General features: G+C 72.3%; 103 protein-coding genes (1 of these 103 running past the window's edge). 55 read left to right on the top strand and 48 right to left on the bottom strand.

The genetic code is table 11. The features are described from left to right. Together ABD268_RS06295 and ABD268_RS06300 are read left to right on the top strand one after the other, a co-directional pair. The coding region (locus ABD268_RS06295) for an IS30 family transposase (RefSeq protein WP_344149206.1) at positions 1-231 on the top strand (231 nt) is incomplete at its 5' end. A gap of 46 nt (positions 232-277) precedes the next feature. Continuing rightward, positions 278-1,591 carry an HNH endonuclease gene (locus tag ABD268_RS06300; protein ID WP_344149208.1) on the top strand — a complete coding sequence of 438 codons (1,314 nt, stop codon included), beginning with the start codon at positions 278-280 and terminating at the stop codon, positions 1,589-1,591. 47 nt (positions 1,592-1,638) lie between these two features. On the opposite strand, the gene ABD268_RS06305 is transcribed toward ABD268_RS06300, so the two are convergent. Together ABD268_RS06305 and ABD268_RS06310 are read right to left on the bottom strand one after the other, a co-directional pair. Beyond that, positions 1,639-2,679, bottom strand: a complete 1,041-nt coding sequence (locus ABD268_RS06305; protein ID WP_344149210.1) for an SGNH/GDSL hydrolase family protein — start codon at positions 2,677-2,679, stop codon at positions 1,639-1,641. A 31-nt stretch (positions 2,680-2,710) separates the two neighbouring features. Beyond that, positions 2,711-3,262: a TetR/AcrR family transcriptional regulator gene (locus ABD268_RS06310; RefSeq protein WP_344149212.1), complete on the bottom strand. Its 552-nt coding sequence runs from the start codon at positions 3,260-3,262 to the stop codon at positions 2,711-2,713. Between the two features lie 145 nt (positions 3,263-3,407). Between ABD268_RS06310 and ABD268_RS06315 the strand changes: the two genes are divergently transcribed. After that, complete coding sequence (locus ABD268_RS06315) at positions 3,408-3,731, top strand: DMT family transporter (protein WP_344149859.1); 324 nt, start codon at positions 3,408-3,410, stop codon at positions 3,729-3,731. A 30-nt stretch (positions 3,732-3,761) separates the two neighbouring features. On the opposite strand, the gene ABD268_RS06320 is transcribed toward ABD268_RS06315, so the two are convergent. Continuing rightward, on the bottom strand, positions 3,762-5,420 hold the full coding sequence (locus ABD268_RS06320; protein WP_344149214.1) for an FAD-binding dehydrogenase: 1,659 nt from the start codon (positions 5,418-5,420) through the stop codon (positions 3,762-3,764). A gap of 91 nt (positions 5,421-5,511) precedes the next feature. Here ABD268_RS06320 and ABD268_RS06325 point away from each other — a divergent pair, with 91 nt between their 5' ends. After that, the gene (locus ABD268_RS06325) at positions 5,512-6,648 is read left to right on the top strand and encodes an RsbRD N-terminal domain-containing protein (protein ID WP_344149216.1); all 1,137 of its coding nucleotides are present in this window, start codon (positions 5,512-5,514) and stop codon (positions 6,646-6,648) included. Between the two features lie 39 nt (positions 6,649-6,687). Here the strand turns inward: ABD268_RS06325 and ABD268_RS06330 are convergent, their stop codons facing one another. Further along, entirely contained in the window at positions 6,688-8,172 is a 1,485-nt protein-coding gene (locus ABD268_RS06330; RefSeq protein WP_344149218.1) for a serine/threonine-protein kinase, read from the bottom strand. 221 nt (positions 8,173-8,393) lie between these two features. Here ABD268_RS06330 and ABD268_RS06335 point away from each other — a divergent pair, with 221 nt between their 5' ends. Next, positions 8,394-11,057, top strand: a complete 2,664-nt coding sequence (locus tag ABD268_RS06335; RefSeq protein ID WP_344149220.1) for an EAL domain-containing protein — start codon at positions 8,394-8,396, stop codon at positions 11,055-11,057. A gap of 7 nt (positions 11,058-11,064) precedes the next feature. Here the strand turns inward: ABD268_RS06335 and ABD268_RS06340 are convergent, their stop codons facing one another. Beyond that, positions 11,065-11,871: a GGDEF domain-containing protein gene (locus ABD268_RS06340; RefSeq protein WP_344149222.1), complete on the bottom strand. Its 807-nt coding sequence runs from the start codon at positions 11,869-11,871 to the stop codon at positions 11,065-11,067. A 140-nt stretch (positions 11,872-12,011) separates the two neighbouring features. On the opposite strand from ABD268_RS06340, the gene ABD268_RS06345 reads away from it, so the two are divergent. Further along, positions 12,012-14,849, top strand: a complete 2,838-nt coding sequence (locus tag ABD268_RS06345; protein WP_344149224.1) for an EAL domain-containing protein — start codon at positions 12,012-12,014, stop codon at positions 14,847-14,849. On the opposite strand, the gene ABD268_RS06350 is transcribed toward ABD268_RS06345, so the two are convergent. Further along, on the bottom strand, positions 14,839-16,539 hold the full coding sequence (locus ABD268_RS06350) for a sensor domain-containing protein (protein WP_344149226.1): 1,701 nt from the start codon (positions 16,537-16,539) through the stop codon (positions 14,839-14,841). The two genes, ABD268_RS06345 and ABD268_RS06350, sit on opposite strands and share 11 nt — an antisense overlap. A 406-nt stretch (positions 16,540-16,945) precedes the next feature. Here ABD268_RS06350 and ABD268_RS06355 point away from each other — a divergent pair, with 406 nt between their 5' ends. After that, entirely contained in the window at positions 16,946-19,789 is a 2,844-nt protein-coding gene (locus ABD268_RS06355; protein ID WP_344149228.1) for an EAL domain-containing protein, read from the top strand. On the opposite strand, the gene ABD268_RS06360 is transcribed toward ABD268_RS06355, so the two are convergent. The 7 genes from ABD268_RS06360 to pilM are packed head-to-tail and all read right to left on the bottom strand — an operon-like array spanning position 19,747 to position 27,160. Continuing rightward, on the bottom strand, positions 19,747-21,495 hold the full coding sequence (locus tag ABD268_RS06360) for a diguanylate cyclase domain-containing protein (RefSeq protein ID WP_344149230.1): 1,749 nt from the start codon (positions 21,493-21,495) through the stop codon (positions 19,747-19,749). The genes ABD268_RS06355 and ABD268_RS06360 overlap by 43 nt on opposite strands. Before the next feature lie 15 nt (positions 21,496-21,510). Further along, on the bottom strand, positions 21,511-22,323 hold the full coding sequence (locus ABD268_RS06365) for a prepilin peptidase (RefSeq protein WP_344149861.1): 813 nt from the start codon (positions 22,321-22,323) through the stop codon (positions 21,511-21,513). After that, on the bottom strand, positions 22,323-23,120 hold the full coding sequence (locus ABD268_RS06370; protein WP_344149232.1) for a hypothetical protein: 798 nt from the start codon (positions 23,118-23,120) through the stop codon (positions 22,323-22,325). The genes ABD268_RS06365 and ABD268_RS06370 overlap by 1 nt, the downstream gene beginning before the upstream one ends. A gap of 27 nt (positions 23,121-23,147) precedes the next feature. After that, the gene (locus ABD268_RS06375; RefSeq protein ID WP_344149234.1) at positions 23,148-24,638 is read right to left on the bottom strand and encodes a hypothetical protein; all 1,491 of its coding nucleotides are present in this window, start codon (positions 24,636-24,638) and stop codon (positions 23,148-23,150) included. A 13-nt stretch (positions 24,639-24,651) separates the two neighbouring features. Continuing rightward, positions 24,652-25,293, bottom strand: a complete 642-nt coding sequence (locus ABD268_RS06380; protein ID WP_344149236.1) for a type IV pilus inner membrane component PilO — start codon at positions 25,291-25,293, stop codon at positions 24,652-24,654. Further along, the gene (locus tag ABD268_RS06385) at positions 25,293-26,027 is read right to left on the bottom strand and encodes a PilN domain-containing protein (RefSeq protein WP_344149238.1); all 735 of its coding nucleotides are present in this window, start codon (positions 26,025-26,027) and stop codon (positions 25,293-25,295) included. The genes ABD268_RS06380 and ABD268_RS06385 overlap by 1 nt, the downstream gene beginning before the upstream one ends. Continuing rightward, positions 26,024-27,160, bottom strand: a complete 1,137-nt coding sequence (pilM, locus tag ABD268_RS06390; RefSeq protein ID WP_344149240.1) for a type IV pilus assembly protein PilM — start codon at positions 27,158-27,160, stop codon at positions 26,024-26,026. The genes ABD268_RS06385 and pilM overlap by 4 nt, the downstream gene beginning before the upstream one ends. 227 nt (positions 27,161-27,387) lie before the next feature. On the opposite strand from pilM, the gene ABD268_RS06395 reads away from it, so the two are divergent. From ABD268_RS06395 to ABD268_RS06415, 5 genes are all read left to right on the top strand, one after another. After that, positions 27,388-28,488 (top strand): type IV pilus twitching motility protein PilT, encoded by a 1,101-nt coding sequence (locus ABD268_RS06395; RefSeq protein ID WP_344149242.1) that lies wholly within the window; start codon positions 27,388-27,390, stop codon positions 28,486-28,488. Positions 28,489-28,490: 2 nt separating this feature from the next. Continuing rightward, the gene (locus tag ABD268_RS06400; protein ID WP_344149244.1) at positions 28,491-29,009 is read left to right on the top strand and encodes an RsiG family protein; all 519 of its coding nucleotides are present in this window, start codon (positions 28,491-28,493) and stop codon (positions 29,007-29,009) included. A gap of 2 nt (positions 29,010-29,011) precedes the next feature. Then, positions 29,012-30,697, top strand: coding sequence for a GspE/PulE family protein (locus ABD268_RS06405; RefSeq protein WP_344149246.1), 1,686 nt, complete (start codon positions 29,012-29,014; stop codon positions 30,695-30,697). Positions 30,698-30,791: 94 nt separating this feature from the next. Then, positions 30,792-32,117, top strand: coding sequence for a type IV pilus twitching motility protein PilT (locus tag ABD268_RS06410; protein ID WP_344149248.1), 1,326 nt, complete (start codon positions 30,792-30,794; stop codon positions 32,115-32,117). 43 nt (positions 32,118-32,160) lie between these two features. Further along, positions 32,161-33,384 (top strand): type II secretion system F family protein, encoded by a 1,224-nt coding sequence (locus ABD268_RS06415; protein WP_344149250.1) that lies wholly within the window; start codon positions 32,161-32,163, stop codon positions 33,382-33,384. A gap of 403 nt (positions 33,385-33,787) precedes the next feature. Here the strand turns inward: ABD268_RS06415 and ABD268_RS06420 are convergent, their stop codons facing one another. The 4 genes from ABD268_RS06420 to ABD268_RS06435 are packed head-to-tail and all read right to left on the bottom strand — an operon-like array spanning position 33,788 to position 38,080. Continuing rightward, positions 33,788-35,182: a pilus assembly PilX family protein gene (locus ABD268_RS06420; protein ID WP_344149252.1), complete on the bottom strand. Its 1,395-nt coding sequence runs from the start codon at positions 35,180-35,182 to the stop codon at positions 33,788-33,790. 3 nt (positions 35,183-35,185) lie between these two features. Further along, on the bottom strand, positions 35,186-35,863 hold the full coding sequence (locus tag ABD268_RS06425) for a PulJ/GspJ family protein (protein ID WP_344149254.1): 678 nt from the start codon (positions 35,861-35,863) through the stop codon (positions 35,186-35,188). Further along, positions 35,860-37,623 carry a prepilin-type N-terminal cleavage/methylation domain-containing protein gene (locus ABD268_RS06430; protein ID WP_344149256.1) on the bottom strand — a complete coding sequence of 588 codons (1,764 nt, stop codon included), beginning with the start codon at positions 37,621-37,623 and terminating at the stop codon, positions 35,860-35,862. The genes ABD268_RS06425 and ABD268_RS06430 overlap by 4 nt, the downstream gene beginning before the upstream one ends. After that, positions 37,607-38,080 carry a GspH/FimT family pseudopilin gene (locus ABD268_RS06435; RefSeq protein WP_344149258.1) on the bottom strand — a complete coding sequence of 158 codons (474 nt, stop codon included), beginning with the start codon at positions 38,078-38,080 and terminating at the stop codon, positions 37,607-37,609. The genes ABD268_RS06430 and ABD268_RS06435 overlap by 17 nt, the downstream gene beginning before the upstream one ends. Before the next feature lie 250 nt (positions 38,081-38,330). Here ABD268_RS06435 and ABD268_RS06440 point away from each other — a divergent pair, with 250 nt between their 5' ends. The 5 genes from ABD268_RS06440 to ABD268_RS06460 all read left to right on the top strand — a co-directional run bounded on the left by ABD268_RS06440 (position 38,331) and on the right by ABD268_RS06460 (position 42,729). Then, positions 38,331-38,762 (top strand): prepilin-type N-terminal cleavage/methylation domain-containing protein, encoded by a 432-nt coding sequence (locus ABD268_RS06440; protein ID WP_344149260.1) that lies wholly within the window; start codon positions 38,331-38,333, stop codon positions 38,760-38,762. 102 nt (positions 38,763-38,864) lie between these two features. Next, a complete protein-coding gene (locus ABD268_RS06445) occupies positions 38,865-39,263 on the top strand; it encodes a hypothetical protein (protein ID WP_344149262.1) in 399 nt (132 codons plus the stop codon). Positions 39,264-39,300: 37 nt separating this feature from the next. Beyond that, a complete protein-coding gene (locus ABD268_RS06450) occupies positions 39,301-39,837 on the top strand; it encodes a hypothetical protein (RefSeq protein WP_344149264.1) in 537 nt (178 codons plus the stop codon). 42 nt (positions 39,838-39,879) lie between these two features. Continuing rightward, a complete protein-coding gene (locus ABD268_RS06455) occupies positions 39,880-41,925 on the top strand; it encodes a peptidoglycan DD-metalloendopeptidase family protein (protein ID WP_344149266.1) in 2,046 nt (681 codons plus the stop codon). 66 nt (positions 41,926-41,991) lie between these two features. Next, entirely contained in the window at positions 41,992-42,729 is a 738-nt protein-coding gene (locus ABD268_RS06460; protein WP_344149268.1) for a FliA/WhiG family RNA polymerase sigma factor, read from the top strand. A 1-nt stretch (position 42,730) separates the two neighbouring features. On the opposite strand, the gene ABD268_RS06465 is transcribed toward ABD268_RS06460, so the two are convergent. The 5 genes from ABD268_RS06465 to adhE form a co-directional block, all read right to left on the bottom strand. Continuing rightward, positions 42,731-43,456, bottom strand: a complete 726-nt coding sequence (locus tag ABD268_RS06465) for a class I SAM-dependent methyltransferase (protein ID WP_344149270.1) — start codon at positions 43,454-43,456, stop codon at positions 42,731-42,733. Positions 43,457-43,727: 271 nt separating this feature from the next. Next, positions 43,728-43,973 (bottom strand): hypothetical protein, encoded by a 246-nt coding sequence (locus tag ABD268_RS06470; protein ID WP_344149272.1) that lies wholly within the window; start codon positions 43,971-43,973, stop codon positions 43,728-43,730. Between the two features lie 291 nt (positions 43,974-44,264). Continuing rightward, positions 44,265-45,434, bottom strand: coding sequence for an endonuclease/exonuclease/phosphatase family protein (locus ABD268_RS06475; protein WP_344149274.1), 1,170 nt, complete (start codon positions 45,432-45,434; stop codon positions 44,265-44,267). Positions 45,435-45,511: 77 nt separating this feature from the next. Then, a complete protein-coding gene (locus ABD268_RS06480; RefSeq protein WP_344149276.1) occupies positions 45,512-45,964 on the bottom strand; it encodes an SRPBCC family protein in 453 nt (150 codons plus the stop codon). Next, positions 45,954-48,566 carry a bifunctional acetaldehyde-CoA/alcohol dehydrogenase gene (gene adhE / locus ABD268_RS06485; RefSeq protein WP_344149277.1) on the bottom strand — a complete coding sequence of 871 codons (2,613 nt, stop codon included), beginning with the start codon at positions 48,564-48,566 and terminating at the stop codon, positions 45,954-45,956. The genes ABD268_RS06480 and adhE overlap by 11 nt, the downstream gene beginning before the upstream one ends. A gap of 182 nt (positions 48,567-48,748) precedes the next feature. On the opposite strand from adhE, the gene ABD268_RS06490 reads away from it, so the two are divergent. From ABD268_RS06490 to ABD268_RS06540, 11 genes are all read left to right on the top strand, one after another. Further along, entirely contained in the window at positions 48,749-49,582 is an 834-nt protein-coding gene (locus ABD268_RS06490) for a hypothetical protein (RefSeq protein WP_344149279.1), read from the top strand. 102 nt (positions 49,583-49,684) lie between these two features. Continuing rightward, on the top strand, positions 49,685-50,278 hold the full coding sequence (locus ABD268_RS06495) for a hypothetical protein (RefSeq protein ID WP_344149281.1): 594 nt from the start codon (positions 49,685-49,687) through the stop codon (positions 50,276-50,278). A 135-nt stretch (positions 50,279-50,413) separates the two neighbouring features. After that, positions 50,414-51,244: an STAS domain-containing protein gene (locus ABD268_RS06500; protein WP_344149282.1), complete on the top strand. Its 831-nt coding sequence runs from the start codon at positions 50,414-50,416 to the stop codon at positions 51,242-51,244. Continuing rightward, the gene (locus ABD268_RS06505) at positions 51,244-51,663 is read left to right on the top strand and encodes an STAS domain-containing protein (protein WP_344149284.1); all 420 of its coding nucleotides are present in this window, start codon (positions 51,244-51,246) and stop codon (positions 51,661-51,663) included. Before ABD268_RS06500 ends, ABD268_RS06505 begins: the two co-directional genes overlap by 1 nt. Further along, positions 51,644-52,060: an anti-sigma regulatory factor gene (locus tag ABD268_RS06510; RefSeq protein WP_344149286.1), complete on the top strand. Its 417-nt coding sequence runs from the start codon at positions 51,644-51,646 to the stop codon at positions 52,058-52,060. The genes ABD268_RS06505 and ABD268_RS06510 overlap by 20 nt, the downstream gene beginning before the upstream one ends. 5 nt (positions 52,061-52,065) lie before the next feature. Continuing rightward, a complete protein-coding gene (locus tag ABD268_RS06515; protein WP_344149863.1) occupies positions 52,066-53,085 on the top strand; it encodes an ATP-binding protein in 1,020 nt (339 codons plus the stop codon). Then, positions 53,082-54,482: an ATP-binding protein gene (locus ABD268_RS06520; RefSeq protein WP_344149288.1), complete on the top strand. Its 1,401-nt coding sequence runs from the start codon at positions 53,082-53,084 to the stop codon at positions 54,480-54,482. Before ABD268_RS06515 ends, ABD268_RS06520 begins: the two co-directional genes overlap by 4 nt. Then, complete coding sequence (locus ABD268_RS06525) at positions 54,482-56,062, top strand: SpoIIE family protein phosphatase (protein ID WP_344149290.1); 1,581 nt, start codon at positions 54,482-54,484, stop codon at positions 56,060-56,062. Before ABD268_RS06520 ends, ABD268_RS06525 begins: the two co-directional genes overlap by 1 nt. Positions 56,063-56,146: 84 nt before the next feature. After that, complete coding sequence (locus ABD268_RS06530; RefSeq protein WP_344149292.1) at positions 56,147-56,563, top strand: nitroreductase/quinone reductase family protein; 417 nt, start codon at positions 56,147-56,149, stop codon at positions 56,561-56,563. 45 nt (positions 56,564-56,608) lie between these two features. After that, positions 56,609-57,580, top strand: coding sequence for a sterol desaturase family protein (locus tag ABD268_RS06535; RefSeq protein ID WP_344149294.1), 972 nt, complete (start codon positions 56,609-56,611; stop codon positions 57,578-57,580). 26 nt (positions 57,581-57,606) lie between these two features. Continuing rightward, positions 57,607-58,386: a helix-turn-helix transcriptional regulator gene (locus ABD268_RS06540; RefSeq protein ID WP_344149296.1), complete on the top strand. Its 780-nt coding sequence runs from the start codon at positions 57,607-57,609 to the stop codon at positions 58,384-58,386. A 239-nt stretch (positions 58,387-58,625) separates the two neighbouring features. Here ABD268_RS06540 and ABD268_RS06545 read toward each other — a convergent pair whose 3' ends face one another. The 3 genes from ABD268_RS06545 to ABD268_RS06555 form a co-directional block, all read right to left on the bottom strand. Continuing rightward, on the bottom strand, positions 58,626-60,533 hold the full coding sequence (locus ABD268_RS06545) for a M4 family metallopeptidase (RefSeq protein ID WP_344149298.1): 1,908 nt from the start codon (positions 60,531-60,533) through the stop codon (positions 58,626-58,628). Positions 60,534-60,986: 453 nt separating this feature from the next. Continuing rightward, positions 60,987-62,063, bottom strand: a complete 1,077-nt coding sequence (ychF, locus tag ABD268_RS06550; protein ID WP_344149300.1) for a redox-regulated ATPase YchF — start codon at positions 62,061-62,063, stop codon at positions 60,987-60,989. 45 nt (positions 62,064-62,108) lie between these two features. Further along, positions 62,109-62,435, bottom strand: coding sequence for a TraR/DksA family transcriptional regulator (locus ABD268_RS06555; RefSeq protein ID WP_344149302.1), 327 nt, complete (start codon positions 62,433-62,435; stop codon positions 62,109-62,111). A gap of 89 nt (positions 62,436-62,524) precedes the next feature. Here ABD268_RS06555 and ABD268_RS06560 point away from each other — a divergent pair, with 89 nt between their 5' ends. Genes ABD268_RS06560 through ABD268_RS06590 form a run of 7 tightly spaced genes read left to right on the top strand, consistent with a single transcriptional unit; the run spans position 62,525 to position 69,673 of the window. Further along, positions 62,525-63,721, top strand: a complete 1,197-nt coding sequence (locus ABD268_RS06560) for a cysteine desulfurase-like protein (protein ID WP_344149304.1) — start codon at positions 62,525-62,527, stop codon at positions 63,719-63,721. 10 nt (positions 63,722-63,731) lie between these two features. After that, complete coding sequence (locus tag ABD268_RS06565; RefSeq protein WP_344149306.1) at positions 63,732-64,508, top strand: exodeoxyribonuclease III; 777 nt, start codon at positions 63,732-63,734, stop codon at positions 64,506-64,508. Further along, a complete protein-coding gene (locus ABD268_RS06570; RefSeq protein WP_344149308.1) occupies positions 64,505-66,043 on the top strand; it encodes a glycosyltransferase family 39 protein in 1,539 nt (512 codons plus the stop codon). Before ABD268_RS06565 ends, ABD268_RS06570 begins: the two co-directional genes overlap by 4 nt. A 19-nt stretch (positions 66,044-66,062) precedes the next feature. After that, positions 66,063-67,025: a glycosyltransferase family 2 protein gene (locus tag ABD268_RS06575; RefSeq protein WP_344149310.1), complete on the top strand. Its 963-nt coding sequence runs from the start codon at positions 66,063-66,065 to the stop codon at positions 67,023-67,025. Next, positions 67,022-67,780 carry a sulfotransferase gene (locus ABD268_RS06580; protein WP_344149312.1) on the top strand — a complete coding sequence of 253 codons (759 nt, stop codon included), beginning with the start codon at positions 67,022-67,024 and terminating at the stop codon, positions 67,778-67,780. The genes ABD268_RS06575 and ABD268_RS06580 overlap by 4 nt, the downstream gene beginning before the upstream one ends. A 23-nt stretch (positions 67,781-67,803) precedes the next feature. Continuing rightward, positions 67,804-68,955: a dTDP-4-amino-4,6-dideoxygalactose transaminase gene (rffA, locus tag ABD268_RS06585; protein ID WP_344149314.1), complete on the top strand. Its 1,152-nt coding sequence runs from the start codon at positions 67,804-67,806 to the stop codon at positions 68,953-68,955. Between the two features lie 4 nt (positions 68,956-68,959). Continuing rightward, on the top strand, positions 68,960-69,673 hold the full coding sequence (locus ABD268_RS06590; protein ID WP_344149316.1) for a class I SAM-dependent methyltransferase: 714 nt from the start codon (positions 68,960-68,962) through the stop codon (positions 69,671-69,673). 11 nt (positions 69,674-69,684) lie between these two features. On the opposite strand, the gene ABD268_RS06595 is transcribed toward ABD268_RS06590, so the two are convergent. After that, the gene (locus tag ABD268_RS06595) at positions 69,685-70,908 is read right to left on the bottom strand and encodes a polysaccharide biosynthesis protein (RefSeq protein WP_344149318.1); all 1,224 of its coding nucleotides are present in this window, start codon (positions 70,906-70,908) and stop codon (positions 69,685-69,687) included. 95 nt (positions 70,909-71,003) lie between these two features. Here ABD268_RS06595 and ABD268_RS06600 point away from each other — a divergent pair, with 95 nt between their 5' ends. Next, entirely contained in the window at positions 71,004-72,101 is a 1,098-nt protein-coding gene (locus ABD268_RS06600; protein ID WP_344149320.1) for a DNA recombination protein RmuC, read from the top strand. Continuing rightward, positions 72,098-72,577, top strand: a complete 480-nt coding sequence (locus tag ABD268_RS06605; protein ID WP_344149322.1) for a DUF6542 domain-containing protein — start codon at positions 72,098-72,100, stop codon at positions 72,575-72,577. Before ABD268_RS06600 ends, ABD268_RS06605 begins: the two co-directional genes overlap by 4 nt. On the opposite strand, the gene ABD268_RS06610 is transcribed toward ABD268_RS06605, so the two are convergent. Continuing rightward, a complete protein-coding gene (locus ABD268_RS06610) occupies positions 72,523-73,146 on the bottom strand; it encodes an L-threonylcarbamoyladenylate synthase (protein ID WP_344149865.1) in 624 nt (207 codons plus the stop codon). The two genes, ABD268_RS06605 and ABD268_RS06610, sit on opposite strands and share 55 nt — an antisense overlap. A gap of 366 nt (positions 73,147-73,512) precedes the next feature. Here ABD268_RS06610 and ABD268_RS06615 point away from each other — a divergent pair, with 366 nt between their 5' ends. Then, a complete protein-coding gene (locus tag ABD268_RS06615; protein ID WP_344149324.1) occupies positions 73,513-75,105 on the top strand; it encodes a hypothetical protein in 1,593 nt (530 codons plus the stop codon). Here the strand turns inward: ABD268_RS06615 and ABD268_RS06620 are convergent. Then, complete coding sequence (locus ABD268_RS06620; protein WP_344149326.1) at positions 75,011-75,328, bottom strand: hypothetical protein; 318 nt, start codon at positions 75,326-75,328, stop codon at positions 75,011-75,013. The two genes, ABD268_RS06615 and ABD268_RS06620, sit on opposite strands and share 95 nt — an antisense overlap. Before the next feature lie 148 nt (positions 75,329-75,476). Here ABD268_RS06620 and ABD268_RS06625 point away from each other — a divergent pair, with 148 nt between their 5' ends. Beyond that, positions 75,477-76,454, top strand: a complete 978-nt coding sequence (locus ABD268_RS06625) for a glycosyltransferase family 2 protein (RefSeq protein WP_344149328.1) — start codon at positions 75,477-75,479, stop codon at positions 76,452-76,454. A 78-nt stretch (positions 76,455-76,532) separates the two neighbouring features. On the opposite strand, the gene ABD268_RS06630 is transcribed toward ABD268_RS06625, so the two are convergent. Continuing rightward, on the bottom strand, positions 76,533-77,534 hold the full coding sequence (locus tag ABD268_RS06630) for a 4-hydroxy-3-methylbut-2-enyl diphosphate reductase (RefSeq protein ID WP_344149330.1): 1,002 nt from the start codon (positions 77,532-77,534) through the stop codon (positions 76,533-76,535). A gap of 77 nt (positions 77,535-77,611) precedes the next feature. On the opposite strand from ABD268_RS06630, the gene xseA reads away from it, so the two are divergent. Next, positions 77,612-78,889 carry an exodeoxyribonuclease VII large subunit gene (xseA, locus tag ABD268_RS06635; protein ID WP_344149332.1) on the top strand — a complete coding sequence of 426 codons (1,278 nt, stop codon included), beginning with the start codon at positions 77,612-77,614 and terminating at the stop codon, positions 78,887-78,889. Next, positions 78,882-79,079: an exodeoxyribonuclease VII small subunit gene (locus ABD268_RS06640; protein ID WP_344149334.1), complete on the top strand. Its 198-nt coding sequence runs from the start codon at positions 78,882-78,884 to the stop codon at positions 79,077-79,079. The genes xseA and ABD268_RS06640 overlap by 8 nt, the downstream gene beginning before the upstream one ends. Positions 79,080-79,109: 30 nt before the next feature. Here the strand turns inward: ABD268_RS06640 and ABD268_RS06645 are convergent, their stop codons facing one another. Then, the gene (locus ABD268_RS06645; RefSeq protein WP_344149336.1) at positions 79,110-79,697 is read right to left on the bottom strand and encodes a DUF4245 domain-containing protein; all 588 of its coding nucleotides are present in this window, start codon (positions 79,695-79,697) and stop codon (positions 79,110-79,112) included. Between the two features lie 34 nt (positions 79,698-79,731). Here ABD268_RS06645 and ABD268_RS06650 point away from each other — a divergent pair, with 34 nt between their 5' ends. Genes ABD268_RS06650 through glpX form a run of 6 tightly spaced genes read left to right on the top strand, consistent with a single transcriptional unit; the run spans position 79,732 to position 85,033 of the window. Continuing rightward, the gene (locus ABD268_RS06650) at positions 79,732-81,024 is read left to right on the top strand and encodes an SLC13 family permease (RefSeq protein WP_344149338.1); all 1,293 of its coding nucleotides are present in this window, start codon (positions 79,732-79,734) and stop codon (positions 81,022-81,024) included. Positions 81,025-81,083: 59 nt separating this feature from the next. Continuing rightward, positions 81,084-81,479, top strand: coding sequence for a TOBE domain-containing protein (locus ABD268_RS06655; RefSeq protein ID WP_344149340.1), 396 nt, complete (start codon positions 81,084-81,086; stop codon positions 81,477-81,479). Next, positions 81,476-82,222: a molybdate ABC transporter substrate-binding protein gene (gene modA / locus ABD268_RS06660; RefSeq protein WP_344149341.1), complete on the top strand. Its 747-nt coding sequence runs from the start codon at positions 81,476-81,478 to the stop codon at positions 82,220-82,222. The genes ABD268_RS06655 and modA overlap by 4 nt, the downstream gene beginning before the upstream one ends. Beyond that, positions 82,219-83,025, top strand: a complete 807-nt coding sequence (locus tag ABD268_RS06665; protein WP_344149343.1) for an ABC transporter permease — start codon at positions 82,219-82,221, stop codon at positions 83,023-83,025. Before modA ends, ABD268_RS06665 begins: the two co-directional genes overlap by 4 nt. Then, positions 83,007-84,023, top strand: coding sequence for a sulfate/molybdate ABC transporter ATP-binding protein (locus tag ABD268_RS06670; protein ID WP_344149345.1), 1,017 nt, complete (start codon positions 83,007-83,009; stop codon positions 84,021-84,023). Before ABD268_RS06665 ends, ABD268_RS06670 begins: the two co-directional genes overlap by 19 nt. Then, entirely contained in the window at positions 84,020-85,033 is a 1,014-nt protein-coding gene (gene glpX / locus ABD268_RS06675) for a class II fructose-bisphosphatase (protein ID WP_344149347.1), read from the top strand. Before ABD268_RS06670 ends, glpX begins: the two co-directional genes overlap by 4 nt. Here the strand turns inward: glpX and ABD268_RS06680 are convergent. Further along, a complete protein-coding gene (locus ABD268_RS06680; protein WP_344149349.1) occupies positions 84,998-85,768 on the bottom strand; it encodes an esterase/lipase family protein in 771 nt (256 codons plus the stop codon). The genes glpX and ABD268_RS06680 overlap by 36 nt on opposite strands. 179 nt (positions 85,769-85,947) lie before the next feature. Here ABD268_RS06680 and ABD268_RS06685 point away from each other — a divergent pair, with 179 nt between their 5' ends. Continuing rightward, positions 85,948-86,871: an alpha/beta fold hydrolase gene (locus ABD268_RS06685; protein WP_344149351.1), complete on the top strand. Its 924-nt coding sequence runs from the start codon at positions 85,948-85,950 to the stop codon at positions 86,869-86,871. A 32-nt stretch (positions 86,872-86,903) separates the two neighbouring features. Here the strand turns inward: ABD268_RS06685 and ABD268_RS06690 are convergent, their stop codons facing one another. The 5 genes from ABD268_RS06690 to ABD268_RS06710 form a co-directional block, all read right to left on the bottom strand. After that, positions 86,904-87,986, bottom strand: coding sequence for an ABC transporter ATP-binding protein (locus ABD268_RS06690; RefSeq protein WP_344149353.1), 1,083 nt, complete (start codon positions 87,984-87,986; stop codon positions 86,904-86,906). A 95-nt stretch (positions 87,987-88,081) separates the two neighbouring features. Continuing rightward, positions 88,082-89,068 (bottom strand): glycoside hydrolase family protein, encoded by a 987-nt coding sequence (locus ABD268_RS06695; RefSeq protein WP_344149355.1) that lies wholly within the window; start codon positions 89,066-89,068, stop codon positions 88,082-88,084. A 30-nt stretch (positions 89,069-89,098) separates the two neighbouring features. Beyond that, positions 89,099-90,019: a carbohydrate ABC transporter permease gene (locus ABD268_RS06700; RefSeq protein WP_344149356.1), complete on the bottom strand. Its 921-nt coding sequence runs from the start codon at positions 90,017-90,019 to the stop codon at positions 89,099-89,101. Then, positions 90,016-91,236 (bottom strand): carbohydrate ABC transporter permease, encoded by a 1,221-nt coding sequence (locus ABD268_RS06705; RefSeq protein ID WP_344149358.1) that lies wholly within the window; start codon positions 91,234-91,236, stop codon positions 90,016-90,018. Before ABD268_RS06705 ends, ABD268_RS06700 begins: the two co-directional genes overlap by 4 nt. Further along, positions 91,233-92,570 (bottom strand): ABC transporter substrate-binding protein, encoded by a 1,338-nt coding sequence (locus ABD268_RS06710; RefSeq protein ID WP_344149360.1) that lies wholly within the window; start codon positions 92,568-92,570, stop codon positions 91,233-91,235. The genes ABD268_RS06705 and ABD268_RS06710 overlap by 4 nt, the downstream gene beginning before the upstream one ends. Before the next feature lie 261 nt (positions 92,571-92,831). Between ABD268_RS06710 and ABD268_RS06715 the strand changes: the two genes are divergently transcribed. Next, positions 92,832-95,756 carry an ATP-binding protein gene (locus ABD268_RS06715; RefSeq protein ID WP_344149362.1) on the top strand — a complete coding sequence of 975 codons (2,925 nt, stop codon included), beginning with the start codon at positions 92,832-92,834 and terminating at the stop codon, positions 95,754-95,756. Here ABD268_RS06715 and ABD268_RS06720 read toward each other — a convergent pair. Further along, positions 95,743-96,168: a hypothetical protein gene (locus ABD268_RS06720; protein WP_344149364.1), complete on the bottom strand. Its 426-nt coding sequence runs from the start codon at positions 96,166-96,168 to the stop codon at positions 95,743-95,745. The genes ABD268_RS06715 and ABD268_RS06720 overlap by 14 nt on opposite strands. Before the next feature lie 180 nt (positions 96,169-96,348). On the opposite strand from ABD268_RS06720, the gene ABD268_RS06725 reads away from it, so the two are divergent. After that, a complete protein-coding gene (locus ABD268_RS06725) occupies positions 96,349-99,243 on the top strand; it encodes an ATP-binding protein (protein ID WP_344149366.1) in 2,895 nt (964 codons plus the stop codon). A gap of 27 nt (positions 99,244-99,270) precedes the next feature. Here the strand turns inward: ABD268_RS06725 and ABD268_RS06730 are convergent, their stop codons facing one another. Genes ABD268_RS06730 through ABD268_RS06745 form a run of 4 tightly spaced genes read right to left on the bottom strand, consistent with a single transcriptional unit; the run spans position 99,271 to position 103,135 of the window. Beyond that, the gene (locus ABD268_RS06730; RefSeq protein ID WP_344149368.1) at positions 99,271-100,341 is read right to left on the bottom strand and encodes an ABC transporter ATP-binding protein; all 1,071 of its coding nucleotides are present in this window, start codon (positions 100,339-100,341) and stop codon (positions 99,271-99,273) included. Beyond that, positions 100,342-101,124, bottom strand: coding sequence for an ABC transporter permease (locus tag ABD268_RS06735; RefSeq protein ID WP_344149370.1), 783 nt, complete (start codon positions 101,122-101,124; stop codon positions 100,342-100,344). Then, positions 101,121-102,008: an ABC transporter permease gene (locus ABD268_RS06740; protein ID WP_344149372.1), complete on the bottom strand. Its 888-nt coding sequence runs from the start codon at positions 102,006-102,008 to the stop codon at positions 101,121-101,123. The genes ABD268_RS06735 and ABD268_RS06740 overlap by 4 nt, the downstream gene beginning before the upstream one ends. A gap of 14 nt (positions 102,009-102,022) precedes the next feature. Then, on the bottom strand, positions 102,023-103,135 hold the full coding sequence (locus ABD268_RS06745; protein ID WP_344149374.1) for an ABC transporter substrate-binding protein: 1,113 nt from the start codon (positions 103,133-103,135) through the stop codon (positions 102,023-102,025). A gap of 192 nt (positions 103,136-103,327) precedes the next feature. On the opposite strand from ABD268_RS06745, the gene ABD268_RS06750 reads away from it, so the two are divergent. Then, the gene (locus tag ABD268_RS06750; RefSeq protein WP_344149376.1) at positions 103,328-105,010 is read left to right on the top strand and encodes a fumarate hydratase; all 1,683 of its coding nucleotides are present in this window, start codon (positions 103,328-103,330) and stop codon (positions 105,008-105,010) included. A gap of 72 nt (positions 105,011-105,082) precedes the next feature. On the opposite strand, the gene ABD268_RS06755 is transcribed toward ABD268_RS06750, so the two are convergent. The 3 genes from ABD268_RS06755 to ABD268_RS06765 all read right to left on the bottom strand — a co-directional run bounded on the left by ABD268_RS06755 (position 105,083) and on the right by ABD268_RS06765 (position 107,514). After that, positions 105,083-106,027 carry a DUF559 domain-containing protein gene (locus ABD268_RS06755; RefSeq protein WP_344149378.1) on the bottom strand — a complete coding sequence of 315 codons (945 nt, stop codon included), beginning with the start codon at positions 106,025-106,027 and terminating at the stop codon, positions 105,083-105,085. Positions 106,028-106,204: 177 nt separating this feature from the next. After that, positions 106,205-106,414 (bottom strand): hypothetical protein, encoded by a 210-nt coding sequence (locus ABD268_RS06760; protein WP_344149380.1) that lies wholly within the window; start codon positions 106,412-106,414, stop codon positions 106,205-106,207. A 56-nt stretch (positions 106,415-106,470) separates the two neighbouring features. Beyond that, on the bottom strand, positions 106,471-107,514 hold the full coding sequence (locus ABD268_RS06765) for a DUF3533 domain-containing protein (RefSeq protein ID WP_344149382.1): 1,044 nt from the start codon (positions 107,512-107,514) through the stop codon (positions 106,471-106,473). A gap of 63 nt (positions 107,515-107,577) precedes the next feature. On the opposite strand from ABD268_RS06765, the gene ABD268_RS06770 reads away from it, so the two are divergent. Both ABD268_RS06770 and ABD268_RS06775 read left to right on the top strand, forming a co-directional pair. Further along, entirely contained in the window at positions 107,578-108,120 is a 543-nt protein-coding gene (locus tag ABD268_RS06770; protein ID WP_344149384.1) for a TetR/AcrR family transcriptional regulator, read from the top strand. Between the two features lie 21 nt (positions 108,121-108,141). After that, positions 108,142-108,834, top strand: coding sequence for a spermine/spermidine synthase domain-containing protein (locus ABD268_RS06775; RefSeq protein ID WP_344149386.1), 693 nt, complete (start codon positions 108,142-108,144; stop codon positions 108,832-108,834). Here the strand turns inward: ABD268_RS06775 and ABD268_RS06780 are convergent. Beyond that, positions 108,816-109,409: a hypothetical protein gene (locus ABD268_RS06780; RefSeq protein WP_344149388.1), complete on the bottom strand. Its 594-nt coding sequence runs from the start codon at positions 109,407-109,409 to the stop codon at positions 108,816-108,818. The genes ABD268_RS06775 and ABD268_RS06780 overlap by 19 nt on opposite strands. Before the next feature lie 90 nt (positions 109,410-109,499). Further along, the gene (locus ABD268_RS06785; RefSeq protein WP_344149390.1) at positions 109,500-110,789 is read right to left on the bottom strand and encodes an O-antigen ligase family protein; all 1,290 of its coding nucleotides are present in this window, start codon (positions 110,787-110,789) and stop codon (positions 109,500-109,502) included. Positions 110,790-110,911: 122 nt separating this feature from the next. Here ABD268_RS06785 and ABD268_RS06790 point away from each other — a divergent pair, with 122 nt between their 5' ends. Together ABD268_RS06790 and ABD268_RS06795 are read left to right on the top strand one after the other, a co-directional pair. Beyond that, positions 110,912-112,300 carry a class II fumarate hydratase gene (locus ABD268_RS06790; RefSeq protein ID WP_344149392.1) on the top strand — a complete coding sequence of 463 codons (1,389 nt, stop codon included), beginning with the start codon at positions 110,912-110,914 and terminating at the stop codon, positions 112,298-112,300. Positions 112,301-112,302: 2 nt separating this feature from the next. After that, positions 112,303-113,001, top strand: coding sequence for a class I SAM-dependent methyltransferase (locus ABD268_RS06795; RefSeq protein WP_344149867.1), 699 nt, complete (start codon positions 112,303-112,305; stop codon positions 112,999-113,001). Positions 113,002-113,050: 49 nt separating this feature from the next. Here the strand turns inward: ABD268_RS06795 and ABD268_RS06800 are convergent, their stop codons facing one another. Then, a complete protein-coding gene (locus tag ABD268_RS06800) occupies positions 113,051-113,722 on the bottom strand; it encodes an aggregation-promoting factor C-terminal-like domain-containing protein (protein ID WP_344149394.1) in 672 nt (223 codons plus the stop codon). A 278-nt stretch (positions 113,723-114,000) separates the two neighbouring features. Then, positions 114,001-114,206 carry the final stretch of an RNA 5'-3' helicase PhoH2 gene (gene phoH2, locus ABD268_RS06805; RefSeq protein WP_344149396.1) on the bottom strand. Its footprint extends 1,147 nt past the window's final position, so 206 of the gene's 1,353 nt are visible here — the last part of the coding sequence; its start codon lies beyond the right edge, outside the window; its stop codon occupies positions 114,001-114,003.

Here is a 114,206-nt window from a genome sequence, read left to right on the forward strand (position 1 = left end):
GGCGTCCCGATCTACTTCTGCGACCCCCAGTCGCCCTGGCAGCGCGGCACCAACGAGAACACCAACGGCCTGCTGCGCCAGTACTGGCCCAAGGGCGCCGACCTGCGCGAGCTGACCCAGACCGCCTGCGACGACGTCGCCCTCAGGCTGAACACCCGCCCCCGGATGACCCTGAACTGGCAGACTCCCGCCCAAGTTCTCAACGAGAGACTCGTTGCAACAGCCAGTTGAATCCGCGCACTTCCCAAGTCGCTCGACATCGCCTATTATCGAAGACATGTTCGAGCGTGTAACGGCCGATGACCTGGCCTCCTGGGTCCCGGCGCTGGCGCGCGTCGGCGGGGACGCCGACGACGCCGGGCGGATCGACCTGCTGCGCACCCTCGAGGAGATCAAGTGTGCCGCCGAGGCCGCGCAGGCGCGGATCACCGTGGACTTCGAGGCCTCCCAGCGCCAGTCCCAGGCCGACGCAGGGCTCCCCGCGCGTCGACAGGGCGAGGGGATCGCCGAGCAGGTCGGGCTCGCCCGGCGACAGAGCCCCCACCGGGGCTCGCGACTCCTCGGCCTCGCGAAGGTCCTCAGCACCGAGATGCCCCACACCTTCGCCCTGATGACCGCCGGTCTGCTCAGCGAGTGGCGCGCTTCCCTGCTGGCACGCGAGACGGCCCTGCTCACCCTCGAGCAACGGCGGTCCGTCGACGCAGCCCTGTGCCGCGACCCGCAGACCTTGGAGGGGCTGAGCGACGCCGCCATCGTCGCCGAGGCGAAGCGGCTCGCCCACCGCCTCGACCCCACGGCCGCCGTACGTCGTGCACGTCGAGCGGAGGCCGAGCGCCACGTCTCGATCCGGCCCGCGCCCGACACGATGAGCTACGTGACCGCCCTGCTGCCGGTCGGCCAGGGGGTCGCCGTGTTCGCCGCCCTCAAGCGCGCGGCCGACCAGCTCCGCGCCACCGGCGACGACCGATCACGCGGCCAGATCATGGCCGACACCCTCGTCACGCAGGTCACCGGACAGGCCGCTGCTCCCGCGGTTCCGGTCGAGGTCCGCCTCGTGATGACCGACCGCACCCTCATCCACGGCGACCGTGAGCCCGCCGTCCTCGAGGGGTACGGCGTGGTGCCCGCCGGCTGGGCCCGCGACCTCGCCGACACCGCCTTCGCCCAGGGAGCCCTGAGCCTGCGCAGGCTCTACACCGCACCCCACACCGGGGAGCTGATCGCGATGGACTCCCGCGCCAGGGTCGCCCCCAAGGGCCTCGGCAGCTTCATCGACACCCGCGACCAGGTCTGCCGCACGCCCTGGTGCGGGGCCCCGATCCGGCACCACGACCACCCTGTCCCCCACGACGCCGGCGGCAGGACCACGGCGACCAACCAGCAGGGCCTCTGCGAGCGCTGCAACCATGCGAAGCAGGCGCCGGGCTGGCGGGCCCGACCGAGCCCCGGGGCCCGCCACACCATCGTCACCACGACTCCCACCGGACACCGCTACACCTCGACCGCGCCGCCGCCACCGGGCGCCGGCACGACACCAGGCGCGCGCAGCCGGCTGGAGACGTACGCGCTGGACCTCGTCCTCGCGGCCTGACCTCGATCGCGATGGCGCCCCGACGGCGTGATGATGCCCCGACGCGCTCAGTGGCTACGCAGGTAGCGCAGCACCACCGCGGCCTGGGCGCGGGCGCCCGCCGCATTCGGGTGCGCCGGGACCCCGACGGCCGGGTCGTTGGCGGACGGCCCGTAGATCTCGCCGTACCGCACCGTGGGCAGCTGGCAGAAGTCGTGGCCCAGCGTGGGGTCGAAGGTGTTCACGAACTCCGCGCCACCCTCCGCGGCCGCCCGTTCCACCATCGCGTTGAGCTCGAGGAACTTGTCGTGGATGTAGGCCATGTCCTCGTCGGTCGCGGGCACGGTCGGGTAGCAGCCGTGGTCGGGGACCAGCGAGAGGTAGTCGATCGCCAGGATGCGCGCGTCGGGTGAGATCTCGTGGATCGCGCGGAATGCCGCGACCAGCTTCGGCTCGGAGGCCGCGATCCGCTCGGAGAGCCGGTCGTGGCCGCCGGCGGTGTACTTCGCCTTGCAGCCGCCCAGCGGCAGGTCCGACCCGACGAGCGGCACCGGATTGTCGGGCAGGCTCGGGGTGCTGCCGGGCGGCACCGGGCTCGCCACCGGCAGCGCGTTGAGGCAGTCCATGCCCGCCGAGGCGATGCCGGCGTCGTTGCCGCCGATGCCGACGGTCACCAGCCTGGTGCGCGCGGTGAGCCGGTCGAACTGCGGCGGGTTCTGCCCGCCGGCCGGCAGGTCCTGGGGCTGGGTGAAGTCGTCGGTCGTCGCCGAGCCGCAGGTGGCGTCCCGGAAGCGGGGCGCGCCCAGCGTCGCCGCGACGAGCTTGGGGTAGTTGCGGTGCGACTGGGCGCAGTCGATCGGTGCGTACGTCGTGTCGGGCGCGCCGTCGGCGTTGGCGAACACCACGTCGGCCGACCACGAGTCGCCGAGGGCGACGTACTCCTTGATGCGCGGCAGGCTGCGGGCCGGCGTGCCGGTCCGGTCCGCGTGGGCCTGCGGCGTCGCCGTCGCGCCGGCGCTCGCGGTCGCGGTCGGGGCTCCGGTCGAGGTGGCGACCAGGGCACCGCCGAGCAGGGCCAGGGTCGGGGCGAGGACGCGCAGCCGCTTCATGCCAGTCCTCAACTGGCGGGCCGCTCCGAGGTCACGCGTCGGCGATGGTCTGGGCGGCGCGGGCGAGGTCGTCGACGCCGCGGGCCAGCTCCTCGGGCCGGTCGGTGGTGAGGTCGAGGTGGAACCCGAACAGCGCCGAGTCGACCAGCGTCACGATCCGGGCCACCCGGCGCGCCGGCGCCCCGCTGCGCACGAAGTAGTCGCGCAGCGCGCTCCCCCACCGCTCGTTGCTGGCCCGCGCGTCGCTGAGGTAGGGCTCGTGCCCGATCAACCCGGTCGCGGCGGCCTGCAGGTAGATGTCGAGGCAGCTGCGGAGCGGCTGGGTCAGGTAGGCCGCCCAGAGCCGGTTGACCGCCGGCCGCACGCTCGGGGCCGCCGGCATCTCCTCGATCACCGCGATCGCGCGCTCGGTCGCCCGCGCGACCACGTCGGAGACGAGCGCGTCCCGGTTGTCGAAGTGGTAGATCAGCATCCGGTCGCTGGTGCCGATCGCGGCAGCCACCGGCCGCAGGGTCAGGCCGATCAGGCCGTGCTCCAGCACGTGATCGGTGACCTGGTCCAGCAGGTCGTCTCGTCGGCTCACGGAATAATCGTAGCGAGTGCTACATTAGATCAGATGTAGCGAGTGCTACATGTGGTCTCGACAAGCTCGACCACCGACAGGGTGGGCAAGCTCGACCACCGACAGGGTGGGGATCGACCACAGGAACCCCGGAGGAGGTGTCGTGATGTACGGCGCAGTGGTGCTGCTGATGGCAGCGATCGGGATCGAGGTGGTCTCCACGGCCCTGCTCCCCCGGGCGGCAGGCTTCACGAATCCGATGTGGAGCGCCGTGGTGCTCGGCGGCTACGGCGTCTCCATCTGGCTGCTCGCGATGGTGGTGCGGACGATGCCGGTCTCGGTCGCGTACGCCGTGTGGTCCGGCGTCGGCACAGCCCTGGTGGCGGTGATCGGCTACACCTTCCTCGGCGAGTCGCTCGGCTGGTTCAAGGCGCTCTCGCTGGCGATGATCGTGGTCGGCGTGGTGGGGCTGAATCTCGCGCATGCGTGAGGTCGCCCCGCTTCGCAACGGCGCGCGGGGCTAGACGCAGGCGGCGGCGGCCCGGCCCGCCGTACGGCCCGAGAACAGGCAGCCACCGAGGAAGGTGCCCTCGAGCGCGTTGTAGCCGTGCATCCCGCCGCCACCGAAGCCGTTGACCTCACCGGCGGCGTACAGGCCGGGCAGCGGCTCGCCGGAGGCGGTCAGGCAGCGGCCGGACAGGTCGGTCTCGAGGCCGCCGAGGGTCTTGCGGGTGAGGATGTTGAGGCGTACGGCGATCAGCGGGCCGGCCTCGGGGTCGAGCAGCTTGTGCGGGCTGGCCACCCGGATCAGCCGGTCCCCGCGGTAGCGGCGGGCCCCGCGGATCGCGGTGACCTGGGCGTCCTTGGCGAAGTCGTTGTCCATCTCCCGGTCCCGCTGCTCGATCAGCCGCCGCAGCGAGCCCTCGTCGATCAGGCCGGGCTCGCCGACCCGGTTCATCCCGGCGACCAGCTCGCTGAGGGTGGACGCGACCACGAAGTCCTCGCCGTGCTGCTTGAACGCCTCGACCGGGCCGGGCGCGCCCGCCTTGACCCGGGAGAGCAGCAGCCTGACGTCCTTGCCGGTCAGGTCGGGGTTCTGCTCCGAGCCCGAGAGCGCGAACTCCTTCTCGATGATCTTCTGGGTCAGCACGAACCACGAGTAGTCGTGGCCGGTGGTGCGCAGGTGGCGCAGCGTGCCGAGGGTGTCGAAGCCCGGGAAGTACGGCGCGGGCAGCCGCTTGCCGGTCGCGTCCAGCCACAGCGACGACGGGCCGGGCAGGATCCGGATGCCGTGGTTCTCCCAGATCGGGTCCCAGTTGCGCAGCCCCTCGACGTAGTGCCACATCCGGTCGGGGTTGATGACCCGCGCCCCGGCCGCCTCGGTGATGCCGAGCATCCGCCCGTCCACGTGGGCGGGGACGCCGCTGACCATGGTCGCCGGCGGGGTGCCGAGCCGGTCCGGCCAGGACCTGCGGACCAGATCGTGGTTGCCGCCGATGCCGCCCGAGGTGACGATCACCGCCTGCCCGCGGAGCTCGAACTCGCCGGTCTCGACCCGGCTGCTCGGACGGCCGCGCTCGACCCCGCTCGGCTCGAGGGTCGCGCCGCGTACGCCGACCACCGCACCGCCCTCGAGCACCAGCCCGTCGACCCGGTGCCGGAACGCGAACCGGATCCGGCCGCCGGCCACGTGCTCCCGCACCCGGCGCTCGAACGGCGCGACCACGCCCGGGCCGGTGCCCCAGGTGAGGTGGAAGCGCGGCACCGAGTTGCCGTGCCCCTCGGCCCGCCCGTCGCCGCGCTCGGCCCAGCCGACCACCGGGAACAGCCGCAGGCCCATCCCGCGCAGCCACGAGCGCTTCTCGCCGGCCGCGAAGTCGACGTACGCCTCGGCCCACTGCCGGGGCCAGTGGTCCTCCGCGCGGTCGAACTGCGCGCTGCCCAGCCAGTCCTGCAGCGCGAGCTCGTGGGAGTCCTTGATCCCCATCCGGCGCTGCTCGGGGCTGTCGACGAGGAACAGCCCGCCCAGGCTCCAGAAGGCCTGGCCGCCGAGCGACTGCTCGCCCTCCTGGTCCACGAGGACCACCCGGCGGCCGGCGTCGGCGACCTCGGCGGCGGCGGTCAGGCCGGCCAGGCCGGCGCCGACGACGATGACATCGGTGTCCTCAGGGCTGCGCATGTCCGCAATCCTCCGGAGGCCCACCGCCGGGGGTCAATGGATCGGCGCACCCGACGAGCATGCGCGTTGTCAGTCGGTGACAATGAACGGCGTGAGCGAGCGGCAGCGGGTGGAGCGGACGATCCGCGACGACCTGGACCGGGTGGTGCCCGACGTGGTGGCGACGATCCGCGACCAGATCCCGGCGTACCGCACCCTGTCGGCCGCCCAGGTCGAGGAGGTCTCCGCGATCGCCGCCTGGGCCACCTCCCGGATCCTGCAGCTGTGGGTCGAGGGCGGCGAGCTGGAGCCGGCCGACGTGCAGCGATTCCGCGGCATCGGCGCGGCCCGGGCCCTGGACGGGCGTCCGCTCCCGGTCATCCTGCGCGCCTACCGGGTCGCCGGCACCCGGATCACCGACCTGGTCGCCGAGCTCGGCGGCGACCGGCTCTCGGTCGAGGACGCGCTCGCGCTGGCGCGGCTGTGGATGGCCAGCATCGACACCCTGTCCGAGGCGTTGTACGCCGGCCACTCGGCGGCCAGCGAACGGCTCAGCGGCGACCGCGAGCGCGCCCTCGCCGACCTGCTCGACGACCTGCTCACCGGACGGCAGGCGACCCGGACCGCGCTGCAGGACCGCTGCCGCGAGCTGGGCGTCACGCTGCCCGCCGCACCCGGCGTGCTCGTCACCACCGGGCCGGCGTCCGACGGTGCGGTGCTCGCGGGCGCGGTGCTCGCCCGCGAGCGGGACGGTACGACGGTCGCGGTCCTCGCCGAGGCGGGTCGTGCGGCTGACCGTGCGCCGGAGCGCACCCTCCCCCGCACGACGCGGGGTTGCCTGGTGGTGGCCGCGGACGCCGGCGACGTGCCGCGCGCGCACCGGCTGGCCGAGCTCGCGGCGACGACCGCACCCGGCCGCGCGTTCGCGCAGCGGCACCGGGCGGGCGACCTCCTCGACGAGACCGACGCGCAGGTGCTGGCCCTGCTGGCGGCGCACCGGGACGCCGACCCTGCCCGCCTCGCCGCGCTCGCGCTCGGCGGCCTGGCGACCCAGCCGCACCTGCTGGAGGGGCTCGACGCGTTCCTCGCGACCGGCTCGGCGACCGCGGCCGGCGAGCTGCTCGGCGTACACCCCCAGACGATGCGGCACCGGATCCGCCGGCTGGTCCTGCTCACCGGACGCGACCCGCGCCGCCCGTGGGACCGGTTCGTGCTCGAGGTCGCCCGGTCGGTCCAGCCGCCCGCCTGACCGTTCCGGGGTCTCCGCCGGCCGAGCCGGTGCGCTGAGTCAGCGCTCCAGCTGGTCGCCGGTGATCAGGTAGCCGTCCCCGGACTGCTCGAGGAAGAGGCGCCGGACCTCGCTGGCGGTGCTGCCGTCCTGGCGGGTGTAGGTGAGGAACGCGTCGACCGCGTTCGGGCCGGCCTGGCTGGTGCCCGTGACCTCGACGGAGTCGATGGAGTTCCAGAACCCGCGGTACTTCCCGTAGCTCCCGATCTCCTTCTGGAAGCCGCTGGAGAGCATCGCCCAGCCGCTCCTGGTGTCGTCGGGGAGTACGCCGTAGTAGCCGGTGACGAACTTCTGCGTGCTGCCGGACGTCTGGCCGGCGTTGCTCGTGGTCTCCGAGGGCGACGGGCTCTGGGTGGTCGGCGTCTGCGAGGGCGTCCTGCTCGCGCTCGGCGAGCCGCTGGGCGACCGCGAGCTGCGCTCGGCCGACGGTCCGGCGCTCGTCGAGGGATCGTCGGTGGTGGAGGCCCACCACAGGAGCCCGATGGCGGCGACGAGGACCAGCACGCCCAGCGCGGCGAGCAGCGCCCGGCGCCGGCCGCGGCGACCGGTGGGTTCGGCGACGGGGCGCTCGGCGGTGGTGGTCGCCCCGGCCGGCTCCTCCGGGGCCACGGCCGTGACCGGCAGCGCCGTGGTCGCCGGACCGGAGGCCACGGGGAGCTCCTCGCGGGTCCCGGCCTCGGCGTTGCGGTCGTGGATCCGGTGCAGCGCGTGCGAGGCGTCGGCCATCGCCCAGCGCGACCGCGGGTCGGGATCCAGCATCCGGCCGATCGGCTCGGCCAGCACGCCGGCACGCTCCGGCGCCGTCGGCGGCTCCGCGGCGATCCGGCTCAGCAGCGCCAGCGCGTTGGGCTGCTCGGGGTACGGCCCGTGGCCCTCGACCGCGGCGTACAGCGTCGCGCCCAGCGCCCACACGTCTGAGGCCGGCGAGGCCTCCTCGCCGCGGGCCTGCTCCGGGGAGAAGTACGCCGGGGTCCCGGTCACCATCCCGGACTGGGTCAGCGTGGCGTCGCCGTGGGTGCGCGCGATGCCGAAGTCGGAGATCTTGGCGAGGTCCTCGTCGGTCACCAGGATGTTCCCGGGCTTGACGTCGCGGTGCACGGTCCCCCGCGCGTGCGCCGCCGCCAGCCCGTCGGCGACCTGGGCGCCGATCCACGCGGCGCGCTCGGGCGGGAGCGGCCCGTCGGCGGCCACGATCTGCGAGAGCGTGCGGCCGGGGACGTACTCCATCACCAGCCAGATGTGGTCCCCCTCCTCGATCGCGTCGTAGACCGCGACCACGTTGCGGTGGTTGAGCGCGGCCGAGGACCGGGCCTCCCGCATGGCGCGGGCCAGGTCCGTCGTGGACTCGCCGGGCAGCCGGCCGACCTGCTTGACCGCGACCGCGCGGCCGAGGAGCTCGTCGCGGCAGAGCCAGACACTGCCCATCCCGCCGCGGCCCACCTCGCGCTCCACGTGGTAGCGGCCGGCGATGGTCTCGGGTGGCATGCGGCTCCTCTCGATGTCGACGTCAGCTCACTGGTCGTTACCCAGCGGCGCGCACTTCCACGCCTCCGGGTGTCCCGCCCCCAGCATGGCGTGGCCGGCCCAACTCGACGAAAAGCACCACACGGCCCGACGCGACCGGGCAGACTGGCCGCCCACGCTTGGAAGGTGGAGGGAAATTGCTGAACGGCGCCGTTCAGCCGTCTTCCGCCGCATCGACGTCCGTGCTTCTCGTGGACGCCGGTCTCGGGAAGATCAGCGCGCTGACCGCACCGCACGACGAGCCGCACGGCCCGTTGGCGCTGCTTCGCGCGCCCAGCCTGCGCTCGGCACTCGACGTACTGACCGCGCGCAGCTTCGACTGCGTCGTCGTCGACCTCGACCTCCCCGGCGCCGCCAGCGCCGACGCCTGGCAGGAGCTGCGCCGCGCCGCCGCGGGTGCCGCCCTGCTCGCGCTCGCGGACCACCACGGGCACGAGGACCACCCGGGGGCGCAGCTCGCCGACGACGTCGTGGTCCGGTCCGAGCTCGCCACCCCGGACGCGCACCGCACCGTGCTGCGCACGGTCCGGCAGGTCCGGCTCGCCGGGGAGCTGCAGCGGGCCGAGGAGTCGGCGCGGCTGCTCTCCGCGATCGTCGACGCCACCCCCGACGCGGTCTTCTCCAAGTCGGTGGACGGCGTGATCACGTCGTGGAACCGCGGCGCCCAGCAGCTCTACGGCTACACCCCCGAGGAGATCGTCGGGGAGCACGTCAGCATCCTGCACCCGCCCGGCGTGGAGGAGTACGCGCCGATCATGTCCGTGCTGCTGCGCGGCGAGTCGGTGCGCGCGCTGGAGACCGTGCGCCTCACCAAGGACGGCCGGATGGTCGACGTGTCGCTGACCGTCTGCCCGGTCTACGGAGGCACCGGCGAGCTGTCCGGCGCCTCGGTCGTGGCCCGCAACATCAGCGACCGGCGCGAGCTCGAGACCGAGCTGGTGCGGGCGTTCATGCACGACGGCCTGACCGGCCTGCCGAACCGGGCCTTCCTCGTCGACCGGCTCTCCCGGCTGCTGGCCCAGTCCGCCACCACCGGCTCCCCGGTCGCGGTGTTCTTCCTCGACCTCGACGACTTCAAGCGCATCAACGAGGCCCAGGGCCACTTCGCCGGCGACCGGGTGCTCGGCGAGGTCGCGACCCGGCTCGGCGGCGTGGTCCGCCCGGTCGACACGGTGGCCCGCCTCGGCGGCGACGAGTTCGTGCTGGTCTGCCCCGACACCGACATGGAGGCCGCGGCCCGGTTCGCGCAGCGCATCATCGAGGAGCTGAGCCGCCCGGTGCGGCTCGAGGGCCGCGCCGTGCACATCAGCGCCAGCGTCGGCATCGCGGTCTCCCCACCGCTCGAGGCCGACGCCGAGGGCCTGCTCCGGCACGCCGACGCGGCAATGTACGAGGCGAAGGCCCGCGGGCGCTCGCGCAGCCAGATCTTCGACGTCTCCTTCGCGGAGCGCTCCCGCGACCAGCTCCGCCTCGCCGGCGACCTGCGCGAGGCCCTGGCGCACGACCTCCTCGACGTGCACTACCAACCCGTCATCGGGCTCGCCGGCAGCGGCCTGGTCGGCTTCGAGGCGCTCGCGCGCTGGGAGCACCCGACGCGCGGCCAGGTGCCGCCGGGCGTGTTCGTGCCGCTGGCCGAGCACAGCGGCTTCATCTCCGAGCTGGACCAGTGGGTGCTGCGGCGCGCCTGCCGCGACACCCGGACCGGGCGGGCCGCGGGCCTGCTGCCCCGCGACGCGCGGGTCTCGGTGAACCTCTCCGCCCGCTCGCTCGGCGACCCGGACCTGGTCCGGATCGTGCACGACATCCTGCTCGCCGAGGAGCTGCCGCCGCAGGCGCTGATCCTCGAGATCACCGAGACCGCACTGATGCAGGACATCGAGCAGGCGCGGCTCTCCCTCGAGGGCCTGCGCACGCTCGGCGCCGGTGTCGCCCTCGACGACTTCGGCACCGGCTACTCCTCGCTCAGCTTCCTGCGGGAGCTGCCGGTCACCCAGGTGAAGATCGACCGGTCGTTCATCGCCCACATCGCGGGCAACGGCGAGGACCTGCTGATCACCCAGTCGATCGTCGACCTCGCCCGCGGGCTGGGCCTGGAGACGGTGGCCGAGGGGGTCGAGACGCAGGAACAGCTGGCGCTGCTGAACCGGCTCGGCTGCACCAGCGCCCAGGGACACCTGTGGAGCCCGGCCGTCCCGCTGGACCGCCTGGCCGCACCGGACCGGCGTACGCCCGCCGGGGTCGAGGTGGCGCCGCTGGCCCTGCGCGGCCGGCACGCGGACCGGGGCGGGCGCCGCTGGGTCCGCGGCCGCCGCCGTCACCTCGCCGACACCGCACCGCACCGGGCGTCCGAGGCCACCGTCCACGACCCGGTCGCCGCCTCGGTGCGCGCCGGCCTGGACGCCGGGGAGGCGTGGCTGGTCATCGCGGTCGCCGAGCACCGCGCCGCACTACGCACCGGGCTCGGGCCGAGCCACGCCCCGGCGGTCGCCCGCGGCGACTACGTCGAGCTGGACGCCGCCGAGGTCCTCGACGCGATCAGCCCCGACGGCGTCCCGGACACCGAGCGCTTCGAGCGGCTCGTGGGCGACGTCGTACGCCGGCTGCACGCGCGCGGGCCCGTGCGGATCTACAGCGAGCTGTCCGGGCTGCTGCTCCGGGGCCGGGAGGTCCCCGCGGCCCTCGCGATGGAGGACCTCTGGAGCGGGCTGGAGCAGACGATCGACCTGACCGTCTGGTGCGGCTACGACCCCGACGACCCCGCCGCCCGCGAGCACGCCTCGCTCTGCACCCGGCACGAGCACGTCGCCTGGCCCGGTGCCCCGCTGCGGGACTCGACGGCGTCGTGACCGGCGCTCAGTCCGCGGGCGGCTGGTACTCGCCGGTCGTGGCCACCTGGACACCACTCCCCCCGGACCGCTTGGCCCGGTAGAGCGCCCGGTCCGCCGCCGCGGTGGCGATGATCGCCCCGCGGTCGTCGACCTCCGCGACGCCGATCGACACGCCCGCGCCGGGGGCCTCGGCCGCCCAGGTCCGGGCCAGGTCGCCCATCCGCTCGACCGCGACGGGCAGCGGGATCCCGCCGAAGATCACCAGGAACTCGTCGCCGCCGTACCGCCCCACGAAGTCCACCTCGCGCACGCTCGCGCCCAGCAGCTGGCCGAAGCGGCGCAGCGCCCGGTCCCCCGCGGCGTGCCCGAGGGTGTCGTTGAGGCTCTTGAAGCCGTCGAGGTCCATCAGGCAGACCACGTCCTCGCTGGTCGACTCCGCGAGCCGGGTGTCGACCTCGCCGCGGCCGGCGAGGCCGGTGAGCGCGTCCGTGCGGGCTCGGGTCGCCTGGCGCTGGTAGCGGTCGCACCGCGCCGCGGCCGCCTCGGCGTCCTCGACCAGCGACGGCAGCTGGCGGCGCAGCCGCTCGACCGCGGCCGTGGACCGGACGACGGGCACCACGAAGCTGGGCTCGCCGACGCCCAGCGAGACGTCGGGGGCAAGGGCATCCGGGTCGTCGGCGGCCGTGACCCGCCCCCCGAGGTCGCGTACGGCGGCGCGCAACACCGCGGCCGCCTCGGCCCGGGTGTCCACCCGCAGCAGCGCCCGGGCAGCGTGCAGGACGACGGCGTCGGCACCGACGTCGTCCAGCTCTGGTTCTCGCTCCGCGGTCATGGTGCTCCCACTCTGGCACTCCCCCGTGAGACCGGCTCACCCATTCGGGGGTCGTCTACCCCATCTGGGGGACGCCACGCGGGTAGAGTCCGAGGCCTCGCCGGTGCCGCTCGGGGCGCCGGTCCAGGGGAAGGCGCGTCATGACGCCGGATGAGGCGTGGCTCGGGTCCGCCGGGGGTCCCGTCGACGGCTCCACCCTGCCCGTGGCCGTGGTCCGCCCCAACGGCGACCTGGTCCGGGTCAACGACGCGCTGTGCGGGCTGCTCGGGCTCGAGCGCCCGCAGCTCCTCGGCCGCCGGCTGCAGAGCCTGGGCACGTCCGACGCGGACGCCGAGGCGGCGGCGCGGGCCCTGGACGTCGCCCGCTGCGGCCGCGCCTCGGGCGACTTCGACCAGGAGTGGGCCGCCGCCGACGGCACCAGGCTGCGGGTCCGGCTCGCGTGGGTGGTGACCGCCCGGTTCGACGGGATGGTCTCCGAGATCACCGCCTTCTGCCTCGAGCACGACGCCGCGACCCACGGCCCCGACGAGGCCCGGTTCCGCGGCCGCTTCGAACGGTCCGCGATGCCGCAGACCTTCGTCGACGTGCGCGGCGTGCTCACCGAGGTCAACGAGGCGTTCTGCCGCCTGGTCGACCGGCCGCCGCACGAGCTGGTCGGCCTGCCGGTGCGCGAGCTCAACCACCGCTCCGACAGCGGTGAGGCCGACGGCCACCTGGCCCGACTGCTGCGCGGCGAGGTCGGCACCGTCCAGACCGAGCGGATCCTGGGCCGGGCGGACGGCCGGCCGGTGCCCGCGCTCGTGGACGCCGCGCTGCTCCGCGACGCCTGCGGCCGGCCCACCGGGGCGGCCGCCTTCGTGCAGGACCTGACGAACCTCCGCGGCGTCGAGCGGCGCCGCCAGCAGCAGGAGGACTTCTTCCTCGCCCTGGCGCAGCGCGCGAGCGACCTCGCCGTCGTCACCGACGCGGCGGGCCGGGTCCTCTACGCCTCCCCCGCGCTGACCAGCATGCTCGGCTTCGCGACCGAGGACGTCGTCTACACCCGCGGCACCGAGTTCGTGCACGAGGACGACGTACGCCGGACCGTCGAGGTGTTCGCCCGCGTGGTCGCCGACGGCGGCGCCGAGACGACCACGCTGCGGGTCCGGGACGCCGCCGGTGCCTGGCACTGGATGGAGGAGACGGCGAGCAACCTGCTCGACACCGCCGTCGGCGGCGTCGTGTGCAACCTGCGCGACGTCACCGACCGGGTCCGCGCGGAGGCGGCGCTGCGGGCCTCGGAGTCCCGCTACCGCGCCATCGCCGACAACGCCGACGAGGGCCTGTGGGTGACCGCCCCCGACGGCCTCAGCATCTACGTCAACAGCCGGCTGGTGGAGATCCTCGGCCTGGCCGAGGAGCAGATCCTGGGCCGGCCGCTCCTCGACGTCCTGGACCCCGACGAGCACCGGGTCACCCGGGGCCGCTCGGACCCGACGACGCGGGCCGCGGGCCGGTACGAGGTCACCTACCAGCACCCCGACGGCGGGCCCCGGATCCTGTCCGTCTCGGAGGCGACGCTCGACGACGCGGGCGGCGCGCTGGAGGGGTCGCTCGCGATGGTCTCCGACGTCACCGACGCGCGCCGCCTCGAGGACGAGCTGCGGCGCGCGGCGCTCCACGACACCCTCACCGGCCTGCCCAACCGGGCGCTGCTCCTCGACCGGCTCCAGCACGCCCTCGCCCGCGAGACCCGGGGCACCGCGGTGCTCTTCGTCGACCTCGACCGGTTCAAGATCGTCAACGACGCCCGCGGGCACGCCGCCGGCGACGACCTGCTCGTGGAGGTGGCGGCCCGGCTCCGGGCCAGCGCCCGGCCGGCCGACACCGTCGCCCGGTTCGGCGGCGACGAGTTCCTCGTGGTGTGCGAGGACGTCGACGAGCGCGCCGCCCGGGCGGTGGCCGCGGGCCTGCTGTCCTCCCTCGACCAGCCCTTCCGCGTGGCCGGCGGCGAGGCCGCGCTGACCGCCTCGATCGGCGTCGCGCTCTCCCCCGCGGTGTCGGCCGCCGCGCTGCTGCGGCAGGCGGACACCGCGATGTACGCCGCCAAGGTCGCCGGCCGCAGCCAGGTCCGGGTCTTCGACGCCGAGCTCGCCGCGCAGGCCGAGGAGCGGTTCCAGCTCGGCAGCGACCTGCGCCGGGCCCTGATCGGCGACGAGCTCCGGCTGCACTACCAGCCGGTGATCGACCTCCGGACCGGCCAGGTGCTGGGCGCGGAGGCCCTCGCCCGCTGGACGCACCCGACGCACGGGGCGGTGCCGCCGGACCGGTTCGTGGCCGTCGCCGAGGACGTGGGCCTCGCCCCGCGGCTGGACCGGTGGGCGCTGCGCCGGGCCGCCCGCGACGTCGGCGAGCTGCGCCGGGCCGGGGCGCTGGCGACCGAGGCGTACGTCGCGGTCAACGTGTCGGCGCGGACGCTGAGCGACCCCGGCCTCGAGGACTGGGTGCTGCGCAACGTCGAGGCGGCCGGCCTGACCCCGGCCGACGTGCTGCTCGAGGTCACCGAGAGCGCGATCATGGCCGACGCCTCCAGCGCGGTCGCGCTGCTGACCCGGCTGCGCGGGCACGGCTTCGGGGTCGCGGTCGACGACTTCGGCACCGGGCACAGCTCGCTGGCCTACCTGCGCGACCTGCCGCTGTCGGTGCTCAAGATCGACCGCAGCTTCGTCGCCGAGCTGACCAGCGACGCCAGCGCCCTGGCCATCGCCGCCTCGATCATCGAGCTCGCCCGGGCGGTCGGCCTCACGGTCGTCGCCGAGGGCGTCGAGACCCGGCAGGACGCCGAGCTGCTGCGCGGCCTGGGCTGCGACGCCGCGCAGGGTTGGCTGTGGAGCGCGGCGGTGCCGCCCGACGACGCCCGTCGCACCGGCGCGCTCGGCCGCCGCTACGACGTCAATGGCGACGCCACCGGCCACGTCCGGGGCGACGTCAGCGGCTGAGGTCGGTGACGTCCTCGGGACGGGCCACCGTGATGCGGCCACCCCCGAGCTGCTTGGCGCGGTACATCGCACCGTCGGCACGGCGTACGAGGTCGTCGAAGTCGTGCGGCGGGGAGACGGCGACCCCGATGCTCACGCTGATCTGGTGCTCGTCGCCTTCCCGGCGGAACGGCTTGCGGAGCTCGCCGAGGATCTTGGCGGCCACCAGCACCGCCGCCTGCTCGTCGGTGTCCTCGCAGATGATCGCGAACTCGTCGCCCCCGAGCCGGCCCACGGTGTCCGTGGCCCGGACCGCGGCGGCGAGCCGCTCGGCGACGTCCTGGAGCAGCCCGTCCCCGACGTCGTGGCCGTGGCCGTCGTTGACCGGCTTGAACCGGTCCAGGTCGAGGTAGAGCACGGCGGTGCCGCGCCCCTCGGACCGCTGCTGGCGGGCCGCCGCGGTCTCCAGCCGGTCCAGGAACAGGTAGCGGTTGGGCAGCCCGGTGAGCGAGTCGTGCAGGGCCTGTCGCCGCAGCGTCAGCTCCACCCGGCGGGCCTCGGTGACGTCCGAGACCATCACCAGCGAGCCGAGCGGCTCGGGCGCCGGGCTGTTGAGCGGGGAGACCGACCCCTCGAGGATCCGCTCCCGGCCGTCCGGGTGCCGGTAGGTCACCTCGAACCGGCCCGCGCCGCTCTCCCAGCCGGGCAGGCCGAGCTGGGCGAGCGTGTCGCCGCCGTACAGCTCGTCCAGCGACCGGCCCAGGATCTGCGCGGCCGTCTCGTTCGCGAAGGTCGTGGTGCCGTCGGGGGCCATCGCCAGGATGCCCTCCTGCGCGGTCTCCACCATCGCCCGGTGCAGCGCCTCCGAGAGCCGCAGCGCCTCCTCGGTCTGCACCTGCTCGGTGATGTCGCGCAGGTTGGCCACCAGGCCCCGGATGTCGGGGTCGTCGAGGCAGTTGGTGACCGTCTCCTCGGTCCACCGCCACCGGCCCTCGCTGTCGCGCAGCCGCAGCACGAACCGCTCGGTGCGCCGCGGCTCGGCCAGCACCCGCTCCAGCACCTCCCCGACCCGCGGCGCGTCGGCCGGGTGCACGTGGTCGACCCCGGATGTGCTCAGCACGTCGCCGGGCTGGTGGCCCAGCAGCTGCACGACCGACGGCGTGACGTAGGTGAGGGTGAGGTTCTCGTCGAGGACGATCGCGGTGTCCCAGGACCGCCGGCCGAGCGCCTCGTAGAGGCTCGCCTGCACGGCCGCCGTACGACGGGGCGCCTGCGGCGTCGGCGTCTGCTCGACGTGCGCGCGGGAGGCCTCGAGCGCCTGCGCGAGCTCGCGTTGCTCGCTGAGCTCGTCGGTGACGTCGCGGAGGATCACCGTGACGCCGGTGACCTCGCCCCCCGCGTCGTGCACCGGCCCGAGCGTGATCGAGGCCTTGAACGTGCTGCCGTCGCGCCGCACGCCGGCGTCGAGGAAGGGCGCGACACGCTCGCCCTCGAGCAGCTGGTGGAGGTACGCCGCGTGCAGGTCGCCGCCGTCGCGCGGGGCGACGACGGAGAGCTCACTGCCCGCCAGGTCCTCGGGACGCCAGCCCAGCACGTCGAGCGTCGCCGGGCTGGCCCACAGGATCCTGCCGTCGATGTCGACCGACAGGATGCAGTCGTGTGAGGTCGCCGCGATGCTGGCCAACAGCTGGCCCTGGTCGATCTGCTGCACGTCTCCCCCCAAAGCCGCTCACCGGGACGTGGTGGTCCGGTGAGCGACGATGATGCGGGCGGCTGACCGAGCGCCGCTGCTTCGTCCTCACGCTGATGCCCCCACCTGGTACCCGTCCGGAGTGTCGGGAATCCCCCCGGATCCCGCTGGAACCCTCTGGACAGACATCAGGTGTCCAGTTGATCGGCGCCGGGCCCCGCGTACTTGAGCCTGCGGCCGGACCGGCCGGATCCGGTCTGGACCACCGGGGTGTCCGACGGCCTTGTACCTCACCAGCACCACGAATCACGTCAACCACAGCCATGTTTTCCCAATTTCGGGTACGCGCCGCGTTTCTCGCACCTACCGTTGACGAGGCTCGAGCTCACGTGCTCGTTTCCGGGGGCTCGTGTCCAGGGGAGGGCGGATGAGGGTGAACACGGCGCGGCCCGCGGCCGTCGCTGCCCTCGGCACGACCTCGGCCCTGGTCGACACCCACCTGCCCGCCGTGAGCCTCTCGCTCGACGGCCGGCTCCTGGAGGTCAACGACGCGCTGTGCACGCTGGTCGCCCGGCGCCGGCGCCAGCTCGTCGGCCGGGACCTGCGGTCGCTGAGCGCCTACCCCACCGACGCCCAGGCCGGCCGGCGCGCGCTGGCGTCCGCACGCTCCGGGACCCCGTGCGGCACGTTCGTCCAGCGCTGGCAGGTCAAGGGCAGCCGGCCGCCGATCCGGGTCCGCCTGGTCTGGACGCTGATGCGCGGGCACCACGGGGTGCCGGTGTCCCTCATGGCCTTCTGTGTCGACGAGCGCCAGGACGTCGGCGCGGCGGCCTCCCTCGCCCGGTCCGGCGCCCACTTCGAGAAGTCGCCGGTGCCGCAGGTCCTCTGCGACGTGGCCGGGCTGCTCACCGACGTCAACCCGGCGTTCTGCCGCCTCGTCGGCCGGCCCGCCACCCAGCTGGTCGGCCGGCCCGCCCGCGACCTGCTGCACCGCACGGACCCGGGCCGCCTCGAGGACGAGGTGCAGGGCCTGCTCGGCGGTGCCGAGGTCACCGAGTCGGAGCGGATCCTGGCCCGCCCGGACGGCCGGCCGGTCTCCACCCTGGTCAGCGCCACGCTGCTGCGCGACGAAGCCGGCGCCCCCACGGGCGCGGCCCTGTCGGTCCAGGACCTCGGCGGCCTGCGCCGGGTCCAGCGCCGCCGGGAGCGGCAGGAGGACTTCTTCCTCGCGCTGGCCCAGCGGGCCGGCGACCTGGCGCTGGTCTCGGACCCGACCGGCCTGGTGCTCTACGCGTCGCCGGCGCTGGCCGAGCTGCTCGGCTACCCCACCGAGGACCTCGGCGGCATCGGGAGCGCCGAGCTGGTCCACCCCGAGGACGTCGCCGCGGCCACCGCCGGGTTCGACCGGGTCCTGGCCGCGGGCGGCAGCGAGACCCTGACGCTGCGGGTGGGCGACGCCGCGGGCCGGTGGCGGTGGATGGAGGCCACCACCAGCAACCTGCTCGACACCCCGGTCGGCGGCATGCTGTGGAACCTGCGCGACGTCGACGACCGGGTCCGCGCCGAGGCGGCGCTGCGGGCCTCGGAGTCCCGCTACCGCGCCATCGCCGACAACGCCGACGAGGGCCTGTGGGTCTTCGCCCCCGACGAGCGCACCGTCTACGTGAACAACCGCCTGGTCGAGATCCTGGGCATCGGCGCCGACGAGATCCACGAGCGCCCGCTGCTCGACGTGCTCGACCCGGACCGGCGGCTCCGCGAGGCCGAGCGCACGACGGACGCCGGCCGCCGGTCCGAGCGCTACGAGGTGGCCTACGAGCACCCGGACGGTCGGCGGCGCACGCTGCTGGTCTCCGCGGCCCCGCTCGACGACGCCGGCGGCGCCGTCGAGGGCTCCCTGGCGATGGTCATCGACGTCACCGACGCCCGGCGCCTGGAGGACGAGCTGCGCCGGGCCGCGCTGCACGACACCCTGACCGGGCTGCCCAACCGGGCCCTGCTCCTCGACCGGCTCCAGCACGCCCTGACCCGGGAGTCCCGGTCCACGGCGGTGCTGTTCGTGGACCTCGACCAGTTCAAGGTCGTCAACGACGTCTGGGGCCACGCCGCCGGCGACGAGATGCTGGTGCGGGTGGCCGCCCGGCTCCGCGAGAGCGTCCACCCCACCGACACGGTCGCCCGGTTCGCCGGTGACGAGTTCCTGGTGGTGTGCGAGGACATCGACGAGGGCTCCGCCCGGCTCCTCGCCGAGAGCCTGCTCGCCGCCATGGACACGCCGTTCCGGGTGGCCGAGGGCGAGGTCCACCTGACCGCCTCGATCGGCGTCGCGCTGTCGCCCGCCGCGTCGGCGGGCGCCCTGCTGAACCAGGCGGACACCGCGATGTACGCCGCGAAGCTGGCCGGCCGGCACCGGGTCCGGGTCTTCGACGCCGGCCTCGCGGCCCGCGTCGGGGAGCGCTACGAGCTCGGCGGCGACCTGCGCGTGGCCCTGGCCGACGACCGGCTGGACCTGCACCACCAGCCGGTGATCGACCTGCGCACCGGCCGGGTGGTCGGCACCGAGGCCCTCGCCCGCTGGACCCACCCGGTCCGCGGCGAGGTGCCGCCGGACCGGTTCGTGGCCATCGCCGAGGAGGTCGGCCTGGCGCCGGACCTGGACCGCTGGGCGCTGCGCCGCGCCCTGCGGGACGCCCGCGCGCTGCGCGAGGAGGGCGCGCTGGCACCCGACGGCTACGTCGCCGTGAACTTCTCCGCCCACACGCTGAGCGACCCCGGCCTCGACGGCTGGATCGCGGAGACGGTCGCCGAGGCGGGCTTCGCCCCGCACCAGGTGCTGGTCGAGGTGACCGAGAGCGCGATCATGGCCGACGCCACCACGGCCGTGGCCGTGCTCGCCCGGCTGCGCGACCGGGGTTTCCAGATCGCGGTCGACGACTTCGGCACCGGCCACAGCTCGCTGGCCTACCTGCGCAACCTCCCGCTGACCACCCTGAAGATCGACCGCAGCTTCGTCGCCGAGATCGCCACCGACCCGAGTGCGCTCGCGATCGCCGCCTCCATCGTCGACCTCGCCCGCGCTGTGGGCCTGACCGTGGTGGCCGAGGGCGTCGAGACGCCCGAGAACGCCCGGCTGCTGCGCGACCTTGGGTGCGAGTCCGCGCAGGGCTGGCTGTGGAGCCCCGCCGTCTCACCGGCCGAGGCGCGCGGCTCGGGAGCCCTCGCCCGCACCTACGACGTGGGCGGCTCGCCCTCGCGGGGCAACGGGGGCTGAGCCACCGCCGGGACCGGGGCGTCCTGCGGGTGCACGACCACGGCGCCGTCCTGGTGGGCCACCGCGGACCTGCCGCCGCCCTGCTGCTTGGCGTGGTACATCGCCGCGTCCGCCTGCCGGACCAGCTCGTCGATGGCGTACGGCGGGGACAGCGCCACCCCCACGCTGATGCTGACCGGGAAGTGGTCCTGCCCGAGCCGGATCGGCGTGTCGAACGCGGCCTGGATCCGGGAGGCCACCGACCTCGCGGCGGCCTCGTCGATGTCCTCGCAGATGATGACGAACTCGTCGCCGCCGTGCCGCGCCACCGTGTCGGTGGCCCGGACCGCGCCGGCGAGCCGGGCCGCGACCGCCTGCAGCAGCGCGTCGCCGACGTGGTGGCCGTGGCCGTCGTTGACCGGCTTGAAGCGGTCGAGGTCGAGGAAGAGCACCGCGGTGCCGGCGCCCTCCGTCCGGGCCTGCCGGGCCGCGGCCATCTCGAGGCGGTCGAGGAAGAGGTACCGGTTGGGCAGCCCGGTCAGCGGGTCGTAGAGCGCCCGCCGGCGCAGCGCCCGCTCCTCGCGGCGTACCTCGGTGACGTCGACGACCGTGAGCAGGGAGCCCGACCCGACGGCGCCCGACCCGACGTCCTCGCCCAGGTCCAGCGGGCTGCGGGTGACCTCGAGGAGCCGGTCGCTGCCGTCGGGGTGCGCGTGGACGACCTCGTCGCGCCGCGGCGTCGTCGTACCGTCCGGTGCGGTGCCGAGCAGCGCGGCGGTCGGGGTGGCGTACAGCTGCTCGAGGGAGAGCCCGAGCAGCCCGGCCAGCGATGAGTTGGCGTACCTCGTGCTGCCGTCCGGCGCCACCACCGCGATCCCGGCCTCGGCCGTCTCCACCATCGCCTGGTGCAGGGCGCCGGAGAGCCGCAGCGCGTCCCGGCTGCGGACCTGCTCGGTGACGTCGCGCAGGTCGGCGACGAGGCCGCGGACCTCGGGGTCGGCCAGGCGGTTGGTGACCGTGCCCTCCACCCACCGCCACCGCTCCTGCTTGTCGCGGAGCCGGGCCACCAGCCGCTCCGTGCTGCCGGGATCGGCGCGCAGCCGCTCGACCATCGCCGTCACGGCGGCGTGGTCGGCGGGGTGGATGAGCTGCTCGGCGGTGCCGCCCAGCGCCTCCCCGGGGGCGTACCCGAGCATCCGGGAGACCGCCTCGGTGGCGTGGTGGACGGTGAAGTCGGCGTCGGCGACGACGACCGCCTGCCCGGCCTGCCGGCCGAGCTCGCGGGTGCGCCGCTGCCGGTGCGCGGCGGTGACGTCGCGCAGCACGACGGTGGCACCGGTGACGTCACCGCGGCCCGTGCGCAGCGCCTCCAGCGTGATGGCGGCCTTGAACGTGCGCCCGTCGCGCTTGACGCCGACGTCGACCAGGGACGTGACGCCCCCGCCGCCGAGGATCAGCGCGAGGTGAGCCTCCAGGAAGTCCCGGCCCAGCCGCGAGGTGAGCACCGAGAAGTGGCTGCCGGCGAGGTCCTCCGGAGACCAGCCCAGCACCTCACGGGTGGCCGGTCCCGCCCAGACGATGGTGCCCTTGACGTTCAGCGACAGGGGGCAGTCGGTCCAGATGGCCGCGGGCGCACCCACGAGGGTGGCGTGGCCGGAGTCAGGCGCAGGGCCCGTCCAGCCGCAGGACAGCACCCGCTGCAGCCGGTCGATGGCGAGGTCGTTCATCCCGAGACTCGACCCTCACGCCAGCCCGACGGCCCGCAGGTAGGCGTCCCACAGGGGGCCTCCCGCGAAGATGCCGACCGCGGCGCCGCTGAGCAGGAACGGCCCGTGCGGCACGCGCACGCCGACCTTGGCCCGGCCGGTGGCGATGAGCACGACCCCGACGACGGCACCGATGGCGAAGCCCAGCGCCAGCCCCACGACGCTCGGGCCCCAGCCGAGCCAGCCCAGGGCCAGCCCGAGCACGGGGGCCAGGGCGACGTCGCCCAGGCCCATCCCACGGCCCAGGGTCAGCAGCCAGATGCCGCCGTACACACCGAGCCAGAGCGCCGTCGACAGCAGCGCCGTCGGCAGGGCGCCGGGGCCGCGGACCACGGCGTCGATAGCCAGGGCCAGCACCGTCCCCACCGCGGCGGCGCCGGTGATCGCGAACGGCAGCCGGCGGTGGTCGAGGTCGATCAGGAACAGGGCGACCCCGGCGGCCATCACCACCAGGGCGGCGGCGGTGTACGGCGAGGAGCCGAACCGCCAACCGGTCAGCGCGAACAGCGCGCCCGTGGCCAGCTCGACCGCCGGGTAGCGCGCGGGGATGTGGACGTCGCAGTCGCGGCAGCGGCCGCGCAGCACCAGCCAGGACACCACCGGGACGTTGTCCCAGGGGCGCACCGGGTGCGCGCACGCCGGGCAGGCCGAGCCGGGCGAGACCAGCGACAGTCCGGCCGGGACGCGGTAGATGACGACGTTGAGGAACGAGCCGATCAGCAGGCCGAGCACGCCCAAGACGGTCGGCAGGAGCGCGGCGGGAAGCGGGGCGATCTCGGCGCTGACCATCACGGGCCCTCCGCGCTCTCGAGCGCGAACCAGAGCGCCTCCATCTCGGCCGAGCCGACGATCGAGATCAGCTCGCGGCGCAGGGTGGCGAAGGTGTTGTCGCCGCCGGTCGGCTCCCAGCTCGCCGGGTCGAGGTCGCCGGCCAGCGACCAGCGCAGGTCGACGGTGGCCAGCTGGTGGTCCCCCGCGTGCACGGCGGCCGCCACCAGGTAGGCCTCGAACGCGGCCACGTCGGCCTGGTGCACCAGCCGCTCCCCGGCCTCCTCCTCGCCCTCGCGGTTCATCACCCGGGCGACGGCCAGGCAGTCGGAGGCCGCCTCGCGCAGCTCCTCGACCAGCCGCTCCGGGGAGCGGCCCTCGAGCCGGGCCCCGTCGGCGGGTTCGTCGCTCCGGCTCGCCACCAGGGGGTCGCAGGAGTCGAGGTGGTCGAGGGCCGTCAGCTGCTCCATCAGGACGTCGTGCACCGAGGCGTCGAACGTCGACACCATCGCCTTGCGCGCGGCCTCCAGGACCTCGCGGGCGGTGATCTCACCGGTCGCGCACTCGGCCAGCTGCTCCAGCGCGGAGGCGACCGACTCCCCCACGGCCGCCAGCTGGGCGACCGGGTCGTCGGCCTCGGCCAGGCCGTTCTGCCACAGCAGCTCCTCGAGCACGTGGACGTCGGCGGCCCACGACGCGAGCTGGGCCCGGCGTACGTCGCCCTCGGCGGCACGCTGCTCGGCCAGCCGCACGAAGCGGTCGGGGACTGAGACACGTTCTGGCACGACTTGCTCCCGCTCCTCGAGATACACGGTCATCGCAGCTTCTCCTGGCGATCCGTCGGACTACCGGCGGAAACGCCGGCGGGTGGTCTGGGGCTGGCTCTGGGCCGGCGGCGGCACCGGCAGGACGACCTCGACGGCGTCGTACGACGGCGGCGTCGGCTCGACCTGCTGCTCCATCGCCTGGGTGGGCTCGGGCATCGGCTGGTGCATCGGCTGGACCATCGGCTCCTGCTCGGGCAGGGCCTCGGCCGGCGGTGCGGCCTGGAAGTCGGGCTGGAGGTCCATCTGGGGCGCGACCTCGGGCTCGGGCTGCGGGGCCACCTCGGCTACCTGGGGGCTGACCTGGACCTCGCCGTGGGACTGCAGGCTCACCAGCTCCTCCACGAGCGTGCCGACGGCGCCCGGGAAGGCGACGACCTCGCCCTGGCCGGCTCCGGCCGGGGCCTCCAGCTCGTGGATCTCGCGGCGGTGCGTGGGCTGCCACGGGCCGGTGGCCCGCGGGTGCGGCGGCGGGTCGCTGGGCAGCGGCAGCACCGGGCGGTCCATCCCGTTCGGGACGCCGAGGCGCTCGACGGCGGCGGCCACCCGGGCCAGGGTGCGGTGCGGGTTCTCCGCCTCGTCGGTGTGCTCGGCGAGGCCGCGGACCACCAGCGAGATCTGGCGCAGGTAGGAGTCGGTCGGCTCGGCGGAGGGCGCCGGCACGACCGCGAGGCCGGTCTGCCGCTCGGCCAGCTGCGCCACCGCCTCCTCGAGGGTGCGGACCTGCGCGCGCAGGGCCCGGAGCTCGGTCTGGGCCTCGGTCTCGGCACCGTCCGGCTGCTCCTCGGCGAGCTGGTCGGCCGCGTCGGACAGGGAGGCCTGCACGAACGCGATGTCCTCGACCGCCGTCTCGAGGTCGACGGCCTCCTCGTCGGCGAGCTGCGCGTCGAGCTCGGCGAGCTGGTCGTCGACCGACGGCTCGTCGGCCTCGAGAGTCTCCTCGGTCTCCTCGGTCTCGTCGGTCTCCTCGGGGGCCTCGAGCTCGGCGAGCTCCTTCTCGAGACGACGCGCGCGGCGCCGGGCCCGCCAGCCGCGAGCCTCGACCGGCTCGGGCAGGACAAGAAGCCGGTCGAGCACCGGCTCCTCGGCCACCAGCTCGTCAGCAGGCTGCTGGGCATCGTGATCCTCGTCGGCCGGCTGCTCCGGTGCTTCGTCGGCCGCCACCGCGGCGCCCGGCTCTCCGCCCGCCTTCGCGAGGCGGCGTGCCTGGCGCCGGGCCCGTCGGCCACGCGGCGCGGGCTGCTCGGCCGGCTCGGTGCCCTCGTCGGCCACCGTCTCGTCGCCGGACGGCGCCTCGGCGGCCGGCTCGGCTGCGGCCGGCTCGGCGAGGGACACCCCGGCCGGGACCGGGTCCTCGACCAGCTGCGCGATCCAGGCGGACCGGGCGACGTCGGCCTCCGACGGCGCGGCCTCGGCGTTGCGGCGGCGCCGGTCGCGCAGCGCCAGCCCCCCGAGCAGCACGAGGAGGGCGAGCAGTGCGGAGACGATCGCGGCCTGCGTGGTGAAGTCCATGGTGCTCTCCCGCTCAGGGCTCGGTGGTCGTGGCGCTGAGGTTGACGGTCTTGTCCGGGGGTTCGATCGGTGGCATCACGAACATCTCCCCGGCGATGGTGGTCGTGTAGGAATCGGTGTCGCCGCCGCCACCCAGGGTCACCGAGGTGATCAGGTAGGCGCGCGGCATGTGCTCGAGGTTCTCCAGCAGCTGCTTGGTCTGCTCGTAGGTGCCGGTGATCGACACCGACACGGTCTGGCTCGCCAGCATCCCGGAGCCCGCCGCCGGCGGGTCCGCGGTCACCGCCCCGTCGGTGCCGCCGATGACCGGAGCCGTGGGCGCCAGCGTGGTCACGCCGTTCGGCCCGATGCCCGCGTCGACGGCGGCGTCGGTGACCTCCCGGAACAGGCCGGGCTGGTCCGCGGTCGGCGGGAACCTCTTGGCCAGGGCGCGGGCCTTGTGCCGCATCTCGCCGAGCTTCTCGCTCTGCGACTTCAGCGTGGACAGCTGCGCGGTGAGCACCTGGTTCTGGTCGCGGGCGGACTCGATCTGCAGCCGGGTGTCGGCGAGCGTGCTCGTCTCCGGCCCCAGGACCAGCACCCAGCTGAGACCCGCGACGGCGAGCAGCGAGAGCCCGCCGACGGCCTTGCTGGCGGTGGGGGTGTTCAGGTCCATCAGGACTCCCCTCCCGTGGTGGCCGGGTCGGCCGCGGGGGCGGCCGGCGCGTACCGGTGGCTGTAGACCTTCTCGGAGAGCCCGACCGAGCCGCTGAACGACACCGGCGCGGCGTCGCCGGCGGTGGTGGTGGAGATGAACGGCTCTACGAAGAGGCCCATGCTGCCGAGGTTGGTCACGAGCTCACCCACCTCGGCGCGGCTCGCGGCGGTGCCGGAGAGGGTCACGCAGCCGATGATCGTCTGCGTCTTGAACGGGTCGGGTCCCGGGCAGATCGAGGCGCCCCCGGTCGGAACGGGCGCCGCCCCGGCGGCTCCGGCTACGGCGTCCGGCGCCAGGGTGACCGCGATCGACTGCAGGCTGGTGCCGGTCGGGCTGGCGGTCCGGATCCCTTCGAGGACCTTGGAGAAGAAGATCTCCCGGGCCATCGTCGTCTCGACGGTCTGCTCCTGGGCGGCGACGCCGGTGACGTAGGTCTTGATCGTGACCAGCGTCTGGGTCTGGGCGCTGAGCCGGTTGGTCTCGGCCTGCTCCACCGCCACGAGCTTCTCCGCGTCGGACACCCGCTGGTGCTGGAGGAACCAGCCGGCCCCCACGAGCAGCAGCAGCGCGACCCCGCCGGCGACGAAGCGCCGGCGCAGGCGGCGTACCGCCATCCGGTCGAACTCGGACTGCGAGAGCAGGTTGACCGTGGGCAGCCCCGGGCGGGGGTGGTTGCCGCCGCCGCGCTTCATCGGGCCGCTCCGGCGCAGAGCCCGGCCGGGACCGTCAGCGCGGTCACGTCGTCCGGGTCGAGGTGGGAGCCGCGGGCGGCCTTGACGTGCGCCATCACGTCGAGCGGCTCGACCGGCGTACCGAGCCGGCTCTCGAGCAGCTCGCGCAGCCCGCCGAGCCGGGCGCCCGAGCCGGTGAGGAGCACGCGGGCCACCTCGGTGGGGCGCTGGGACCCGCCGGCGGCCGTCTCGGTGGTGGAGGCGCGGTAGAAGTCCAGGGTGGTGCTGATCTCGGCGACCAGGCTGGCCGCGGCGGTGGCGACGACCTGCTGCGCGGGGTGGTCGAGCCCGTCGTTGCGGGGCGTCACCGTCGCGCGCTGCGAGTCGTCGAGGTGGGCGTGGCCGGGCAGGCCGACGAAGACCTTGGTCCGCTCGGCGTCCTCCCAGCTCCACTGGTAGCCGTGCTGGACGGCCTGGGTGATCGAGTCGCCCCCGACCCCGGGGATGATCCGGACGTAGTGCGGGACGCCGCCGGCGTGCACCACCACCGAGGTCACGTCCGCGCCGATGTCCACGATCGCCTCGGCCTCGGCCTCGCCCGAGGCGTCGAGGCCACCGGGGGTCCGGGCCCGGACCAGCGCGAAGGGCAGCAGGTCGACGCCCTTCGTGCGCAGGCCGGCCTGGCGGGCCGCCTCCACGAACGGGTCGACGACCTCTCGGGCGGCCGCGACGAGCAGGATGCGGGCGACCCGGCGCGGGTCCTGGTTCTCCTCGGTGAGCTCGAGCTCCTCGAGCAGGTGGTAGTCGAGGTTGGCGTCGTCGACCGGCATCGGCAGGGCGTCCTGGACCTGGTAGCGCAGGGCCTGGCGGAAGTCCGCGGGCGGCATCCAGTCCAGGACCATCTGTCGCACCATCACCCCCGAGTTGGCGATGCCGAGGCGGACCTCCTTGGTGCCGAACTTGGCGCTCGACCACAGGGTCTTCAGGGCCTCGGCCAGGGCCTCGCCGTCGGCGACGGTGCCGGCGCGGACGACGCCCGGCGCGAGCGGCACCGAGGCGAACTTCCGCAGGGTCGAGCGGCGTCGGCCCGGGACGAACTCGGCTGCCCGGACACCTGTGCTACCGATGTCCAGTCCGACCAGGGTGCGTGCCATCGGGTCCTCGAGGTGCTAGGGGTGGAGAAGCGGGTCGAAAAGGTCATCGGCAGGCCGGGCCCGGCACTTGACGGCGTACGACGGATTTCCCCACCCCGCCGCCTTTTTGTGGGAGTTCGTATCGGATCGGTCAAGGTCGACGGTGCGACGACCGACATTCACAGGGAACACGTGCGAACCGTGCTACACAGACGACCGTCGACTGCCGAAACCGGAGGCGTAACAGCGTGACCCTTCAGATCGCTCCGTTCCTGCAGGCCGTCGTGGTCAACAACGGGTCGGACCTCCACATCAAGGTCGGCGGGCCGCCGCGGATCCGGATCTCCGGCACCCTGGTCCCGCTCCAGGTCGACCCCCTGACCGCCGAGGCCGCCGAGACCCTGATCCGGGAGACGATGCCGGCCGACGTGGCGGCGCACTTCGCCGCGACCAACGAGGCCGACTACGCGCTCTCCGTCCCGGGCATCGGCCGGTTCCGCGTCAACGCCTTCCGGGCCCGCGGCGCGGCCGGCTGCGTGCTCCGGCTGGTCCGGCTGAACCCGATGTCGCTGGAGGAGCTCGGCCTGCCGGACGTGATCCGGCAGCTGGCGCTGGAGCCGCGCGGCCTGGTGCTGGTCACCGGCCCGACCGGGTCCGGCAAGACCACGACCCTCTCGGCCATGGTCGACGCGGTCAACGAGACCCGTGCCGCGCACATCCTCACCATCGAGGACCCGATCGAGATCGTGCACCAGGACAAGCTGGCCAGCGTCACCCAGCGCGAGCTCGGCACCGACACCGCCGACTGGTCGGTGGCGATGCGCGCCGCGATGCGCCAGGACCCCGACGTCATCCTGATCGGGGAGATGCGCGACGCCGAGACCGTGAAGGCCGGCCTGTCCGCCGCGGAGACCGGCCACTTCGTGATGTCGACGCTGCACACCACCGACGCCAAGGAGACGGTGAACCGGATCATCGACTTCTTCCCGCCGCACGAGCAGAAGCAGGTCCGGCTCGGCCTGGCCACCTCGCTGCGCGGGATCATCTGCCAGCGGCTGGTCCCCCGCGCCGACGGGAACGGGCGCGCGGTGGCCATGGAGATCGCGGTCAACGGCCCGCGCCTGGCCGAGGCGATCGCCGACCCCGACAAGACCGACACGATCGAGGACATCATCGCCTCGGGCGGCTACAACGGCGCGCAGACCTTCGACCAGCACCTGGTCCGGATGGTGCTCGACGGCACCGTCTCGATCCGGGAGGGCAAGCTGATGAGCTCCAACACCCACGACATGTCGGTCATGCTCAAGCGCGCGGGGATCGACCCCACGCTCGTCGACGAGGCGGTCTGAGAATGAGTCCCCAGGTCCCCGATGCGGACACGCGCCGCCGCTCGGTCACCTCGACCGTGCCCTCCGAGGAGCTCGCCGCGCTCGACCTCGTCGGGCTCCGCGGCTACCGGCACCGGCTGGAGGCCGAGGAGGAGAAGGTCTCCTACTGGCGCCGCCTCGTGCACGCCCGGATCGACGTGCTCGAGGCCGAGTCCGACGCGGGCGTCTCGCTGAGCGTGGACGACCTGGTGCGCGTGCTCGGCGACACCGGCTCCGGTGCCGGCCGGCGCGCCCTGGTCAGCTTCCGCGCGGCCGACCCGCTGCCCGATCTGCCGGTGCTCGGCGAGATGTGGGTGACCGAGGTCGACCCCCAGGACGACGCCCAGGTCGAGGACGCGCTGGCGCGGCTGCGCACCGCCGAGCAGCAGCTCACGTCGTACCGCCGGGCCCTGCACGAACGCATCGACGAGGCCACCCGAGAGCTCATCCTGCGCTATCGCGAGAACCCACTCGCGGCGCTCTCCGTCATCCCAGAGGAGTGACCGTGCAACTTCAGGCTTCCCGCGAGACCGTGAACGCCCTGCTCGACGCCGGGCTGGTCACTCCCGACCAGGTCGACGAGGCCGACCAGGTCGCCGCGCAGCGCTCCCGGAGCGTGCTCGAGATCCTGCTCGAGAACGGCACCGTGAACCGCACCGACCTGCTCCGCACCGCGGCCACCGCCGCCGGCCTGGAGTACGTCGACCTCACCGAGTACTCCGTCGACATGGCCGCCGCGGCCCTGCTGCCGCCGGACTTCGCGCGGCGTTCGTGCGTGCTGCCGCTGCGCGTGGAGCACGGCGAGCTGGTCGTGGCCGTGGGCATCCGGCAGGCCGGCAACATCGAGCTCAAGGACGACCTGGGCCGGATGGCCAGCCGTCGGGTGCGGTTCGCGATCGCGAACCGCTCCGAGATCGAGGCCAAGATCAACCAGGTCTACCGGGCCGAGGGCGAGCTGCACGACCTCACCTCGGGCCTGACAGCCGACGAGGAGGCCGAGGACCTCTCGAACTTCACCGAGGTCTCCGACGAGGCGCCGGTGGTCCGGTTCGTGAACCTGCTGATCAACCAGGCCATCTCCGACCGGGCCTCCGACATCCACATCGAGCCGACCGAGCGCGACCTGCGGGTGCGCTACCGGATCGACGGCGTGCTCAAGGACGCCCACCGCTCCCCCAAGAACATCCAGAACGGCGTGATCTCCCGGCTCAAGATCATGTCCGACATGAACATCGCCGAGCGGCGGGTGCCGCAGGACGGCCGGATGTCGGTGAACCATGACGGCCGGCGGATCGACCTGCGCGTGGCGACGCTGCCCACGGTGTGGGGCGAGAAGTGCGTCATGCGAATCCTCGACAACACCAACACCCAGCTCGACCTGCAGGACCTCGGCTTCAGCGACGACAACTTCCGGCGCTTCGAGGAGTCCTACTCCAAGCCCTACGGGATGATCCTGGCCACCGGGCCGACCGGGTCGGGCAAGTCCACGACGCTCTACGCGACGCTGAACCAGCTGAATCGGCCCGACGTCAACGTGATCACCGTCGAGGACCCGGTGGAGTACCGGCTGGCCGGCATCAACCAGGTGCAGACCAACGCCAAGGCGGGGCTGACCTTCGCCTCGGCGCTGCGCTCGATCCTGCGCTCGGACCCCGACATCGTGCTGATCGGTGAGATCCGCGACCACGAGACCGCCCAGATCGCCGTCGAGGCCGCGCTCACGGGTCACCTGGTGCTCTCCACGCTGCACACCAACGACGCGCCCTCGGCGGTGACCCGCCTGGTCGAGATGGGGATCGAGCCGTTCCTGGTCGGCTCCGCGCTCGACGTGGTGCTCGCCCAGCGGCTGTGCCGCTCGCTGTGCAGCCGGTGCAAGCTCGCCTACACCCCGGAGCCGGACGACCTGCTCCGGGTCGGCTACCCGTGGCAGGAGGACGAGCCGCTGCCCACGCTGTACAAGCCGAACGGGTGCTCCGCGTGCTCGCACACCGGCTACCGCGGCCGGCTGGCGCTGCACGAGGTGATGAGCGTGACCGAGGAGATCTCCCGGCTGACCGTGGCCCGCGCCTCGACCGACGACATCACCCGCGCGGCGATGGAGCAGGGCATGAGCGAGCTCAAGCAGGACGGCTGGCGCAAGGTGGCGCTGGGCCGGACCTCGATCGAGGAGATCCTGCGCGTCGTCGCGTGACGCTCCTCCGGGGGATGCTCAAGTCGGGCGTCCGGGCGGCCGATGAGAAGGGTGGCTACATCCCCGACTCGCCCCCGCTCGGAGGAGCAACCTCGTGAACGAAGTACTCAGGAACGGCTTCGGCCTCTCGTTCGCCAACACGACGACGGCACCGGCACCCCCGGCGACGGCACCGCAGGCACCCGCGGTGCCGTCGGCCGCGCCGCAGGCCCCGGCCCCGACGTACGCGCCCCCGCCGGCGGCTCCCGCCGCTCCCCCGGTCCAGCAGCAGGCCCCGGCTTACGCTCCTCCGGCCGCCGCTCCTTCTGCAACCGCGACCATGGAGCGGAACCTGGTCCTCGACGAGCTGCTGATCCAGGTCCTCCAGGTCGGCGGCTCCGACCTGCACCTGACCTCCAACGCGCCGCCGACGGTGCGCGTGCGCGGCGAGATGGAGTTCCTGCCGGGCTACCCGCAGCTGACGGCCGAGCAGCTGCGCAAGGTGATGTACGCCGTGATGACCGAGCGGCAGCGCAAGGTCTTCGAGGAGGAGCTCGAGCTCGACTTCGCCTACTCGGTGCCGGGGCACGCGCGCTTCCGCGTCAACGTCTTCCAGCAGCGCGAGGCGCTCGGTGCGGTGATGCGCGTGATCCCGTGGGAGATCGTGCCGCTGGAGAACCTCGGCATGCCGGACTCGATCGGGAAGTTCGCCGAGCTGCCGCGCGGCCTGGTGCTGGTCACCGGCCCCACCGGCTCGGGCAAGTCCACGACGCTGGCGGCGATCATCGACAAGATCAACCGCTCGCGCCGCGGCCACATCATGACCATCGAGGACCCGATCGAGTTCCTCCACGAGCACCGCGGCTGCCTGGTCAACCAGCGCGAGGTCGGCGGCGACACCCACGGCTTCCGGGCGGCGCTGAAGCACGCGCTGCGCCAGGACCCCGACGTGATCCTGGTCGGCGAGCTCCGTGACCTCGAGACGATCTCGGTGGCGCTGACCGCAGCCGAGACCGGCCACCTGGTGCTGGCCACGCTGCACACGCAGTCGGCGCAGGACACGATCACCCGTGTGGTCGACGTGTTCCCCTCCGAGTCGCAGCAGCAGGTGCGCACCCAGCTGGCCGCGACCCTGCAGGGCGTGGTCTGCCAGACGCTGGTGAAGACCGCCGACGGCAAGGGCCGGGCCGCGGCGGTCGAGGTGATGGTCTGCAACACCGGTATCCGCGCGATGATCCGCGACGACAAGCTCCAGCAGATCCAGGGTGCGCTGCAGGCCGGTGCCCGCGACGGCATGCAGACGCTGAACGCGCACCTGGCCGCGCTGGTGAAGGCCGGCCGGATCACCTACGCCGCCGGGCTGGAGGCCTGCACGAACCGGGCGGACTTCGAGACCCTGGCCGGCTCGTCGGCGCAGCGCGCCACGCCGTCCTGGCAGTGATCCACCCGCACCACTCCCCTGACCAGAGCCCCAGGAGCCGACCATGAGCAGCACCGCGACGCAGTACGCCTACAAGGTCCGCGACGCCTCCGGGAAGTTCACCGAGGGCAAGGTCGAGGCGGTCTCCGAGGCGGCCGTCGCCGAGAAGCTCATGGCGATGGGCTACGTCCCGCTCGAGGTGAAGCCGGCCAACGTCGGCATGCAGCGCGAGATCAACATCGGGCCGAAGAAGCGGGTCAAGACCAAGGACCTCGCGGTCTTCTCGCGGCAGTTCGCGACGATGATCGACGCCGGACTGACGATGATCCGGGCGCTGTCGATCATGGCCGACCAGTCCGACAACCCCGAGCTGCGCCGGATCCTGCGCGCAATCAAGCAGGATGTCGAGGCGGGCCTGAGCCTGTCGGCGTCGTTCGCGAAGTTCCCCGAGACCTTCCCGCCGCTGATGACCAACATGACCAAGGCGGGCGAGGCGGGCGGCTTCCTGGACGGCGCGATGCGCCAGATCGCCGACAACTTCGAGGCCGAGGTGCGGCTGCGCGGCAAGATCAAGGCCGCCCTCACCTACCCGGTGGTCGTCTTCATCCTCGCGATGCTGATGTGCGTCGCGATGCTGATCTTTGTGGTCCCCGTCTTTTCGGGGATGTTCGAGGACCTCGGCGGCGAGCTGCCGCTGCCCACCAAGATCCTGGTGATGCTGTCGGGGGCGATGAAGTTCCTGCTGCCGATCGGGATCGTTGTCGGGTTCTCCTTCATGATGTGGTGGCGCAAGTTCGGCCGGACCGAGCGGGTGCGCAACGTGGTCGACCCGCTGAAGCTGAAGCTGCCGGTCTTCGGCAAGCTCTTTCAGAAGCTCGCGCTCACCCGCTTCGCCCGCAACTTCGGCACCCTGCTCTCCTCCGGCGTGCCGATCCTCCAGTCGATCGACATCGTCTCGGAGACCACCGGCTCCATCGTGATCTCCCGGGCGCTCAACCAGGTCCGGGAGTCCGTGCGCCGCGGTGATTCCGTCGCCGGCCCGCTGGCCGAGCACGACGTCTTCCCGGCGATGGTGGTGCAGATGATCGCCTCCGGCGAGGAGGCCGGCGCCATCGACCAGATGCTGAAGAAGATCGCGGAGTTCTACGACGAGGAGGTCGAGGCGATGACGGAGTCCCTCACTGCCCTCATCGAGCCGCTGATGATCGCCTTCCTCGGCGGTGTCGTCGGATCGATGATCGTCGCTCTCTACATGCCGATCTTCAAGGTCTTCGACATGATCGGCTGAACTCGCCCCTGGACCACAGAGGCGCCGCTGGGAAACCCGGCGGCGCCTCTGTGCGTTTGAGCCCGGTGGTCGAGCAGCGAGCGCAAAGCGAGCGTCGCCGAGACCCCGCAACGCAGCCGCCTTCAGGACTCCACAACGACGAAGCACGCAGGCACGGCACCGAGGCTGAGCGCGGAACCCGGCTCATGCCTTGCACGTCTCGGGCTCCGCCCTGATGCATCACCTCGCCGACCTCGACCTCGGGCGGCAGTCTCCCGAGATCGCCCGCATCAGAACGTCGTGCGGCGCGCTGCGCGAGACCAGTCCGGCTGCCTCGCAGCAGAGCTTGGGTCTCAGTGGTCGACCTCGTGGTAGTCGAAGGTCTCCACCCTCGACAGCGCCGGTGTGACCCCTCGTCCCCGAGTTAGGAAAGCCCCCGGTCGTTCTCCCGGTACTTGCTCATCTGCACGTCGAGGAGGGAGGGGCTCAAGTTGGCCAGGAAGCATCCGTCCAACGAGATGTCCACGTTGCCCACCAGGTTGATCGAGTCGGCGTAGATCGACCCTACGAAGTCGGCGGTTCCGTTCGCTCGAGTGACCTTGCCGTAGGGATTGGTGCCCGTGAGGATCAGGGAGGCGAAGAGCTGCTGGTTGGAGTTCAGCGAGGCATTGCCCGCCTCGATGACGATCACCAGCGACTTTGCCGGGCAAGCCGACGCGCTCGCGTCGAGACCGCTCGCGCGACCGAAGCCACTCACGTTGTTGAGGTCGACCGTTCGCTGGTTTGTCGGCTGGCCGTTTAGGTCGAAGAACATGACTGCATCGTTCTCGTCGGGGCTGGTCCACGACGATGCCGAAGTCCAGTAGTTCCCCTGGGCGATCGCCACCGCGCGCAGCTGGTCGATGCGTGCTTGCGAGACCGGCGGTGACTTGATCCCGAAGAGCTGACGAAGCGCAGCATCATCCTTGATGTAGGAGCCCCGAACGTCGGCGCTCCCATCACCGTCGAAGTCCTTTGTTCCGTAGTACGAGGGGTAGCTGGTAGCCACACTGGCGCACGACGTGCTCGTGTAGGTCCCGCCCATGAGGTCCTGGTCGTACGGGTACGTGGTGTTGCAGGCGCCGGCTTTGTGGACCAACCCGTTGTCGGAGGAGGGACAGTACTGGCCGCTGCCGTTCGACCGGGTGATGTACTGCGAGGAGTGCACCGCGATGGGGATGCCGTAGGCAGCGTCCATCTGGCCGTTCACCATGTGGATGTGGTCGCGGTCGTAGACGCAGCCGGTGGAGATCACACTCTCGCGGGTGACCGAGGCCGAGCCGCCACCGTCGATGGTGCGGGCGAACATGGCCCGGATGGCATCCGTGGCCACGTTCACGTCGACGGCGACGGACCGCTGCGCAGTCCCTGCGGCCGAGCCGGTCGAGTGGATCGTGTACACACCGGGGGTATTGGTGGCGTTCGGAAATGCCGTGACCACCTCGATCCACGCCTTGTAGGCCTCCCCGCCCGGGCCGGGGAGGTTCACCGACTTGGGCGTCGTCGAGTTGCCCCAGGGATTGGCAGGACACGTCGGGGAGCAGGTCAGACCCTTGACTCCCGACGTACGCAGGTAGCTCATCGCCTGGGCAATCCCCGCATCAGCTGCGTTGATCGCGGACCCCGCCTGCTGGGCCTGCCGCGAGGCCTGCAGGTTGTTGATCGTGAGCACGGCGACGGTCGATGAGAGTGCGGTGATGAGCGCCATCACCATCAGGGTGATGATCAGCGCCGAGCCGCGGTCGTCGCGCCCAGTGGAGGAGAAGCCTGAGAGAGTCACCGATCAGCTCCTGTTCCGCAGGTCGATCTGCGTGCTGTAGGTCTGGGTGCCGTTGCCGTCCTCGACGGTCATCGACACGAAGAGCAGGTCCGCAAAGCGAAGCTCCTGCGGGTCCGGCTCGGAGTTGTAATTGCCAACCGCACTGTTGTCGAGCTCGCGCCACGTGGTGATGCCGTCCGCGCAGCTGCAGGCCCCCCCGACCTGGTCGTACTGCCAGCGACTGCTTCGCGGCTCGACCACGAAGGACGTCACCGTGGCCGCCAGGACCGGTCGCGTCACGGTGGCGAGTCCGGTCACGGCGGTCATCGACAGCTCTTCGGTGTCCGGGTCCCACTCGTAGGTCATCACCTCGGGGTCCGAGGCGGTGTTCGTACGAGCACCATCGTTGTTGAAGTCGGTCCAGAACGTGAACGAGGTCGAGGTGTGCCCGGCTGGTGTGCCCGGCAAGGTGACCGAGTCCAGACCTGCCGACTGTCGCACCTCGCGCGCGATGCGCTCCATGGCGATGCGAGCCTCTTCGTTGACACCGGTCCTGTCACGTGTGTCCTCGGTGACGGCCTGGGTCGAGAGGCCGAGGCCGAGGAGAATCGAAGCAAGCACACCGAACAAGCCCATGGCCACCAGGACCTCGACGAGGGTCATGCCGCTGTCGGGAGGCGCACCATCCGATGGTTCGATCATCGTGAGTCCTCGGCCGAGCAGCCCACGGCGCCGACGGTCAGCGAGACCGCGGACGACAGATCCACGTTATTGGGACCAAGCACGTCGGTGCCGGTTCGGGAGGGTTGTGTCGTGATCGAGAGGACGCCGGGAATTCGTAGAGCCGCCATGCCGTCCACACCGTCGACGCTGGTGCGGGAGACCTGGTTGTCGAGCAACGCGGACCAGGAGGCGATGTAGTCACCCAGCGTGTGGCCGCCCCCGACCGGAGTGTTCATGGGAACCAACGCCGGGGTGAGCGGGTCAGCCGTGAGCCCGGGCCGGATGTCCGCGACTTCGTGGTAGCCGCCGCCCGCCTCGTGGTACCGGAGCCGGACGCGGTAGTCAGAGGACACGGTCGCCGCGTGCGCGGTCCCCATGAGCAGGCACCGGGCATAGGAGTACTCGAGGTCGACCTGGAGCACCCCCTGCGGCGCAAAGCTGGTGGGGAACACGGAAATCGTGCTGGCCCGGGTGCGCGCACATGCCTCGGCCGTGGCGGGTGATGTGCTTGCATCCATCGCCGTACTGCGCGCGAAGCCACTCGCCGTCACGTAGGAGGTGGACCCTGCACTCCCGGCTTCGCATGCGGCTGTGACGCCACTGGCCACCGGAGACGCTGTGCTCGCCAGGCGCACCAACGGAGCGGTCAAGGACAGCTCCGGCCGGTACGTGGAGGTTGCTCCGTTGTTGAAGGAGAACCCACCGTTCGTGTTGCCGGTCACCAGCGACTGCATGGGGCTGCTCGCCGTACCAATGTTGGGCAATCCACCGTCGGCACTGAGGGCGGCGACATCGAGCTTTGTGCCGCCCCAGCAGGCCAGGACGCAACCGCTGGACAAGTCGCCCGCAGGCGCGGGCACCGTCGCAGCAGTCCCGGTCGGCGGGGCCGCCAGCGTGCGAGCGGCCCCGGAGGCCTGCGCCCCCGTGGCCAGACCTGCGGAGGTGCTGGCGAGCACGACGCCTGCGGTGCTCGCATACGTGAGCTCACCCTGGAGACTGAGGAGACCGGCCGCGAGCGAGACGGCACCGTCGGCCACCGTGCTCGATCCGACCTGAACCGCCGTCGCGTCCGCACTGACGTCGAGCCGGTTGACGGCGGTCGGCTGGTAGGTCATCTGGGTGTAGGTCGTCACCGGCTTCAGGGTGCTCCGCTGCGAGTACAGGACGGTGGCGGAGACGCCGATCTGCTGTGCGGGTGGGGCGTCCCTGCCGGTGACTTGCGTGTCGTAGTCGGTCGGCGGGTCCACCACGGTCAGGGCGGTGTCACCCTTGAGGAACTGGGTACTCACCACCACGGTGAAGCCTTGGACCTGACTCACGGAGCGGTACATGGCGCCGGTGGCGGGTTCGTAGCCGCATCGGGTGCCGCCCGCGGCGACGTAGCCGGTCCACGTCGGTTGGGGTACGGCGTACGAGCCTGGGCTGCCGCAGGCCACCGGCCCCATCGGGGCGGTCTTGTCCTTGAAGTAGTAGTCGAGCACGTCGCGGTAGGGGCCGGCGTCGCGCGCGACGTGATACGGCAAGTTGCGCATCCGATCGAGCTGGCCCTGGGCTACCGCCTTCGCCTGAGTCACTTGTTTCGCCAAGTCGGTCGACCGGATCCCGACGACGAGCAGCGGGAGCAGCGCCACCAGCACGACCACCGTGATGCCAATGGCGACGATGACCTCGATGAGCGTGAAGCCGCCGTCTCGTGGCCTCTCGGGAGCGACAGCGGCGTCGTCAGCTGAGTGAGACACGACCGGTCAGTCCTTCGACAACGAGGGTGTAGAGCTTCGACGAGTCGGTGCGGATGACCTCGACGCTGCCTTGAGTCGCAGTCCCTCGCGCGAAGAACGTCACTCCGGTGCTCGGCGTGCCCGCAAACGACGGCGAGGCGACGTGCACCTGGGCACCGTCAGTTTTGAAGGGGCCGCCAACCCGCACTCGCGCAGGGTCACCGCAAGCACCGCGGTAGACCGAGTAGTTGTTGGCGGACACCTCGAACTGCACGCACATGGCCCGGCCTTCTGTCACTGCCCGCTGCTGCGTCTGCCGCATCAGGGACTGCAGCTCCCGCGCCGTCCCGGACTGCTCGCTGGACCGAGCCCAGGCCGACCAGCCGGACACAGCAAAGGCCATGACGATCCCGAGCAGGGCGATCGTGACCATGACCTCGATCAGCGTGAAGCCGCTGTCCCGCGCAGGCTGCGACACGGAGCCCTCCGATGGTCGACGGCGGACGTCCCCCCGAGCGGGCGGTCCCTAACGTCTCTGTCATCGGGTCGATGGCTGCGGGACTTGAGGCTGTGTCCGACAAAGAAACAACGAATCCGGAAAGAAATTCGGGCCGGGACTAAAGCGACCGCGACCGCCGGCCGAAGTACTCATCGACAAAGGCGCCAAGGCCCCCGGCAGACCGGTGCGGAACAGCGCAGGCAAGATCCGACCTCCCACAGGAGAACTCATGCTCGCTCGACTGCAGAAGTCCATGAAGGAGAAGGACCAGGGCTTCACCCTGATCGAGCTCCTCGTCGTCATCATCATCATCGGCATCCTCGCCGCCATCGCCATCCCGGTCTTTCTGAACCAGCGCAAGAAGGGTGTCGACGCGTCGATCAAGTCCGACCTGAAGAACGCCGCCACCGCGCTGGAGGCTTACACCACCTCCGGGTCCTGGACGGCTAGCGCTGGGCAAGCAGTCAGCAATATCGCCACCGATTTCAAGGAGTCGCCTGACAACGACATCACGTTCATTGTGGGAGACGCTGCGAACGGCTACTGCCTCAAGGGCACCAACACCGGCTCAGGCGCCACCCACGACTGGTACTACGCATCCGCCGGCGGTGGCCTTTCCAGCACGGCTTGCACCGCAGCCACCACACCCGCAACGCCGTGATCGATTCCTGACTCACACTCAACTGATCGGGGGGGGTGGCACTCCAACGGGTGCCGCCCCCTTCCCGCTTCTCGCGCCGGAGCACGTGAAAGGGAATAGGCCATGGCTGGACCGTTACGGCTCATAAGCCTCCGCGGCCTGGGGCTGCTGGTCGCGGTGGCGGTCGTGCTGCTCGCGGTCGACAGCGGGTCGGTGGTGTTGACCCGCATGTCCGAGCCCGACGACGTACGGACCGCCGGCTACAAGGCGGCGGAGGTCGCGAAGACCGGGCCGACGGTCCGCCAAGTGGCGCTGAACGCCCTGGCCACAGCTCGGCAGGACGCTGACACCCACGACATCAAGGTCCCCAGCAAGGGCTTCGCGATCTACCCCGACGGCCGGGTCACGCTGACCGGCACCAAGACCGCACCGACGATCCTGCTGCACCGGGTGTCCTTCCTCAGCCACTTCGCCGAGGTCAGCACCACCGTGACGGTGGAGCCCCTCCCCTACACCTCGTGACACCCCCACCCCCCCTAGCTTTCTCGAGGAGCAGAGCATGACGATGACCGCCAACCGCCCCACGCACGTGCTCGCCCCGGGAGTGGCCCGCGAGACCATCCACGAGATGGCCGCCGTGGTCCGCACGCTCTTCGGAGTGGGCCTCCAGGCCTCCCGTCAGCCGGTCGCTCCCGAGCCCGCGCAGGTGACCGCGCCGCCCGCGCCCGCGGCCCCCACTGCTCCTGTCGCCGAAGCCCCGATGACGGGCATCCCGGTGCCGGGTATCTCTGTGCCCGAGGCCCCCGCGGCCGGCATCCCGATGCCGAGCATCGCGCTGCCCGACATGGCCGCGTTCGAGACCGAGGAGACCGTGCCCTCGATGGAGATGCCCGTCCTCGACGAGACCCCGGCCGAGGTGCCCCTCGCCCGCATCCCCGTCATCGACGTGACCGACGACGAGCCCGAGGAGGCCGTCGCCCCGATCGCCCTCGCCCCGATCCCGCTGGCCCTGGTGCCGGACCTCGCACCGGCCGAGGACATCGGCACCGAGCGCCGCGCGGCGCTGCTCAACGAGCTCGCCTTCCTTGACGACTGAACTCACCTCCGCACCACTCCCTCAACGACCAAGGCAGGACACATGGCCGTCGGCCGCCCCAGCTCTCCGGCTCCACGCCGGCTGGCGCTGCTGGCTGCCCTGCCGCTGGCCCTGACCTGCCTGGCCGGTACCGCGCAGGCGGCGCCGCACACCTCCGGTGACACCAGCGCGAGCGTCCACGCCACGGCCCGTGCCGCCGCGATCCAGCAGAAGGTCGAGACCCGCTACGCCGCGTACGAGGAGTCCCGCCAGCGCGTCGAGGCCCTCAGCACCCAGGCCGCCCGGCTCACCACCAACGCCGAGAAGGCCGCCGACACCGCCTCCCAGCTGCGAGAGCAGGTCGCCGACGAGGAGGGTGGGCTCTTCCACGCCATCGGTGACCTGGTCTCCCCCGGCGAGTCCGACCTGGACCGCGCCGCCGAGGCGGCCGCCGACGCCGAGTCCGCGCGGCAACTGTCCGACATGGTCCAGGGCAAGCTCGCCGACTCGATCGCCCAGGCCGAGCACGACCGGCAGAGGTACCAGGCGGCCCAGCGCAAGCAGGAGCGCATCGAGGCGACCTGGACCGCGCGCCAAGTCATCGCCGCGGCGATCCACCGTTCTCAGCTCCCGGCCGGGTACGCCGTCACCGACCCCGCGCAGGACCGCCGCAACCACCTGGCCCTGCGGGCCTGGGAGCGGTACCTCCGCCAGGTCGGCACCGCCGCGGTCGTCCCGCCGCCGGCCGAGCAGCTCGACGAGCCCGGCGACCTGCCCACCCCGCTCGAGCCCGTCCGCGACGCCGGCTACCGGCCGATCCACGGCGTCGGCCAGGCGCAGCTGCCCGACGGCCGCCGAGTAACGGTGCTGCCGGCCGAGGCGGTCCGCGCGGTCTCCGAGGCGTTCCACCGGCTCGGCCTGTCCACCGTCCCCGGCGGCGTCGACGCCACGACGTACGCCTGCGGCGGCCTGGTCGCCAACGCCTGGGGCACCAGCATGCTGACGCTGCCCTCCGACGTGACCGGCCAGTGGCAGGAGCTGCACGCGGTCCCCCGCGCCACCCTCCAGGTCGGTGACGTCGTCGTCCTCGGCGGCCAGCGCGCCGGGCTGGACCAGACCGCGGTGTACGTCGGGCTGCAGCGGGTCATCGTCGTCGACCCGGGCACCGGCACCGCGGGCGTGCAGCCGCTGCCCGCGCGCTTCCTCGGCGTACGCCGGGCCACGCTGCCGGCGAGCGACAAGAAGACCCCCGAGCCCCCGGCCGGTGGCACCTGCAGCCCGGCCGCCCCCGCCCCGGTGGTGGACGGCTCCGGCCCGCTGCTCATTCCGCTGGCCGCGGGCAGCTACCGCCTCTCCGCCGGCTTCGGCGACGGCGGCCACCTCTGGTCCTCCGGCGAGCACACCGGCCAGGACCTCGCCGCCTCGACCGGCACCCCGGTGCTGGCCGCCGCGTCCGGCGTCGTCACCATCGAGCACCCCGACTGGGCCGGCAACCTGGTCCGCATCGACCACGGCGGCGGCGTGGAGACGTGGTACGCCCACCTCTCCCGCGTCGACGTCACCCCCGGCCAGAGCGTCGGCCCCGGCCAGCAGATCGGCGCGGTCGGCAACCTCGGCAACACCACCGGACCGCACCTGCACTTCGAGGTCCGCCTCGACGGCTCCCCCGTCGACCCGACCCAGGTGCTCGACCTGCCCGAGGCCCCGCGCGCGACGTACACCAACGGCGAGGTCCCCGAGACCGCCCTGTGCGCGGCCACCTCCGACGGGGTCCAGCTGCTGCGCTGCGACGCCGCGGTGGCCTACCGGCTGATGGGCGCGGCGTTCGAGTCCGACAACGGCGCACCGCTGTGCATCACCGACTCCTACCGGTCCCGCGCCGGCCAGGAGAAGGTGCACGTCCTCAAGCCGAACATGACAGCCACCCCCGGCACCTCGGTGCACGGCTGGGGGCTCGCGGTCGACCTGTGCGGCGGCATCGAGAGCTTCGACACCGGCGAGCACACGTGGATGGTGGCGCACGGCCCGGCGTTCGGCTGGCACCACCCCTCGTGGGCGGAGGCCGGAGGAAGCCGACCGGAGCCGTGGCACTTCGAGTACGGCGGCTGATCACTTCCGTTACTCTGGCCCCGAAGATCCGCCCGGTGAGGGCCACGAGCTTCGGGGGAGGACGACGTGGAGGCACTCGACAACTCCGTCGACCTGCTCTGGCGACGGTTCAAGGACGACGGTGACAAGGACGCCCGGGACCGGCTCGTCCTGCAGTACTCCCCCCTCGTCAAGTACGTCGCCGGCCGCGTCCGCTCCGGCCTCCCCTCCACCGTCGAGCAGGCCGACCTGGTCTCCGACGGCGTGATCGGGCTGATGGACGCCATCGACAAGTTCGACCCCGACCGCGGCCTGCAGTTCCAGACGTACGCCGTGTCGCGGATCCGCGGGGCGATCGTCGACGGGCTGCGCGCCTCGGACTGGGTGCCGCGGTCGATCCGCGAGAAGATCCGCGACATCAACGCCGCCCAGGCCGGCCTCGAGCGCCAGCTGGGGCGCGCGCCGCAGGACGGCGAGGTCGCCGCCGAGCTCGGAATCACTGTCGCCGAGCTGCGCACGATGTACAGCCAGACCGCCTACACCAGCGTCGTCAGCTTCGAGGCCGCCACCCTCGACGACGAGGAGACCCCGCGCGCCGCGGTCGACCTGCCCGGCGCTGACGACGACATCCCGCCCGGCTTCCTCGCCGCGGTGCGCGAGCTCGCCGAGCGCGACCAGATCGTGGTGGCGCTCTACTACTGGGAGCGGCTCACCCTCGCCGAGATCGGCCAGGTGCTCGGCGTCACCGAGTCCCGGGTCAGCCAACTGCACAGCCGCGCCACGATGACGCTGCGCCGCAAGCTCGCCGAGTCACTGCAGCACTGACTCATCCCCGACGGGCCAGGAAGACCAGCTCGCGGCCGGGCCGGTCCGGCGCGTCTCTGACGTCCTCGACGGTGAAGCCGGCGTCGGCCAGCGACGCCTCGACCTCGACGCGCGAGCGGAAGCGCAGCGTCGAGTCCGAGGTGAGCACGGCGCCGTCGGAGTCGAAGACGACGGTCCAGCGGAAGGACACCAGGTCACCGCTCACGTCGGTGAGGTCGCACCAGGTCTCCACTCCCCCGACGCCGTCGACATCGGCGCGGGCGTGGGTGTGCTCGCGGTCCCACTCGCGCCAGGCCTCGGCGGCCGGGTCCCGGGTCTCGAGCACCAGGTGGCCGCCGGGACGGAGCGCGGCATGCACCGCGTTCAACGTCGCCGCCCAGTCCTCGTCGGTCACGAACACCTGCGCGACATTGGCGGTCATGGTCGCCAGGTCGACCTGGAGCGGTGGCAGCGTCGTGGCGTCCCCGTGCAGCCAGGTCACCCGGTCGGCGCCGGGCTTGGTGCGGGACACGTCGAGCGAGGCCGCGGCCGGGTCGACGCCGGTGACCGAGAGGCCGCGCTCGGCGAGCAGGCACGCGAAGGTGCCGGTGCCGCAGCCCACGTCGAGCACGCTGCGGGCGCCGAGCTCGTCGGCGATCCCGGCGTACACGTCCAGGTCGCTGCGGTCGGGATCGAGCGGGTCGTAGATCTCCGCGAGGCGGCGGTCGTCGAAGATCGGGTCGGCCACGGACGTGACCGTAGCCCCTCCCGGCCGGGGCCTCGGAAATCGTGTCGGGTCCAGCGGTGGACTGGCCACCGATCACCCGGCACAAACGGGGGCAGACTCACCGCCACTCCAGGACCGACGCCGCCAGCGGTGGACTGGCCACCATTCACCCGGCACAAACGGGGGCAGACTCACCGCCACTCCAGGGCCGACGCCGCCAGCGGTGAGCTGGCCACCATTCGCCCGGCACAAACGGGGGCAGGCTCACCGCCACCCCGGACGACGGCCAGCGTCAGGCGGCGCGCAGCGCGGTGAGGCGGGCGACCAGGCGGCGCAGCGGGGTGTCCGGCTTGGCCGGGCGACGGATCGGGAGCAGGTCGGTGCGGCCCTCGTGCTCGGCGATCATCTGGATCGCGTCGGCGTCGTACGCCGCGGCGAGCTCGGCGGCGCGGGCCGGGTCGTTCTCGGTGACGGCGGTGTTGATGGCGTCGACGTACGACTCGTGCAGGACGTTCAGGTCATCGATCAGACGGGGCATGGATCTCCTCGGTAGGGGTGCGCTCTCACTGGGTAGAGCACACCCCCCTCGTCGGTTAGTCCCGATCGCCCCTGCTTGTGACGCAGTCGACGTCGCGCGCCCAGCCCGGCCAACCCGGCCAACCCGGCCGGGAGGCAGGTTGGCGACCTGCTTTATCAAGGTATGTCGCCGAGTCTCCACCTGCCACGGTTCACGCGTCGTGGGAAGCGACGGTCCGCCTACATACCTTGATAAAGCGGCGATCGACCGCCCGCGCCGGTGAGTCCCGTACGACGCCCGAGGTGACGAGGCTCAGTTGGCCCCGCTGGACCCCGGCAGGCTGAGCGTGGCCACCACGCCGGCGTGGTCGGAGGCCCACAGCGGCGGGGTGTTCGAGATCAGCTCGTCGTTGACCACCTCGGCGGACTGGGTGCGCACCGGGCCGTGGGTCAGGATCAGGTCGATCCGGGTCTTCAGCTGCGAGACCGGGTTGGTCAGCGTGCTGTTCTGGCAGCAGGTGTCGCCGTTGGCGCCGCCGTTGACCGCCCAGGCGTCCTTGAACCACGACTTCGTCAGGTCGGTGTACGTCGTGGTGTTGGTGTCCGTGGGGGCCGGCTCGGCGTCGGAGTTGAAGTCGCCGGTGGCGATCACCGCTCCGCCGGTCTTCGCGGGTCCGGCCAGGAACTCCCGGGCCTGCGCCTCCTGCACGGTCGGGAAGCCCTCGACCTCGAGGTGGGTGGTGACGAACCGGAACTTCGTCGCGTTGTACGTCGCGTCGATGTAGGCCCAGCCGCGGGCGAAGGAGACCGGCGGGGCCGGCGGGGTCCCCGGCAGGCTCGGCACCGGGAAGGTCTGCTGGGTGGCGTAGTCGCCGCTCTGCGAGTCCTTCACGACCAGGCCCGCGGTGTCGTCGTTGACCAGGATCACGTCGCGGTCCTGGAGCTTCACCACGCAGTTCGGCTTGGTCGGGTCGGTGAATGCGTCGCAGCCGAAGCCCGGCGCGACCAGCGGCGCGGGGCCGATGTCGGCGTTCTCGGAGACCGCGGCGACGCTGTAGTCGAGGCCGCGCTTCTGCAGCGCCGCCTGGAGGATCGCGAGGAAGTCGTAGCTCGGCGGGTTCGCTCCCGCGACGAGCGGCTGCGCGATCCAGCGGGTGACCTCCTGCAGCCCGATCAGGTCCGGCTCCTGCGCGTCGATCGTGTCGGCGATCGCCTCGGCGCGCTTCGGGAAGTTCGTGAACACGGCCGTGCCGTAGATCTGCGCCACCGCGCGGACGAAGTCCTCCGGGGTCTGGTCCGGGACGAGGGCCGGGTCGAGGCTCGAGCCGAGGTAGAGGTTCTGGGTCATCACGGTGAGCTCGCCGCCGCGCCCGCCGCTGCCGGCGTCCGCGCTGGCGGACTGGACGGAACCGGGGATCGCGATCGCCACCGCCACGGTGAGCAGCGACGCGACGGCAAGGCGGGCGCGGGTCCGGAACCTCATGGGTCACTCCTGGGGTCGACAGTGCCCCCACCCTCTGCCCCACGAGGCGCCACGTGCATCACCCCTTTGGGGGAGGCTCAGGACCCGTACGCCGTGGCCTCGAAGTGCTTGCGCAGCCCGGTCAGGGTGCTGGCGACCAGCCCCTTGATCACCCGGCGCCGGACGAAGCCGGGCAGCGGCAGGTTGTGGTGGATGGTCAGCTCGTAGGTCACCGAGGTCCGGTCCGGCCCGAGCTCCACGAGCGTGTAGCAGCCCTCCTGGCCGGTCTGCATCTTCCCCGCGAGCATGGTCCAGCTCATCGTGTTGTCGGTGTGCTCGTAGCTCAGCGTGTACTCGTCGGTGCCGACCGCCGCCGACGCCTTGAACCGGGCGGTCGCCGGCAGCTCGTCGCCCTCGTAGACCTCGAGCAGCTCGGCCTCGAGGATCTCGGGGATCCAGTCGACCTGGCTCTCCACGTCCCGGATCGTGGCGAGCACGTCGGCGAACGGCGCGTCCACCTCGACGGTCTGGGTGTCGGAGTCAGTGGGCATCCGGACCCCCGTCGTACCCCAGCCGGAGCAGCTCGGTGAGCTCGCTGAGCAGCGGCATCCGCGGGTTGGTGCGGTTGCTGAGGTCGGAGAAGGCGGTCATCGCCAGCCCGGGCAGCGCCGCCTCGAACTCCTCCGCGGAGATCCCCAGCGCCTTCATCGAGCGCGGCATCCCGAGCCGGTCGAGCAGGTCCTCCACGCCCTGGAACAGCCGGCGCCGGCTCTCCTCCGGCTCCCGGCCGCCGAAGACGACCCGGCCGAGCTGGGCGTACTTGTCCGGCGCGACGTACGCCGAGTAGCCCGGCGCGGGCATGAACTTGCTCGGCAGCCCGGCGTTGTAGCGCAGCACGTGCGGCAGGAAGAGCCCGTTGGCCCGGCCGTGCGCGATCCCGAACCGCGCGCCCACCGCGTGGGCCAGCGCGTGGTTGGTGCCGACGAAGGCGTTGGAGAAGGCGAGCCCGGCCAGGGTGGCGGCGTTGGCCATGTCGGTGCGGGCGCCGAGGTCCTGCGGGTCCTCGAGCGCCCGGGGCAGCGCGTCGAAGATCAGCCGGGCGGCCTGCACGCAGAACGCGTCGGTGTAGGGCGAGGCGAAGATCGAGACGGCGGCCTCCAGCGCGTGCGTGAGCGCGTCGACACCGCTGTCGACCGTCACCGTCGCCGGCATGCTCAGCGTCAGCATCGGGTCCACGATGGCCACGTCGGGCACCAGGCAGTAGTCGACCAGCGTCTCCTTGCGCTCCCCCACCGTGATCACCGCGGCCGGCGAGACCTCCGAGCCGGTGCCGGAGGTGGTCGGTACGGCGACCAGCCGGAGCGAGTGGGCGTCCCGCGGGTAGTCGGCCACCCGCTTGCGCGGGTCCAGGAACGGCAGCGTGAGGTCGTCCAGCGACTTCTCGGGGTGCTCGTAGAAGAGCCGCATCGCCTTGGCGGCGTCCATGACCGAGCCGCCGCCCACCGCGACCAGCAGGTCGGGCCGGGCCCGGGTCAGCAGCGCGACGCCAGCGCGGATGGTGCCCTCGTCCGGCTCCGGCTCGACCTGGCTGAACACCTGGACGTGCTGGGTCCGGAGCTTGCCGCGCAGCAGGTCCGGCACCCCACGGCGTTCGCTGTCGGCGTCGGTGACGATGACCGCGGTCTCGCACTCGATCTCGCGCAGGTTCTCCAGGGCACCGGCGTTGAAGTAGGTGTTGGACGGGACCCGGAACCACTGCGGCGGCGTCCGCCGGTGCGAGACGGTCTTGATGTTCAGCAGCTGCAGGTAGTTGACGTTCTCCGTGGTGCTGGACCCGCCCCAGGTGCCGCAGCCCAGCGAGAACGTCGGGGTCAGGTTGTTGTAGACCCCGCCCAGCGCGCCCACGGCCGTGGGCGCGTTGACCAGGATCCGGCCGGTGCGCACCGCCTTGCCGTAGGCGTCGATGACCGCCGGGTCCTCGGCGTACACCGCGGAGGTGTGCCCGAGGCCGCCGTGCTCGGTGACCAGGACCGCCGCGGCGATGCCGTGCTCGACGCTGGGCGAGCGGACCAGGCCCAGCACCGGCATCAGCTTCTCCTGCACCAGCGGGTGCGCCGCGAGCTGGTCGAGGTCGGTCGGCAGCGGCGCCAGCAGCAGCTTGGTCTCCGGGGCGACGGTGAGGCCTGCCCGGGCGGCGAGCTGTGGGGCCAGCTGGCCGAGGGCGGCCATGTTGACCTTGTCGCCGATCCCCGTCTCGCAGCCGAAGGCGAACTGGACCAGGCTGTCGGCCTCCTCCTCGGTGAGCAAGTGGGCGCCCATCCGCTGGAACTCCGCGAGCATCTCGTCGTACACCGCGTCGTCGACGATGCAGGTCTGCTCGGCCGGGCAGATCACCGAGGCGTCGAACGTCTTGGAGATCAGGATGTCGACCACCGCGCCCCGGATGTCCGCGGACCGGTGGATGTAGATGGGGGCGTTGCCCGGGCCGACGCTCAGCCCGGGCTTGCCGGCCGCGTTGGCGAGCGCCACGATCTTCGGCCCGCCGGTGACCCAGATGAAGTCCACGTCCGGGTGCTTGAAGAGGTAGTGCGTCACCTCGTGCGCGGCGTCCGGGATCACCTGCAGGGCACCCGGCGGCATCCCCGCCGCCTCGGCCGCCTCGCGCAGGATCTCCACTGCCCGCTCGCAGCAGCGGGTGGCGTACGGCGAGGGCCGGAACAGGATCGCGTTGCGGGTCTTGGCCGCCACGATCGCCTTGTAGAGGACCGTCGAGGTCGGGTTGGTCACCGGCGTGATCGCGAGGACCACCCCGATCGGCTCGGCCACGTGGACGATGTTGCGCTCGACGTCCTCGTCGATGACGCCCACGGACTGCTTGTCGCGCAGGTAGTCCGACAGGAACTCGGTGGCCACGTAGTTCTTGACCACCTTGTCCTCGAAGACCCCGAACCCGGTCTCCTCGATCGCCACCTGGGCCAGCTCCGCGGCCGCGCGCACGCCGGCCCGCACCATGGCGTCGACGATCGCGTCGACCTCCTCCTGGTCGAGCTCGCGGAAGCCTTCGGCCGCTCTCCTGCTGGCGTCGACGATCGCGTCGACCTCGTGGCGCCTCGCGTCGTCGAGGCCGGTGGGGGGTGTTTCGGTCAGTGTCATGGCGCGCTCCAGGGGTCACCACCACCCTGACCAGCGCCGGTGCCTGCGGACAGGGACGATGGTCACGAGCGTGGACGTCGAGGAGACCCACCTGCCGGGGGACCCGTTCGGGACCGGTCAGGACCTGGGGCCCTGACCCCGCCACCGCATCGCGTCGCAACCTGACGGCAGGAGGTGTCGCGATGTGTGCTCAGCACACCAGCTCCCAGGGGGCGTCGAAGTTCGCCGCGGTGGGCTCCCGGCGGGCGGAACCCTGGCTGTGGCTGGCCGGCGGTGCGCTCCTCTTCTTCCTGGTGCCACTGGTCGGCGCGGACCTGCTGGGGCTGCAGCCCGACCTCTACTACCTCGTCTACTTCACGATCGCGGTGGCGTGGTTCGTCGCGTTCGTCCGGGTGTACGACGAGCAGCTGCGCGGGTTCTGGCGCCACCACCTCGGTCGCAGCCTCGTGGTCGGCCTGCTCGTCGGCCCGGTCCTGGTGGCGGTCGTGCTGAACCAGGCCGGCACGGACCGGCCGGACGGCTGGCGCCTCGCGTTCGAGATCCTCTGGCGCGGCCTGGTGTACGGCGCCGTCGACGCGCTCGTCCTGTTCGTCTTCCCGGCGGCGGTGGCCCACCTGGTCATGCACGGGGACCACGAGGGCGCCCGCCGCAAGGTGGGCTTCGCGGCCCTGGCGCTGGCCCTGTCGATGCTGGTCACCGCGGCGTACCACCTCGGCTACCCCGAGTACCGCGACCGGGACCTGCGCTCCCCCGAGATCGGCGCGGTGATGGCCAACCTGCCGGCGATGCTCACCGGCAACCCGCTCGGCGCGGTGGTCGCCCACGACGCCGCCCACGTCACCGCCGTCGTCCACGCCAACGAGGGCGGCCCGGCCCAGATGCTGCCGCCCAAGGTGACCTCCGACTACCCCAGCCGCGGCGACTCCGACGTGGCCACCGCCCTGGCCGTCGTGTGGATGGTGGCGGCCGCGGGCGCGCTGACCCTGCTGGTCCGGCGCCGTCGTACGACGCACTGACCCCCCGGGCGGCCGGATGTGGGACCTCCGGCCCGGTACACGAACCGGTCGACGGCGGATGCTCGGGGGAACGACCGCTCGCCGACCGCCGAGGGAGTCCCCATGCAGCACCTCACGTCGCTCCGTCGTACCGCCGCCGTTGCCGCCGCCGTCGCGGCCCTCCCGTTCCTCGCCGGGCCCGCCGAGGCCGCCAGCCGCGCGGTCGACGACGCCCAGGGCGACATGTGGAAGGTCGAGGAGGGCGGGACCAACCCGACCGCGACCCCGGGGGCGTCACTGGGCGACTTCCTGCGGACGAAGTACACCCACACCGACTCGCGCGTGATCGTGAAGGCGAAGTTCGTCGACCTCGCCCCGGTCGGGAAGCGCTTCACCGTCTGGGTGGAGATGCGCAACCAGGACCACCGGAAGTGGTTCGCCGGGCTCGAGGCGACGCCGAAGAACCGGGCCGGCGAGGGGTTCCTGATGACGAACCGCGGCAAGGACCTCGCCTGCGACGTCCGGCTGCGCATCGACTACGACCGCAACACGGTCCGGGCCGGCTTCCCGCGCAGCTGCCTCGACAACCCGCGCTGGCTGCAGTTCAGCACCCTGAGCGAGCAGGTCCGCCGCTCCTGGAAGTACGCGTGGCTCGACAACGCCCAGACCAAGGCCATCGACAGCCGGGTCTGGAGCACCAAGGTGCGCCATGGCTGAGGCCGCGGGCGTCCTCTCCGACCGGGTCCGGCGGCGTCCGTGTGCGCAGGGCCGACCCTGGTCCTAGGATCACCCACGACCCGAACGGGGTCCGAGATCTGAGGAGTGCATGTGGAGTCTGGTGCCTACGGGTGGATGGATCTGCTGAGGGAGAGCCGCGAGGACGTGCTCGTCCGGTGGGCGAGGCTCGTCGAGCGGAACCTCGGCGACCGGCTCACGGCCGCCGAGCTCGACCACGACATCCGCGAGATCTTCGACCTGCTGCTGGCCGGGGCCGGCACCGACGCGGCCGGCGCCCTGAGCGGTGCGTCGTACGACGAGCTGCGCAGCCTGCTCGCGGAGCTCAGCAGCACCCGGGCCCGGCAGGGCTTCAGCCCCACCGAGACCGCGATCAGCATCTTCGCGCTCAAGGAGGCGGTCCTCGGGGTGCTCGAGGCGCACGAGGACCTGCGCGGCTACCAGGCCTTCGCCAACCTGTCGCGGCTCGTCGACGACCTCGGGCTGTTCATGCTCGAGTCCTACGCCGCCGCCCGGGACCGCGTCATCGCCGAGCAGGCCGAGACCCTGCTCGAGCTGGCCACCCCGGTGGTGAAGCTGTGGGACGGCGTGGTCGCGCTGCCGCTGGTCGGCACCCTGGACTCCGCGCGCACCCAGGTGGTGATGGAGGCGCTCCTGCAGGCGCTCGTCGACACCGGGTCGGAGCACGCCATCATCGACATCACCGGCGTGCCCGCCGTGGACACCCAGGTCGCCCAACACCTGCTCAAGACCGTCCAGGCGGCCCGCCTCCTCGGGGCCGACTGCATCATCTCCGGCATCCGGCCCCAGATCGCGCAGACGGTGGTCGGGCTGGGCATCGAGTTCGGGGACATCCACACCAAGGCGAGCCTGTCCGACGCCCTGCTGCTGGCGCTGCGGCGCTCCGGCTTCGACCTGGTCCCGCGCAACGGGCGGTCGGGCAGCTGATGGATCGCGTACCGATCCTGAAGATCGGCGACATCCTGCTGGTGTCGATCCAGATCGACCTGCAGGACCACATCGCCCTCGCGTTACAGGACGACCTCAGCAACAGGATCGTCGAGACGGGCGCCAGCGGAGTGCTCATCGACATCTCCGCGCTCGAGATCGTGGACAGCTTCATCGGCCGGATGATCTCCACGACGGCCGCGGTCTCGCGGGTCCTGGACGCCGAGACCGTGGTCGTCGGGATGCAGCCGGCCGTCGCCATCACGCTCGTGGAGCTCGGGCTCACGCTGAGCGGCGTCCGCACGGCGCTGGACGTCGACCGCGGCCTGGCCCTGCTCAAGCGCTCCGCGGGACCCGTCGAGGAGGAACCCCTCGAGCCCGCCTCCCCCGACCGGACCCATGAGCCACCAGTCGACTGACACCGCCGAGCCTCTCGTCCTGGCCTCCGAGGCGGACGTGGTCCGCGTCAGGCAGGCGGTGCGCGCGGCCGCGGTCGCGGCCACGTTCTCCCTCGTCGACCAGACCAAGCTCGTCACCGCCACCAGCGAGCTCGCCCGCAACACGCTCGTGTACGGCGGCGGCGGCCGCGTGCTCGTGCAGACCGTCGACCGGGACCGTCGACGCGGCGTGCTGGTCGAGTTCGTCGACGAGGGTCCGGGGATCCCGGACGTGGACCTCGCCATGACCGACGGCTGGACCAGCGGCAGCGGCCTGGGCCTCGGCCTGTCCGGGGCGAAGCGACTCGTCGACGAGTTCGACCTGGAGACCGCCCCCGGCAAGGGCACGAGCGTCCGCGTCACGAAGTGGAAGCGGTGACCACCATGACCCGCCCGGGCCTCCCACAGCCCACCGGTGACGTGTGGATCCACGTCGAGGACGACGGGTCGGTGCCGACGGTCCGCCGCCGCGCCACCGAGCTGGCCACCATCGCCGGCTTCGACGAGAACCGGGTGGCGCAGGTCGGCATCGCCGCCACCGAGCTCGCCTCGAACATCGTGAAGCACGCCGGCGAGGGCAGCGTCGTCCTGCGCCGGATCCAGGCGGAGACCACCACCGGCGTCGAGCTGATCACCATCGACTCGGGACCCGGCCGGCGCAACATCCACGCGATGGTCGCCGACGGGACCACCACCTCGGGCACGCTCGGGATCGGCCTCGGCGCGGTGAAGCGGATGGCCGGAGCGCTGCACCTGCACTCGGTCCCGGGTCACGGGACCGTCGTCTCCGCCGCCCTGTGGCCGTCCCTGGAGCAGCCCGCCGCGCTGCCGGTCTCGGGCCTGGTGCGCCCGCTCCGGGGCCAGGAGGTCTCCGGCGACGCGATCGCCCACCGCGCGTTCGAGGGCGGGCACCTCATCATGGCCGCCGACGGCCTCGGGCACGGCCCGCTGGCCGCCGTGGCGTCGACGCGCGCCGTCGAGGTGTTCCAGGAGTCCGCCGGCGTGGCTCCCGGCGCGCTGATCACGCGCATGCACGGCGCCCTGTCCGGCACCCGGGGTGCCGCGGTCGCCGTGGTGCGGCTCGACGAGGACACACGCACCGTCGTGCACGCCGGGGTCGGGAACATCGCCGGCCGGCTGCTCGGCGAGCACCGCTCCCGCGGCATGGCCTCCCAGCCGGGCATCGTCGGGCACAACCTGCCCCGGGTCCGCGAGACCTCGTTCGACGCCTCCGACACCCGGGCCGTGGTGCTGCACAGCGACGGGCTCACCGAGAAGTGGGAGCTCTCGTCGCTGCCCGGCGTGATCCGCCAGGGTCCGGCGGTGCTGGCGGCGGCGCTGATGCGGGAGGCCGGCGTACGACGGGACGACGCGAGCGTCGTGGTGCTCAGGGTCCCGGCATGAGCGGCGAGACCATCCTGCGCGTGCACCTCGAGGCGGAGTCCGACGTGTTCGCGGCCCGTCGCGTCGGCCGCGACTGCTCGGCCGCGTTGGGGCTCGACCGCCTCGACGCGGTGCGGGTGGCCACCGCGCTGAGCGAGGTCAGCCGCGAGGTCGTCCTCGCCGGCGGCGGCGACCTGACCTTCTCGTTCGTCCCGCCCGACACGATCTCGGTGGTCCTCGTGGTCTCCGGCGCTGCGGTCGCCTCCGGGTCGCTGCCCCGCAGCGCGAGCTGGGAGGCCGGCCTGGAGGCCGCCAACCGCCTGATGGACCAGGTGGACGTGGCCCTCGGTCCGGACGGCCGGCCCACCGTGACGCTGTCGAAGCGACTGGGCTCGCGCGTGGAGATGACCGCCGACCGCCGCGCCGAGCTGAACCGCCGGCTGCAGCACCACGCCGCGCGCACGCCGGGCGAGGAGCTGCGCGAGCAGAACCGGGAGCTGATCGCCGCCCTCGAGGAGGTGCGCCGGCAGAAGGCGGACCTCGAGGTGGCCAACGCCGAGCTCGAGGAGACCAACCGGGGCGTGATGGCGTTGTACGACGAGCTCTCGACCGAGCTCGAGCGGACAAACAAGGGCGTCGTGGCGCTCTACGCCGAGATCGACGACAAGAACCGTCAGCTGCGGGAGGCCAGCGAGGCCAAGAGCAGGTTCCTGCGCAGCATCAGCCACGAGCTGCGCACCCCCGGCAACTCCATCCTCGGGCTGACGCGGCTCCTCCTCGACGACGGCGGCGGCTATCCGCTGGACACCGAGCAGCAGGAGCAGATCGGGTACATCCGGACCAGTGCCGAGGACCTCCTGCGGCTGGTCAACGAGCTCCTCGACCTGGCCAAGGCGGAGTCGGGCCACCTGGACGCCACGCTGCGGGACGTCTCCCTGCAGCAGCTCTTCGAGGAGCTGCGGGGCACCATCGAGCCGCTGCTGCGTCCCGCGGTCGCGCTGGTCGCCGACGACCCGGGGGCCGCGGGCCGGCTGCGCAGCGACCCCGAGCTGATCCGACACGTGCTGCGCAACCTGCTCAGCAACGCCGCCAAGTTCACCGAGGCCGGCGAGATCGGCCTCTCCGCGCACCGGGACGGCGACCGCGTCCTGGTCGAGGTGCGCGACACCGGGCTGGGCATGTCGCCGGAGGACCAGGTCCACGTGTTCGAGGAGTTCTACCAGGTGCGCACCCCCCTTCACGCCACCGTGCGCGGCACCGGGCTGGGGCTCCCCTTCGCCCAGCGCGTGGCGCGCGCGCTCGGTGGCGAGCTGACGCTGCGCAGCGAGCAGGACGTCGGGAGCGTGTTCACGCTGTCGCTGCCCGTGGCCGGGCCGGCGCCGGACGCCGGTGCCGCGGTCGAGGCGGGTGAGGGCTGATGGAGGAGAGCAGTGCGCCGACGGTGCTGGTGTGCGACGACACCCCGGCCAAGCGGTACGTCATCAGCAGCTGGCTGCGCCGCGCCGGGTACCGCGTCGTCCAGGCGGAGTCGGCGGGCGAGGCGATCGACCTGATGGACCGGGAGCCGGTGGACCTGGCCGTGCTCGACGTCCACCTCCCCGACCGCAGCGGCCTGGAGGTCACCTCCCTGATCCGGTCCCGGCAGGCCGTCGCCGCCACCCCGGTGGTCCACATCTCGGCGGTCGCCGTGGAGACCACCGACCGGATCGCCGGCCTCGACGTGGGCGCCGACGCCTACCTGGTCGACCCGATCGACCCCGAGGAGATGCTGTCCACGGTCCGCGCCCTGCTCCGCGCGTCGGGTGCCCGGCGCAGCGCCGAGCGGTTCGCCGCCCGGTCCGGACGCCTGCACCGCGTCTCGGTGCGCCTGAACCTCGCGGCCAACCCCGCGCGGCTGGCCGACGCCGCCGCCCGCGCGGCGGCGGAGGTCCTCGACACCGTGGCGGTCGCGGTGCTGGTCGGTGACGACGGGCAGGGGGTCCGGAGCACCTGCTCGGTCGGGGACCTGGCGGCGGCCTCGTCCCTGCTGAACGCGGTCGACGTCGAGAAGCTGCTGGCGGCCGTCGGCGACGAGATGGTGGCCAGCCCGCAGGTCGACGCCTGGCGGGACGTCCTCCCCACGATCGGCGAGGGCGCCTGGCGGCTCTGGCCCGTGCGCGAGGCCGCGGTGCTGGCCGGCCTGATCGCGGTGCCCACCGAGGCGGTCGAGGACGACACCCACTCGGTCAGCCTGATGCAGCGCCTGGCGCAGTCGGTCTCGGTGGCGCTGTCCAACCTGCGCGTGCTGGCCCACGAGCGGCGTACGGCCCTGATGCTCCAGCGCAGCCTGCTGCCGGCGGTCCTGCCGGAGCGCGAGGGCCTCGTCATCGCCGCCCGCTACCGCGCCTCGGAGCAGCACGCCGAGGTGGGCGGGGACTTCTTCGACGCGTTCGAGACCGACGACGGCCGCTGCTTCGTGGTCATCGGCGACATCCAGGGCCACTCCCTGGAGGCGGCGGTCGTGATGGCGGAGATCCGCTACTCGCTGCGGGCCTACGCGTACGACGGGCACGGGCCGACCGAGATCCTCAACCGTCTCGACGTCCTGCTCGACCGTCGCGACACCCCCGAGCTGACGGCCACCGCGTGCATCGCGGTCATCGCCCCGGACCGCAGCAGCATGGACGTCGTGACCGCCGGGCACCTCCCGCCGCTCCTGGTCCGGGACGGGCGGCCGGCGTACGTCGACTGCGAGGGCCCGATGCTCGGCCTGCAGGTCGGCGCGGCGGACCCGACCACGCTCGCGCTGCACGCCGGGGACCGTGTCGTCCTGATGACCGACGGGCTCGTCGAGCGCCGCGACGAGCCCCTGGACCGAACCATGGAGCGGCTCGCCGACGACGTGGCCCGGGCCCGGGACGTGGAGGCGGAGACGCTGGCCGACCAGATCATCGACCGCTGGGGTCACGGCGAGGACGACGTCGCCCTGCTGATCGTGGACGTCGACGCACACCTCTGAGCAGCTCCGGGCCGAGCTGCCTCTCGCGCACGCGTTGCGCGAAAGCCGCCCTTCCGGCCCGCCCGCGCGGCTACGGTGCCGACCATGCGTCGTCGTGCCTTCGTCCTGGTCAACCGTGTGGCGAACGTGGTCGTACGCCGCCTGGGACTGCGCCGCTTCCGGGGCGGCGACCTGCTCCTGCTGACCACGGTGGGGCGCAGGACCGGTCAGCCGCGCACGACCCCGCTGCTCTACCTCGCCGAGCAGGACCGCTGGATCGTGGTCGCCTCCAACGGCGGGGCGGACTGGGAGCCGGGCTGGTGGCTCAACCTGCGCGCCGGGTCGCCGGGGACGGTGAAGATCAACGGCACGGCGACGCCCGTGTCCGGCACCGAGATCGACGGACCGGAGCGCGAGGAGATGTGGGCGCGCCTCAACGCCGACGTGTTCGACTACGAGTCCTACCAGCGCAAGGTGAGCCGCCGGCTCGCGGTCGTCGCGCTGGCTCCGGTCCCCGCCTGACTGACGTCTCCCGGTCCTGTCCGGGGTCCACTATCGTCGGTCCCCATGGAGTCCCTCGCCGACCTGTGGCAGGCGATCCCGGTGGCCCTGCACGACCCGGTGGCGCTGGCGGTCCCGTTCTTCCTGCTGTTCGTCGGGCTCGAGGGGCTGGCGGCGTACCTGCTCGAGGACGAGCGCCCCGACGACCAGCGCAGGACCCCCGACGGCAGGGCGCTCCCGCTGCCCGGTGGCTACGACCGCCGCGACGCGCTGGCCAGCATGTCGATGGGCGTGGTGTCCGTCGTGACCATGACGCTGTGGAAGTCGCTGGCCCTCGTGCTCTACGCGGTCCTCTTCGCCTACGTCGCGCCCTGGCACCTCCCCATCGACGCGTGGTGGACGTGGGCGATCGCGATCCTGGGCGCGGACTTCTTCTTCTACTGGGCGCACCGCGTCGCCCACCGCGTGCGCCTGGTCTGGGCCACCCACCAGGCGCACCACTCCAGCGAGTACTTCAACTTCGCCACGGCGCTGCGCCAGAAGTGGAACAACTCGGCCGAGATCGTCGCCTGGCTGCCGCTCCCCCTGCTCGGGGTGCCGCCGGCCCTGGTGTTCCTCGGCTTCTCGCTGAGCCTCGTCTACCAGTTCTTCGTGCACACCGAGCGCGTCGACAGGCTCTGGCGCCCGGTCGAGCTGGTGCTCAACACCCCGTCGCACCACCGGGTCCACCACGGCAGCGACCCCGAGTACCTCGACCGCAACTACGGCGGCATCCTGATCGTCTGGGACCGGCTCTTCGGCTCCTTCCAGCCGGAGCTGCACCGGCCGACGTACGGCCTCACCACGCGGGTGGGCACCCATCACATCGTCCGGCTCCAGACCCGCGAGTACGCCGCCATCGCGCGCGACGTACGCCGTACGCCGCGGCTGCGCGACAAGCTCGGCTACGTCTTCGGGCCCCCGGGCTGGCGGCCGGCCGCGCCACCGGCTCCCGAGTTGGCGGCACGGGCCGTACCGGCGGACACTTCTCCTGTCTGACGTCTCGGAACGAGGAGGTGCCAACCATGGGGATCAAGGACGAGGACCTTGCGGTCGCCCGGCCCTCGTGGCCACGCAACCGCGTCCCGGAGAGCGCCCGTCAGGCCGTCCTCGACGCGGCGGCGGTGCTCCAGGTCCGGCGCAGCGAGGCGGCAGCGCTGGTGTCGAGCGGTCCGGCCCCCGACATCGAGGTCGTCGCGCGCCACCCCCACATCAACCCCTGGATGGTCGAGGCGTCGCGCACGTGGCACGAGCTGCTCTCGGTGCGCCCCTCGACGACCGCGGCCCAGATGCGCGCCAGCCTCCCCAACAACAGGGCCCTGGTGGAGCGCGGGCTGCGGATGGTCAGCGTCTTCGACGCCAGCGGGGTGGAGCCCGGTGCCCGGGTGCTGCTGGCCGCCGAACCGGCCGGTACCTACCTCTTCAGCATCGCGCCGGTGCAGATGAAGATCGTGGACCGGGAGTTCGTGCTGCTGCACGGCCCCGAGGTCGACGGCGAACCCAGTGTGATGGCCGTCCGCTCGCCGCGCTGCCTGGACGCCGCCTGGCGCTACTGGGAGGCGACGATCAACGCCTCCTCCGCGCCCGAGGACGGGGCGGTCGCGCTCGACGGCCTCACCCCGCGACAGCGCCAGGTCGTGGCGCTGATGACGACCGGTGTCGGGGACGAGGCCATCGCCGCTGCGCTCGGGGTGAGCGTCCGCACGGTGCGGTCCGACATCGCCGCGCTGCTCGACGTGCTCGGCGTGAAGACCCGGTTCGCGGCGGGCGTCCGGCTGCAGCTGTGGTCGGACCGGGAGGACTGACCACAGCAGGTTGCAGGATGCTGCAACCCGGATGACGACGGCCCCGTCCGTGGTGTTTCCTGTCCGCCGGCGGAGTCGGCCGGCCTACAGGGGAGCCGGCCGGCCCGGCCATCTCGTTTCGCCCGCGCGTGTCGCGCGTACGACGAGGACCGGCCCCTGGTCGCTCACTGCTGAGCGACCAGGGGCCGGTCTTGCTCGTGCCGGCGGGCGTCGAGCCCGCCGTCAGGCCGGCCGCGAGGTCAGCAGGGGGTTACCGAGTCGATGGTGAAGCCCTGCCCGGTCACGGCTGGGTCGCTGGTCATCTGCACCGAGCCCGTCGAGGTCGGGATGCAGGCCGAGTCGAACCCGCCGGGGATGCTGCCGGTGTAGGTGTTCAGCACGTTCCCGGCGGCGTCCTTGACGTAGACGTAGTCGTAGTCCTGCTCCATGTCCATCAGCGTGAAGTGGAACTTGAAGCCGGCAGACCCGTTGTCGTAGGTCCAGGTGCAGTCGCCATTGTTGCCGTAGGGGTGCGGCGACTCGATCGGCAGCGTGGCGTTCGCCGAGCCGACGCACGGCGGCGGGGGCGGGGTGCCCTCCTTGCAGCCGTTGTGGACGCCGACGGCATCCCAGGCCAGTCGCACGGACTTGGACGCCGCGGTCGGCTTGCCGGTCGCGGATCCGCCGGCGGCCGCGACGGTCGCGTTGCGGGCGTCGCAGAAGTTGGCGTACTCCGGGAGGCTGGTGAAGCCGTCGTAGAAGACCTGTGCCGTCGCGTCGAGACCGAGAGCGGGCACCACGATCTTGCAGTCGTTGCTGCGGAGCAGCACCCCGTGGTACTGGTTCGCCGAGCAGCTGGCGTTGGACCCACCGTTCACGGCCAGGTAGTAGGCGTGGTTGGCGATGCCGCTGTTGGTGTGCACGCCACCGTTGTCCTCGGCGCCGGTGTACTCCTGCGAGAGGTGGCTCGGGTCGCCGTCCTGCATCGGGTCGCCCATGTTCCGGAAGCCCGGCGTCGGGTCGCCGGCCGTGCTGATGACGTCCTCGCCGATCAGGAAGTCGGGCTGCGCGGCCGGGTCGAGGTTGTGCTTGGCCGCGTAGAACTCGATGGTGTTGCCCATCATGTCGCTGAACGCCTCGTTGAGCGCCCCGGACTCGTTCTCGTAGATGAGGCCGGAGGTGTGCTCGGTGACGCCGTGCGTGAGCTCGTGGCCGTCCACGTCGAGACCGCCCGACAGCGACTTGCAGGTGGTGCCGTTGCCGTCGCCGTAGGTCATGTAGGACCCGTTCCAGAAGGCGTTGCAGTAGCCCTGGCCGTAGTGGACGACGGAGATGATCTTCATCCCCTGGTCGTCGATGCTGTTGCGGCCGAACGTGTCGCCGTAGAAGTCGTCCACGACGCCTGCGTAGTAGTGCGCGTCGACGCCCGCGGGCTGCCCGGGGCTGGTCATGCCCGGCAGGTCCCACACGTCGTCGGCGTCGGTCATCGCCTTGACCTGCAGCGGGGTGGTGCGGCCGGTGTTCATCGCGTCGTACGTCGACTGGCGGTTGTCGCCGGACAGCAGCCGGTAGTCGCCGTTGGCCGTCTTCGTGCTGTCGACGGTCTTGGTGTCGCCCTTGACGCCGACGCCCTCGCCCTCCGCGACGGCGTCGAACGCGTTGATGGTCTCGCCCGTGGTGGCGTCGACCCAGCGCACGGGACGCTCGTCGGACCGGATGCTCTGCACCTGGTAGAAGAGACGGCCCGTGCTGGGGTCGAGGCGCAGGGTGCTGTCGAAGTCACCGTCGGTGCCGATCTGCTCGGCCACCTTCTTCTTGGCCTCGCCCTTGGTCAGCCTGGCCTTGTTCTTGGCCTGCAGGGCCGGGAAGTGGGCACCGATGACCGTCTCGGCCTCGCCGGCGGCGCTGCGGATGATCGTGATCTGGCCGCCGAGGACGGAGGCGCCGTCGACCACCTGCTGGTAGCGGGTCTGGGTCCGTCCGTCCGGGAAGGTGGAGGTGTGCAGCTCGCGCATGCCCGAGGGCAGCTTGTAGTGGGCGGCGGCCGGACCGCTGAGCGCGAACGACCCTGCCGGCTGGGATGACCGGTCGCTGGTCACGGTGGTCGTGTCGACCGCCGACGACGTGCTCGCGGTGACGAGCGGGGTCGCGGCTGCCAAGGCTGTCACGGCGGTGGCCGCGAGCAAGGAGCGATAACGCATGAAGTGGGGTCCCTCCAACTGAGAAGTGCGACCGATCCGGTCGCACTGAACCCGGCACACGCTAAGAGCCCGGGGGGCGCACCACCAGACAAGACCCGTGCAACTTCATGCAGCTGCACATTCATGAGGCAACAGGACCGTCGGAGCCGGCGACCGCCCGCCGGCAGGCTTCCGGCGAGGTGCCCCGACCGCCGGACGGGCTCGGACGTGAGCCGGCCGCACGGCCGCGCTGCTCCCCGCGCGGACTGCGGCCGCAGCCCCAGCAGAGACACCTCCCCGCTTTTTGAACAAACGTTCGTTCAAAACCCGGTGCACCCCTTCGGGAATCGACGCCCTACCCGGTTGCCAAACCGGTCGGTGCGCCACCGGCAGGTCGGTTCATCCCGACCTCGCGCTCGTGCGACCGGGCTGCCCGTCGGCTCAGACGTTGAAGCGGAACTCCACCACGTCGCCGTCCTGCATGACGTAGTCCTTGCCCTCCATGCGGACCTTGCCGGCCTCCTTGGCCTTCTGCATGGAGCCGGCGTCCATCAGGTCGTCGAAGGAGACGATCTCGGCCTTGATGAAGCCGCGCTGGAAGTCGGTGTGGATGACGCCGGCGGCCTCCGGGGCGGTGGCGCCCTGGGGGATGGTCCAGGCGCGCGTCTCCTTGGGACCGGCGGTCAGGTAGGTCTGCAGCCCGAGGGTGTCGAACCCGACCCGGGCCAGCACCTCGAGACCCGGCTCGGTGACGCCCATCTCGGCGAGCATCTCGCGGGCCTCCTCGTCGTCGTCGAGCTCGACCAGCTCGGCCTCGAACTTCGCGTCGAGGAAGATCGCCTCGGACGGCGCGACCAGGGAGCGCATCTTGTCCTTGAGCGCCTCGTCGGCGAGCTCGTCGGCGTCACAGTTGAAGACGTAGATGAAGGGCTTGGCGGTCAGCAGCGACAGCTCGCGGATCAGGGCGCGGTCCACCGACGTCGCGATGATCGGCGTACCGGCCTCGAGGTGACCGAGCGCCTCCTTGGCCGCGTCGGCGACCGGGGCGAGGTCCTTCTTGCCCTTCGCCTCCTTCTCCAGCCGCGGGATCGCCTTCTCGACCGTCTGCAGGTCGGCGAGGATCAGCTCGGTCTGGATGGTGGAGATGTCGTTGCCGGGGTTGACCTCGCCGTCGACGTGGGTGACGTCCTCGTCGCGGAAGACCCGGGTCACCTGGCAGATCGCCGCGGACTCGCGGATGTGGGAGAGGAACTTGTTGCCGAGCCCCTCACCCTGCGACGCGCCGGCCACGATCCCGGCGATGTCGACGAACTCGACGGTCGCGGGCAGGACCTTCGCCGATCCGAAGACCTCCGCCAGCTTCGGCAACCGGTCGTCCGGCACGCCCACGACCCCGACGTTCGGCTCGATGGTGGCGAACGGGTAGTTCGCCGCGAGGACGTCGTTCTTGGTCAGGGCGTTGAAGAGGGTCGACTTGCCCGCGTTGGGGAGTCCGACGATGCCGATGGTGAGAGCCACGGGCGGCGAGTCTACGAGGGCTACGGCGCGGCTCCCAATCAGTGCTCAGCGCCGCGTCGCGTCCTCCACGCAGAGCGTCGCCCACGGCAGCACCTCCAGGCGTCCCTCCCCGACCGGTCCGCCGCACGCGTCGCAGGTGCCGTAGCTGCCCTCGTCGAGCTTGGCCAGCGCCCGCTCGACGTCGGCCATCATCACCTGCAGCTTGTCGTGGACCGCGACCTGCGAGAGGCGGTCCACCGCCATCGCGGTGCCCTCGCCGACCCGCTTGCCGAACGCGATCTCGCCGCGCTCGCCGGGGGGCGCCTCGAGCAGTCCGAGCTCGTCGAGCAGCTCGGCCCGCTTGGCGAGCAGGTCGTCGCGCACTGGTTCCATCCCCCCAGCCTCGCGCACCGACCCAAGCAGGGGTACGCCGCCGGCCGGTTCCGCGGGAGCGCGACTCGGGAGTGGCTACTGTCGCTCGGGTGGACATCACACGCATCCGTGCCCAGTTCCCCGCGCTCGACCTCGGTGTCGCCCACTTCGACGGGCCGGGCGGCTCGCAGACCCCGCAGTCGGTGGCGGACGCGGTCGCCCGCACCCTGACCGCGGGCCTGGCCAACCGGGGCACGGTCACCGACGCCGAGCGGCGTGCCGAGGAGGTCACCCTCGGTGCCCGGGCGGCGATGGCCGACCTGCTCGGCGCCGAGCCCGGCGGCATCGTGTTCGGGCGCTCGATGACGCAGATCACCTTCGACGTGGCCCGCACCTTCGCCCAGGGCTGGGGCCCCGGCGACGAGGTCGTGGTCACCCGGCTCGACCACGACGCCAACATCCGCCCCTGGGTGATCGCGGCCGAGCGGGCCGGCGCCACCGTGCGCTGGCTCGGCTTCGACCCCGAGACCGCCGAGCTGGACGACGTCGCCACGGTGCTGTCCGACCGGACCCGGCTGGTCGCGGTCACCGCCGCCTCCAACCTGCTCGGCACCCGCCCCGACGTCCCCGCGATCAGCCGGGCCGCCCACGACGCTGGCGCGCTCGTGTACGTCGACGCCGTGCACCTGGCCGCCCACGCCCCGGTCGACCTCGCCGAGCTCGGCGCCGACCTGCTGGCGTGCTCGCCGTACAAGTTCTTCGGCCCGCACCTCGGCGCCCTCGCCGCCTCCCCCGCCCTGCTGGAGACGCTGCGCCCCGACAAGCTGCTGCCCTCCTCCGACGCGGTGCCGGAGCGGTTCGAGCTCGGGACCCTCCCCTACGAGCTGCTCGCCGGCGTGACCGCCGCGGTCGACTTCATCGCCGGCCTCGACTCCGACGCGGCGGACCGCCGGACCCGGGTGCTCGAGTCGATGGCGGCGGTCGAGAAGTACGAGGACGAGCTGTTCGGCCGGCTGCTCGACGGGCTCGCCGCGACCGACGGGGTGGTCCTGCACGGCCGCCCGGCCCGCCGGACCCCGACGGTGCTCTTCGATGTCGTCGGTCACACCGGCCGTGAGGTCTACGAGCACCTCGGGTCCCGGGGCGTGAACGCCCCGGCCAGCCACTTCTACGCGATCGAGGCGTCCCGGCACGCCGGTCTCGGTGACGCGGGCGGCGTCCGGGCCGGGATCGCGCCGTACACCTCGGTCGAGGACGTCGAGCGGCTGCTCGCGGGCGTTTCGGAGCTTCTCAGGACCAGCAGTTAGTTTGTTCGCCGTGCGCATCGCCACCTGGAACGTGAACTCGCTCCGATCCCGCATCGACCGGGTCGAGGCGTTCCTGCAGCGCCACGACGTCGACGTGCTGGCGATCCAGGAGACCAAGGCCCGTGAGGACCAGCTCCCGCTGATGGGGCTGCAGTCCCTCGGCTACGAGGTGGCCGCCGCCGGCACCAGCCAGTGGAACGGGGTGGCGATCGTGAGCCGGGTCGGGCTCGACGACGTCCAGGTCGGCTTCGAGGGGATGCCCGGCTTCGGGGACCCCGTCGCCGCCGAGGCGCGGGCCATCGGCGCGCTGTGCGGCGGCGTCCGGATCTGGTCGCTCTACGTCCCCAACGGCCGCAAGGTCGACGACCCCCACTACGTCTACAAGCTCGATTGGCTCGCCCGGCTCCGCGAGACCGCGAAGGGCTGGGTCGGCGAGGACACCGCGCTGGTCGGCGACTGGAACATCGCCCCCCTCGACGAGGACGTGTTCGACATGGCGCAGTTCGCGAAGTCCACCCACGTGACGCCCCCCGAGCGCGCGGCCTTCCAGGCCTTCATCGACGACGGGTACGTCGACGTGGTGCGGCCGCACACCCCGGGGCCGGACGTCTACACCTACTGGGACTACTACCGGCAGCGCTTCGAGCGGAACCGGGGCCTGCGCATCGACTTCGTGCTCGGCTCGCCCTCGCTGGCGGACCGGGTCACCCACGCGTTCATCGACCGTGACGAGCGTGCCGGCGCCGGCGCCTCCGACCACGCGCCCGTCCTCGTCGACCTCGCATGACCGCCACCGAGACCGCGCCCGAGACGGCGCCGGAGAGCCCTCGACGTGGTCGCTTCCGCCGCCCCGACCCGCTGGTCTGGCTGACCTGTGCCGCGGCGCTGGGCGTCTATCTCCTGCACGGCTTCGACGGGCGCCTGACCCGCGACCTCGGCGTCTACAGCTACGGGGGGCAGCAGGTCGCCGAGGGCGTGGCGCCGTACGTCGCGATCGTCAACCGGGCCGGCCCCCTGGGCCACCTGATCCCCGGGATCGGCGTGATCGTCGGCCGGACCTTCGGCGCCGACGACGTGCTGAGCATGCGCGTGCTGAACATGCTGCTCTCGATCCTGACCGTCGGCCTGGTCTACCTGCTCGGCCGGGACCTGTTCCGGTCGCGCGGCGCCGGGCTCGCGTCGGCCGCGGCCATGCTCTGCTTCCAGGGCTTCATCACCTATGCGACCTACGGGCCCCGCGAGAAGACCGCGATGGTGCTCTTCGTGGTGGTGGCCCTGCTCGCCATGCTCAAGCAGCGGTGGGGCACCACCGGCTTCTTCATCGCGCTCGCCACGCTGACCTGGCAGCCGGTGTTCCTCGCGGCGATCGCGGGCGCGGCCGTCGCGGCGTTCCTCGGGCTGGAGACCGGGCGGTTCCGGGCGCTGGTCCGGATCGCCGTGGGTGGGGCGATCCCCACCGCGATCACGGTCGGGTTCTACGCGGCCATCGGCGAGCTGCAGGTGTTCCTCGACGACTTCCTGCTCATCAACGCCCGCTACACCAAGCAGGTCTCGCTGCTCGACTCCCCCGACTACCTGTGGAAGCTCATGGACGACGCCTACGGCTGGTCGCTGTGGGTGTTCATCGTCGGGTCGCTCGCCCAGCTCGCGCTGACCGCGGTCGTGGTCACCCGGCGTACGACGCGGCGTACCCCCCGGGGCGCGGCCCTCGTCGGGACCGGCGTGGTCTTCGTGGTGGGCGTGCTGTGGTCGCTCAAGGCGTTCAACGGCTGGCCGGACGCGTTCTTCCTGCTGCCCGGGGCGGCGCTCGGCATCGGCGGCGTCGCCGTGGTCCTGGCCCGGTGGCTGCCGGCGAAGGTCGCGCTGGTGGCGGTCGTGGTCTGGGCGCTGGTGGCCACCGGCATGGCCGTGGACTACTCCGTGAGCAACCGCGACGACACCCTCGACGGCCAGCGTGCCGACGTGGACGCGGTGATGGCGCTGCTGCCCGCCGACGCGACGATGCTGTCGGTCGAGTCCCCCGAGCCGCTGGTGCTGGCCCACAAGCGGAACATCTCGCGCTACCAGCTGCTGGGCAACGGGCTCATCGACTACCTCGAGGACACCTGGCCCGGCGGGAGCATGGGCTACGGCCGCTGGGTCGGCGAGCAGGCACCGACGGTCATCAGCGTCGGCAGCGACCAGGTGCCGGGCTGGCTCGCCCCCACGCTCGAGAACTACCGGCGCGTGGGCCGGTCGGTCGGCTGGTTCTGGTACGTGCGCCGCGACGTCGGCCCGGAGACCCTCGAGGCCCTGACGGACGTGCTCCATGACCGAACCTGAGCTGTGGAAGGATGCCCGCATGACGTCGCCGGTGGAAGAGCGGCCAATGGATCGGCGCCAGTACCGGTACTCCATCGTGATCCCGGTCTACAACAGTGAGCGGATCGTGGGCACCACGGTCGACCGGGTCTCGGAGGTCTTCACCGAGCACGGCCTCGACCACGAGATCATCCTGGTCAACGACGGCTCCTCGGACGGCAGCTGGGAGGTCATCTCCGAGAAGGCGCGCACCGTCCCGCACGTCGTCGCCCTGGACATGCTGAAGAACTACGGGCAGCACCACGCCAACCTGGCGGGGCTGCGCGAGGCCACCGGCGACTACGTCATCACCATGGACGACGACCTGCAGAACCCGCCCGACCAGGCGCTGCTGCTGATCGACGAGGCGATGACCGGCAAGGACCTCGTCTTCGGGAAGTTCGAGAGCAAGAAGGCCGCCGGCTACCGCCGGATCGGCAGCGGCATGATCAGCATGATCAACCGCCGGATCTTCGGGCAGCCCGCCGATCTCGCGGTCTCCAACTACCGGATCCTGCGGCGCGACGTCGTCGACCGGATCTGCGCCTCGCAGACCGCGCACCCCTACATCACCGGCCAGGCGCTGCTCTACTCCCGCAAGCGCAGCAACGTGACCGTGCGCCACGAGGCGCGGGCGGTCGGCAAGAGCAACTACAGCATGGTGCGGATCCTGCGGCTGGTGCTGACCATCCTGTTCAGCTACTCGTCGTACCCGCTGCGCGCCGCCGCCCTGGTCGGCTTCGCGATCTCCGGGCTCAGCCTGCTGCTCGGCGCGTTCTACCTGCTGCAGGGCATCTTCGGGGACACCCACGTCCAGGGCTGGACCACCACGGTGGTGCTGCTGTCGGTGTTCAACGGCTTCACGATCGCGCTGCTGTCGATGCTCGGCGAGTACGTCGTCCGCACGCTCAACGCGGTCAGCGCCCAGGACAGCTACCACGTCACGGCGAGGGTGCCCGAGTGACTCGGCACCTGCTGGTCATCGGGGCACAGCGCTGCGGCACGACGTACCTGCACGACCTGCTCGCCGCGCACCCGCAGGTCGCGATGGCCCGCCCGGCCCGGCCCGAGCCCAAGGTGTTCCTGTCCGCGGAGCTCGCCGGGCGCGGCCTGGAGTGGTACGAGCAGACCTACTTCGGCCACGCCACCGACGAGCCCGTCCTGGGTGAGAAGAGCACCAGCTACCTCGAGTACGCCGAGGCGGCCGACCGTGCCGCCACCGTGCTGGGGAACCCGCTGATCCTGGTCCAGCTCCGCGACCCGGTCCAGCGGGCGCTGTCGCACTGGGCGTTCAGCTCCGACGCCGGGCTCGAGACCCGTCCGCTGGCCGAGGTGCTGGAGGCGAACCTCGAGGGACCGCTGCCGTGGGACCCCGAGCGGACCTCGGTCTCGCCGTACGCCTACCTCGAGCGCGGCCGCTACACCGACTTCCTGCAGCCGTGGCTGGACCGGTTCGGCGACGACGTCACCGTGCTCTTCCTCGACGAGCTGCGGGGCGACCCGCACCGGGTCAGCGACCTGTATGGCACGCTCGGTGTGGACCCGGGCTTCCTGCCCCCGGACGCCGGCGCCCCGGTGAACGAGAGCCGGCAGCCGCGCCCCGACCTGGACGAGGACCTGCTCCACCGACTCCGCGGGTACTACGCCGACAGCGACCGCGCGCTCGCCGACCTGCTGGGCCGCGACTTGCCGTGGCCCCGATCCGCCCGCACCACCTGAGACCGAGACACCGAAGGACGGCCGTGACCGACAAGCCCGACATCGCCTTCAACGTGGCCAGCGTGGAGGGCGCCGAGCTCGACCACATCCGCGCCTCCCTCGAGAGCGGCCACACCTCCTCCGGCGGTCCCTTCACGGCCCGCGTGTCGGAGCTGCTGCGCGCCGAGACCGGCGCCGCCGACGCCCTGCTGACCACCTCCTGCACCGCCGCGCTCGAGATGAGCGCGATCCTGCTGGACCTGCAGCCCGGCGACACCGTCATCGTGCCGTCGTTCACCTTCGTCAGCTCCGCGCTCGCCTACGTGCGCGAGGGCGCGAAGATCCTGTTCTGCGACATCGAGCCGGAGACGCTGGGCCTCGACCCCCGGCACCTCGCCGAGCTGCTCGACGACTCGGTGCGTGCGGTCGTGGTCGTCCACTACGGGGGCATCGCCTGCGACATGGACGGCATCCGCCAGGTGCTGAAGGACCGCCCGGACGTCGCGATCGTCGAGGACAACGCGCACGGCCTCTTCGGCCGCTGGCGCGGGGAGCCGCTCGGCAGCCTCGGCCGGTTCGCGAGCCAGAGCTTCCACGAGACCAAGAACTTCGTCTGCGGCGAGGGCGGCGCGCTGCTGCTCAACGACCCCGAGGACGTGGCCCGCGCCTGGGTCATCTACGACAAGGGCACCGACCGCAAGGCGTTCTTCCAGGGGTACGTCGACAAGTACACCTGGCGCGACACCGGCTCGTCGTTCGGGCTCTCGGACACGCTGGCCGCCTACCTGCTCGGCCAGCTCGAGCAGCGCGAGGTCATCCAGGGCAAGCGCCGCGGCGTCTTCGAGCGGTACGCCGCGGGGCTGGCGCCGCACGCCGAGGAGCTCGGCCTGCAGCTGCCCGTGGTGCCCGAGCACTGCGACCCGGCGTACCACCTCTTCCACGTGCTGATGCCCGACCACGAGACGCGGACGCGGGTGATGAAGGAGCTGCGCGAGGAGGGCATCGCCACGACCTTCCACTACGTGCCGCTGCACGACTCGATCGGCGGCCAGCGGTTCGCGGCCCGGCCCACCGAGTGCCCGGTGACCAGCGACATCAGCCGGCGGCTGGTGCGGCTGCCGTTCCACAACAACCTGACCACCGCCGACACGGACCGCGTGGTTGACGCCCTGGTGAGGAGCATGACGGCACACTGAGGGCATGTCGCCCGTCGCCCAGTCAGGGTCGTCGTCGATCGGCCAGCCCGACTACTGGTGGTACCGCGCCCGCACCGACCTGCTGCGGGCCGCCCTGGGTGACTACCTCGGCTCCCCGCGCCGGCTGCTCGACGTGGGCAGCGCGGACGGGCCGAGCGTGTCCTGGATGCACGGCGACCACGAGCGCTTCGCCATCGACGTGGACCCGCGCGGGCTGGTCCCCGGCACGGGGGTGTGCGCCTCCGCGCTGGAGCTGCCGTTCGCCGACGCGACCTTCGACGTGGTGGGCGCCTTCGACGTGATCGAGCACTGCGAGCCCGAGGCCCAGGCCGTGTCCGAGCTGGCCCGGGTGCTGACGCCCGGTGGCCGGCTGCTCGCCTCGGTGCCGGCCTACCAGTGGGCGTGGTCCGACCACGACGTCCGGGCCGGGCACTACCGCCGCTACACCCTGCCCCGCATCGTGGCCGCGATCGAGGACGCCGGCCTCACGGTGCGCCGCTCGACGTACGCGTTCGCCGGCGTGTTCCCGTTCTTCGCCGCCGAGCGGGTCGCCCGGCGGCTCCGGCGGCGCTCGGGCGAGCCCGGGGGCCTGCCCCAGGTCTCGCCGGCCCTCGACCGGGTGCTCACCGGGCTCTCCTCGGCGGAGGCACGGCTGCTGCGCACGCGCGACCTGCCCTTCGGGTCCTCGGTGTTCCTCGCCGCCGACAAGCCCCGCTGAGGCTGCCCGGGTCAGGCGGCCGTCGGGACCCGCTCGCGGGCGCCCTCGCGCAGCAGCAGCCCGAAGGCCGCCACCTCGACCACGAGGAAGGCCCAGCAGGTGCGGTCGAGCGCCGGAAGGTCGGCGAGCGCGAACAGCAGCGCACCCGGGACCAGCGCGACGAGCCACCAGCGGACCAGCGCCAGCGCCCGCCCGTGCGCCAGCACCACCAGGGTGGCGACCAGGTTGGCCATCGCCACCGTGCTGGCGACCGCCAGCAGCAGGGTGAGGGCCGCCGACAGCGACACGTCGCCGCCGAAGACCAGCTGCAGCAGCCACGGTCCGGCCAGCGCGCCCACGACCGCGGCCCCCGCCGCGCCGACCACCGTGAGCAGCAGCAGGCCGCGGCGTACCCGCCGCAGCTCCTCGCGACGCTCGGCGACCACCAGCCGGGTCAGCCAGCCGGTGAGCGTGGCGACCAGCCCCAGCGCGAGCGTGTACGGCGCCCGGAACAGCGCCAGCCCGGCGAACAGGGCTGTGACCTCCGACGCCGTGCCGCCGGCCAGCACGAGCACGACCGGCCCGCCGGTGAGCACCGCCTGCCCGAGCACCTGGGCTCCCCCGGTCCCGCCGAGGAAGGCCAGGGGCGACTCCCCGTCACCGGCGGACCCGGTCCGCGCCAGCCGGAACGCGCCCGGCCACGCCGCGGCGCCGGCGTACCCCGCCAGCAGGCAGACGCCGAAGGCGACCGGATCGTCGACGCCGGCCACCCACAGCACGAGCGCGCCCAGGCAGCGGATGCCGTTCTCGGCGACCAGGCCGGCCCCCACCGCGGCGAACCGCCGCCGGCCGGTGAGCACGCCCCGGACCACGCCGGTCACGGCCGATCCCAGGGTCACGGCGCCGACCAGCAGCGGGAACCACGTCTGCCCGGAGTGGAAGAGCTGGTCGCGGGCGAACCAGGTCACCGCGGTGGTGACCGCCGTCGCCCCCAGCGCCAGCCACAGCACGCCGGGCAGCGCCTCGCGCACCGAGCGCTCGCCCCCGTGCGCGGAGACCGAGCGGGCGATCCAGTGCTGGAGCGGGAAGGTGAGGGCCGCGCCGGCGAAGGACCAGTAGGTCCACAGCACCGCCACCGGGGCCGCCGCCTCGGAGCCGAGCGCGCGGGTGACCAGCGCGAAGAAGACGTACGCCAGGAGGCCGCTCACCGCGGAGCCGAGTGCCAGCGCCGACGTGTGGCGGATCCTGTTCCTCATCGAGGCTGCATTGTGCCCTAGCGAATGTCGACTCACCGCGGCGCCGTCCGCGCCCGTGGGTCGGCGGTGTCGGTGGTCTCGTCCATGCTGGGCCCATGCAGATGATCTCGTGGTTCACCGCCCTGCTGGTCGGGCTCGTCCTCGGCTGCCTGCTCGGGCTGCTCTGGGCGCGCTCCCGCCCCGCGCACACCCAGGCCGTCGGTCAGGGCATGGTCGACCAGGCCGAGGTGATGCAGGGCCTCGACCGGCTCAGCGACCAGATGCAGGACCTCGACCGGCAGCGGGCGGCCTGGCAGGGCCAGTTCCACCAGCACGTCTCCGACCTGCGTCGCGAGACACACTCGCTGAGCACGGCGCTGCGCAAGCCGCAGGTGCGCGGCCGCTGGGGTGAGCTGCACCTGCGCCGCGCGGTCGAGCTGGCGGGGCTGGTCGACCGGTGCGACTTCACCGAGCAGGTGCGGCTCGCCGACGGCGCGCTGCGTCCCGACCTCGTCGTGCACCTCGTCGGCCGGCGCCAGGTCGTGGTCGACTCCAAGGTGCCGCTGGACGCCTACCTCGACGCCACCTCGGTCGACGACGAGGAGCAGCGGCAGGCCCACCTCACGCGCCACGCCCGCCAGCTGCGCCAGCACGTCGACCAGCTCTCGTCGAAGGCGTACTGGCGCGCGATGGAGGAGACCCCCGAGTTCGTGGTGCTGTTCGTGCCGGCGGAGTCCTTCCTCGCCGCAGCGCTGGAGACCGACCCCCAGCTCATCGAGTACGCCGCCGCCCGGCAGGTGGTGCTCGCGACGCCCACCACCCTGATCGCGCTGCTCCGGACCGTCGCCCATGGCTGGAGCCACGAGGCGCTGGCCGACCAGGCCCGCGAGATCCACCGGCTCGGCCGCGAGCTCCACGGCCGCCTCGGCAGCCTCAGCGGCCACCTCGACCAGGTGGGCCGGTCCCTCAACGCGGCCGTCGGCCACTACAACCAGGCGGTCGGCTCGCTGGAGTCGCGGGTGCTGGTGTCGGCGCGGCGCTTCCAGGACCTGTCGGTCACCACCGAGGAGCTGCCCGCCCCCCGGCAGGTCGAGTCCACCACCCGAACCCTTGGTTCGGTCGCGGCGGCCGCCGACCTGCCCCGGATCGACGGCCGTGCCGATCGGCGCGCCGCGCCCGACCCGGAGGACGGTGAGAATACGGTGGCGCTGTGAGCCACACGCGCACGCTGTGGGAGGAAGGCCGGGAGCCGGGCCGTCAGGTCGTGGCGCTCGGCGCCGCACTCGCGCTCACCGCCGTCGTGATCGACGTGGCCGTGGTCGGCCGGATCAGCCTCTTCTTCGACCTGTGCTTCATCACCCTGTGCGTCGCCCTGGCCCTGGCGGTGCGCCCCACCGACTTCTTCACCGTCGGGGTGCTGCCGCCGCTGATCATGGTCGGCGTGTTCACGCTGCTCGGCTTCGTGCGCCCGGGCGTCATCGCGGACCCCCGCGACGGCGTGATCCAGGCGGTCGTCTCCGGGCTGTCCCACCACAGCCTCGCGCTGGTCGTGGGTTACCTGCTGTGCCTGGGCTGCCTGGCGATGCGTCAGCGGATGGGGCAGAAGACGTCCGGGCGACCGGGTCAGGAACCGGCTCAGGCCGCGAACCGCTCCGGGTCGCCCGCGCCGCGGCGTACCACCTCCGGGTAGCCCTCCGACCAGTCCACGACGGTCGTCGGCTGCGCCGGCGTCTCCCCCGCCTCGATCACCAGGTCGACCTGGTGGTCGAGCTCCTCCTTGATCTCCCAGCCCAGGGTCCGCGGCTCCTCCTCGTCCGGGAGGATCAGGGTGCTGGTCAGCAGCGGCTCGCCCAGCACCCCCAGCAGCTCGTGGACCAGGACGTGGTCCGGGATCCGCACCCCCACGGTCCGCTTCTTGGGGTGCATCAGCCGCCGGGGCACCTCCCCCGTCGCCGGCAGGATGAACGTGTACGGCCCCGGGGTCGCCGCCTTGATCGCCCGGAACGCCGCGTTGTCGACGTGCACGAACTGGCCGAGCTGGGAGAAGTCGCGGCACATCAGCGTGAAGTGGTGCTTCTCGTCGAGCCCGCGGATCCGCAGGATCCGGTCCCGGCCGTCCCGGTTGCCCAGCTGGCAGCCGAGCGCGTAGCCCGAGTCGGTCGGGTAGGCGATCAGCGCCCCGTCCCGCAGCGCGTCGGCCACCTGCTCGAGCAGCCGCGGCTGCGGGTTGTCCGGATGGATGTCGACGTAGCGGGCCACGGTCGCGAGTCTAGGTCGTGCGCGGCCCCCGCGGGTCCGCCCCGTGATCGCGTCCCCCAGGTGGCCGAGCGTCCCCCGGCGGTCGAGCTTGTCGTCGGTGGTCGAGCTTGTCGAGACCACGTCGCCTCCGGTGGTCAGCGGCTCGTCGATGGTTGCGGTCTTGGCAGATACGGGGACGGGTACGCCGTGGGTTGCGGCCGGCGCCCGGCGCGTGGGTCGCCCCCGGTGGTCGAGCTTGTCGAGACCACGCCACCAGGCCCGAGAAGTTTTACTTTCCATTTTCCCCAGACCCGCTCAACCATGCGGTTTTCGGGGCCGGACTGTCGGTGCCCGATGCTTGGATTGATCCATGCTCGAGATGGAGCGATGGGACAGCCGGTGGTGGTCGAGGACCTCGACCCCGACCGGCTCCTCGCGGTCCTGGAGGAGAAGAAGATCGCGGCCCGCGAGGTCGACCGCAGCAAGCTCCGGCTGGCCGCGCAGTGGTGCGTGCTGCACCCCGCCACCGCCGACACCGGGGTGGCCACCTGGGCCGGCGACGCCCTCCCGGGCGTGCTCAATGCGGATGAGTCCCTCGGTGGGGAGGGCACCCCCGCGGTGTCGGCGTTCGCGCCCGAGCCGGTCGCCGCCGCCCTCGGGGTGTCCACGATGACCGGGATGAAGCTGATCGCCGGCGCCCTCGACCTCCAGCACCGGCTCCCCCGGATCTGGCGGCTCGTCGAAGACCTGGCCGTGGATCCGTGGAAGGCCCGCCAGGTCGCCCAGGCCACCCACCCCCTCTCCCGCGAGGCCGCCGGCTACGTCGACCAGATGCTGGCGCCGAGGCTGGCCTCGTGCGGGTTCGCCGCGATCCAGACCGCGGTCGCGATGGCGATCGCCAAGTACCACCCCGAGCTGCTCGAGCAGCGCGAGAAGCAGGGCAGGAAGGGCTGGCACGTCACGCTGCGCCACCCCGCCCCCGGCGACGTCGACGGCACCAGCTACCTCGACGTGGCCGGCGACACCCTGGACCTGACCGCCGTCCACGACCTGGTCTGCGACCAGGCCGCCGCGCTCAAGGCGCTCGGGGACACCGACGAGCTGGAGATCCGCAAGGCCAAGGCGTTGGGCGTGATCGCCGCCCAGCAGGCCACCCTCGACCTCGCCGCCCTCACCGGCGAAGGAACCCCCGTGGGTGAGAGGGACGGCGAGACAGTGGCCGAGCCCCACACAGTTGCCACGCCGGTGCGGCGGCGGCAGACCATCCTCTACGTCCACGCCTCGCTGGCCGACCTGCTGCACCTCAACACCACCCTCGAAGACGCGGGCGACAACCACCCCGCGGTCGGCGGGGTCGAGAAGCTCGGCCCCGCCACCCTGGCCAAGATCCGCGCCTGGCTGAACCATTCCGAGGACGTGGTCATCCGGCCGGTGCTGGACCTGAACCGGTGCCCCGCCGTCGACGGGCACGACCCGAGCGAGGAGATCCGCGAGATCGTCATCCTCCGCGACGGCCACTGCATCTTCCCCTGGTGCGCCGTCGACGCCCGCCACACCGACCTCGACCACATCGAGCCCTACGTGCCCCCCGACGAGGGCGGACCACCCGGGCAGACCAACCCCCACAACCTGGGCTGCCCCCTGGTGCGAACCCGGCCCACCGTCCGGCTGGCCGTGCACGGACGCCGGGCAGTTGACCTCGATCCCGCGCCGATCCCCGCCTGGGACCCGGAAGGCCGGGTCGAACTGCCTCCGTTCGGGACACCGACAGGGCACCGGCAGGACACCGGCATGACACCGCACCCTCGCGGAGACCCGAGGGCCAGGATCGTCGGCCCTCCCGTTCCTCCCGCGCCCCTCCCGCGCACGGCCGGTGCCAGCGGAGTCAGTCGATGCACTGGGACCACTGCTGGGCGGTCCAGGTCCCGTCGTCTCGCTGCCACATGTCGAGCGACATCACGCTCCGATGCCTGCGGTTGATCAGGTTGACGTAGACCTTGCCCTTGTCCGGGTGCTCGCGGATGACCCTCATGGATCGCACCCGCGGGTCGACGTGCTCGAGCAGCTCCTTCTTCAGGGCCTCCCGGGTCGGCGCATCGGCGACGGGCTGGTAGTGGCTGGTGCAGTCGCCGCCGTCGGTGCTGCCCGCGCACCCGATGAGGAAGGGCACTGTGCCCGCTACGACGATCCAGCTCCACCTCATGATGTCCCCCCACGTCAGGTGCTGAGTCAGACGCTACGGGGTGCGGTCCGGTTCCGGACGCGGATCGCGGTCCGCATGGCAGGCCGCTCATCCCCGGCTCCGAGGGTTCTCACAGGTGAGCCGCAGCCTCGATCCGTACCAACGTCCCATGAGCCCCGACCGCACCGTCACCTACGTGCTCCCCGTCCACGACGAGGCCCCCAGCATCGTTGCCTTCCACCGCGCCCTGGTGGCCGCCACCGAGGAGCGGCCGGACCTGCGCTTCGAGTTCGTGTACGTCGACGACGGCAGCCGTGACGACTCGCTGCGGCGGCTGCTCGAGCTCCGGCACGCGGACCCGCGGGTGACGGTGCTGTCGCTGTCGCGGAACTTCGGGCACCAGGTGGCGGTGACGGCCGGCCTCGACGCGGCCGCCGGCGCGGACGCGGTGATCGTGATGGACACCGACCTGCAGGACCCGCCACGGGTGAGCCTGGAGCTGGTCCGGGTGTGGGAGAAGGGCGTCGACGTGGTCTACGCCCAGCGCCGGACCCGGCAGGACGGGCCCTTCAAGCGCGCCACGGCGTACCTCTTCTACTGGCTGCTCGCCCGGCTGGCCTCGATCGACATCCCGCGCAACGTCGGCGACTTCCGGCTGATGGACGCCCGCGTGGTGGCCGAGGTCGTCCGCTACCGCGAGCACGACCGCTTCCTGCGCGGGATCGTGGCACACGTCGGCTTCCGCCAGGAGGCGGTGCTGTTCGACCGCGACGCCCGCCACGCCGGGACCACGGGCTACCCGCTGCGCCGGATGCTGGCCTTCGCCACCTCCGGCATCCTCGGCTTCTCGACCCTGCCCCTGCGGTTGATCTCCCGGCTCGGCGTCGCGATCTCGGCCGTGAGCGTGCTGGGCGCCGGCTACGTCGCCTGGATCCGGCTGTTCGTGCCGGAGCAGGCGGTGCCCGGCTGGGCGTTCCTCGGCGTCGGGATGTTCCTGCTCAGCGGCCTGCAGCTGATCATGATGGGGGTGATCGGCGGCTACCTCGGGCGGGTCTACGTCGAGGCGCAGGACCGGCCGCTCTACTCCCTGGCGCTCACCGCCCGCGGCCGGGCCGCCCGGGACCAGTCCGCCGACAGCGCGTGCTGACCCGACGTACGACGGTCCGGTTCGCGACGGTCGGCCTGGTCAACACGGCGTACCGGTACGTCGTGTGGCCGGCCGGCCTCAGGAGCGGCCGGCGGCCTTCAGGTCGCGCCGCAGCTCCTTGGGCAGCGCGAAGATGAGCGACTCCTCGGCACTGTGCACGGCCTTGGCGTCCGGGTAGCCGCGCTCGGCCAGGAACGCCAGCACGCCGTCCACCAGCTCCTCCGGCACGCTCGCGCCGGAGGTCACGCTGACGGTGTCGACACCTTCGAGCCAGGCCTCCTCGATCTCGGAGGCGTCGTCGACGCGGTACGCCGTCCGTGCCCCCGCCTCGAGGGCCACCTCGACCAGGCGGACCGAGTTGGAGGAGTTCCCGGAGCCGACCACGATCACCAGGTCGGCGCCACGGGCGATCTCCTTGACCGCGAGCTGGCGGTTCTGGGTGGCGTAGCAGATGTCGTCGCTCGGCGGGTCGAGCAGCAGCGGGAAGCGCTCCCGGATCGCCGCCACCGTCTCGAGGGTCTCGTCGACCGAGAGCGTCGTCTGGGAGAGCCACGAGACCCGGGCCGGGTCGCGGACCACGATGTTCGGCACGTCCTCGGGACCCTGCACCAGCTGGATGTGCTCGGGCGCCTCGCCCGCGGTGCCCTCGACCTCCTCGTGCCCGGCGTGGCCGATCAGCAGGATGTCGTAGTCCTCGTTGGCGAACCGCTTGGCCTCGTGGTGGACCTTGGTCACCAGCGGGCAGGTCGCGTCGATGGTCTTCAGCGACCGCTCCCCGGCCTGGCGGTGCACCTCCGGCGAGACCCCGTGGGCGGAGAACACCACGGTCTCGCCCTCGGGCACCTCGGCGAGCTCCTCGACGAAGATCGCGCCGCGGGACTCGAGGTTCTGCACCACGTGCTTGTTGTGCACGATCTGCTTGCGCACGTAGACGGGGGCGCCGTACAGGTCGAGCGCCTTCTCGACGGTCACCACCGCGCGGTCGACGCCCGCGCAGTAGCCGCGGGGCGCCGCCAGCAGGACGGCACGCTCCGCCTCGTCCGGGGACAGGATCGACGGGTTGCCCAGGTCGGTGCTCATGGGCCCGAGTCTACGGATCGGCGCGCGGGAGCTCACGTCGGCGCCGACCCGTCGGCGGCACCCCTTAGGGTCGCGCCATGGCCCTGGAGACCTCCCCCCAGTCGCCGGCACCGGTCCGGCAGATCGCGAACGCGATCGCCGGGTGGGTCGACCGGCTCGGCGCGGTGTGGGTGGAGGGCCAGATCGCCCAGGTCAACCGGCGGCCGGGGATCAACACCGTCTTCATGACGCTGCGTGACGCGGTCGCCGACATCTCCGTGCCGGTCACCTGCTCGCGCACCCTCTTCGACGGCCTCAACCCGCCGCTGGTCGAGGGCGCCAGCGTGGTCGTCCACGCCAAGCCGTCCTACTACGCCAACCGCGGCACCCTGTCGCTCTACGCCCGCGAGATCCGGATGGTCGGGCTCGGCGAGCTGCTCGCCCGGCTCGAGCGCCGCCGCCAGCTGCTGGCCGCCGAGGGCCTGTTCGCCGCCGAGCTCAAGCGCCGGCTGCCGTTCCTGCCCGGCAAGGTCGGGCTGGTGACCGCGCCCAGCTCCGCCGCCGAGCGCGACGTGCTGGAGAACGCCCGCCGCCGCTGGCCCGCGGTCGCCTTCGAGGTGGCGTACGCCGCGATGCAGGGCCCGCGCGCGGCCGCCGAGGTGATGGAGGCGCTCGACCGCCTCGACCGTGCGCCCGACATCGAGGTGATCGTCATCGCCCGCGGCGGCGGCTCGGTCGAGGACCTGCTGCCGTTCTCCGACGAGGCGCTGGTGCGGGCCGTGCACCGCGCCCGCACCCCGGTGGTCTCCGCGATCGGCCACGAGCCGGACTCCCCCCTGCTCGACCTGGTGGCCGACGTGCGCGCCTCCACGCCGACCGACGCGGCCAAGCTGGTGGTGCCCGACGTGGTCGAGGAGCTGCGCCTGGTCGCGGTGGCCCGCGACCGGATGCGTTCGGCGCTCGGCGGCTGGCTGGCGCGGGAGCAGGCCGGGCTCGACGCCCTGCGCTCCCGGCCCGCGCTCGCCGACCCCCGGAGCCTGCTCGACGCCCGCTCCGAGGAGGTGTCCCAGCTGCGGGACCGGGCCCGGCGCACGCTCGGGCACGCCCTGGACCGGGCCGCCGACGACATCGGCCACCACCGGGCCCGAGCACGCGCGCTCTCGCCGCTGGCGACCCTGCAGCGCGGCTACTCGGTGCTCCAGGACGCCGACGGCCACGTCGTGACCTCCGTCGCGGGCGTCGCCGCCGGGTCCGCGCTCAGCGTCCGGGTGGCCGACGGCCGAATCCGTGCCACCACGACCGAGGTCCAGCCCGACCCGCCCGCCGAGACCACTGCCGACACCACTGCCGAGACCGCTGAGGAGCACGATGGCTGACGAGACCCCCTCCTACGAGGCAGCCCGCGAGGAGCTGGTCGAGGTGGTGCGCCGGCTCGAGCAGGGCGGCACCACGCTGGAGGAGTCGCTGGCGCTCTGGGAGCGCGGCGAGAAGCTCGCCCGGACCTGCCAGGAGTGGCTGGACGGCGCCCGCAAGAAGCTCGACGCCGCCCTGGAGGCCGAGGACTGACCCGACCCGCGCCCGCCCGGCGACGGAAGCTCAGCGCTTGGCGGTGGTGAGCCTCGCGGCGAGGTCGCGCAGGTCCTCGGGACTGGCCGAGCCGTAGACCAGGACCACGTCGTCACCCAGGTCGGTGGCGTAGGCGTGGTCGCCGCCGGAGTCGGAGAAGGACCGCCAGGTGGAGCCGAGCTCGCTGTCGATCCGCGTCTTCTGGCCCTCGCTGGGGTCCTCGTCGACGTAGGTGTGCAGCAGGTCGTCGAGCGACGCGTCCTCCTGGCGGACGCCGGCGAAGCGGCCCGCGTCGGTGAGCATCCCGATCCCCCAGGCCGGCCGGTCGCCCGGCGTGAAGTGGACCGTGTTCGCGATCCAGCCGGACGGCAGCGACGGCGGGTAGACCACGTCGAAGCCGCCCTGCTGGGCACCCTGCACGGCGGCGAGGTAGTCGACCGAGGTCGGCCTCATCTCGGGGTTGTCGCGGTTGAGGGCGCGGAAGGCGACGTACCCGCCGATCACGAGCAGCGTGACGAGGAGCGCGCCGATCAGGCCGTTGGTGGACCGCTGGTAGCGGCCGGCGGATCCCCCGGCGGGTCCGGGCGGGGCCTGCTGACCGGAGGACTGCTCGCTCACGGGTCCATCCTCACAGGTGCCGTAGATTTCCCGGGTGCCACCCCTCGTCGACTCCGGTCCCGTCGGCGTGCACATCCTGGGCGTGCCCGCGGTCGACGCAGTGCCCGTCCTCGCGCTGCTCGCGCTCCTCGCCACGGCGTACCGCCACCCCTCGGGCCGGGTCGAGGCGGTGGTCGGCCTGGTCGCCGCTGCGGCCACCCTGGCCACGGGCCTGCTCAGCGGCTCCGAGGCCGAGGAGGCACTGCGGAACCTCGCGCCGGTCGTGGCCTTCCTCGCCACGATCCTGGTGGTCGCCGACGTCTGCGCCCGCGCCGGCCTGTTCACCGCCGCGGCCGGGGTGGTGCGCGACGCCAGCCGCGGCCGGCCGGAGCGGCTGCTCCTCGGCGTCTTCGGCCTGGCCGCCGCGGTCACCGCGGTGCTCAGCCTCGACGCCACCGTCGTGCTGCTCACCCCCGTGGTCATCGGCGGCGCGGTGGCGATGGGCACCCCGTCCCGGCCCGGCGCGTACGCCTGCCTGCGGATGGCGAACTCCGCGTCGCTGCTGCTCCCCGTCTCCAACCTCACGAACCTGTTGGCGATGCCGCACCTCGACCTCACCTTCGGCGGCTTCGCGGCGCTGATGGCGCCGGTGCTCGCGGTCGTGCTCGTGGTGGAGTACGCCGTGCTGCGGCTGTTGTTCCGCGGCGACCTGGCCGAGCGGGCGCCGGCCCCGGCCGCCCCGCCCGTCACCCACGCTCCCGCCGTCCCCCGGGTCCCGCTGGTCGCGGTGCTGGTGATGCTGGCCGGGTTCGCGGCGCTGTCACCGCTCGGGGTCGAGCCGTTCTGGGTCTCCGGCGCGGTGGCGGTGGTCCTGGTCGCCTGGGCCCGGCGCCGGCGGTTCGTGACGGTCCGCGAGGCGGTGCACGCCGCGCACCCGTCGTTCGCGGTCTTCGTGCTCTGCCTCGGCGTCGTGGTGGCGGCGCTGGCGGTCGGCTTCCTCGGCGACGCCGTGGCCCGCCTGCTGCCGGACAGCACGTCGTACGGCGCGCTGCTGGTCGTCGCCGTGGTCGCCACGGTGCTGGCCAACCTGCTGACCAACCTTTCGGCCACCCTGCTGGTGGTGCCGCTGCTGGGCCCGCTCGGGACGCCCGCGGTCCTGGCCGCTCTGCTCGGCCTCAACATCGGCTCGGGGCTGAGCTACACCGGCTCGCTGGCCAACCTCCTGTGGCGCCGCAGCCTGGTCAGGCAGGGCGACCCGCCCGACATGCGGGACTTCCACCGCGTCTCGCTGGTCGCCACCCCGCTGGCCCTGGTGGCCGCGGTCAGCGCCCTCGCGCTGGTCACCTGAGATCAGCAAATGCGGAGGATCCAGTATTCATCTCACCGCATCTGCGGCACACTGATCGCGTGACCATCTACCGAGTTGCGGAAGCGGCCGAGCTGCTCGGCGTCAGCGACGACACCGTGCGCCGCTGGGTCGACGCCGGCCGGGTCCCCTCCCAGACCGCCGAGGGGCGCACGGTGATCGCCGGTGCCCAGCTGGCCGCGCTGGCGGAGTCCCTGGCCGAGCATCCCGACCGGGACCGCACCCGGGCCTCGGCAGTCAGCGCCCGCAACCGGATGACCGGGATCGTCACCCGGGTCGTGAAGGACACCGTGATGGCCCAGGTGGAGATGATCTGCGGCCCCTACCGGCTGGTCTCGCTGATGAGCGCCGAGGCCGCCGAGGAGCTCGGACTCGAGCCGGGCGTCCGCGCGATCGCGTCGGTCAAGTCCACCAACGTCGTCGTGGAGCGCCCGTGAGGCCGGCCGCCCTGGTCGCCGTCCTGGCGCTGGTCCTGCCGCTCGCCGCGTGCGGCGGCGACGACGAGGGCGGCTCCGACACGATCACCGTGCTGGCCGCGGCCTCGCTGACCGAGTCGTTCACCGAGCTCGCCGACCGGTTCGAGGCGGACCACCCGGGCGTGGACGTCAAGCTCGCGTTCGACTCCTCCGCGACGCTGGCCCAGCAGGCGGTCGACGGCGCCCCGGCGGACGTGCTGGCCACCGCCGACACCGCCACCATGGACAGTGCCCGGGACGCGCTCGCCGAGGACCCCCGGACGTTCGCCACCAACACGATGGTGCTGGTGACCCCGAGGGACAACCCGGCCGGCCTCACCGGCTTCGAGGGCCTCGAGGACCCCGGCGTCACCTACGTGGCCTGCGTCGACACCGCCCCGTGCGGCAAGGTCGCGGCCGCCCTCTCCGCCGACAACGGCCTCACCGCGAAGCCGGCCAGCCTGGAGGTGGACGTGAAGTCCGTGCTGGCGAAGGTGACCAGCGACGAGGCCGACGCCGGCTTCGTCTACGCCACCGACGCGGTGGCCGCGGGCGACCGGGTCGAGACCTTCGAGATCCCGCACGCCGCGGACGAGGTCACGTCGTACCCGATCGCGCCGCTGACGCAGTCCAGGGACTCCGCCCTGGCCGGGCAGTTCGTCGACCTGGTGCTCTCCGAGGAGGGCCGGCAGGTGCTCTCGGCCGCCGGCTTCGGCAAGCCGTGAGCCCCCGGGCCGGCTCCGCCACCCTCGGCCGACCGCCGCTGGTCCTGGTCGTCCCGGGGGCGCTGGCCGCCGCCCTGCTCGTCGTACCGCTGGTCTCGCTGGTCCTGGACACGCCCTGGGGCAGCTTCGTCGACCAGCTGCGGACCCCGGCCGTGCGGGACGCGTTGTGGCTGACCGCGCTGGCCTCGGCGATCACGGTGGTCGCGTGCCTCGTGCTCGGGACGCCGCTGGCGTGGCTGCTCGCGCGGGTGGACTTCCCCGGCCGCACCCTGGTCCGGGCCGCGGTCGCGGTGCCGCTGGTGCTGCCGCCGGTGGTCGCCGGCGTCGCGCTGGTCACCGCACTCGGCCGCAACGGGCTGCTCGGGTCGCTGCTGCGCGAGACGACCGGCCTGACCATCCCCTACACGACGACCGCGGTGGTGATCGCGCACACCTTCGTCTCGATGCCGTTCTACGTGCTCAGCGTCGAGGGGGCGCTGCGCAGCTCCGGCGAGCGGTACGACGTCGTGGCCGCGACGCTGGGCGCCGACCGGTGGACGACGTTCCGCCGGGTGACCCTCCCGCTCGCGCTCCCCGGCGTGCTCGCCGGGGCCGCGCTGGCCTGGGCCCGGTCGCTCGGCGAGTTCGGCGCCACCATCACCTTCGCCGGCAACTACCCCGGCACCACCCAGACGATGCCGTCGCTGATCTACCAGGTGCTCCAGTCGGACCCGGAGGTCGCGAGGACCCTGAGCATGATCCTGCTCGTGGCCTCGGTCGGGATCCTGGCGGGGCTGCGCAACCGATGGCTGACCGCGCCGTGACCGGGCCCGGCCTGCGCGCCGACGTCAGGGTCGCCGGCCGCCTGGACGCCCACGTCGAGGCGGCCGCCGGGGAGGTGGTCGCGGTCATCGGGCCCAACGGCGCCGGGAAGACCACACTGCTCCACGCCCTGGCCGGCTTGGTCCCGATGGACGGCACCGTCGAGGTGGCCGGCGCCTCGTGGACCCAGCCGGCCCGGCTGGTGCGGGACCGCAACGTCGGCTTCGTCTTCCAGGACCAGGCACTCTTCCCACACCTCAGCGCGCTCGACAACGTCGCGTTCGGCCTGCGCACCCGCGCGGTCGCCCGTCCCGACGCGGAGGCGACCGCGCGGGGCTGGCTGGCCCGCTTCGGCGTCGAGGACCTGGCCTCGCGCCGGCCCCGCGAGCTCTCCGGGGGCCAGGCCCAGCGGGTCGCGATCGCCCGGGCCCTGGCCCCCGAGCCGGCGCTGCTGCTGCTCGACGAGCCCTTCGGCGGGCTCGACGTCGGGGTGGCGACCACGTTGCGGGTCGAGCTCGCCCGGCACCTCGCGTCGTACGACGGGATCGCGCTGCTGGTCACCCACGACGCCCTCGACGCGCTCACGCTGGCCGACCGGGTGCTCGTCCTCGACGAGGGCCGGGTCGCGCAGACCGGGACGCCCCACGACGTGGCCGCGCGGCCGCGGACCGACCACGTGGCCCGGCTGGTCGGCCTGAACGTGATCCGCGAGGGCGACGTGTTTCGCTCGTTCAGCCCCAGCGCCGTGACCGTCTCCCTCGGGCAGCCCGAGGGATCGGCCCGGCACCGGTGGCGCGGCCGGGTGCTGAGCGCGGCGCCGCACGGGGACGCCGTACGCCTGCTGGTGGCCGCCGAGCCCGAGCTGATCGCGGACGTGACCCCGGCCGCGACGACCGAGCTCGGACTGGTCCCGGGACGTGAAGTCTGGCTGTCCGTGAAGGAAACGGCCGTTCGGACCTACGCACGGTCCCCGGACCGACCGTTACCATCAGCGCCATGACCCCGCTGAGCGTCGCCCCAGAGTCACCCGATCGCAACCTCGCGCTGGAGCTGGTGCGAGTCACCGAGGCAGCCGCGATGGCCGCAGGCCGTTGGGTGGGCCGCGGCGACAAGAACGGCGCGGACGGGGTCGCCGTCAACGCGATGCGCGTGATGATCTCCACCATCGGGATGCGCGGCACCGTCGTCATCGGCGAGGGCGAGAAGGACAACGCGCCGATGCTCTTCAACGGCGAGGAGGTCGGCGACGGCACCGGCCCCGAGTGCGACGTCGCGGTCGACCCGATCGACGGCACCACGCTGACCGCCAAGGGCATGACCAACGCGGTCTCGGTGCTGGCGGTGGCGCCGCGCGGCTCGATGTACGACCCGTCCGCGGTGTTCTACATGGAGAAGCTCGTCACCGGCCCGGAGGCCGCCGACGTGGTCGACATCCGCTACCCCGTCGCCGAGAACATCCACCAAGTGGCGAAGGCCAAGGGCTCGCGGCCCGAGGACGTCACCGTGGTGCTGCTCGACCGCCCGCGCCACGCGGCGCTCGTCGACGAGATCCGGGCCACCGGCGCGATGATCAAGTTCATCACCGACGGCGACGTGGCCGGCGCCATCATGGCCGCCCGACCCGAGACCGGCATCGACCTGCTGCTCGGCGTCGGCGGTACGCCGGAGGGCATCATCACCGCCTGCGCGATGAAGAGCCTCGGCGGTGTCATCCAGGGCCGGCTGTGGCCGCAGGACGACGAGGAGCGGCAGAAGGCGATCGACGCCGGCCACGACCTCGACCCGGACAACGTGCTGCACACCGACGACCTGGTCACCGGCGACGACTGCTTCTTCGTGGCCACCGGCATCACCGACGGCGAGCTGCTGCGCGGCGTCCGATACCGCGCGGGCGGGGCGACGACGCACTCGCTGGTGATGCGCTCGCGCAGCGGCACCATCCGCTCGATCACCTCGGAGCACAAGCTGCAGAAGCTACGCGCTTTCTCCGCGATCGACTTCGAGGGCTGACTCCGTCTCGTGGCGGCGCAGCGCCGCCACGACATGGTCGATCACCCGGGGGTCCAGCGCCATCCCGATGTGGGTGGTGGGGACCTCGATCGACTCCGCCAGCGGGTCGATGCAGGCCCGCCAGTCGACGATCCCGTCGCGCTTGGAGTAGATCGCGGTGAACGACACGTCCTCGCGGACCGGCTGCTGGGTCTCGTCGAAGCTCCGCTGGGCGCACTCGCCCGCGACACACTCCTCGGCCATCAGCCCCGGGACACCGGCCCGGCTGAGCCGCACCAGGACCCCCACGCTCGCGGTCAGTGAGATGTGGTGGGCTCCGGGCGCCAGCATCGGGCTGCCCATCGTGATGATGCCCGAGACCAGGTCGGGACGGCGTACGGCGAGGCCGCGGGCCAGCATGCCGCCGAGGCTGTGGCCGACGATCTGGACCCGGGAGCCTCGGCGCAGCACGATCGACTCCAGCCGGCTCTCCAGCTGGGCGGCGGCGCTGAGCGTGCAGCCGACGTTGGCGCGGATCTCGGAGCGGTAGGTCCGGAAGCCCGCGGACCGCAGGGTCCGCGACATCACCCCCAGGGTGCCGTCGCCGGCCAGGAAGCCGGGCACGAGGATGACCGGCTCGACGGCCCGCGTGGCGGCACGGGCGGTGTAGGGGGTGGACATCCGCGCGCGGTGCTCCGCGACGCTGCGAGCGGCGAGGCGACCGGCCTCGGAGACCACCAGTCCCTCGCGGAGCACTGCCGCTGCCCGGGGGCGTTGAAAACCCTCGGGGCGGAGGAAGGAGCCTAGTGTGGGGCCTGTCACGTCTCGACGGTACGGCCAAAGGTCCCGAATGTCAGGGACCTCTACCCAATTTTGGATGATCGGGCGACTGCCTGCGTGGTCCGGAGACTGCCCGGTGTAGTTGACTGGAAAACATGACGTCCTCCTCGCCCCGGATGCCCGACGTCGCCGTCTCCGAGGAGCTGTTCGCCCCGGTCTCGCCCGGGATCGAGCTCTGCTACCAGACCTTCGGCGACCCCGACGCTGACCCGCTGCTGCTGGTGATGGGCCTCGGCGGCCCGATGAACTGGTGGGACCCCGACCTGTGCCGGCTGCTCGCGGCCCACGGGTTCTTCGTCGTCCGCTACGACAACCGGGACACCGGACGCTCCAGCCGGGCCCTCGGGCGGGTCACACGGTCCACGCTGGCCCGGGCCTTCGCGGGGCGCCGGGTGCGGGCGCCGTACAGCATGAGGGACCTGGCCGACGACGCGTTCGGCCTGATGGACCACCTGGGTCTCGACTCCGCGCACGTCGTGGGTGTGTCGATGGGCGGGATGATCGTGCAGACGATGGCGATCAACCAGCCCCGCCGGGTGCGGAGCCTGACCAGCATCATGTCGACGACCGGCAAGCGCACCGTGGGGTGGCAGCACCCCTCGCTGCTGCCCGCGGTGCTCGCGCGGACCAGCCCGGGTCGCGAGGCCTACGTCCGGGCCAGCGCCCGCACGTGGCGGCTGATCGGCTCACCGGCCTATCCGCAGTCGCCCGAGCAGGTCGAGAACCGGGCCGCGGAGACCTTCGACCGCGGGGTCAGCGCCAGCGGCGTGATGCGGCAGATGCTGGCCGTGCTGACCCAGCCGAACCGCAGCGCCCGGCTGCACAGCGTGCGCGTGCCCGCGCTGGTGGTGCACGGGCTCGCCGACAAGATGGTGCACGTGTCCGGCGGCCGGGCCACCGCGGCCGCGATCCCGGGGGCGGAGCTGTTGCTCATCCCCGGGATGGGCCACGACCTGCCCGCGGAGCTCTACGAGACCTTCGCGCAGGCGATCCGGCGCACGGCCGACCGCGCGTCCTGAGCACCTGTCAGGACGCGCGGGCGGCCCCTGACTCAGTCGCTGAGGCGCTCCCCCGTGTCGGTGTCGAACACGTGCACGTGGCGCGGGTCGGTCGTCACGTGGAGCGTGTCGCCCTTGCGCACCGTGTCGCGGGCGGAGACCCGGACGATGATGTTGTTGGGCGTGCCCTCGACACCGCTGGTGCCGTAGACGAACGCGTCCGCGCCGAGCTCCTCGACGACGGTGACCCGCACCGGCAGGCCGCCGTCGTTCTCGCTCACCACGCGCCAAGCCTCCGGGCGGACGCCGACGGTGATGTTGCCGCGCATCTTCTTCGCCGCGGTCGGGTCGACCGGCACGAGGTACTCGCCGATCTTGGCCTGGTCGTCGGCGGCCTTCGCCTCGAGCAGGTTCATCTGCGGGGAGCCGATGAAGCCGGCGACGAACAGGTTGACCGGCTTGTCGTAGAGGTTCAGCGGGGTGTCGACCTGCTGGAGCTCGCCGAGCTTCATCACGGCGACGCGGTCGCCCATGGTCATGGCCTCGATCTGGTCGTGGGTGACGTAGACGGTCGTGACGCCCAGGTCGGCCTGGAGCTTGGCGATGTCGGTGCGGGTCTGCACGCGCATCTTGGCGTCGAGGTTCGACAGCGGCTCATCCATGCAGAAGACCTGCGGGTTCCGGACGATCGCGCGGCCCATGGCGACGCGCTGGCGCTGGCCACCGGAGAGTGCCTTGGGCTTGCGCTCGAGGTACTCGGTCAGGCCGAGGATCTTCGCCGCCTCGTCGACGCGCTTCTTGCGCTCGTCGGCGGGGACCTTGGCCATCTTCAGCGCGAAGGCCATGTTGTCGGCCACGGACATGTGCGGGTAGAGCGCGTAGTTCTGGAAGACCATCGCGATGTCGCGGTCCTTCGGCGGGGTGTGCGTGACGTCGCGGTCGCCGATGTAGATCTTCCCGGAGTTGATCTCCTCGAGCCCTGCCAGCATGCGCAGGGACGTGGACTTGCCGCATCCGGAGGGCCCGACGAGGACCATGAACTCCCCGTCGTGGATCTCGAGGTCGAGGCCGGGCACGGCGGGGCTGTCTGCCCCGGGGTACCAGCGCTGGGCCTTCTCGAAAGTGACTGTGGCCATGATTGAGCTCCTTCACCGGCAGGTACGTGCCGGACGATCCGTAGTGAAGTGACGGGAGTCACAGTACGGGACGAGTGCCCTGCTCGGCCACGGGGTCAGCCGCGCCAACGCGCGGGGCCGCCTCGCAGCTCCAGCCCCGTGCCGAGGGCGTTCCAGCCGATGCCCACCGGGTCGATCACGCCACCCCGGAACCGGCCCGCCTCGTCGCGGTTCTCGAACGCCAGGAAGCAGTGGCTGCCGTCGCGGCGTCGGGCGACCTTACCGACATAGAGGTCCTCGCTGGTCAGCCGCACCGCCCGGTCGACGTCGACGGGCGCACCCGGTCCGGCGACCGGCACCGACCACACGCCGCCGGACCCGGGCTCGTCGTACGGCATCTGGTCGGACAGGCACGAGAACAGCAGCGCCCAGCGCCCGTCGAGCTCGACCAGCGAGATCACCTCGAGCCACCGGAAGCGCGCGCTCGGCGTGCTCAGCGGGGGCAGGACGTCCCAGGCGTGCAGGTCGTCGGAGACGGCGTGGGCGACGACGCCCCGCTCGACGCCCATCCCCTGCGCGGTCGCGTACAGGTGCCAGGTGCCGTCGGCGTCCCGCTCGACCCACGGATCCCGCCAGTGCTCCTCGCGCCCCGCTCCGGCAGGCGCGTCGGCGCGGTCCGGGTCGAGGGTGCCGTACCAGCGCGGATCCGCCTCGAGGACCGGCTCGGGGTCACGCACCCAGGTCGTCAGGTCCCGCGACGTCGCGACGCCGATCCGCTGCACCCGGCCCTGCTCCCGCTGCGCGAGGCCGGTGGTGAACATCCACCACCGGCCGTCGTCGTCGCGCACCACGCTGCCCGTCCACGTGGCAAGGTCGTCGAAGGCCGGCGGTGGCTGCGGGTCCAGCGCGTCGGTCACGCGCGTCCAGCTGCTCAGGTCGGCCGAGACGGCGTGGCCGACCGACGCGTGCCAGTGCCGCAGGTCCGGGTCCCCGAGCGTGCGCGGTGCCTTGAGGAAGAACAGGTGGTACGCCGTGCCGTCGTCCGCCGCAGGGTCGGCGACCACCCAGAAGTCCCAGACCCAGTCGTCGGCGAGGTCGAGCATGTCGGTCGGGTCACGCCCCGAGGCCGCGCATCACCCCTTCACCGCGCCCGCGGTCAGACCGCGGACGAAGTACCGCTGCAGCGCGAAGAACACGAACATCGGGATCACCATCGAGACGAACGCTCCCGCGGTGAGCAGCTCCGAGCCCTGCCCCTGCGTGCCGAGCAGGCCCTGCAGCGACACCATGATGGTGGTGTTCTCGCTGGTCAGGAACAGCTTGGCGATGAGCAGGTCGTTCCACACCCACAGGAACTGCAGGATCGCGAACGCCGCCAGCGCGGGCACCGACATCGGCACGATCAGCCGCCAGAAGGTCTGGTAGTGCGTGGCACCGTCGATCTTCGCCGACTCGATCACGGTCTTCGGCAGGGTGGCCATGTAGTTGCGCAGGATGTAGATCGCCAGCGGCATGCCGAAGCCCGTGTGCAGCAGCCACACGGCGATGTACTGGCCCGAGATGCCCAGTCCGTTCGGGCCGAGCAGGTTCAGCATGGGCTGGAAGGCCACCTGGATCGGCACCACCATCACCGCGACGATCAGGATGAACAGCACGTCCTTCCCGCGGAAGTCCATGAACGAGAAGGCGTACGCCGCGAACGCCGCGAACATGATCGGGATGATCGTCGCCGGGATCGCCACGATGATGCTGTTGACCAACGAGTCGCCGATCGACGAGGGGCCCTCGAACACACCCCGGTAGTTGTCCAGCGTCCAGCCGCCGTTCCCGAACGCGGTCCACCAGCCGGTGGCCGCCTGGGCCGAGCGGCTCCGGAACGACGTGACCAGCAGCCCCAGCGTGGGCAACGTCCACAGGATGCAGAGCAGCACCATGACGACGATGGAGAACCAGCTGCGCCGCCTCCCGTCGGCCATGAGCCCGTGCCCGCCCCGCGGCGCCTTGCCGCCCGCCGCCTCGGCCTCGGCCACGGTGGTGTCTGTCTTGACGCTCATCGGCCCATCTCCTCCCTGCGGAAGTGGCGCACCTGGTAGATCAGGATCGGCGTCACGGCGATGAGCAGGACCACGACGATCGCCGAGGCGACGCCGGCCTGCTCGTTGTTGACCAGCTCGTTGAAGAACAGGTTCGCGATCACGTTGGTCTTGTCCCGGCCGTTGGTGAGGACGTAGACGATGTCGAAGACCTTGAGGACCAGGATCACCACGGTGATGAAGACCGTGATGATCGTGCCCCTGATCTGCGGGATCACGACCTGGCTGAAGATCTTCCACTCCGTCGCGCCGTCGATGCGCGCCGCCTCGATCGTCTCCTCGGGGACCCCCTTGATCGCCGAGGACAGCAGGATCATCGCGAAGCCCACCTGGAGCCAGATCAGGATCACCATCAGCAGGATCGAGTTCAGCCGGAGGGTGCTGATCTGCAGCCACGTCTGCGGCTCGCCGCCGAGCGCCCGCCAGACCGCGTTGAGCAGGCCCGTGGGGTCCTCGTTGGCGGGGTCGTAGGCGTAGATCAGCGACCAGACGACCGACGCACCGACGAACGAGATCGCCATCGGCAGGAAGATCGTGCTCTTGGAGACCTTCTCCCCCTGCGGCGACAGCTTGTCGGCGAGCACCGCCACGATGACTCCGACGACCACGGTGACCGCGGGCACGATGATCAGCCACAGGATGTTGTTGCTGATCGCCAGCCAGAACTCGTCGCTGGTCCCTCCGGTGAAGATGTCCTTGAAGTTGTCGAGCCCCACGTACGCCGTGCTGTCGGAGTTCGCGAACGCGAAGTTGATCGTCTGGACCGTCGGGTAGATCAGCATCAAGCCGATCAGCCCGATGCCGGGCACCAGGAAGGCGTAGGGCATCACACCCCGCGACAGCCGGCCCGGCATCGCCTCGACAAACATGTTCAGGAAGTAGAAGAACAGCCAGGCACCGGCGACCCCGGCGATCAGCGCGATCACCCCGATCAGGATCCTGCTGCTCCCGAACCAGTCGGGGTGGTAGGCCATCGCCAGGAACAGGTTGCCGATGAACCAGACGACCACGATCACGCCGCCGAGCCCGATCAGCATCTTGGCGAGGTGCATGCGGTCGGGGTCGCCGGGCTCGCGCGGGCTCGCCGGTGCCGGCTGGGCCGGCGGCGTCGGCTCACCCGGTGCGGGTGCCCCGCCGGCGCGCGAGGCGCCGGCGGTCACGTCGGTCCCGGTGCTCATTGCGGCCACGAGCTCTCGATCGCCTTGGTCGTGTCCTCAGAGCTCTTCCCTTGGACCCACTCGACCATCCCGGTCCAGAACGTGCCCGAGCCGACCTCCTTGGGCATCGCGTCCGACGCGTCGAACACGAACTCCGGCGCGTTCTTCGCCATGTCGGCGATGTCCTTGGTGGTCTGGTCCGGGTAGTTGCTCTCGTCGAAGGTCGTGTGCGGCGACAGCCAGCCGCCGGCCTGGGCCCACTCGGCGCCGAACTTGTCGGAGGTCAGGAACTCCATCACCTTGATGGCGTCCTCGTCGTTGCCGTTGAACAGCGCGGCGAGGTCGGCGCCACCGAGGAGCGGCTGCTCCTCGCCCGCCTTCTCGGCCGGCCACTGGAAGACGCCGATCTGGTTGTCGAGGTCGTCCTGGATCTTGGGGTCGAGGAACGAGATCTCGAAGTTGCCCTGCCGCTCGAGCATGCACCCGGGCGGGTCCTTGAACGCGGGGACCATCGCCTCGGCGAAGGGGGTGTTGACCACGGTCTTGACGCCGCCGTACACCTCGCCGTCCGTGCGCGCGATCTTGTCGAAGGCGTCGAACGCAGCGACCACCTTCGGGTCGTCGAACGGGATCTCGTGCTTGACCCACTGGTCGTAGACGTCGGGCCCGTACAACATGAGCATGAACTGCTCGATCCAGTCGGTGCCGACCCAGCCGGTGGCCTGGTCGGAGCCCCACGCCATGCACCAGGGCGTGGTGCCGTCGGACTTGATCTGGGCGGTCAGCTTCTCCAGGTCGGCCATCGTCTCGGGTACCTGGTAGCCGGCCTTGTCCCACGCCTGCTTGGGGTACCAGACGATGCTCTTGTTGGCCATGCGCATCGGCGCGCCGTAGACCCGGCCGTTGAGCCGCGCGGCCTCGAGGAAGCCCGGCACCAGGGTGGACTCGAGCTGGTCGTAGTCGAGGTAGGTGTCGATCGGCTGGACGTAGCCCTGGTCGGCGAGCTCGAGCAGCCCACCGGGCTGCGGGAAGAGGCCGATGTCGGGGGTGTCGCCGGAGCGGACCTTCTGCTTGATCGTGGTGGTGAAGTCGGCGTCGGCCGTGTAGGCGATGTCGATGCCGCTGTCCTTCTCGAACTGCGCCAGCGACTTCTCGAAGGCCGCCTGCTCCTCGCCGGCAAACGCACCGAGCATCGTGACCTTGCCGTCGCCGTCGGCGCTGGCGTTGTCGACGTACCCGTTCAGCCCTTCCCCGGACCCGCCACCGCCCGGCTGCTGCAGACAGCCGGTGAGTGCCATGGCGGCGAGCACCGCCACCCCTGACGCCGCCCAGCGGCGACCCGAACCTCGTCTCATGAGTCCCTCCTCGTCGAGGGGCCAGCGGCTCGTCCCCGCCACCCCGGTCCCCGGTGTGTGGTGCGCGTCACACGTGCACCACTTGTTTACTCGACAACGAGGGACCTGTAAACGACCAATACGGTCACGTTCTGCATGCGGACAGGTTGCAGGCGCGACAGACGTGGATCTCAGAGCTGGACACCCGACATCTCGATGGACATCTCTGCCGTACCGACCGCATCCTGAGGACGGAGGATCGGCCTCGGCACGGGAGGTCTCATGGGCGCTCTGCCACGACCGGATGTCCCGCCGGGTGCGCACCGGGATCTCGTCGACGCGCTCCACGACCTCCACCACCGGGCCGGCTGGCCAAGCCTCCGCACGCTGGCCCGTGAGGCCGGTTGCAGCCACACCACCGTCTCCGCCGTCTTCTCCTCACCGCGGCTGCCGTCCTGGGGCACCCTCGAGCTCCTCGTCGAAGCCATGGACGGCGACACCCACCACTTCCACGACCTCTGGCTCGCCGCCAGCAGCCCCACCGATACCCGCTCCCCCACCATTGCCCGCATCGCCGGGCGTCGCACCGAGCTCACCGCCGTACGCCGCCACCTCGAGACCGGCACCGGCCTCCTTCTCGTCACCGGCGAGGCCGGGATGGGCAAGACCGGGCTCGTCGCCACCGCTGCCGCCGTGGGTTCCGACGGGTTCGTCGCCACCGGCATGTGTCTCCCACTCGCCTCGGAGGTTCCCCTCCTCCCCGTGGCGGACGTCTTGCGCACGGTCCACCAGTCGGACGGGGGCCACTGGCTCGACAAGGCCCTCTCGCAGTGTGCTCCCTACGTCGCCGGCTCCCTGAGCCTCCTGGTCCCCGAGCTCGCCGAGTGGGAGACGCCCGTGCCCGGCGACGACTGGGCCCGCCAACGGCTCTTCGCCGCAGTCGAGACGGTCGTTCAACAGCTGTCCGAGGAGCGCGGGCTCGCGCTGCTGATCGAGGACCTCCACTGGGCCGACACCGCCACGCTCGACCTGCTCGAGCACCTCGTGAATCGTGACCCCGCCGTGCCCATCGTCGGCACCTGGCGCCTCGACGACCCGACCGTCGAGCGACCGAACGCGGAGTGGTTCAACCGGGTCCGGCGGATACCCGCGGTCACCACGCTGACCCTGACCCCACTCAGCCACGACGAGACCCGCGACCAGCTCACGCTGCTCACCGGTCAGGTCCCGGGCGCCGCGTTCGTGGACTCCATCCACCAGCGCACGCAGGGACACCCCCTGTTCACCGAGCAGCTCTCCGCGCACGGCGACACGGACCGACCGCTCCCCTCCCTGCTGGCCGACCTCCTGGACGCCCGCCTCGGCGACCTCACCGGGCCGGCCTGGTCCGCCGCCCGAGCCCTCGGGGTGGCGGACCGCCCGCTCGGCGACCACCTCCTCGCAGGAATCACCGGTCTCGCTGCGGCCGAGCTCGCGGCGGGCCTGCACGACCTGGACGCGCGCCGGCTCCTGGCACCGCCCGCGAGGAGCGAGACAGCGCTGCGGCATCCGCTGCTCGCCGAGGCGATCCGTCGACGTCTGACACCCGGCGAGACGAGGGCCGAGCACGCCGCCGTGGCCCGCGCCCTGGGGTCGTCGACGGCACCGGAGCCCGCCGAGGTCGCGCTCCACTGGCAGGCCGCGGCAGAGCCCTTCGAGGAGCTCGTCTGGCGGATCCGCGCGGCCATGGCAGCCCACGAGCGCTTCGCGCTGCGGCAGGAGGCTGCGCAGTGGGTCCGGGCGCTCGATCTCTGGCCCGACGACGCGGCCGAGGCCGGGCGCCCTCCGGTCCGGCGGGTCGACGCCCTCGTGTCCGCCCTGGACCTGTATTTCGGTGGGATCGACCCCGAGCGCGCCTCGGCCCTGGCGGAGGAGGCCCTGACGCTCGTCCCGGGACTCCAACCCCCCGACGCCGCCGAAGTGCTCCTGCAGGTCGGCTTCCTCCATGCCGACAGCGGCGAGCCCGAGCGGGGCCTCGACTTCTTGCAGCGCGCGGCCGGGATCTTCGCGGAGCTCCCGCCCTGCGACGGCCATGTGCGGGCCCTCTACGCGCTCGAGCTGACGCTGCGGGATGTCGGGCGGCACCAGGACGCGGCGGCGGCGGTGGCCCGCGGCCTCGCGGTGAGCGCCGAGCTCGAGGACCACCGGTGGTATCGCACCATGCTCATGCAGCAGGCGTGGTACGACGCCCGAGCCGGTGACCCGGCAACCGCGCTCTCGCGCGCCCGGGAGGCCTTCGAGGTCGAGGTCCCCGGCCCGGACCCCCGCGGCGAGGCCCGGCTGGCCGCGGACCAGACCGACCTCCTTCTCGAGACGGCCGCCGACGTGGAGGACGTGGTCGCCGCCGGCACTCGCGGCCTCGATGCCGCCGAGGCCTGGGGCCTGGACATGTTCACGGTCCGGGTGGCGCGCATGAACGTGGCCCAGGCCCTGTGGCGGGCGGGTCAGGTACGTCGCGCTGCCGGGTTCATCGAGCCACACACGCAGGGGCCCCCGCTGGAGGACGGCTGGGTGCTCCACGCGGAGCGCGCACGCCTCGACATGATGCAGGGCCGGCTCGAGTCGGCACGGGAGCTCACCCACGAGCTGAGGACCGTGCCGACGAGCTGGTTCAGCTCACGCATCGAGCTCGCCGAGTGCCTGGCCGGTGTCGCGGTGTGGATCGGGGAGCCGGAGACTGCGCTCGAGGTCGCGGTCCCGGTCGTCACGGCGGCCGCACCGACCGAGGCCGCGGTCGGGCTGGGGCCGCTCCTGGCTCACGCGGCACGGGCAGCCGCGGACACCGCGGTCGGCACCGAGTGGCTCGGCCGTCTCACCGCCCTGCATGAGTCCTGCGTCGTGGACCCCTTTGCGATCCGTGCGGTGCCGGCCGACAGTCGCGCCTGGGCAGCGACGTGGCGAGCCGAGCTGGCCCGTCTCGACGGCTCCGCGACGGTCCCGCAGTGGGTGGTGGCGGCCACCGAGTGGGACCGGATCCACCGCCCGCACGACGCGGCGTACTGCCGGTGGCGGGCGGCCCAGGTCGCGACCGCCACCGGACAGACCACCGCCGCGACCAAGCTGCTGCGCCGCGCGGCCCGGGACGCCCGCGAGCACGTGCCTCTGCTCGCCGCGATCCGGGACTCGGCGGCGCCCCGGACCGGGTCGGCGCTCGTCAATCGACGCTGATCCACCAGCGGTCGCGGGACTCGCACCCCGCGCTCACCCGGGGCACCCAGGGCACACCCACGTAGCGCGGGTCGATCGGGCTCGGGCAGTCCGCCTCCCGGGCGACCGGCTCCTTTGGGACCGCCTCCTCGCCCGGACGTCCGCACACCGGCACGAAGCCGTCGTACGCCGGGTTCCAGTGCGACTGGATGATGAAGCACGGCCGGCCGGTCGGGTGCTGCCGGTTCACGGTCTTGCGGTACTCGTCGTCCACGGTCGAGTGCTGCCGAGCAACGTCAGGGTGTCCGGCCGCGGGCGTGGCGATCGGCTGCGGCCCGGCGTACGCCACGGCGGGGAAGCCGGCAATCGTCGCGGCGGCGGCCACGACGACGGTGCGCCAGCGGCGGACGTGGATCTGGGTGGTGGTGTTCATGGCGGTGTCCTTCGTCGATGGGTGGGTGGAACACCTCCACGCTCGAGCCGGTGCGGGCCCGGTTGACGGCGGTTGACAGAACTGGACAGCCGTCGGCGAACGCCCCTCAATTTCCGGATGACAGCCGCCTCCGGACGCGCGCATCCTGAGGATCAGCACTGCGCGTGGACAGGAGGTCACGTGGGGGCCCTGCCGAAGCCGGATGTCCCGCCGGGCGCCCAGCGGGATCTCGTCGACGCGCTCCACGACCTCCACCACCGGGCCGGCTGGCCCAGCCTCCGCACGCTGGCCCGGGAGGCCGGTTGCAGCCACACCACCGTCTCCGCCGTCTTCTCCTCACCGCGGCTGCCGTCCTGGGGCACCCTCGAGCTCCTCGTCGAAGCCATGCACGGCGAAACCCACCACTTCCACGACCTCTGGCTCGCGGCCGGAACCCCTGCCGAGGCCCAGCCGCCCATCACAGCCCGCATCGTCGGCCGCCGGGACGAGCTCGCCACGGTCGTCGACCACCTCGTGACCGGGAGCGGCCTGCTCGTGGTCGCCGGCGAGGCCGGGATCGGCAAGACCAGGCTCGTCACCACCGCTGTCGCGCTGACGCCGCGGGACAACTTCGTCGCGGCCGGGTCCGCTCTCCCGCTCTCGTCCGAGGTGCCGCTGCTGCCCGTCACGGACGCGCTGCGTGCGGTGCACGAGTCCGACGACGGCCGGTGGCTGGAGAAGGCCCTCTCGCAGACCGCTCCGTACGTCGCCGGCTCCCTGAGCCTGCTGGTGCCGGAGCTGGCCCAGTGGGAGGCGCCCGAACCCGGCGACGAATGGGCCCGCCGACGGCTCTTCGCCGCGGTGGGGACGGCTCTGCGCCACCTGTCGGCGGAGCGCGGGCTCGCGCTGCTGATCGAGGACCTCCACTGGGCCGACACCGCCACCCTCGACCTGCTCGAGCACCTCGTGAATCGTGACCCCGCCGTGCCCATCGTCGGCACCTGGCGCCTCGACGACCCGAACGTCGAGCGGCCGAACGCGGAGTGGTTCAACCGCATCCGGCGGATACCCGCGGTCACCACGCTGACCCTGACCCCACTCAACCACGACGAGACCCGCGACCAGTTCACGCTGCTCACCGGCCAGGTCCCGGGCACCGCGTTCGTGGACTCCATTCACCAGCGCACGCAGGGACACCCGCTGTTCACCGAGCAGCTCTCCGCCTACGGCGACTCGGACCGACCGCTCCCCTCCCTGCTGGTCGACCTCCTGGACGCCCGCCTCGGCGACCTCGCCGGGCCGGCCTGGTCCGCCGCCCGAGCCCTCGGCGTGGCCGACCGCCCACTCAACGGCCCCCTGCTCACCGAGGTCACCGGCCTCACAGATGCCGACCTGGGGACCGGTCTGCACGACCTCGATGCACGTCGGCTCCTGACGCCGTCGAGTGGGCACGAGGCCGCACTGCGACATCCGCTGCTGGCCGAAGCGGTGCGCCGTCGCCTCGTTCCGGGCGAGAGTGACGACGTCCACCGTCGCCTCGCCACCGCGCTCGGCGAGCTCGAGAACGCTGAGGCGGCCGAGGTGGCCGTGCACTGGCGGGCCGCGGGCGACACGCGGAAGGAGCTCGCCTGGTTGGTTCGCGCGGCGGAGCAGGCCGCACGACGCATGGCGTTCGTCCAGGAGGCAGAGCACTGGTTGCGCGTCCTCGAGATCATGCCGGACCACGACCCGGAAGCCTCGATCACGCGTCCAGCCGCCCTGATCGCGGCGGCCGAGGCGAACGAGCGCTCCGGCGCCGAGGACGCGGCCCTGACGCTCCTCGAGGAGGGCTTGTCCCGCGGGGATGCGGCGACGGCCCACGAGCGGTTCGACCTGATGGCACGAAGCGCGGCGTACATCTGGGGCCAGCGTGGGCCGGCCGAGGCGCTGGACATGCTGGACCGCGCCGTGGGACAGCTCGAGCAGGACCCGCCTCCCGGGGTGGTCGCCAGAACCCTGCCGCTGCGGGCGAACCTGCTCGCGGCCGCGGGGCGGTTCGACGAGACGGTCCAGCACCTCGATCTTGCCATCGACCTCGGCCGGAGGCTGGACGACCGCGACCTCATGGCCGACGCCCTTTCGTGCAAGGTGTGGCACGTGGGCGTGGCGGGCGACCTCGAGAGCAGCCTGGAGTGCGTGGCCGAGACACGCCGTCTGCGAGCAGGCTCCTGGCCACCGGGTCGCGAGGTGGGCCTGGCCATGATGCACACCGACGTCCTCCTGATCCACGCCCGGCCGGCCACCGAGGTGGAAGCGGCCGGATCCCGGGCACTCGCCTTGATCCGTGAGCACGATCTCCACCACACCCAGGGCATGATGGTCCGCTCCAACGTTGCCCAGGCCCTGCTCGAGGCAGGCGAGGTCCGGCGGGCCGCAGCACTCGTGAGCCACGCCGGGGAAGGGCTCCAGTACTCGACGTGGCCGGTCGACCTCCTGGCCGCCCAGGTGCAGCTTCTCGAGGGTCGTCCGGAGAAGTCCCTGGTCACCCTGGAGCGGCGCCGGCAGCGCGATGCGCTCGCCGACTTCAGCTTCGCCGTCCCGGCGGCGGAAGCATGGATCTGGCTCGGCGACCCGGGCCGCGCCTGGGAGCGCCTCCGTCCGACGCTCGAGGAGCTGGGGACCGGACAGGCCGGCAGGTTCGCCGCACGGCCGTTCGTCGTCGCGGCGCGAGCGGTCGCCGACCTGGTCGACGGCGGGTCCGGTCGATCGGGAGCAGCCACCTGGCTCGCCACTTTGAGGACACTGAGGAGCCATGCTGCCGTCGATCCCCTGGGCCCGGGTCGCGTACCGGGCATCCGCCCTGCGGCCACCGCGACCTGGCAGGCCGAGCTGGGTCGTGTCGACGGCTCAGCGACGGTCCCGCTGTGGGTGGCCGCCGCGGCCGAGTGGGACCGGCTGGTCAGGCCGCACGACGCGGCGTACTGCCGGTGGCGCGCCGCGCAGGTCGCCCTGGCATCGGGCCAGGCAACCGCGGCGGCGAAGCTGCTGCGCCGCGCGGCCAGGGACGCCCGCGAACACGTCCCCCTCCTCGAAGCCATCCGGGACACCCAGCGGTAACCGGGGTGTCACCGGAGATGGTCCGAGTCAGGCTCCGACGACCAGCACCGGCCTCGGCTCCACCTCGACCCGCACCCGGTCGTCGACCTGCAGCCGGTGACCGGCGCTGCTGGCGAGCTGGGCCAGGACCTCGGTGCCGTCGGCCAGTGTCGCGGTCGCCCGGGAGACCGGGCCGAGGAACGAGATGCTCACGATGCGCGCCTCCCCCTCCGGGTCCGGTGCGAACGAGACCGCCTCGGGCCGTACAAGCGCGAGGCCCGCGCCGGTCGCCGACCCCGCCAGCACCGGCACCCGGGTGCCCAGGACCTCGGCGATCTCGCCCGCGACCCGGGCCGGCACCCGGTTGCTGAGGCCGACGAACTCGGCGACGAACGGCGTGGCAGGCGTGGAGTAGAGCTCCGCCGGCGGGGCGATCTGGTCCAGGCGTCCGTCCTTCATCACCCCGACCCGGTCGGCCACGGCCAGTGCCTCCTCCTGGTCGTGGGTGACGAAGAGGGTGGTGGTGCCCACGTCGCGCTGCACCCGCCGGATCTCGTCGCGCAGCTGCACGCGCACCTTGGCGTCGAGCGCGGACAGGGGCTCGTCGAGGAGCAGCACCGACGGCTCGATCGCGAGCGCCCGCGCCAGCGCCACCCGCTGCTGCTGACCGCCGGAGAGCTGGTTGGCGTAGCGGTCCTTCTGGGTGCCGAGGCCGACCAGGTCCAGCATGTCGCCGGCCCGGGTCCGCCGTTCCGCGCGGGACCGGCCGCGCAGCTTCAGCCCGAAGGCGACGTTGTCGAGCACGGTGAGGTGGGGGAACAGGCTGTAGGCCTGGAAGACCATGCCCATGTCCCGCTTGTTGGCGGACACGTGCGAGAGGTCCCGGCCCCCGACCGAGATCGTGCCGGCGTCCTGGGTCTCCAGCCCCGCGAGGATGCGCAGCGCCGTCGTCTTGCCACAGCCCGACGGACCGAGCAGCACAACCAGCTCCCCCGGGTCGATGTGGAGGTCGAGACCGTCGAGGGCGTGCACGTCGCCGTACGAGCGGCGCAGTCCCGTCATCTCGACGGCGACCCCCTGCGTGGCGCCGCGGACCTCGCGGCTAGCTGCGTCGGACATCTACTTCCCTTCGGAGGTACGCCGGCGGCGGTCGAGGAACGACAACGCGACCAGCAGGAGAGCGGCGAACAGGATCGACGCGAGGGCCGCGGCCATGGACTCGGGCGCGTTGCTCTTGCTGAGCAGCACGATGACCACCGGCAGGGTGTCGTAGTGCAGCAGCGAGGAGACGGTGTACTCCCCCAGCACCAGCGCCACCGAGACGAACGATGCCGCGAGGATCCCCGGCCAGATGTTCGGGACGATGACCCGCGTGATGACGGTGGACCACCCGGCCCCCAGGGACCGGGCCGCCTCGGCCAGGGTCCGCACGTCGAGCCCGCCGAGCGCGGCGTCGATCGCCCGGTAGGAGTAGGGCAGCACCAGGACGACGTACACGAACGCCAGCGTCAGCGGTGAGTCGCCCACCAGGTAGTTGACCCAGGCGTAGACGTTCTTGATCCCGACCACGATCACCAGCGGCGGGATGGTCAGCGGCAGCAGGCAGAGGAACTCCACCAGCCGGGAGGCCGCGGGCACCCGCAGCCGGACCCAGATCATCGTCGGCACCAGCAGCACCACCATGCCGACGACCGTCAACAGCGCGAGCTGGAGCGAGGTGGTGATCCCCTCGGTCATCGTCGGGTCCTGGGCCAGGGCCTGCCAGGCTGCGCCCGAGCGTTCGTCCGTGCCCGGCACCTTGGTGCTGAAGTCGAGCAGGGCGGCCAGCGGCAGCAGGAAGAACGCCGCGAACAGCAGGAGGAGCAACCACCGCAGGGCGCGCCAGAGCGCGGATCCGTTCACCGCAACCACCTCGACGTACGCCGCAGCAGCCAGGCGTAGAGGGTCATGACGACCGCCACGACCACCACCATCTCCAGCGCGAGCGCGTAGCCGAAGTTGGCCTGCCCCAGCACCACCTCGCTGGTCAGCGCGGCTCGGATCAGCAGCGGCGTGATCGGCGCACCCTGGCTGACCAGTGCGGCCGCGGTGGCGTACGCCGCGAACGCGTTGGCGAAGAGCAGCAGCGCCGAACCCAGGAAGGCCGGGCGCAGCAACGGGAAGGCGACCTGCAGCCAGTACTGGCGCGTGGAGGCACCGAGGTTGACCGCCGCCTCCCGCCACTGCGGCCGGAGGCCCTCCAGCGCGGGCAGGAAGACGATCACCATCAGCGGGATCTGGAAGTAGGTGTAGACGAGGATCAGGCCCGGCAGCTTGTAGAGCCAGCCCGACCCGGTCGCGTCCACCCCGAACGCGTCGGCGAGCAGGTTGGTCAGCAGCCCCCCGAAGCCGAGGGTCGCGATCCAGGCGAACGCCAGGGTGACTCCACCGAACTGTGCGAGCACGCCGCACACGGCGGTGATCGCCCGCCGCATGATGCTGGTCGGCGGCGCGACGACGACCAGGTAGGCCAGCAACGCGCCGAGGACCGCTCCCACCGCAGCCGAGGCGAACGAAAGCACCAGGCTCTGCCGCAACGCACGCAGGGCCGTGTCGGACCAGAGTGCCTCGACCTTGTCCGTCGAGAAGCCGCCCCCGTCTGCCTGGAAGGCGCCGACCGCGACGGTGATCGTCGGGATCAGCAGGAAGATCACGACGTAGACGAGGAACGGGAGCAGGCCGACCGAGGGGCCGACGCGGAGGCGCCGGCCCCTCGGCTCGGGTGGTGTCGCAGTGGCTGCGGACACCGGTGCCAGCGTGGTCAGCCGACTGCCTTGGCCCAGTTGTCCGCCAGGTAGGCGGCCATCTTCTCGGTCTGTGCGTTGGTCGGGATGACCGGCTTGCCGGAGACCTCCGGGAGCGCGTCGTACTCGGCCTTGTCGATCGTGCCCGCCTTGACCATCGCGTCGGCGCGCACCGGCCGGGCGCCGCCGCCGAGCCAGAGGTTCTGGCCCTCGTCGCTGTAGAGGAACTCCTCCCACAGCCGCGCGGCGGCCGGGTGCGGCGCGTCGGTGCTGATCGCCTGGAAGTAGTAGCCCGCGATCGGGGCCTCCTTGGGCACGTAGACCTTCCAGTTGTCGAGCTTCGCCGACTCGGCGGCGTTCAGGTAGTCCCAGTCGATGACGACCGGGGTCTGGCCGGACTCGATCGTCGCCGAGGTCGGGTCGACCGGGATGAAGTTGCCGGCGTCCTTGAGCTTCTTGAAGTAGTCGACGCCCGGGGCGATGTCGTCGGCGGACCCGCCGTTGGCGACCGAGGCCATCACGACACCGCTGAACGCGGCACCGGCCTGGGTCGGGTCACCGTTGAGGGCCACCTTGCCCTTGAACTCCGAGCCGAGCAGGTCGTCCAGCGACGTCACGTCCGGCACCTTGCTCGAGTCGTAGCCCACCGACATGTAGCCGCCGTAGTCGTTGACCCAGGTGCCCTCGGGGTCCTTGAACTCGTCCGGGATGTCGGCCCAGGTGCTGACCTGGTACGGCGCGAACAGGTCGGTGTTCGCCAGGGCCACGGACTGGCCGAGGTCGAAGACGTCGGGGGCCCGGTCGGTGCCCTCGAGCTGCTTGGCGGCGTTGATCTCGTCCTGGCTGGCCGCGTCGGGCTGGTCGGAGTTGACCGTGATGTCGTACTTGTCCTCGAAGGCCTTGATGATGTTGCCGTAGTTGGCCCAGTCCGGCGGGAGCGCGATGACGTTGAGCTCGCCCTCGTCCTGGGCGGCCTTGACGAGGTCGTCCATGCTGCCGAAGTCCGCGACCGACGTCGCGGAAGCAGCGTCGCTGCTGCTGGAGTTGTCGTCGGACGGGGGTGAACAGGCGGCCAGGGCGGTCGTCGTGGCCAGGGCCACGACGGAGACGAACACGGTGCGGACCTTCATGGGACCTCCTGCTGTCGGGGCGCTCGGGGGCAGCGCCGACGCGAAACCTCGCTTGGTCGTGCTGCCCGGAACCTACTCCCCGATGGCCGCCGTGGGGAGACCGGATGAACACTGGGTTTCGTGCAGGGCCCGAGGAGGCGGGCACGGACGCGGTCGTCCGGGCACCGCGAGCGGGGCGTAACCTGAGCGCTCGTGGCGAACGAAGCAGAGTTCCGGTACTCCGACCTCCTCCCCACCGGCAAGGACGAGACGCCGTACCGGCTGGTCACGACCGAGGGGGTCTCGACCTTCGAGGTCGACGGGCAGACGTTCCTCAGGGTCTCGCCCGACACGATCCAGCGGCTGACCGCGGAGGCGATGCACGACATCGCGCACTACCTGCGGCCGGCGCACCTGGCGCAGCTGCGCAAGATCATCGACGACCCGGAGTCGTCCGGGAACGACCGGTTCGTGGCGCTGGACCTGCTCAAGAACGTCAACATCTCTGCCGGCGGCGTGCTGCCGATGTGCCAGGACACCGGCACCGCGATCGTGATGGGCAAGAAGTCCGAGGGCGTGGTCACCGGCACCGACGACGGCGAGGCGATCTCGCGCGGGGTCTACGACGCGTACACGAAGCTCAACCTGCGCTACTCGCAGCTCGCGCCGCTCACGACGTACGACGAGAAGAACACCGGCACCAACCTGCCGGCCCAGATCGAGATCTACTCGACGCCCCAGACCTCCGGGCGGCCGGAGTACAAGTTCCTCTTCATGGCCAAGGGCGGCGGCTCGGCCAACAAGTCGTTCCTGTTCCAGGAGACCAAGGCGATCCTGAACCCGGGGCGGATGCTCACCTTCCTCGACGAGAAGATCCGCTCGCTCGGCACGGCCGCGTGCCCGCCGTACCACCTCGCCGTCGTCATCGGCGGCACCTCGGCGGAGTTCGCGCTGAAGACCGCGAAGTACGCCTCGGCGCACTACCTCGACAACCTGCCGACCGAGGGCTCGATGTCCGCCCACGGCTTCCGCGACCTCGAGCTGGAGGAGGAGGTCTTCAAGCTGACCCAGTCCTTCGGGATCGGGGCGCAGTTCGGCGGCAAGTACTTCTGCCACGACGTCCGCGTCGTGCGGCTCCCCCGCCACGGCGCGTCCTGCCCGGTCGCGATCGCGGTCTCCTGCTCGGCCGACCGGCAGGCGCTGGGCAAGATCACCGCCGAGGGCGTGTTCCTCGAGCAGCTCGAGACCGACCCCGCCAAGTACCTGCCGGACACCACCGACGAGCACCTTGACGACGACGTGGTGAAGATCGACCTGAACCGGCCGATGAGCGAGATCCTCGCAGAGCTGACGAAGTACCCCGTCAAGACCCGGCTCTCGTTGACCGGTCCGCTGGTCGTCGCCCGCGACATCGCGCACGCGAAGATCCAGGAGCGGCTCGACGCGGGCGAGGAGATGCCCCAGTACCTCAAGGACCACGCGGTCTACTACGCCGGACCGGCCAAGACCCCGGAGGGCTACGCGTCCGGCTCGTTCGGGCCAACGACCGCCGGGCGGATGGACTCGTATGTCGAGTCGTTCCAGGCCGCGGGCGGGTCGATGGTGATGCTGGCCAAGGGCAACCGCTCCAAGCAGGTCACCGAGGCGTGCCACGCCCACGGCGGCTTCTACCTCGGCTCGATCGGCGGCCCGGCCGCGCGCCTCGCCCAGGACTGCATCAAGTCGGTGTCGGTGCTGGAGTACGAGGAGCTCGGCATGGAGGCGGTCTGGAAGATCGAGGTCGAGGACTTCCCCGCGTTCATCGTCGTCGACGACAAGGGCAACGACTTCTTCACCGACCCCTCCGGTGCCGTCACCGTGCCCGTCTCGGGGATCCGGGTGCGCTCGGCGGAGTAGGCAGCCGGTCCGCCCGGGACGTCATGCGAAGTGAGGCCCCCAGGCCACGATTCGCATGACGTCCCGAGGAGCTCAGGCGGCCGGACGCTCGTCGTATCCCGCCCGGCGCAGGCCGTCCTCGACCTGCGCGAAGAACTCGTCGGGGCGCAGCCGCAGGCCCAGGAGCGGGAGCCTGAGCACGGTGTCCCCGTCGAGCGCCAGGGAGTTCTGCCGCAAGGCGTCGCCCACGACGTTCTCGACCCAGGTGTGGTGGATCCCGTCGATCTCCACGACCAGCTTCCACCGTCGCCAGTACAGGTCGAGGTAGTAACGGTTCGCGCCGTCCTTCCTCAGCACCTGCCGGTCAGGCGGCGGAAGCCCCCGCCGCCTGAGCTCGGCGACCACGTCGAGCTCGCCCAGCGAGCGCGCCCCGTCGACCAGGTCGTTGACGACGGCGTGCAGGAGCAGCCGACGCTTGTCGCGCCGGATGCGCAGGAGCTCCAGACCGATCGCTTGCGGCGTCGCGAGACCTTGCTGGACAGCCATCGTCAGCACCAGGACGCCCTGCTTGTCCGAGCGTGCCCACAATGCAGCCCGGACCGCTGCGACCGCGGGCCTGGTCCGGGGCACGCCCGTGCCGACCATGTCCTCCCTTCGCCATCGCCGGGTCTGGCGGATGTCGAAGTCGGCGGTGCGGCGGACTCGAGCGCCCCGTGGGACCGAGACGCGGATCCGGTCCACGGAGAACCGTTCCAACCCGCTGGCCGCCAGCGATGCGGCCCCGTCCAGGCAGGCACTCGGTCCGCCCTGGAAGACGGCGGCCCAGCGCTGGCCCTCGGGTTGCACGGGACCGGTGTGGAGACAGACGGACTGGTCACCGATCCGCTGCCACCGCTGGGCCCGCACGTGGGCCACGACCTGCCAGCGCGTCACGCCCGCGGCGTACAGCTGGCGTCGGGACACGACGCCACCCTGGCGCCCGGCGAGGCCCTTGACCCGGAGGAGCACGGCGGCGGAATCGATCGTGGACTCGGTCATGGCCAGCACCGTGACCGAACAGTCCCGTCCCTGCTCCTCGGAGCCGGCCGACTGGGGATGACCTCTGCCGGAGCCCGCGCTGTGGACGTCCGGCGGACCCGACGAGCGCCGGGACGTCATGCGAGTCGTGGCCCCTGACCCACGATTCGCACGACGTCCGCTGGGGAGGGACTGGAGCTAGTCCTTGCCCTCCACGTCGCGGATGTTGTCCGCGGGGACGGCGTTAGGGCCCGCCTCGCCCTCCTCGGGCTTGCCGCTCTCGCTCTCGGGGTAGCCCGCCGTGGCCTGGTCCGGGGCGATCGGGGTGTCGGCGTCCGCGGGGTCCATGCCGGACACCTCGGAGACCTGGCCCTGCTGCTGGTCGTCGTGCTCGTGGCCGTCGGTCACGTGTCTCTCCTCCGTGCTCGGGGACTGATCCCGCTCGTACCCCGGGGCCGGTCGCGTCACGCCTGCCCGGCACGGCTGCCACGAGAGGCGGCGTGGCGGGGGCCGACCGTGGCCGGCGCCGCCACCAGCGCCACCACCGCCCCCAGCACCACGTAGGCCGTCACCACCAGCAGCTGCCCGCTGACGTCACCGCCGAGGTAGACGAGCTCGCGGACAGAGCTGGTGCCGGCGCCGTTCGGCAGCCACGGGCCGATCGTCCGCCAGAGGCCGGGCAGCATCTCGCCCTGGTAGGCGCCGCCCGCACTCGGGTTGCCCAGCACCACGAACAGGAGCACGGTCAAGCCGATGCCGACCGCGCCGAAGAGGACCTGCAGCGCCATCGTCACCGTCGCCGAGGAGAGCACCAGTAGGACGCCGAGGCCCCCCAATGCCCAGAAGTGTCCCGGCAGGGCATCCATGACCGGGTCGACCAACAGTGCGCCGCCGAGTCCTGACAGGACGGCGTACGGCACCAGGGCGGCCAGCCGGACGAGAGCGCGTCCGCGAGTGGCCGGGCGCGCACCGCGGGCGATGCCGAGCATCGAGGAGACCAGGTAGCCACCGACGAGCCAGCCGATGACGAGGTAGAAGCCGGTCAGCCCCCGTGCGTCACCCTCCGCGAGAGGCACCAGGTCAGTCGTGGCCACGCTGCGCCCCTGGGACTGCTCGGCCTTGTCGACCACCTCGCCGACCGCCGTCGCGAGCGAGACACCGCCGCCGGACGCGACGTAGAGCGTGTCGTGCTTCGAGGAGCCGGAGATCACCAGCGCCGCCGCCACGTCACCATGCTCGACCTGGCGGCGGGCCTCGGTGGCCGAGCCTGTGACCGACGTGTCCAGCGGCCTACCGTCGAGGCCGACGAGCCCGTCGGCGGTGCGGGTGGCGTGCGCGCCGGCGACCGCCACCGGGATCTGGTGCGGCACCGGGTCGTGGAACGCCCCCACGTAGGAGCCGATGAACGCGAGCTGCACCAGCAGCACTCCCGCCACCAGTCCCACCGTGCGCGCGGAGACGGCGTCTCGCACCTCGGCGACGACAGCCGCGTACCGGCTCTGTGTCACTTGTTGCCTCCAATTATCGCTGCCCGTCGTTTCGCTACTCAGCGTAGCGCTATGATCGGCGGCATGGAACGTGAGGTCGGACGCACCGGACCGGGCCGCCCCCGTCGCAGCGGCGTGAGCCACCAGGTGCTCATCGCCACCCGCGAGCTGATCAGCGAGCGCGGCTACGCGGGCGCGAGCGTCGACCAGATCGCCACGACCGCCGGCGTCGCCAAGACCACGGTGTACCGGCGGTGGCCGACCAAGACCGAGCTCGCCGTGGCCGCCCTCGTCGACGCACTCGGAGACCTGCCCGAGCCGCGCTCGCTCGACGACGCCGTCCGCTGGCTGGCCGACCGGGTCCGGGACCGACAGGTGCACCGACTGCTCACCGGGCTCTCGGCGGAGAGCGTCCACGACGACGGACTGCGCACCGAGCTGCGGCGCCGGTTGCGCGACCCCTACGTGGCCGCGCTGGGCGCGCAATGGCAGTCCTCCCCCGAGGCTGCCACGCTGGCCTTCGACCTGGTGGTGGGGACGCTGCTGCAGCGTGCGACGATGACCGGCTCGGTGGACGACGAGAGCGTGGCGGACGTGGCCGCACTGGCCGCACGTGTCCTGCGCTAGTCACGTGGAAGGGAGCAGGACGTGAGGGACAGCGACAGCTCGCTGCAGTACGTCGAGATCGCGCGCGCCGAGTCCGAGCGCGGGGAGCTCGTCCTGCGCGAGCGTCGCAGCGAGGGGGCGCCGAGCGTGCTGGAGCTGCGGGCCAACGGGGTCTTCGTCATGGACACCCTGGAGACCAGCACCGAGCGGGCGCTCGCATCCGCCGCTCTCGAGCTCGTCGAGGACCCCCGGGCGGTCGTGGTCGCCGGGCTCGGCCTCGGGTACACGATGCACGAGGTGCTCGCCGACTCCCGGGTCGAGAAGTGCGCCGTCGTGGAGATCGAGCATGCCCTGGTCGACTGGATGCGCGGCGGCACCATCCCGCACGGGCCGGCGCTGCTGGCCGACCAGCGGGTGACCGTCGTGGTGGCCGACGTGGCGGTCGCCCTCGCCGAGGCCCGACCCGCGTCGTACGACCTGATCCTGCTCGACGTCGACAACGGCCCCGGCTACCTCGTCCACGAGGAGAACGCCGCCCTCTACCGCGCCCCGTTCCTCGCCGCCGGCCGGGCCGCACTGCGCCCGGGCGGCGTGCTGGTCATCTGGTCGGCCGCCGAGTCACCCGACCTCGCCCGGGCGCTGACCGAGGTGTTCGGCACGTGCGAGGAGCGCCCGCACCCGGTACGGCTGCAGGACCGGGACGAGACCTACTGGCTCTACGTCGCGCGGGTCTGACGATCGGCCCGGCCGGCCTGGGCGACGGGCGCCGAGAACGGGACGGGGTCGGCCGGCCGCATCGAGGCCCGGTCCTCGTGGTCGCGCTGCCGGACCGCGAGGCGGATCTGCTCGAGGTTGTTGCGCAGCAGGTCCGAGACCAGCTCGTCGGTCCGCGGGTCGCTGAGCATGTCGACGATGACCCGCAGCACCGTCTCGGAGATCTCGGAGACCGCTGTGTCGTACCCGGGCAGCCGGGAGACCAGCCGGACGTTCGGGTCGGCGCGCACCTTCTCCGCCACCAGCGACTTCAGCTCGTCGTGGTTCTCCAGCAGCGCGTCGGAGATGTTCTTGGTGTAGTGGCCGGTCCGGATGACCGCCGAGACCTCGTCCAGCACGACGATCGTCAGCGGACGCTTGAGCATCTCCAGCAGCCGCACCGCGAGCAGGCTCGCCCGGCGGACCACCCAGGGTCGCCGCATCCCCAGGCGCACCAGCACCGCGCCCACGACCGCCGCCAGCACCGAGCCGCCGAACAGCAGCCCCACGACCAGCAGCATCAGCTCGGACGTGCTGAGCTGCTCGGACCACGGCATGGGCGCAGCCTACGGACCCGGCACGGGGACGCTCCGGGCGGCCCGGGGGGCGTCCAGGAAGCACACGCGGCGCGAGATGTCCCCGGCGGTTCAGGAGACCTGAGCGTTCAGGGTGAGCCCGCCGTCCCAGCCGGCCACCGCTCCGAGCAGGAGCAGGCCCACGCCGACCACGGCGAGCACGACGTCGAGCCGTGGCCTGCGGGTCGGGAGTGCTGTCGGCAGCGGCAGCGCCAGGACCGCGACCAGGGCGAGCATCGCCAGCAGCGACGGGTAGCCCCAGTCGAAGTCCATTCCGCTGTGCAGGAGAAGCACGACCAACGTGGCCAGACCCCCGAGCCGGACGGCATCCCGGGCCCGGACTGCGGCCGGCAACGCCCGCACGGTGAGCACCAGGACCACGCCGAGCAACGCGAAGAACGGCACCGTGAGCACCAGTCCGCCATCCGACGCAGCCTGGAGGAAGCCGTTGTGCGCGAACGCCGTCGCCACGTTGTCGTGCCGCGTGGTCGCAACCTCGGTGGCACTGGCGAACGAGTTGAACCCTGCCCCCGACACCGGCCAGTGCTCGAAGATCCGGAACGCCCGGCGCCAGTCCTCGATCCGCTGCACGCCGTTGCCCACCAGGCTCGCGGAGCGCGCCGCGGTACCCGCCGTCGGCGCGATCTGCTCCGGGAAGAACAGCGGGCCGCTCAACACATACGTGACGCCCCACGACAGCAGCCCGCCCGCGAGCACCCTGAGGTGTCCTCGCCGCAGCAGCGCCAGCAGCACGAGGACTCCGATCGCCAGGGCCATCTGGGACCCCCGGCTCGTCGTGAATACCGTACCGGCGACGCAGATCGGCGCGAGGATCCAGCCCAGGAGCGCCACGGGTCGTCCGACCACGATGGCGGCGAAGCCCAGGACGGCACCGGCGGCCATGAAGATGCCGGCCTGGTTGTGCCAGTAGAAGGTGCCTTCGAAGAGCCGGAGCTGGTCCTGCCGGCCCCACCACGGCAGCCAGCCGAGCGCGAACTGCGCCCCGGCGGCCCCCACCACGGCCGCGAGCACGAGCTGGCGCCGGCCCGTCGTACGGGCCCAGGCCAGCGTGACCAGCCCGAGCTCGGCGGCGAAGGCGTACGACGCGGCGTCGTCACCGCCCGCCCATCCGGTCGGGGCGGTCAGCACCACGGTGAACGCGCCGAGTCCGACGGCATGGGCCAGCGCGGAGGCGGCCGTCGGCAGCACCTGCCAGGGCCGCACCGTCACGAATGCCGCCGCCAGGAGGAGGCACCCGACCGAGAGGTCGTGCGGTTCGCGACCGCCCGTTCCCCAGGTCAGGTAGGTCGCCCACCAGGCCAGCGTGGCCACCACCGTGACGTCGGGTGCCCACGTCGCCACGTGCCGCCGCCACCCACGGGATCGGAGGTCGGCGAGGGGCATGGTGGGGGTGGAGACGCTCACAGGAAGGGCATCGGTTCCCCGCCCGACCGACTTGACCCTCGCGCAGTAACGTCGGGCACGTGACGACTCACGAGTACCGGACCGAGCACGACTCGATGGGCGAGGTGCAGGTGCCCAGGGACGCGCTGTGGCGCGCCCAGACCCAGCGGGCGGTGGAGAACTTCCCGATCAGCGGGGTGACCCTCGAGCCGCGACACATCCAGGCGCTGGCGCTGGTGAAGTCCTGCGCGGCCCGGGTCAACGGCGAGCTCGGGGTCCTCGACGCGGCCCTGGTCGAGGCGATCGAGCAGGCCGCCGAGCGGGTCCGCAGCGGCGGGCTCGACGAGCACTTCCCGCTCGACGTCTTCCAGACCGGCTCCGGGACCAGCTCCAACATGAACATGAACGAGGTGCTGGCGAGCCTGGCCGCCGGGGCCGGGGTCGAGGTGCACCCCAACGACCACGTCAACGCCAGCCAGTCCAGCAACGACACCTTCCCGACCTCGATCCACGTGGCGGCGACGCTCGCGGTGGTCGAGGACCTGCTGCCGGCGCTCGCCACGCTCGAGCAGAGCCTGGCCGCGAAGTCCGACGAGTTCGCCGGGCTCGTGAAGGCGGGCCGCACGCACCTGATGGACGCCACCCCGGTGACGCTCGGCCAGGAGCTCGGCGGCTACGCCGCGACGATGCGGTACGCCGCCGAGCGGCTGCACGGCGTGCTCCCCCGGGTCCGCGAGCTCCCGCTGGGCGGCACCGCCGTCGGCACCGGGATCAACACGCCGCCCGGATTCTCGGCCCGGGTGATCGAGGTGCTCGCCGAGACCACCGGCCAGGAGTTCACCGAGGCGCGGGACCACTTCGAGGCCCAGGGCACCCGGGACTCCCTCGTGGAGCTCAGCGGGGTCCTCAAGACCATCGCGGTCGGCCTCACCAAGATCTGCAACGACCTGCGCTGGATGTCCTCCGGGCCGACGACCGGGCTGGCCGAGATCCACCTGCCCGACCTGCAGCCGGGCTCCAGCATCATGCCGGGCAAGGTCAACCCGGTGCTGCCCGAGGCGACCCTGATGGTCTGCGCGCAGGTGATCGGCAACGACACCGCGGTGACGGTGGCCGGCGCGAGCGGCAGCTTCGAGCTCAACGTCGCGATGCCGGTGATCGCCCGCAACCTGCTGGAGTCGATCCGGCTGCTGTCCACCTCCACGGTGCTGCTGGCCGGGCGCTGCGTGGACGGCATCACCGCGAACGCCGAGCGGATGCGGCAGTACGCCGCGTCCTCGCCGTCGGTGGTCACCCCGCTCAACAAGTACGTCGGCTACGAGAACGCCGCGAAGATCGCCAAGCGCGCCCTGGCCGACGGCGCCACCATCCGCGAGACCGTGATCGCGATGGGCTTCGTCGAGCGCGGCGAGCTCACCGAGCAGCAGCTCGACGAGGCGCTCGACCTGGAGGGCATGACCCACCCGTGAGCATGAACGACCACGAGGCCGTCCGCCGGCAATACGCCGACGAGGCCGGGCTGGAGACCCGCCGCGCGGTCTGGCAGCCGACCGCGGACGGGCGCGACCCGGTCGAGGTGGCTGCGGCGGTGGCGCGGGCCACCGGCGCCCGGGCCGTCCTCGAGGTCGGCTGCGGCACCGGCGTCTTCGCGGAGCGGCTGATGGCCGACAACCCGCACGCCACGGTGATCGCCACCGACCAGTCCGAGCGACTCGTGGAGCTGACGTCCGCCCGGGGCGTGGACGCCCGGCTGGCCGACGTGCAGGACCTGCCCTTTGCCGACGCGTCGTTCGACCTGGTCGCGGCGATGTGGATGCTCTACCACGTCTCCGACCTCGACCGGGGCCTCGCGGAGATCCGCCGGGTGCTGCGCCCGGGCGGGCGGCTGCTCGCGGTCACCAACGGCAACGAGCACACCGCCGACCTGCGCCGCGACGCCGGCGGCGAGCCGCTGGTCACGTCATTCAGCAGCGAGAACGGCGAGGACGCCCTGCGGCGCCACTTCGAGCACGTCAGCCGGGAGGACCTCGCGACCCGGGCGGTCTTCCCCGACCACGCGGCCGCGGTCGGCTACCTGGACACGCTGCAGGACGACGTCGAGTGGCGGCTGCCGTACTTCGAGGGCCCACGCGAGTACGCCGGGCACGTCACGGTCTTCGTGGCGTCCTGAGACACCTCGACCCGCCCCGGAGCGGGGCGGGTCGAGGTCAAAGCGTGGATCAGTACCAGCCGTTGCCGGACTTGAAGCTCAGCGCGCCGCAGGGCGAGCCGTAGCGGTCGGCGATGTAGCCGAGGCCCCACTTGATCTGGGTGGCCGGGTTCGTCGCCCAGTCCGGGCCCGCGGAGGCCATCTTCTCACCGGGCAGCGCCTGCGGGATGCCGTAGGCCGAGGAGGTCGGGTTGTCGGCGTCGACCCGCCAGCCACTCTCGCCCACCCAGAGGGAGTCCAGGCAGCTGAACTGGTCGGAGGAGAAGCCGAACTGCGGCAGCAGCGCCCGGGCGATGTCGCGCGGGTCGTCGTCGGCGATGCTCTCGTGACGGGTCATCGCGGGACCCTCGTCGGCGGCCAGGGCGGCCTGCTTCGCCGGGTCGGTCGACTCGCGTCGGTCGGCGGACCGGGAGACCTGCTGGTCGCGCTCGGCGACGTCGGCGGCGCTCAGCGGGGTGGCCGAGACGGTGTTGCCGAGGTCCTGGGCGGCGTTGCTGACGCTGGTCGCCGGGCTGTTCAGCACGCCACCGGACACGGCGACCCCGGTGGCCGCGACGGCGACCGAGGAGAACATGACGGTGTTGCGGAGCACCTTCTTGGGTGCGTCCTTGACGATCGTGGACGGCGGAGCCTGGCGGTGCTTCGGAACGTACTTCTCACGCTTGGGCACAGGGGTACTCACGGGGGTAGACAGCTCGGGGGTTGATCCTTCGGACCCGAGTCCCCACGCGGGCTGCGCGAGGTCACGAGAAGATCACGAGCCACCATGCACGAGTGGGCTACTCGGGGCAAACCGAATGGCCCAATTTGGGGGGACTTTTGGGGGAAACGTGGCCCAGGTCTCGTCTCATCAGCCACATGAGTCACATCAGCCCCGAAAATCACACCGACCCCGCGTCCGTACGACGCGGGGCCGGTGTCGCGGGCCAGCCCGAATGGGCTGGCCCGTCTTGGTGACTCTCAGAGCGTGACGTGCTCCAGCATCTCGGTCACCAGGGCCGCGATCGGCGACCGCTCCGACCGGGTCAGCGTGACGTGGGCGAACAGCGGGTGCCCCTTGAGCTTCTCGATCACCGCGACCACGCCGTCATGGCGTCCCACCCGCAGGTTGTCGCGCTGGGCGACGTCGTGGGTCAGCACCACCTTGGAGTTGGCCCCGATCCGCG

The organism is Nocardioides koreensis, assembly GCF_039531775.1.
GTDB lineage: Bacteria > Actinomycetota > Actinomycetes > Propionibacteriales > Nocardioidaceae > Nocardioides > Nocardioides koreensis.

What these genes read in the sequence shown, in the direction of transcription:
- ABD268_RS06490 (WP_344149279.1), top strand. Translation starts at nt 48,749, where the DNA reads ATGTGTGCTCAGCACACCAGCTCCCAGGGGGCGTCGAAGTTCGCCGCG.
- ABD268_RS06330 (WP_344149218.1), bottom strand. Translation starts at nt 8,172, where the DNA reads ATGCCACCCGAGACCATCGCCGGCCGCTACCACGTGGAGCGCGAGGTG.
- ABD268_RS06505 (WP_344149284.1), top strand. Translation starts at nt 51,244, where the DNA reads ATGGATCGCGTACCGATCCTGAAGATCGGCGACATCCTGCTGGTGTCG.
- ABD268_RS06745 (WP_344149374.1), bottom strand. Translation starts at nt 103,135, where the DNA reads ATGAAGGTCCGCACCGTGTTCGTCTCCGTCGTGGCCCTGGCCACGACG.
- ABD268_RS06755 (WP_344149378.1), bottom strand. Translation starts at nt 106,027, where the DNA reads ATGACCGAGTCCACGATCGATTCCGCCGCCGTGCTCCTCCGGGTCAAG.
- ABD268_RS06770 (WP_344149384.1), top strand. Translation starts at nt 107,578, where the DNA reads ATGGAACGTGAGGTCGGACGCACCGGACCGGGCCGCCCCCGTCGCAGC.
- ABD268_RS06620 (WP_344149326.1), bottom strand. Translation starts at nt 75,328, where the DNA reads ATGAGGTGGAGCTGGATCGTCGTAGCGGGCACAGTGCCCTTCCTCATC.
- ABD268_RS06440 (WP_344149260.1), top strand. Translation starts at nt 38,331, where the DNA reads ATGCTCGCTCGACTGCAGAAGTCCATGAAGGAGAAGGACCAGGGCTTC.
- ABD268_RS06380 (WP_344149236.1), bottom strand. Translation starts at nt 25,293, where the DNA reads ATGGACCTGAACACCCCCACCGCCAGCAAGGCCGTCGGCGGGCTCTCG.
- ABD268_RS06365 (WP_344149861.1), bottom strand. Translation starts at nt 22,323, where the DNA reads ATGGTCAGCGCCGAGATCGCCCCGCTTCCCGCCGCGCTCCTGCCGACC.
- ABD268_RS06690 (WP_344149353.1), bottom strand. Translation starts at nt 87,986, where the DNA reads ATGGCCACAGTCACTTTCGAGAAGGCCCAGCGCTGGTACCCCGGGGCA.
- ABD268_RS06320 (WP_344149214.1), bottom strand. Translation starts at nt 5,420, where the DNA reads ATGCGCAGCCCTGAGGACACCGATGTCATCGTCGTCGGCGCCGGCCTG.
- ABD268_RS06615 (WP_344149324.1), top strand. Translation starts at nt 73,513, where the DNA reads ATGGGACAGCCGGTGGTGGTCGAGGACCTCGACCCCGACCGGCTCCTC.
- ABD268_RS06595 (WP_344149318.1), bottom strand. Translation starts at nt 70,908, where the DNA reads ATGAGGAACAGGATCCGCCACACGTCGGCGCTGGCACTCGGCTCCGCG.
- ABD268_RS06500 (WP_344149282.1), top strand. Translation starts at nt 50,414, where the DNA reads ATGGATCTGCTGAGGGAGAGCCGCGAGGACGTGCTCGTCCGGTGGGCG.
- ABD268_RS06305 (WP_344149210.1), bottom strand. Translation starts at nt 2,679, where the DNA reads ATGAAGCGGCTGCGCGTCCTCGCCCCGACCCTGGCCCTGCTCGGCGGT.
- ABD268_RS06705 (WP_344149358.1), bottom strand. Translation starts at nt 91,236, where the DNA reads ATGAGCACCGGGACCGACGTGACCGCCGGCGCCTCGCGCGCCGGCGGG.
- ABD268_RS06695 (WP_344149355.1), bottom strand. Translation starts at nt 89,068, where the DNA reads ATGCTCGACCTCGCCGACGACTGGGTCTGGGACTTCTGGGTGGTCGCC.
- ABD268_RS06570 (WP_344149308.1), top strand. Translation starts at nt 64,505, where the DNA reads ATGACCGCCACCGAGACCGCGCCCGAGACGGCGCCGGAGAGCCCTCGA.
- ABD268_RS06590 (WP_344149316.1), top strand. Translation starts at nt 68,960, where the DNA reads ATGTCGCCCGTCGCCCAGTCAGGGTCGTCGTCGATCGGCCAGCCCGAC.
- ABD268_RS06385 (WP_344149238.1), bottom strand. Translation starts at nt 26,027, where the DNA reads ATGAAGCGCGGCGGCGGCAACCACCCCCGCCCGGGGCTGCCCACGGTC.
- glpX (WP_344149347.1), top strand. Translation starts at nt 84,020, where the DNA reads ATGACCCCGCTGAGCGTCGCCCCAGAGTCACCCGATCGCAACCTCGCG.
- ABD268_RS06495 (WP_344149281.1), top strand. Translation starts at nt 49,685, where the DNA reads ATGCAGCACCTCACGTCGCTCCGTCGTACCGCCGCCGTTGCCGCCGCC.
- ABD268_RS06730 (WP_344149368.1), bottom strand. Translation starts at nt 100,341, where the DNA reads ATGTCCGACGCAGCTAGCCGCGAGGTCCGCGGCGCCACGCAGGGGGTC.
- ABD268_RS06640 (WP_344149334.1), top strand. Translation starts at nt 78,882, where the DNA reads ATGGCTGACGAGACCCCCTCCTACGAGGCAGCCCGCGAGGAGCTGGTC.
- ABD268_RS06375 (WP_344149234.1), bottom strand. Translation starts at nt 24,638, where the DNA reads ATGGACTTCACCACGCAGGCCGCGATCGTCTCCGCACTGCTCGCCCTC.
- ABD268_RS06630 (WP_344149330.1), bottom strand. Translation starts at nt 77,534, where the DNA reads ATGAGCACCGACCTGGGCAACCCGTCGATCCTGTCCCCGGACGAGGCG.
- adhE (WP_344149277.1), bottom strand. Translation starts at nt 48,566, where the DNA reads ATGACACTGACCGAAACACCCCCCACCGGCCTCGACGACGCGAGGCGC.
- ABD268_RS06455 (WP_344149266.1), top strand. Translation starts at nt 39,880, where the DNA reads ATGGCCGTCGGCCGCCCCAGCTCTCCGGCTCCACGCCGGCTGGCGCTG.
- ABD268_RS06480 (WP_344149276.1), bottom strand. Translation starts at nt 45,964, where the DNA reads ATGCCCACTGACTCCGACACCCAGACCGTCGAGGTGGACGCGCCGTTC.
- ABD268_RS06355 (WP_344149228.1), top strand. Translation starts at nt 16,946, where the DNA reads ATGAGGGTGAACACGGCGCGGCCCGCGGCCGTCGCTGCCCTCGGCACG.
- xseA (WP_344149332.1), top strand. Translation starts at nt 77,612, where the DNA reads ATGGCCCTGGAGACCTCCCCCCAGTCGCCGGCACCGGTCCGGCAGATC.
- ABD268_RS06315 (WP_344149859.1), top strand. Translation starts at nt 3,408, where the DNA reads ATGTACGGCGCAGTGGTGCTGCTGATGGCAGCGATCGGGATCGAGGTG.
- ABD268_RS06340 (WP_344149222.1), bottom strand. Translation starts at nt 11,871, where the DNA reads ATGACCGCGGAGCGAGAACCAGAGCTGGACGACGTCGGTGCCGACGCC.
- ABD268_RS06780 (WP_344149388.1), bottom strand. Translation starts at nt 109,409, where the DNA reads ATGCCGTGGTCCGAGCAGCTCAGCACGTCCGAGCTGATGCTGCTGGTC.
- ABD268_RS06540 (WP_344149296.1), top strand. Translation starts at nt 57,607, where the DNA reads ATGGGGATCAAGGACGAGGACCTTGCGGTCGCCCGGCCCTCGTGGCCA.
- ABD268_RS06445 (WP_344149262.1), top strand. Translation starts at nt 38,865, where the DNA reads ATGGCTGGACCGTTACGGCTCATAAGCCTCCGCGGCCTGGGGCTGCTG.
- ABD268_RS06715 (WP_344149362.1), top strand. Translation starts at nt 92,832, where the DNA reads ATGGGCGCTCTGCCACGACCGGATGTCCCGCCGGGTGCGCACCGGGAT.
- ABD268_RS06520 (WP_344149288.1), top strand. Translation starts at nt 53,082, where the DNA reads ATGAGCGGCGAGACCATCCTGCGCGTGCACCTCGAGGCGGAGTCCGAC.
- ABD268_RS06670 (WP_344149345.1), top strand. Translation starts at nt 83,007, where the DNA reads ATGGCTGACCGCGCCGTGACCGGGCCCGGCCTGCGCGCCGACGTCAGG.
- ABD268_RS06720 (WP_344149364.1), bottom strand. Translation starts at nt 96,168, where the DNA reads ATGAACACCACCACCCAGATCCACGTCCGCCGCTGGCGCACCGTCGTC.
- ABD268_RS06300 (WP_344149208.1), top strand. Translation starts at nt 278, where the DNA reads ATGTTCGAGCGTGTAACGGCCGATGACCTGGCCTCCTGGGTCCCGGCG.
- ABD268_RS06470 (WP_344149272.1), bottom strand. Translation starts at nt 43,973, where the DNA reads ATGCCCCGTCTGATCGATGACCTGAACGTCCTGCACGAGTCGTACGTC.
- ABD268_RS06525 (WP_344149290.1), top strand. Translation starts at nt 54,482, where the DNA reads ATGGAGGAGAGCAGTGCGCCGACGGTGCTGGTGTGCGACGACACCCCG.
- ABD268_RS06530 (WP_344149292.1), top strand. Translation starts at nt 56,147, where the DNA reads ATGCGTCGTCGTGCCTTCGTCCTGGTCAACCGTGTGGCGAACGTGGTC.
- ABD268_RS06415 (WP_344149250.1), top strand. Translation starts at nt 32,161, where the DNA reads ATGAGCAGCACCGCGACGCAGTACGCCTACAAGGTCCGCGACGCCTCC.
- ABD268_RS06515 (WP_344149863.1), top strand. Translation starts at nt 52,066, where the DNA reads ATGACCCGCCCGGGCCTCCCACAGCCCACCGGTGACGTGTGGATCCAC.
- ABD268_RS06555 (WP_344149302.1), bottom strand. Translation starts at nt 62,435, where the DNA reads ATGGAACCAGTGCGCGACGACCTGCTCGCCAAGCGGGCCGAGCTGCTC.
- ABD268_RS06450 (WP_344149264.1), top strand. Translation starts at nt 39,301, where the DNA reads ATGACGATGACCGCCAACCGCCCCACGCACGTGCTCGCCCCGGGAGTG.
- ABD268_RS06795 (WP_344149867.1), top strand. Translation starts at nt 112,303, where the DNA reads ATGAACGACCACGAGGCCGTCCGCCGGCAATACGCCGACGAGGCCGGG.
- ABD268_RS06710 (WP_344149360.1), bottom strand. Translation starts at nt 92,570, where the DNA reads ATGAGACGAGGTTCGGGTCGCCGCTGGGCGGCGTCAGGGGTGGCGGTG.
- ABD268_RS06360 (WP_344149230.1), bottom strand. Translation starts at nt 21,495, where the DNA reads ATGAACGACCTCGCCATCGACCGGCTGCAGCGGGTGCTGTCCTGCGGC.
- ABD268_RS06345 (WP_344149224.1), top strand. Translation starts at nt 12,012, where the DNA reads ATGACGCCGGATGAGGCGTGGCTCGGGTCCGCCGGGGGTCCCGTCGAC.
- pilM (WP_344149240.1), bottom strand. Translation starts at nt 27,160, where the DNA reads ATGGCACGCACCCTGGTCGGACTGGACATCGGTAGCACAGGTGTCCGG.
- ABD268_RS06575 (WP_344149310.1), top strand. Translation starts at nt 66,063, where the DNA reads ATGACGTCGCCGGTGGAAGAGCGGCCAATGGATCGGCGCCAGTACCGG.
- ABD268_RS06370 (WP_344149232.1), bottom strand. Translation starts at nt 23,120, where the DNA reads ATGACCGTGTATCTCGAGGAGCGGGAGCAAGTCGTGCCAGAACGTGTC.
- ABD268_RS06625 (WP_344149328.1), top strand. Translation starts at nt 75,477, where the DNA reads ATGAGCCCCGACCGCACCGTCACCTACGTGCTCCCCGTCCACGACGAG.
- ABD268_RS06475 (WP_344149274.1), bottom strand. Translation starts at nt 45,434, where the DNA reads ATGAGGTTCCGGACCCGCGCCCGCCTTGCCGTCGCGTCGCTGCTCACC.
- ABD268_RS06510 (WP_344149286.1), top strand. Translation starts at nt 51,644, where the DNA reads ATGAGCCACCAGTCGACTGACACCGCCGAGCCTCTCGTCCTGGCCTCC.
- ABD268_RS06535 (WP_344149294.1), top strand. Translation starts at nt 56,609, where the DNA reads ATGGAGTCCCTCGCCGACCTGTGGCAGGCGATCCCGGTGGCCCTGCAC.
- ABD268_RS06600 (WP_344149320.1), top strand. Translation starts at nt 71,004, where the DNA reads ATGCAGATGATCTCGTGGTTCACCGCCCTGCTGGTCGGGCTCGTCCTC.
- ABD268_RS06700 (WP_344149356.1), bottom strand. Translation starts at nt 90,019, where the DNA reads ATGAGCGTCAAGACAGACACCACCGTGGCCGAGGCCGAGGCGGCGGGC.
- ABD268_RS06425 (WP_344149254.1), bottom strand. Translation starts at nt 35,863, where the DNA reads ATGATCGAACCATCGGATGGTGCGCCTCCCGACAGCGGCATGACCCTC.
- ABD268_RS06685 (WP_344149351.1), top strand. Translation starts at nt 85,948, where the DNA reads ATGACGTCCTCCTCGCCCCGGATGCCCGACGTCGCCGTCTCCGAGGAG.
- ABD268_RS06400 (WP_344149244.1), top strand. Translation starts at nt 28,491, where the DNA reads ATGAGTCCCCAGGTCCCCGATGCGGACACGCGCCGCCGCTCGGTCACC.